This window comes from Microcoleus sp. PH2017_08_TRC_O_A (genome assembly GCF_020738665.1).
GTDB lineage: Bacteria > Cyanobacteriota > Cyanobacteriia > Cyanobacteriales > Microcoleaceae > Microcoleus.
The window spans coordinates 1-87,543 of record NZ_JAEQCE010000012.1; the positions used below are offsets into that span (position 1 = coordinate 1).

At 45.8% G+C, this 87,543-nt stretch carries 70 protein-coding genes and 1 tRNA gene; 33 read left to right on the forward strand and 38 right to left on the reverse strand.

Annotated elements, in window-relative coordinates; all coding sequences use genetic code 11:
- Positions 1 to 807: 807 nt before the first annotated feature.
- Complete coding sequence (locus JGK22_RS04840; RefSeq protein WP_293181462.1) at positions 808 to 1,119, reverse strand: hypothetical protein; 312 nt, start codon at positions 1,117 to 1,119, stop codon at positions 808 to 810.
- On the opposite strand from JGK22_RS04840, the gene JGK22_RS04845 reads away from it, so the two are divergent.
- A complete protein-coding gene (locus JGK22_RS04845) occupies positions 1,109 to 2,143 on the forward strand; it encodes a type IV pilus twitching motility protein PilT (RefSeq protein WP_293181465.1) in 1,035 nt (344 codons plus the stop codon). The two genes, JGK22_RS04840 and JGK22_RS04845, sit on opposite strands and share 11 nt — an antisense overlap.
- Before the next feature lie 701 nt (positions 2,144 to 2,844).
- The gene (locus JGK22_RS04850) at positions 2,845 to 3,648 is read left to right on the forward strand and encodes a circadian clock KaiB family protein (RefSeq protein WP_293181468.1); all 804 of its coding nucleotides are present in this window, start codon (positions 2,845 to 2,847) and stop codon (positions 3,646 to 3,648) included.
- Between the two features lie 10 nt (positions 3,649 to 3,658).
- Here JGK22_RS04850 and JGK22_RS04855 read toward each other — a convergent pair whose 3' ends face one another.
- The gene (locus tag JGK22_RS04855) at positions 3,659 to 4,198 is read right to left on the reverse strand and encodes a hypothetical protein (protein WP_293181471.1); all 540 of its coding nucleotides are present in this window, start codon (positions 4,196 to 4,198) and stop codon (positions 3,659 to 3,661) included.
- Positions 4,199 to 4,423: 225 nt separating this feature from the next.
- Between JGK22_RS04855 and JGK22_RS04860 the strand changes: the two genes are divergently transcribed.
- Positions 4,424 to 4,690 carry a hypothetical protein gene (locus JGK22_RS04860; RefSeq protein ID WP_293181474.1) on the forward strand — a complete coding sequence of 89 codons (267 nt, stop codon included), beginning with the start codon at positions 4,424 to 4,426 and terminating at the stop codon, positions 4,688 to 4,690.
- A 456-nt stretch (positions 4,691 to 5,146) separates the two neighbouring features.
- On the opposite strand, the gene JGK22_RS04865 is transcribed toward JGK22_RS04860, so the two are convergent.
- Entirely contained in the window at positions 5,147 to 6,358 is a 1,212-nt protein-coding gene (locus JGK22_RS04865) for a lipid-A-disaccharide synthase-related protein (protein WP_293312438.1), read from the reverse strand.
- Positions 6,359 to 6,470: 112 nt separating this feature from the next.
- Between JGK22_RS04865 and JGK22_RS04870 the strand changes: the two genes are divergently transcribed.
- The 11 genes from JGK22_RS04870 (at position 6,471) to JGK22_RS04920 (ending at position 20,794) form a co-directional block, all read left to right on the forward strand.
- Complete coding sequence (locus tag JGK22_RS04870) at positions 6,471 to 7,634, forward strand: GuaB3 family IMP dehydrogenase-related protein (protein WP_293181480.1); 1,164 nt, start codon at positions 6,471 to 6,473, stop codon at positions 7,632 to 7,634.
- A 575-nt stretch (positions 7,635 to 8,209) separates the two neighbouring features.
- Positions 8,210 to 8,533 (forward strand): thioredoxin, encoded by a 324-nt coding sequence (trxA, locus tag JGK22_RS04875; protein ID WP_006631199.1) that lies wholly within the window; start codon positions 8,210 to 8,212, stop codon positions 8,531 to 8,533.
- 188 nt (positions 8,534 to 8,721) lie between these two features.
- Positions 8,722 to 9,783: an LOG family protein gene (locus JGK22_RS04880; RefSeq protein WP_293181483.1), complete on the forward strand. Its 1,062-nt coding sequence runs from the start codon at positions 8,722 to 8,724 to the stop codon at positions 9,781 to 9,783.
- 259 nt (positions 9,784 to 10,042) lie between these two features.
- A complete protein-coding gene (locus tag JGK22_RS04885; protein ID WP_293181486.1) occupies positions 10,043 to 10,309 on the forward strand; it encodes a hypothetical protein in 267 nt (88 codons plus the stop codon).
- A 156-nt stretch (positions 10,310 to 10,465) separates the two neighbouring features.
- The gene (locus JGK22_RS04890) at positions 10,466 to 11,713 is read left to right on the forward strand and encodes a transposase (RefSeq protein WP_293312452.1); all 1,248 of its coding nucleotides are present in this window, start codon (positions 10,466 to 10,468) and stop codon (positions 11,711 to 11,713) included.
- A gap of 117 nt (positions 11,714 to 11,830) precedes the next feature.
- Entirely contained in the window at positions 11,831 to 12,109 is a 279-nt protein-coding gene (locus tag JGK22_RS04895) for a hypothetical protein (RefSeq protein WP_293198763.1), read from the forward strand.
- A 167-nt stretch (positions 12,110 to 12,276) separates the two neighbouring features.
- Complete coding sequence (locus JGK22_RS04900) at positions 12,277 to 13,482, forward strand: sulfite exporter TauE/SafE family protein (protein WP_293192816.1); 1,206 nt, start codon at positions 12,277 to 12,279, stop codon at positions 13,480 to 13,482.
- Positions 13,457 to 13,927 (forward strand): hypothetical protein, encoded by a 471-nt coding sequence (locus JGK22_RS04905; RefSeq protein ID WP_293205188.1) that lies wholly within the window; start codon positions 13,457 to 13,459, stop codon positions 13,925 to 13,927. The genes JGK22_RS04900 and JGK22_RS04905 overlap by 26 nt, the downstream gene beginning before the upstream one ends.
- Positions 13,928 to 14,455: 528 nt before the next feature.
- Entirely contained in the window at positions 14,456 to 15,898 is a 1,443-nt protein-coding gene (locus JGK22_RS04910) for a cytochrome ubiquinol oxidase subunit I (RefSeq protein ID WP_293181498.1), read from the forward strand.
- An 8-nt stretch (positions 15,899 to 15,906) separates the two neighbouring features.
- A complete protein-coding gene (gene cydB, locus JGK22_RS04915) occupies positions 15,907 to 16,920 on the forward strand; it encodes a cytochrome d ubiquinol oxidase subunit II (protein ID WP_293181501.1) in 1,014 nt (337 codons plus the stop codon).
- Between the two features lie 469 nt (positions 16,921 to 17,389).
- The gene (locus tag JGK22_RS04920; protein ID WP_293210844.1) at positions 17,390 to 20,794 is read left to right on the forward strand and encodes a PAS domain S-box protein; all 3,405 of its coding nucleotides are present in this window, start codon (positions 17,390 to 17,392) and stop codon (positions 20,792 to 20,794) included.
- Positions 20,795 to 20,811: 17 nt separating this feature from the next.
- Here the strand turns inward: JGK22_RS04920 and JGK22_RS04925 are convergent, their stop codons facing one another.
- Positions 20,812 to 23,034 (reverse strand): PAS domain S-box protein, encoded by a 2,223-nt coding sequence (locus tag JGK22_RS04925; protein WP_293312454.1) that lies wholly within the window; start codon positions 23,032 to 23,034, stop codon positions 20,812 to 20,814.
- 1,064 nt (positions 23,035 to 24,098) lie between these two features.
- A complete protein-coding gene (locus tag JGK22_RS04930) occupies positions 24,099 to 25,577 on the reverse strand; it encodes a leucyl aminopeptidase (protein WP_293181510.1) in 1,479 nt (492 codons plus the stop codon).
- Between the two features lie 421 nt (positions 25,578 to 25,998).
- On the opposite strand from JGK22_RS04930, the gene JGK22_RS04935 reads away from it, so the two are divergent.
- Positions 25,999 to 28,200 (forward strand): transglycosylase SLT domain-containing protein, encoded by a 2,202-nt coding sequence (locus JGK22_RS04935; RefSeq protein ID WP_293312456.1) that lies wholly within the window; start codon positions 25,999 to 26,001, stop codon positions 28,198 to 28,200.
- Positions 28,201 to 28,620: 420 nt separating this feature from the next.
- On the opposite strand, the gene JGK22_RS04940 is transcribed toward JGK22_RS04935, so the two are convergent.
- Positions 28,621 to 29,118, reverse strand: a complete 498-nt coding sequence (locus JGK22_RS04940) for a pentapeptide repeat-containing protein (protein WP_293181516.1) — start codon at positions 29,116 to 29,118, stop codon at positions 28,621 to 28,623.
- Between the two features lie 108 nt (positions 29,119 to 29,226).
- Here JGK22_RS04940 and JGK22_RS04945 point away from each other — a divergent pair, with 108 nt between their 5' ends.
- Positions 29,227 to 29,592, forward strand: coding sequence for a phage holin family protein (locus JGK22_RS04945; RefSeq protein WP_293205199.1), 366 nt, complete (start codon positions 29,227 to 29,229; stop codon positions 29,590 to 29,592).
- Between the two features lie 4 nt (positions 29,593 to 29,596).
- On the opposite strand, the gene JGK22_RS04950 is transcribed toward JGK22_RS04945, so the two are convergent.
- Complete coding sequence (locus JGK22_RS04950) at positions 29,597 to 30,430, reverse strand: cobalamin biosynthesis protein (RefSeq protein ID WP_293205202.1); 834 nt, start codon at positions 30,428 to 30,430, stop codon at positions 29,597 to 29,599.
- 235 nt (positions 30,431 to 30,665) lie between these two features.
- On the opposite strand from JGK22_RS04950, the gene JGK22_RS04955 reads away from it, so the two are divergent.
- Complete coding sequence (locus JGK22_RS04955) at positions 30,666 to 31,031, forward strand: hypothetical protein (protein WP_293181524.1); 366 nt, start codon at positions 30,666 to 30,668, stop codon at positions 31,029 to 31,031.
- 8 nt (positions 31,032 to 31,039) lie between these two features.
- Here the strand turns inward: JGK22_RS04955 and JGK22_RS04960 are convergent, their stop codons facing one another.
- Complete coding sequence (locus JGK22_RS04960; RefSeq protein WP_293181527.1) at positions 31,040 to 31,561, reverse strand: GNAT family N-acetyltransferase; 522 nt, start codon at positions 31,559 to 31,561, stop codon at positions 31,040 to 31,042.
- 282 nt (positions 31,562 to 31,843) lie between these two features.
- On the reverse strand, positions 31,844 to 32,458 hold the full coding sequence (locus tag JGK22_RS04965) for a TetR/AcrR family transcriptional regulator (protein WP_293181530.1): 615 nt from the start codon (positions 32,456 to 32,458) through the stop codon (positions 31,844 to 31,846).
- Positions 32,459 to 32,945: 487 nt separating this feature from the next.
- Between JGK22_RS04965 and JGK22_RS04970 the strand changes: the two genes are divergently transcribed.
- From JGK22_RS04970 to JGK22_RS04980, 3 genes are all read left to right on the forward strand, one after another.
- Complete coding sequence (locus tag JGK22_RS04970) at positions 32,946 to 34,541, forward strand: pitrilysin family protein (protein ID WP_293181533.1); 1,596 nt, start codon at positions 32,946 to 32,948, stop codon at positions 34,539 to 34,541.
- A gap of 219 nt (positions 34,542 to 34,760) precedes the next feature.
- Positions 34,761 to 36,242, forward strand: coding sequence for a pitrilysin family protein (locus JGK22_RS04975; RefSeq protein ID WP_293218973.1), 1,482 nt, complete (start codon positions 34,761 to 34,763; stop codon positions 36,240 to 36,242).
- 112 nt (positions 36,243 to 36,354) lie between these two features.
- Positions 36,355 to 37,605, forward strand: coding sequence for an SAM-dependent methyltransferase (locus JGK22_RS04980; RefSeq protein WP_293196751.1), 1,251 nt, complete (start codon positions 36,355 to 36,357; stop codon positions 37,603 to 37,605).
- A gap of 193 nt (positions 37,606 to 37,798) precedes the next feature.
- On the opposite strand, the gene JGK22_RS04985 is transcribed toward JGK22_RS04980, so the two are convergent.
- From JGK22_RS04985 to JGK22_RS04995, 3 genes are all read right to left on the reverse strand, one after another.
- Positions 37,799 to 38,584: a Uma2 family endonuclease gene (locus JGK22_RS04985; RefSeq protein ID WP_293210832.1), complete on the reverse strand. Its 786-nt coding sequence runs from the start codon at positions 38,582 to 38,584 to the stop codon at positions 37,799 to 37,801.
- Between the two features lie 190 nt (positions 38,585 to 38,774).
- Positions 38,775 to 40,166, reverse strand: coding sequence for an asparagine--tRNA ligase (asnS, locus tag JGK22_RS04990; protein WP_293218975.1), 1,392 nt, complete (start codon positions 40,164 to 40,166; stop codon positions 38,775 to 38,777).
- A 106-nt stretch (positions 40,167 to 40,272) separates the two neighbouring features.
- Entirely contained in the window at positions 40,273 to 40,638 is a 366-nt protein-coding gene (locus tag JGK22_RS04995; protein WP_293181554.1) for a DUF2203 domain-containing protein, read from the reverse strand.
- A 114-nt stretch (positions 40,639 to 40,752) separates the two neighbouring features.
- Between JGK22_RS04995 and JGK22_RS05000 the strand changes: the two genes are divergently transcribed.
- Positions 40,753 to 41,028: a DUF6439 family protein gene (locus JGK22_RS05000; RefSeq protein WP_293181557.1), complete on the forward strand. Its 276-nt coding sequence runs from the start codon at positions 40,753 to 40,755 to the stop codon at positions 41,026 to 41,028.
- Positions 41,029 to 41,637: 609 nt separating this feature from the next.
- Here JGK22_RS05000 and JGK22_RS05005 read toward each other — a convergent pair.
- A complete protein-coding gene (locus JGK22_RS05005) occupies positions 41,638 to 42,129 on the reverse strand; it encodes an anti-sigma regulatory factor (protein WP_293205209.1) in 492 nt (163 codons plus the stop codon).
- Positions 42,130 to 42,324: 195 nt separating this feature from the next.
- On the reverse strand, positions 42,325 to 42,555 hold the full coding sequence (locus JGK22_RS05010; RefSeq protein ID WP_293312458.1) for a hypothetical protein: 231 nt from the start codon (positions 42,553 to 42,555) through the stop codon (positions 42,325 to 42,327).
- 270 nt (positions 42,556 to 42,825) lie between these two features.
- Between JGK22_RS05010 and JGK22_RS05015 the strand changes: the two genes are divergently transcribed.
- Positions 42,826 to 43,716 carry an alpha/beta fold hydrolase gene (locus JGK22_RS05015; protein WP_293181566.1) on the forward strand — a complete coding sequence of 297 codons (891 nt, stop codon included), beginning with the start codon at positions 42,826 to 42,828 and terminating at the stop codon, positions 43,714 to 43,716.
- Positions 43,717 to 44,156: 440 nt separating this feature from the next.
- Here JGK22_RS05015 and JGK22_RS05020 read toward each other — a convergent pair whose 3' ends face one another.
- From JGK22_RS05020 to JGK22_RS05030, 3 genes are all read right to left on the reverse strand, one after another.
- Positions 44,157 to 44,294, reverse strand: a complete 138-nt coding sequence (locus JGK22_RS05020; RefSeq protein ID WP_293147539.1) for a hypothetical protein — start codon at positions 44,292 to 44,294, stop codon at positions 44,157 to 44,159.
- A gap of 436 nt (positions 44,295 to 44,730) precedes the next feature.
- Positions 44,731 to 46,416, reverse strand: a complete 1,686-nt coding sequence (locus JGK22_RS05025) for a transglutaminase domain-containing protein (RefSeq protein WP_293181568.1) — start codon at positions 46,414 to 46,416, stop codon at positions 44,731 to 44,733.
- A gap of 47 nt (positions 46,417 to 46,463) precedes the next feature.
- Complete coding sequence (locus tag JGK22_RS05030; protein ID WP_293181571.1) at positions 46,464 to 46,613, reverse strand: hypothetical protein; 150 nt, start codon at positions 46,611 to 46,613, stop codon at positions 46,464 to 46,466.
- Between the two features lie 230 nt (positions 46,614 to 46,843).
- Here JGK22_RS05030 and JGK22_RS05035 point away from each other — a divergent pair, with 230 nt between their 5' ends.
- Positions 46,844 to 47,707: a DUF928 domain-containing protein gene (locus tag JGK22_RS05035; protein WP_293181574.1), complete on the forward strand. Its 864-nt coding sequence runs from the start codon at positions 46,844 to 46,846 to the stop codon at positions 47,705 to 47,707.
- 471 nt (positions 47,708 to 48,178) lie between these two features.
- Positions 48,179 to 50,182, forward strand: a complete 2,004-nt coding sequence (locus tag JGK22_RS05040; protein WP_293190185.1) for a ShlB/FhaC/HecB family hemolysin secretion/activation protein — start codon at positions 48,179 to 48,181, stop codon at positions 50,180 to 50,182.
- A gap of 162 nt (positions 50,183 to 50,344) precedes the next feature.
- On the opposite strand, the gene JGK22_RS05045 is transcribed toward JGK22_RS05040, so the two are convergent.
- On the reverse strand, positions 50,345 to 50,743 hold the full coding sequence (locus JGK22_RS05045) for an alr0857 family protein (RefSeq protein WP_293181580.1): 399 nt from the start codon (positions 50,741 to 50,743) through the stop codon (positions 50,345 to 50,347).
- 22 nt (positions 50,744 to 50,765) lie between these two features.
- Between JGK22_RS05045 and JGK22_RS05050 the strand changes: the two genes are divergently transcribed.
- Positions 50,766 to 50,891, forward strand: a complete 126-nt coding sequence (locus JGK22_RS05050; RefSeq protein ID WP_293190187.1) for a hypothetical protein — start codon at positions 50,766 to 50,768, stop codon at positions 50,889 to 50,891.
- Positions 50,892 to 50,981: 90 nt separating this feature from the next.
- On the opposite strand, the gene JGK22_RS05055 is transcribed toward JGK22_RS05050, so the two are convergent.
- A complete protein-coding gene (locus JGK22_RS05055) occupies positions 50,982 to 51,497 on the reverse strand; it encodes an HNH endonuclease (protein ID WP_293190189.1) in 516 nt (171 codons plus the stop codon).
- A gap of 571 nt (positions 51,498 to 52,068) precedes the next feature.
- Here JGK22_RS05055 and JGK22_RS05060 point away from each other — a divergent pair.
- From JGK22_RS05060 to JGK22_RS05070, 3 genes are all read left to right on the forward strand, one after another.
- On the forward strand, positions 52,069 to 52,413 hold the full coding sequence (locus JGK22_RS05060) for a ribbon-helix-helix domain-containing protein (protein ID WP_293181586.1): 345 nt from the start codon (positions 52,069 to 52,071) through the stop codon (positions 52,411 to 52,413).
- Between the two features lie 205 nt (positions 52,414 to 52,618).
- On the forward strand, positions 52,619 to 53,959 hold the full coding sequence (locus JGK22_RS05065; RefSeq protein WP_293181588.1) for a D-alanyl-D-alanine carboxypeptidase: 1,341 nt from the start codon (positions 52,619 to 52,621) through the stop codon (positions 53,957 to 53,959).
- A gap of 134 nt (positions 53,960 to 54,093) precedes the next feature.
- A complete protein-coding gene (locus JGK22_RS05070) occupies positions 54,094 to 54,510 on the forward strand; it encodes a DUF2809 domain-containing protein (RefSeq protein ID WP_293181593.1) in 417 nt (138 codons plus the stop codon).
- A gap of 76 nt (positions 54,511 to 54,586) precedes the next feature.
- Here JGK22_RS05070 and JGK22_RS05075 read toward each other — a convergent pair whose 3' ends face one another.
- Together JGK22_RS05075 and JGK22_RS05080 are read right to left on the reverse strand one after the other, a co-directional pair.
- Positions 54,587 to 55,702: an N-acetylmuramoyl-L-alanine amidase-like domain-containing protein gene (locus JGK22_RS05075; RefSeq protein WP_293181596.1), complete on the reverse strand. Its 1,116-nt coding sequence runs from the start codon at positions 55,700 to 55,702 to the stop codon at positions 54,587 to 54,589.
- Positions 55,703 to 55,920: 218 nt separating this feature from the next.
- The gene (locus JGK22_RS05080) at positions 55,921 to 56,607 is read right to left on the reverse strand and encodes a hypothetical protein (RefSeq protein ID WP_293312460.1); all 687 of its coding nucleotides are present in this window, start codon (positions 56,605 to 56,607) and stop codon (positions 55,921 to 55,923) included.
- Between JGK22_RS05080 and JGK22_RS05085 the strand changes: the two genes are divergently transcribed.
- Positions 56,567 to 57,616 (forward strand): serine hydrolase, encoded by a 1,050-nt coding sequence (locus tag JGK22_RS05085; RefSeq protein ID WP_293205218.1) that lies wholly within the window; start codon positions 56,567 to 56,569, stop codon positions 57,614 to 57,616. The genes JGK22_RS05080 and JGK22_RS05085 overlap by 41 nt on opposite strands.
- A 171-nt stretch (positions 57,617 to 57,787) precedes the next feature.
- On the opposite strand, the gene JGK22_RS05090 is transcribed toward JGK22_RS05085, so the two are convergent.
- Positions 57,788 to 57,859, reverse strand: a tRNA-Gln gene (locus tag JGK22_RS05090).
- A gap of 101 nt (positions 57,860 to 57,960) precedes the next feature.
- Complete coding sequence (locus JGK22_RS05095; protein WP_293312462.1) at positions 57,961 to 60,744, reverse strand: GAF domain-containing protein; 2,784 nt, start codon at positions 60,742 to 60,744, stop codon at positions 57,961 to 57,963.
- Positions 60,745 to 60,810: 66 nt separating this feature from the next.
- Here JGK22_RS05095 and JGK22_RS05100 point away from each other — a divergent pair, with 66 nt between their 5' ends.
- Together JGK22_RS05100 and JGK22_RS05105 are read left to right on the forward strand one after the other, a co-directional pair.
- Positions 60,811 to 60,993, forward strand: coding sequence for a hypothetical protein (locus JGK22_RS05100; protein WP_293181608.1), 183 nt, complete (start codon positions 60,811 to 60,813; stop codon positions 60,991 to 60,993).
- Between the two features lie 622 nt (positions 60,994 to 61,615).
- On the forward strand, positions 61,616 to 62,005 hold the full coding sequence (locus JGK22_RS05105; protein ID WP_293157809.1) for a response regulator: 390 nt from the start codon (positions 61,616 to 61,618) through the stop codon (positions 62,003 to 62,005).
- A gap of 178 nt (positions 62,006 to 62,183) precedes the next feature.
- Here the strand turns inward: JGK22_RS05105 and cheB are convergent, their stop codons facing one another.
- The 13 genes from cheB to JGK22_RS05170 form a co-directional block, all read right to left on the reverse strand.
- A complete protein-coding gene (cheB, locus tag JGK22_RS05110) occupies positions 62,184 to 63,275 on the reverse strand; it encodes a chemotaxis-specific protein-glutamate methyltransferase CheB (protein WP_293181668.1) in 1,092 nt (363 codons plus the stop codon).
- A 173-nt stretch (positions 63,276 to 63,448) separates the two neighbouring features.
- Positions 63,449 to 65,941, reverse strand: coding sequence for a hybrid sensor histidine kinase/response regulator (locus tag JGK22_RS05115; protein WP_293181611.1), 2,493 nt, complete (start codon positions 65,939 to 65,941; stop codon positions 63,449 to 63,451).
- Positions 65,938 to 66,381, reverse strand: a complete 444-nt coding sequence (locus JGK22_RS05120) for a hypothetical protein (RefSeq protein WP_293312464.1) — start codon at positions 66,379 to 66,381, stop codon at positions 65,938 to 65,940. Before JGK22_RS05120 ends, JGK22_RS05115 begins: the two co-directional genes overlap by 4 nt.
- A gap of 73 nt (positions 66,382 to 66,454) precedes the next feature.
- Positions 66,455 to 68,338, reverse strand: coding sequence for a methyl-accepting chemotaxis protein (locus tag JGK22_RS05125; RefSeq protein WP_293181616.1), 1,884 nt, complete (start codon positions 68,336 to 68,338; stop codon positions 66,455 to 66,457).
- Positions 68,339 to 68,409: 71 nt separating this feature from the next.
- Positions 68,410 to 70,194 (reverse strand): methyl-accepting chemotaxis protein, encoded by a 1,785-nt coding sequence (locus JGK22_RS05130; protein ID WP_293205222.1) that lies wholly within the window; start codon positions 70,192 to 70,194, stop codon positions 68,410 to 68,412.
- A gap of 293 nt (positions 70,195 to 70,487) precedes the next feature.
- Positions 70,488 to 71,948 (reverse strand): methyl-accepting chemotaxis protein, encoded by a 1,461-nt coding sequence (locus tag JGK22_RS05135; RefSeq protein WP_293181620.1) that lies wholly within the window; start codon positions 71,946 to 71,948, stop codon positions 70,488 to 70,490.
- A 376-nt stretch (positions 71,949 to 72,324) separates the two neighbouring features.
- Positions 72,325 to 73,443 (reverse strand): chemotaxis protein CheW, encoded by a 1,119-nt coding sequence (locus JGK22_RS05140; RefSeq protein WP_293312466.1) that lies wholly within the window; start codon positions 73,441 to 73,443, stop codon positions 72,325 to 72,327.
- Between the two features lie 248 nt (positions 73,444 to 73,691).
- On the reverse strand, positions 73,692 to 75,368 hold the full coding sequence (locus JGK22_RS05145; protein ID WP_293181624.1) for a CheR family methyltransferase: 1,677 nt from the start codon (positions 75,366 to 75,368) through the stop codon (positions 73,692 to 73,694).
- Positions 75,369 to 76,069: 701 nt separating this feature from the next.
- Positions 76,070 to 77,851, reverse strand: coding sequence for a R3H domain-containing nucleic acid-binding protein (locus tag JGK22_RS05150; RefSeq protein ID WP_293312468.1), 1,782 nt, complete (start codon positions 77,849 to 77,851; stop codon positions 76,070 to 76,072).
- A 368-nt stretch (positions 77,852 to 78,219) separates the two neighbouring features.
- On the reverse strand, positions 78,220 to 79,386 hold the full coding sequence (ldpA, locus tag JGK22_RS05155; RefSeq protein WP_293312470.1) for a circadian clock protein LdpA: 1,167 nt from the start codon (positions 79,384 to 79,386) through the stop codon (positions 78,220 to 78,222).
- A gap of 639 nt (positions 79,387 to 80,025) precedes the next feature.
- A complete protein-coding gene (locus JGK22_RS05160; protein WP_293312472.1) occupies positions 80,026 to 81,357 on the reverse strand; it encodes a four-carbon acid sugar kinase family protein in 1,332 nt (443 codons plus the stop codon).
- Positions 81,358 to 81,784: 427 nt separating this feature from the next.
- Complete coding sequence (locus JGK22_RS05165) at positions 81,785 to 81,931, reverse strand: hypothetical protein (RefSeq protein WP_293181632.1); 147 nt, start codon at positions 81,929 to 81,931, stop codon at positions 81,785 to 81,787.
- A gap of 57 nt (positions 81,932 to 81,988) precedes the next feature.
- On the reverse strand, positions 81,989 to 82,648 hold the full coding sequence (locus tag JGK22_RS05170) for a hypothetical protein (protein WP_293226770.1): 660 nt from the start codon (positions 82,646 to 82,648) through the stop codon (positions 81,989 to 81,991).
- Positions 82,649 to 82,743: 95 nt separating this feature from the next.
- Here JGK22_RS05170 and JGK22_RS05175 point away from each other — a divergent pair, with 95 nt between their 5' ends.
- Positions 82,744 to 83,913, forward strand: coding sequence for an IscS subfamily cysteine desulfurase (locus tag JGK22_RS05175; protein WP_293205239.1), 1,170 nt, complete (start codon positions 82,744 to 82,746; stop codon positions 83,911 to 83,913).
- A gap of 209 nt (positions 83,914 to 84,122) precedes the next feature.
- Here the strand turns inward: JGK22_RS05175 and JGK22_RS05180 are convergent, their stop codons facing one another.
- Complete coding sequence (locus tag JGK22_RS05180) at positions 84,123 to 85,127, reverse strand: glycosyltransferase family 2 protein (protein ID WP_293181638.1); 1,005 nt, start codon at positions 85,125 to 85,127, stop codon at positions 84,123 to 84,125.
- A gap of 129 nt (positions 85,128 to 85,256) precedes the next feature.
- Positions 85,257 to 86,012 (reverse strand): C40 family peptidase, encoded by a 756-nt coding sequence (locus tag JGK22_RS05185; RefSeq protein ID WP_293312474.1) that lies wholly within the window; start codon positions 86,010 to 86,012, stop codon positions 85,257 to 85,259.
- A gap of 102 nt (positions 86,013 to 86,114) precedes the next feature.
- Here JGK22_RS05185 and JGK22_RS05190 point away from each other — a divergent pair, with 102 nt between their 5' ends.
- Entirely contained in the window at positions 86,115 to 87,053 is a 939-nt protein-coding gene (locus tag JGK22_RS05190) for a serine hydrolase (protein WP_293190207.1), read from the forward strand.
- Positions 87,054 to 87,543 lie beyond the last annotated feature (490 nt).

The following is an 87,543-nucleotide window of genomic DNA, read 5'->3' on the forward strand; positions in this document are numbered from 1 at the left end:
TGGATTTAAAGGCTAGTTCATCAATTTCAACAAAACGATTCTCGGTGGATTTAATGATGTGCCTCTCTGCTAGTTGCATTCAGACTCTCCATTTTTTGATGCTCGCAATAATTCTCTCAGTTGACCATTTTGACTATATGATACTACTATTGCTTACTACTGCTTACAAACTTAATAAAGTTTTATAATACTGTTTTTTAAGAAAAAGTCTTTCCCTTTAAAAAAATATTCAAAAATGTCGAAAATCCATATTCGATTGTAGGCCCAGAGCGATCGCCCGCGTGCAAACAGCAGAATATTTCCTTGCTGCGACCCCCTCTTGAGATAAACTGATCTGAACAGTTAAGCTTTTGTGCAAGAAACCCTCTTCGGGCGATCGGCATTGTCCAACTTCCACAAATCATCAGAAATTGTGGGTGCAACCCCCGTTCCTTCGGCAAGCTCAGGGCAAGCCTTACAGGACGGCTTTATATGTGGGAAGTGTGTTAAAATAGACACACACACGTTGACCTCTAAAGTAAGGTGAAACTCCTAGCAATTGGACGTTGTAGTTAAAAGACGTTTAACCGAAATGGTTAAACTGGTATCCAATGATACCCTACCTCTAGCCTTTGCAAGTAAAGACTCTGGGGCGAGTGAATCACTCACAACAAATCAAAGTAGCCTCAATGCTAGAAATAGCGGAGAGAATAGTGGGAATTGGCACCCCCTGTCGCGCTGCGGTAGAGTTCGACTAAGCGGCTCTACGAGTAGCGGTTCGAGCAATGTCCAACGGTGGATATCTCCTTCTAAAGAATCTCAGTGCGTTTACGCGCCTTGAGTGTCAACTGTTCGAGTCAGCCTTCTCACCAAATTCAAAGTAGCGCATATGACACAACAGCATCCGCCAGCTCCTCGTCCGCCCGTACCCGGAGCTCCCCCACCGCCCGGGCTGCCCCGCCCTCCAGCTCCAGGCATTCCCAGAGCAGCAGGAATGCCACCAGCACCGCCACCAGCACCAGCACCCCCACCACCCGCCGCCACACAGCCACCGGCACCCGCGCCCCAATCCTTCGCCACACCTAAAAATTCCAGCAACAGCAAAATTCCGACTTTGAAAGAGTTGGTAATGCGAGCCAAAGAAGAAGGAGTATCCGATCTTCACCTCGGAGTCAACGAATTCCCGCGCTTCCGAAACCGGGGCGAGATAGCCGACATCGGCTATCCACCGTCGGATTTAGATACGTTTTTTGGCTGGCTGCGCGAGTGCATGAGCGATGAAGAAATTGAAATTTTCCAAAAAACCCTAGACTTTGACGGCGCTTTCGATTTCGGCTTCGTCCGCATTCGGATCAGTTGCATGGACTCCTTGGCCGGCCCGGCGATGGTGCTGCGGCTAATTCCTGCCAAAATATTGACAATGGAGGAATTGAACCTGCCGCAAGTCTTTAAGAAAATATGTGGCTACCACAAAGGGCTGATTTTGGTGACGGGCCCCACAGGTTCTGGCAAATCGACCACCTTGGCCGCCATGATCGACTACATCAACAAAAATAAAGCCTACAACATCATCACGATCGAAGACCCGGTAGAATTCGTACACGAAAGCAAAAAATCCTTGATCAAGCACCGGGAAGTCGGCAGACACACCCTCAAGTTTATGAGCGCTCTCAAAGGCGCTCTGCGGCAAGACCCGGATATGCTGCTAGTAGGAGAAATTCGGGACAGAGAAACGGTGGAAATCGCCCTCAAAGCCTCTCAGACAGGTCACTTAGTTGCAGGAACCCTGCACACCAACAGTGCAGTTAAAACCCTGAACCGGATTCTGGATATGTTCGGGGCGGAAGAACAGGAGGCCATACGGGTTTCAATTTCCGAATCCCTAGTGGCGATTATTGCTCAACTGCTGTGCAAAACCACAGACGGCAAGCGGGCTGCTTTCCACGACGTTATGATCAATACCGACGTGGTTAAGGAATACATTCTGAAGGGGCAGAATGAGGAAATCAATCAAATCATGATCAAAGATACTTATGAAGGCATGACGACGATGAATAAGTCGCTCTACGGCCTTTATCAAGAAGGTAGAATTACTGAAGAACTGGCTGTAGAAAACTCACCGTTCCCGAACGAAATGGCCCAGATGCTCCGAGGTCGAGTCTAAAGGTCGAGTGTTAAGTGTTAACAGTTAACTGTTATTAATTAATAGTTAACTGTTATTACAAAAGATTGCAAAAATCGCTCTCAAGTCTTGAAATGATCTGCGTTGATCTGCGTTGCATCTGCGGTTTATAGCCTTTCGAGCGAAAGATGAGGTATGCCGAGGTATGCTGCAACCGTTACAGTGTCAAGCTTTTCCTGGCAAAATTGGTCCGCGAACCTTTTAGAGAAAGGCTATATCTATCAATCAAAGATTTATGCAATGCAAGTCTATTGGTACTTCATTGACACTCTCAGGGAGTCAACGCCACTGAGATTCTACTGACAGAATTAGACAAGCGTGTATTACCTAAATCTAATCTCGTTACGGCCGTCAAACGCCGTCTACCTAGTCACCAATCGTCAAGCGATAGTTACTAGCTAATGATTGTTATTTCCAATGCTTTCAGAATCCATCGCTAAGCCAAGACACGGTACGCTCAACATCCTGCCATCCCACCGCTCTTTTTGTGTTACCTCTCACTCTTGTGTACTAAGTTGCAGGGATTTCTCCGATACTAGGATGTTTCAACACGTAGATGTTTTTGTTCTTACTCACAATTCAAATTATACCACATTTTCAAGAACACGGGGACTGAAGTCCCTCGCGTCGCTTTCCTCTCAGGTCTAAAGACGCGCTCGTTTCCCGCATCCCGTATTATTTTTATGAAAGTCGATCGCCCGATTTTGCCAGAATTTTTCAAAGGCATTGCACTGTTTACACCAGGGGGAGACTTAATCTATTCTATAGACTCCCGCAAGCAAACTCAGTGGCACTTGCAGTTGTGCGTAGCCCTACAGCAGATACTCGGTTTGTCGGAACCGCCCCATTTTCTGATACCTTGCTACACGGCAACCGTTGACTGCTGGCGCGATCGCACCGATCGACAGTTGCGGGTGGCAGCCGAGGCATACCCCCCGGTGCTGCGACATCAAACGCTGCTAAATGCCATTTTTGGCACGGGCGACTTGGTTTGGGAAGCCCGCAGCGACGAAATCTGCGAACCAATGGCGATCGCCACTTATCACGAACAATTCCCCGAACTTTGGGAAAATCACGACTTAGTTGTACGATATCCGATCGACGTTGGGCGATCGGACTCTCACAATTCTGCGATCGCGCCTCCCTCCCACTTTCGACAATCTCCGCTGTTCCCGCGAACCAAACCAACAGGACTCACCCCACCGCCACCAACCCAAGGGTACGTTTTGCGGCTGTTTGTTTCCGGGAGCAACCCCAGCACCGAACGCACCCTCAAAACTTTATACCAATTCCTAGAGCAATGTCTCGATCGCCCCTACACTTTGAAAGTAATCGATGTGTTAAAACATCCCGAACAAGCAGAAGCAGATCAGATTTCAGCAACTCCCACTTTAATTAAAATCTGGCCGAAACCCGTGCGGCGAATAGTCGGCGAATTGAACGATGCCCAAAAAATAGTCAGATTGTTGAGCAATTCAGAATTTTAGATTTGTGCGATTATTGAATACTGGCGATCGCCGGTTGACTCACCATCGAATTAACAAGATCCAGCAACTGCTGTTGAGACACTGCACTCGCCGATACCGCTACGGCATATCTGAGTCCTTCCTGTTCCCAAGAAATAGTTCTGCCACCACCTTTTGCTAAATAGTAGCCACGAATTCCACCACTCAAATTAACTGGCGAAATATCCTTATCTTGCCCAGGCCAATTTTTAGAATTAGCGGGTGAAACCACAGCGAATACTCCGACAGTGCAAGACGAAGCATTAGCAGATTTAGCGCAGTCTGGCTTAATTCCGATATTAACTTTAAATACTTTACCATCGGACTCAATGAAAGGATAAAGCTGTATCGGAGTAGCGGGGATAGAGGCAGGCAGTCGCATTTTCAAGCCTTTCGGCAATTGGCGGCGAATGTCGTCAATCAGCGGCCAAAAAACAGAGGCTGGTTGGGCGATCGCAGATTCCACTGCCAACAAACCGCTTCCTAAAACTGTCAGACCAACTAAACCAGTGAACAGAGCTTTCAACTTCATCGATAGATTCCCTGAAAATAACCGTTTAATAATACAGCCACAAACTCTCGACTCCGCCTCACCCAATCGGATGAGTTATTATCCCCCAATGGTATGACTATCACTTTTCTCAGTAACATGAGGTACATTCGATCGTGGGTAATTGGTAATTAGTCATTAGCCATCGATCGCCTGTGCTTTACTTAAAAATATCTATAATAGTAAGAGCAAATAAATCAGAAAATCATGTCAAATTATATTCACAATTTAATCAACAATAATTTCCATCATCCAGATTTCGGGAAATTACTTTATCATCGCGACATTCACAACCCCAATATCTTGCATTACTCAGTACAACTCAACGATTGGGAATCTATCGCATGGGAACCAATTCATAGCAATCGCCAAAAAGATACGGCAAGATTAGCAATTTGGCAAATTGATTGGGATAGATTTCAAACTGCCAAATGGATATTATATCGCAATACGGTTGACTTAGGAAGAATCTGACTTGCAAAAAATGTTTGTATTGCCAGGAAAATCGTCAGATTAAATTCCTAAAAAGCGTTAAGTAAACGGTATTGTATTATATCGGAAAAAGGAACTCATCAACCAAGCATTGCATATTTCTGTAGCAGAGTTTCACGAACGCTGGCAATATGAACTCTATCGATTCAATTGGGAACATTGGGCAAGACTTTTCAGTTGACAGTTGAGGGCGACCTCTACCTGGAAGGAAGAGGATTGGAGTAATGAATCGTCTTTTTAAAATTTCTCCTGAGCGGGCTTGGGGCTTTCAACCAATTCTTTCTGATAACAACAGGGGATGCGAGAAGCCCATCCCTCTCCTAACTAAATTTAGCTTTTTAAGAATTACAGGCGTTGAGTATTAACTGTTTAAAACCTCGCTGTCAACTGCTTTCCTGCCAACTGCTAACTCTCAATTGTTTAAGCAGTATACTCCAATTAATCAGAAAGATATTTGGTTAAGCGATCGGCAATTTGGCTGCTACCGCCCGATCGCCCCATTCTTTCTAAGCCATTTTTTACGCAAGTCTCTAAATATTTTTTGTCTTGCAAAGTGCGATCGACTGAAGCGGCAGCTTCTTTGATAATCTCAGGATTTGCTGGTTCTTTGCCAATAACTTGCACTGAATCACCTAAAAGCCGATTTTGAGCCTCGGCAAACCGATAGGTAAATGACGGGCCGTTACCGGGGATGGTAATTACTGGTTTTCCTAAGCCTACGGCTTGTTCGATCGCAGTTCCGGTCATCCCGATTACTAAATTAGACTGCTGCAAAATGTCGGCGAAAGCATCAGAGTAGCAAATTACTTCAACTGTTGCTGCTTTTTCGCTACCATGCTGTTTGATTTCTTGACAAACTAACTTTCCTTCTCGGTGCAGCCATCCGGAGCGCGCTGCAATATTATCTAATTCCAGCATTAAACTTGGAACTAAGGCTGCTCGAAACTGCACTGGTAAGGTAGAGTTGGCGGCAATTTCTTTGACCAATTTTAGCAGCAAAACTAGGTTGTCGTTGGCTTCGGGGAGCCGCGAACCGGGCAGAAGGGCGATCGTCCGAACTCCGGGCTTTAACTGCAAATCTTTGCCTATAGCATTGAGGTTGTCCATGACAGGATTGCCGACAAATATGGCTTTCTCGAAACCCTGTTGGTTTAAGTCCGCAGCAGTCAAAGCATCCCTAGTGAAAATAGCCAGACATTGCTCGGAGGAAAGCAAATAATTCAAGAGGAAACCCAAATCGGCTAGCCCTTCATAATAAGTAGAATGAGCCGACAGAAAAATTATATACGGGCGGCCTGTGGCATGGGCGAACCCCGCCGCGACAATATCCCCAGTCGTTACTACCAAATCGCATTGCTGCGAATGCGCCGAAGCAGCTTTCACTTGCTGCAAAGTCAAACGAATTAGCCCCGCCCTCAAATCTTTGAGGAAAAATAGGGGATTCATGTAAAAAACTCCCCCAGATGGCATGGGACTGGTGGGCCCGATAATTGGTACTGTCGATCGACTGTAAGCAGCCCCGTCACCGACAATGGGCATCGCTGAAACCTGAATATCTGGCGCAGATGTTCTCAAAGCATTGACAATTTGACAGTTAATCGCATCTTCCCCGTGGCCGTTGCTGAGGAAAAGTATCTCCTTGGATTTCATAAAATCAGAATTTAGTGACGAGATTATTTTAAACACAGCCGCGCGATCGTTACCCACAGGTCGGCGAACTTTTTGTTAGTCTAATTTAAATACATTGTGGAAGTGAAACAGCGTGAATATTGAAATTGGGCGGGGCAAAAGCGCTCGCAGAGCTTACGGCATAGATGAAATCGCGCTCGTACCGGGACAGCGTACCCTCGATCCGAGTTTGGCAGATACTAAGTGGCAGATTGGCGGGATCGATCGAGAAATCCCGATCATCGCCAGCGCCATGGACGGAGTAGTCGATGTCCGCATGGCTATTTTGCTGTCGGAATTGGGAGCAATGGGCGTGCTCAACCTAGAAGGAATTCAAACCCGCTATGCCGACCCCCAACCCATTTTAGAGCGCATCGCTTCTGTTGGGAACCACGAATTTGTGTCCCTGATGCAGCAACTCTATGCCGAACCCATCAAGCCAGAATTAATCGATCTCAGAATTAAAGAAATTAAAGCTGGAGGAGGGATTGCCGCCGTCAGCGGTACACCGGCCGCTGCGAGCAAATACGGCTTAACAGTTGCCGCAGCGGGAGCCGATATATTTTTTGTGCAGGCTACTGTAGTCTCGACTGCTTTTCTTTCCCCAGAGTCGATCGCATCTTTGGACTTGACCCAATTCTGTCAAGAGATGCCAATACCCGTAATTTTGGGCAACTGCGTCACCTACGAAGTCGCCCTGAATTTAATGAAAACTGGTGCCGCAGGCATTCTCGTGGGCATAGGGCCGGGGGCTGCTTGCACATCTAGGGGGGTATTGGGTGTCGGCGTTCCCCAAGCGACAGCGGTAGCAGACTGCGCCGCCGCCCGGGACGACTACTATCGCGAAACTGGCAAATACGTGTCGGTGATTGCTGACGGCGGTTTAATTACCGGGGGCGATATCTGCAAGTGCATTGCCTGCGGCGCCGATGGAGTAATGATTGGTTCGCCCTTTGCTAGGGCCGCCGAAGCTCCGGGCCGGGGCTTTCACTGGGGGATGGCGACTCCCAGCCCGGTTTTGCCGCGAGGCACTCGGATTCGCGTGGGGACTACTGGGACTGTGGAGCAAATTTTGCGGGGCCCAGCCCTGCTCGATGACGGTACGCACAACTTGCTCGGAGCTCTGAAAACTAGCATGGGCACTCTGGGCGCTAAGGATATTAAGGAGATGCAGCAAGTGGAAGTGGTGATTGCTCCTTCTCTGCTGACTGAGGGTAAAGTTTATCAAAAAGCTCAGCAGTTGGGCATGGGCAAGTAGATTTACCGATCGAATACCAGGATACCTTGACAAAATTTGTGCGATCGTCTCGAAATTTACAGAATGTTGTGGAATTATCGAGAAGGAGGTGTCACAATATAAGAAGCGGAGACGCATGTTTCCGTTCACTCCTCACACCACACTCCGCCCGGACTACTGTTCGGGCGGTTCCTTTTTGACCCCAAGCGCTCCCCTTTACTGACTGGTACGGGGTTAAGGCTGTTCGATCCGGAGAGTGGGGGAGGGAGAGAGGGGGAGAGGGGGAGAGGGGGAGAGGGGGAGGGGGAGTTACAGAGAATTTTTTGCGGCCGAATGCCTTTTTATAACTTCCATTTCTCGAATTCCTTCTGAAGCCTTCTCTTAAAGTCGTCGCTCCCTACCCAAAAACGGATACCAGCCCCGGGCGCCAGGAGTGGAGAACTCAAAATATTCGATCGAAGTTCACGCTCCCAGATTCAATGCTGCAAGTAAATCTAAAATCTAAAATCTAAAATCGTAAAATCGACTGACGCAAGTGGTGACACTTTTTGCTAAACTTGTTATCCGAGAAATAGTATTTACAAGGATGGCTAGGGATGTCAGCAGCCGCGCAAGTAACCGACTCTACCTTTAAGCAGGAAGTGCTCGATAGCGAAGTTCCAGTTCTAGTGGATTTTTGGGCTCCCTGGTGCGGGCCCTGTCGGATGGTGGCGCCCGTCGTAGACGAAATTGCCCAGCAATATGAAGGGCAGGTGAAGGTAGTAAAAGTTAATACCGATGAGAATCCTAATGTGGCAAGCCAATACGGTATCCGCAGCATTCCGACGCTGATGATATTTAAGGGCGGTCAGCGGGTTGATATGGTGGTTGGGGCAGTTCCGAAAACTACTCTGGCCAACACTCTGGAAAAGTACATTTAACCAAACTGCCAGAGGTTTCGGGCTGTTTTTTTGGGCCGCGAAAGCTAACTATCTTCAAAACCGGGGTAAAGCTACTGGAAAAGTTATTAGTTGCTAGCAGCGCTATTTGCTGGTGGCTATTAGCTTCTAAATTTGGCTTGCCCCTTAATTTTTTCTACCAACAAATTGTTACCGTTTCGGAAAAATTCATGATTCCTTCTGGTCAAGGTTTTGAGTCCCTCCAAGCTGATGCGATCGACTTAATCGATCGCCTGCCAATGTTAAAGCACTCTGAGTGGATCGAACGATCGCTCTCGACGATCGTGCAAATGGCTGGAGAGGAACTCGATCGCCTCGATTGGAAGATTATGGCGGCGTCCCTGCGAGATATGGAGAGAGCTTTTTCCATGTTTTATCCTTACCGCCACGTTCGCAAAATTGTGATTTTTGGTTCGGCGAGGGTGTCGCCGACATCGGCGGAATATTTGCTAGCCAGAGAGTTTGCACGGGCGATCGCCCAGCAGGGATTTATGGTGATTACTGGTGGCGGTGGGGGGATTATGCAGGCAGGGAATGAGGGGGCGACTGCGGAACGTTCTTTTGGGCTGAACATTCAGTTACCTTTCGAGCAGAGTTCTAATCCTGTCATTGCGGGCGACTCCAAGTTGCTCAATTTTAAATATTTTTTCACCCGCAAGTTATTCTTTCTCCGGGAAAGCGATGCTTTGGCTTTGTTTCCCGGCGGTTTCGGCACTCTGGATGAGGCTTTTGAGTGTCTGACTTTGACTCAAACTGGCAAGTTTGGGCCGGCCCCTTTGGTTTTGCTCGATCGACCCGGAGGCGATTATTGGCACGATTGGAATTATTTTGTACAAAAACAATTGCGGGGTCGGGGTTTGATTTCAGCGGACGATCGCAGCCTGTACACGATTACAGACGATATAAATGTCGCTTGTGAGGCGATCGCGAGTTTTTATCTGGTTTATCATTCCTGCCGTTACGTGGACGGAAAACTGGTAATTCGCTTGAAGTCTCAACTTTCTGACGAGAATGTCGATCGGCTAAATACTAATTTTAGCGATATTTTGGTAGACGGTAAAATTGAAAAAAGTCAAGCTCTGCCCGCCGAAGCCACAGATGAAACCTTCGCTTTACCGCGCCTAGTTTTGCATTTCAACCAGCGGGATGCGGGGCGGCTTTATCAGCTAATTGCTGCTATTAATCAAATGGGAGCGACATCGCCGGCGGCGGCGCATCCAGAACAAAAGTAGTTATAACAGTTGACAATTGACAGTTGACAGTTATGGTATCCGAATCAAACCGTCGATCGATCGCGGGTGCATCTGATTTTTGCAAATATATTCGTAGGGGCGAAGCATTTCGGCAGTCAATCTCTGGTTCTCACTCATAAATTATGTGCCGAAATGCTTCGCCCTTGCCAAATTAAGATGCACCCTCGATCGCGGGGTAGCTTGCGTCAGTCAGATGGGGTAGAAGTCCTAAGAAAGTAAAAAATTAAGGGCAAAAGGTATGGCTTACAGCGATTTTAGTTTGGCAAGTGTCAAAAAATCTTTAAATTTAACGATTTCGCCCAGACAAGATTTGTTTTCGGCCGTACCTGATTTAAAATGCAGCAATTATTTAACAGAAACTTTAGCTTATAATGTTCCTTTTGCTCTGGCGAGCAATACGGAAAAATCGCGCTCAGAAATGATTATTGCGCCGATTTTGCTGGAACTTACCTCGAACAGCAAGAAGGCTCACACTGTACCTGTACGTTTGTCAGTGTCGAGATGAATTGCGCGTGAGTTGAGGAGTGTAGTCTGACCACATTTGAGCGCAGCGAAAACCGGGAAGACTACGACGACGAAACGAGCAAAATATTCTGTTTTTGGTGAAACAATCATCAAAAATGTGTTACTATGAATATGTAAACACGGTAAGGTCGATACCATGTATAGAGCAGTTAAGATGAGAATTTATCCTACAGGCAAGCAAGAATCATATCTAGCTCAATGTTTTGGCAATACTAGATGGTTGTGGAATCATATGCTTAATGCAACAACCACCGCGTACAAAGAAACAGGCAAGGGGCTTTCTAAAGCAGCTATGGATAAGTTGCTTCCGGGACTAAAAAAAGAATTTGAATGGTTGGGACTAGCTTATAGCCAAGTTTTACAACGAGTAACATTCAATCTTTCAAGTGCGTTTGTCAATTTCTTTGAGGGTCGTGCTAAATTCCCTAACTTTAAATCTAAACATGGTAAGCAATCAATTCAATATCCCCAAAATATCAAACTGATGCCAGAGGATTCTGTTATTAAGTTTCCCGGTAATCTGGGGTTAATGAAAACTGTGTTTCACAAACAACTACCTGATGCTAAATTCACGACTGTAACAATATCGAGAAATGCAGACGGCAGGTACTACGCATCTATTCTTTTTAACCAAAATGACAATCCGGTAGTTGCAATTAGGGAAGCTATCGGCGTTGACTTAGGATTGAAGCACTTTGCTATAACTTCCGAAGGCTCAAAATATGACCTACCTAAAAAGCAATTAGCCAAACTAGAAAATAATAAAAAATGCAAACAGAAAAAATTAGCTAAAAAGACAGATAAAACTTCTAATAAACGTCGTAAAGCTAGACGAATATTAGCCAAAGTTTCTAGCAAAATAGCTAGAATTCGTGAAGACTTTCTACACAAGCTATCTCGCAAAATAGCCTACGAAAACCAAGTTATTTGTGTAGAAGATTTGGCAGTTAAGAACATGGTAAAAAATCCCAACTTGGCAAAATCGATATCAGACCAAGGATGGGGGATGTTTCAAACCATGCTCAAGTACAAAGCTGAGAAATTTGGTCATACCTACCAAGAAATAGGACGTTTTTTCCCATCTTCTCAACTTTGTAGCGAGACTCTACTACCAATCCCGATGCTACAGAAAGGCTATGATTCATTGGGCGTAAGGTTTGTAGATTGTCCTCACTGCCAGAAACAGCATGATAGAGATATTAATGCTGCAATCAATATTAAAAATGAAGGTTTGCGACTTTTGGAGTTAGGAACTAGCTCTTCTGCCCTTGGAGGGGATGTAAGACCAAAGTTATCAGGACGTAAAAAAGCCATGAAGACCGAGGCAATCCCCAATGAATTGGGAAGCCTACACCCTATCTGTGCTCAGATGGGTGTTGGGTAGTTCACCAGACTGTTTCCCGATCGCATTAGTTTGTTTTCGGGTGTCGATTTTACGGTTGATAGCGACTTGGGATTAAACGGGAGTTGCGATTTTCTGATTAGCCGATCGGTAGAACTTTTGATTCTAAGCGCACCTGCGATTTTAATCGTTGAGGCAAAAAAGGAAAATATTAATGCTGGGTTGGGTCAGTACGTGGCCGAAATGTATGCAGCGCAACTGTTTAATGAGCGCGAGGGAAATCAGGTATCAAAGATTTATGGAGTGGTGACAACGGGAGAAATTTGGAAGTTTTTGATACTGGAAGGGCAATCAGTTAAAATAGATTTATTAGAGTATTTTTTGAATGAAGTTGATAAAATTTTGGGGATTTTGGCGATCGGCATTCAAAACAGTTGAGAGTTGACCACAATCAAAAGGGTTTGTAGTGAGGACTTTAGTCCTTAGGAATCAAGGACTAAAGTCCTCACTACAAACCAGATCGCGGGTAATTGACCAGACATGACATAAGCAGTAAAAACCAATCTAAAATGTAAAATCTAAAATCTAAAATCCCCTGACTCAAAATGCTAGACATCCTGCTCATTGCAACTTTAGGATTTCTCGGCAGTTTCGGACACTGCGCCGGAATGTGCGGCCCGCTGACAGTGGCTTTTTCCCTGTCAAGTACCGACAAAGATAAATTAGCTTCCTTCCGCTTTCACCTGCTATTAAATGTGGGGAGAATTGTGGCTTATGCTTTAGTTGGCGCTGCAATTGGCGGAGTGGGTTCGGTATTGATTGCAGGCGGGCAAATGGCAGGTATCGGTAGCGGGTGGCGGCGGGCGATCGCCATTATCACCGGTACAATGCTAATTTGGTTTGGATTGGTACAAATTAAACCAGATTTGCTGCCGCGTTTGCCATTGCTGCATCCAGTGAAGCACGATCGCATCAGCAGTGCAATGACCAAGATTTCAACTCAAAACAACTGGTGGATACCATTGGCTTTGGGTTTGCTTTGGGGTTTAATTCCCTGCGGTTTCCTGTATGCAGCGCAAATCAAAGCAGCGGAAACCGGAAACCCAATTTTGGGTGCGGCAACGATGTTTGCTTTTGGAGCGGGTACCTTGCCAACTATGCTGGGAGTGGGATTTTTTGCTGGCAGATTCAGCGCCCACAAACGCAGTAAACTGTTTCGCGCAGGTGGTTGGGTGACACTGGCGATCGGCATCATTACTCTGTTGCGAACCGATGAAATGGTCGATCTGACAGGCCACGCAGCCCTAATATGCTTGATGCTAGCACTGATTGCGCGTCCGCTCAGCAAGTTTTTGCCGCCACTGTTGCGCTACCGTCGGGCTTTGGGTGTCGGAGGGTTTGCGATCGCCCTTGCCCACACGTTTCATATGCTAGATCATACGCTGCAATGGAATTTTGACGCTGTATCTTTTATGCTGCCGCAGCATCAATTAGGGATGGCATTGGGAATGCTGGGACTGCTGTTGATGATACCCGCAGCGGTGACAAGTTGCGATCGGCTTCAAAATTATTTAGGGAAGCGGTGGCGGCAAATTCATTTGCTAACAGTACCCGCTTTTTTGCTGTGCGCCCTTCACGCAGCCCTCATCGGCTCCCACTATCTCGGCGGTTTTGAATGGAAGTTGTACGATCGACTGGTGACAGCCGTCTTAGCCGCGGTTGCGGTGTTAGTTTTGTTAGTGCGATCGCGCTTATTTTGGTCAATTTTATCACTGGATAATTTCTATGTTGCACCTGTCAAAGAAAAGTAAAAGTTTAGGATTGTTAGTCTTCTTGGGATTGCTAGTACAAGCCGGAATATTTCCCATACCGCAGCTAAACACAACTGCGATCGCCCACGAAGTCGAAATCTCGGGAGATGTCGCCGCTACCTTTCACCTCGAACCAAACCACAATCCCCGCGCCGGAGAAACTGCAAAAGTGTGGTTTGCACTGACTCGCAGGGGCGGTCAAATTATCCCCTTAGAGCAGTGCAACTGCCAGCTAGCGGTTTATCCAAAAAATCACAAACAGGGGGATAAACCGCTGATTGAACCGCCTTTAAAAGCCGTATCTGCCGAGCGCTACCAAGGCATTCCCGGAGCAGAAATTGTATTTCCCAAGGCAGGAATCTACGAGTTAAAACTCAGCGGAAAACCCAAAGCCGCAGCTAAATTTAAACCCTTTCAACTCAGTTATACAGTCACAGTTAGATAATATAATATTCCCCTCAACAAACATCAATATTGTAGGGGCGGGTTCACCGAAATAACCGCCAAAAACAAACAATCTCAAAAACCCGCCCACCCAACTCAGTCATACAGTCACCGTTCGCTAATATCCTATCCCCTAAAAAACATCAATATTGTAGGGGCGGGTTCACCGAAATAACCGCCCAAAACAAACAATCTCAAAAACCCGCCCCCACCCAACCATAAATTCAAATGTACTAAAATCGTATCCCCGCATCAACAAATATCAATCTTGTAAGGGCTGGTTCACCGAAATAATCGCCCAAAACCAATAATCTGGTAAACCCGCCCACCCAACCATAAATTCAAATGTACCTATTTTCCAATAAAAACAACCGATAAACGTATTAAAAAACACAAATCAAATCTGTATAAAACCTTAAAAATTGCCAACCATACAAAATGTCACGAATTTTTACATTACATTGTAGTTAATGTCAATTCTAAAAATTGTGCAAACTAATCTCTGTTGAACTGACCAAAGGACACAAACATGGATATCTTATCTAATACCGTGGCGCTATCGCGGATGCAATTTGCGCTAACCGCCATATTCCATATGCTGTGGCCAGTTTTGACAACTGGAATGGGAATTTATCTGGTAATTGTTGAGGGAATGTGGCTGAAAACTCGCAATCCTGACTATTACCACCACGCTCGTTTTTGGTCGAAACTATACGTTCTCAACTTCGGTATTGGTGTAGCTTCCGGCATTCCCATGGAGTTTCAATTTGGGACGAATTGGGCACCATTTTCCGAAGCCGTGGGTGACTTTTTTGGCAGCATTTTAGGGTTTGAAGCTTCAATGGCATTTATGCTAGAAGCTGGCTTTTTAGGAATTATGCTATTCGGTTGGGGGCGCGTTCACCCGATCGTCCATTATTTCGCTACCATCATGGTAGCCTTCGGCGCAAACCTATCCACTGTATGGATTTTAGTCGCTAACTCTTGGCTGCAAACTCCAGCAGGCGGAGAAATGGTCAATGGCAAGTTTGTTGTCACCGATTACTTTCAAGCAATTATGAACCCCTTCGCATTAAACAGCATTCTACATATGTTTTTTGCGACGTTAGAAACTTCCCTGTTTGTAATTGGTGGAATTAGCGCTTGGTACATTCTAAATAAGCGCAACGAAGCCTTCTTTTCCAAATCTTTAAAGATTGCCATAGCGACGGCGATCGCAGTTGCACCTTTGCAGATATTCATCGGACATTTGAGCGCCGAACAAGTTTATCACTATCAGCCGACAAAATTAGCAGCGATCGAAGCTAAATGGGAAACCTCAGCAGCCGGAGAATCAGCCGATTGGACTTTGCTAGCCTTGCCTAATGAAAAAGCCCAAAAAAATGACTGGGAAATTAAAATTCCCAATGGCTTAGGATACGTTCTAGAATTCAAACAAAAACTTTCCGAACCAGTCCTCGGTTTAAAAGAGTGGAAACCAGAAGATCGACCCCGGATGGTAGGTTTAATCTACTATTGTTTCCGCATCATGTCCGGGATTGGATTCTTCTTTGTAGGATTGATGCTGTTCAGTACAATTCAGTGGATGCGAGGCAAGCTTTCCGCTGAAAATATTAGCAGTCAACCTTGGTTGATGCGCGCTTGGATCTTAGCAGCACCCCTGGGATATATCGCTGTAGAATCGGGTTGGATTGTGCGCTGTGTAGGCAGACAGCCCTGGGTTTTATACGGGCAAATTCGCACGGCTGACGGCGTATCAAATATCCCCGCTAGCAATGTTTTAACTTCTCTGAGTTTCTTTGCGATTATTTACAGCTTTTTGTTTGTTTGCGCCTTGTATTTTGGCAGCCGCATTATCCGCAAAGGCCCTAATTTAAATCTGTCAGTACCTGGTTTAGGCAATCAACCTGCGATCGAAACTGAACTCGCAGAACACATTCCCGATCAACGCCCTGTAGAAGCACAACAATAGGAGATTTTATGCAAGCTTTGGAGCATTTTCTCCCGCAAGTCTGGTTCATCATTTTGGGTTTATTTCTTTTGCTCTATGTCATGCTAGATGGCTTTGACTTAGGGGTGGGAATATTATCTTTGACTGCTTCTGATGACGAGCGCCGAGGCATTTTAATGACCAGTCTGGGCAATGTTTGGGATGCTAACGAAACATGGCTGGTTTTAATGGGAGGCGCTTTATTTGGTGCATTTCCTTTGGCTTACGGCACAATTTTAACTGCCTTGTACATACCGATTTGCATGATGCTTTTCGGTTTAATATTTCGGGCTGTAGCCTTTGAATTTCGCGAGCATTCTAACCGCAAGTTGTTTTGGAATTATGCTTTCGGTGCGGGCAGTTTTTTGGCAGCTTTAGCTCAAGGATTTGCCCTCGGCGCGGTGCTTGAAGGCATTGCGGTGGATGAAGCGGGTCACTTTGTGGGGACTACTTGGGATTGGCTGGATTGGCGATCGATCTTGGTGGCTTTGACACTGGTTCAAGGCTACGTGTTGATCGGTTCCACCTATCTGATTATGAAAACCGATGGGGAATTGCAAACAAATCACTACCGCACCGCTAAAATTGCGGCGGTGACAACATTAATCGGAGCAATTTTGATTACCATCGCCACTCCGGTTTTTTATGAAAGTACCAGAGCAAGATTGTTCGATAAACCGCTAGTTTATGTTTTTGCGGCGATTCCCGTGCTGGGATTGCTGCTGGTTGGACTCTTGCTCAGAAGCCTGGAACAAAAACAAGAACGCACGCCGTTTGTCTGGACGATTATGATTTTCTTGCTCAGTTTCATCGGTTTGGGATTGATTGTTTTTCCCTACATTATTCCGACACAACTCACGATTTACCAAGCGGCGGCGGCACCCAGCGCCCTGGTATTTATGATTGTGTTCATCGGCTTTCTGATCCCGATCATGATTTTCTACAACATCTACAACTACGTAGTATTTCGGGGTAAGGTTGCTGGTGGCCATTACGGCGAATAAAGCAGCATAACACCGCAAATCCAAGTAAAGACACCCAAATCTCCCCAGATTTAAAATTAATCCGATCTGCGGATATTTGCGTGTCTTTGCTGTTGACAAATATCGATTTCTGAGCGTCAGGGTTCTGATTTATTAATCAAAAAAACATAAAACTTTTTGTTTTCGCCCGCGAATTTAAGTGAATCTACTTATAAGAATGCTGAAAATTTCTGTATAATTAGTATAGAAAATGATTTCTATGCTCTTTTTGTCTGGCAACAGTTACAAGTTTTGGCTGTGTTTGCCTAACTATTGTCTCAGGTGCGTCGAGGCGAGATTGTCACTTTTTTTCAGGATTTAAGGGTGTTCCGGTACGAGGAACCTTATTGTTCTGTGAGTTTTGAGAATTAGTAGAAATAGAGTAACTCGTAAGTTGGTTGGCGATATTACGCAAATACTATGTATTATTTTACACCTGATTCAATAATTTATGTCTGAATTTTTAGACGGCGATCGAGAAATCAATCCCCCATCAGCAGCAGACGATCGCACTTTGATTTGTTTCAGAGAGAGGAAATTGCGGACTATTTGGGAAACTGCTCTAGATGCGATCGCGATCGCCGATAACAAAGGGCGATACCTCAATGTCAACCCCGCCGCCTGCGAATTGCTTGGACTAAAAAGAGAACAACTCCTCGGGCGCTGGATCTGGGAGTTTGCAAAACCAAGCTGGAATTTTCAACAGGTGTGGGAAGAATGCCAGAAACCGGAAAAAGTGCAGGGTGAATTTGAGTTAGTGCGGGCTGATGCAGAGATTCGCACCGTCGAATATGCAATAACGCTCAACTTTTGGCCTCACCGCTACTTGTTAGTCATGCGAGATGTTACAGGGCGCAAACAAGCCGAAACACAAGTCGAAGAACTTACCCGCCAACTCGCCCAAACCCAAGCTCAACTTCGGGAAGCAGGTATCGCACCGGAGAGTCCCATCAGTCCCACAGATACTGGTATTTTAGAGCAAATTGCCCGCCACATCCCGGGCGTTATTTATCAGTTTCGCATGGATATTGATGGTGGTTTCCATTTTCCCTATGCCAGCGGCAGACTGGAAGAGATTTACGGCGTTACCCGAGAACAAGTGCAACAAGATGCGACTTGTATTTTCAATCACCTCCATCCTGAAGATTTCGATCGCGTTTATCAATCGATTCTCGATTCTGCCCAACATCAGACACCTTGGTGTTGCGAATACCGGCTGTGTTTTCCCGACGGGCGGTTGCGGTGGTTGCGCGGCGATTCTACACCGCAGCGACAACCCGATGGCAGCACTATTTGGCATGGCTATGTTCGGGACAATACCGAGAGCAAAGCCGCAGAAATTGCCATCAAAACCAGTGAAAACAGATTCCGCACGATCGTGGAAAATCTCAACGATATGGTTTATATCGTCAATCCCGATAGCACCTTCAGCTATGTCAGTCCCCAATTAAAAGAAATCATGGGATATGAAGCAGCAGAAATGTTACATGAGAGTTTTGCTAATTGGGTTTATCCAGAAGATTTACCAATTTGTAAAAATACTCTCGATCGCTCTTTGCAAGGTGAGAAACTGCGGGGATCTGAGTACCGAGTTTTGCATCGAGATGGCAACTATTACTGGCACTCTGCCAATGTATCCGCGATCGTAAATGACGCTGGAGAATTCGTTGCCTGTTTGGGAATAGCGCGTTACATCCACCCTCAAAAACAAGCACAAATCGCTTTAGAAGAAAGTAACAGCCGCTGGCAGTTGGCTATAGAAGGAGCGGGAGATGGCACTTGGGATTGGAACCTCAAAACCAATGAAGTCATCTTTTCCAGGCAGTGGAAAGCGATGCTGGGCTATGCAGAACACGAAATTGTGAATGATTTAGCAGAGTGGGACGGTCGGGTACATCCAGAGGATAAAGCTCAATGCTATATAGATTTTGCCAAACATTTTCGCGGCGAAACTTCTACCTGTCGCAACGAACACCGCCTGCGCTGCAAAGACGGTTCTTACAAGTGGATTTTAGACCGTGGTCAGGTGGTGGAATGGGACGAAGAATCTGAACCGATGCGGTTTATCGGCACTCATTGCGATATCAGCGATCGCAAAACCGCAGAATTAGAGTTAGCTGCCTCTCAAGCAGAATTAATCGCACTATTTAACGCCATGCAGGATGTGATTATGGTGCTGGATGCAGAGGGACGCTATCTCAAAATATCTCCCAGCTCGGCTCCCTTGTTGTACAAACCTACCGCTCAAATTTTAGGTAAAACTCTTCACGAAGTTTTACCCAAAGAATCAGCAGATTTTTTCCTAGAGTCGATTCAAGAAGCGATCGCCAATCAATGCGTGACGCAGTTGGAATACTCATTACCAATTGGCGATCGCTCAGTCTGGTTTGATGCCAGGATTTCTCCCATGTCTCAAGAGCAAGTGGTGTTTGTCGCCAGAGATATCACCGATCGCAAACGCCAACAGCAAGCTCTCCGCTTAGTAGTCGAAGGTACGGCGGCAAAAACCGGCGCAGCATTCTTCAAAAGCTGCGTTCAATATCTCGCCAAGGCACTAGAAGTTCGCTATGCTTTGATTGCTGAATTTGGTGACTCTGAAAAAACGATCGCCACAACTCTAGCATTTTGGGCGGGAGATGAATTTGGGGATAATTTTACTTACCATCTATCCGAGACACCCTGTCAAAATGTCGAGCGGTGTACCGAGATATGTCGGTATCCCAATCTCTTGCACTGCTGGTTCCCCAAAGATGATAATTTAGCAAGTCTCCAAGCCCAAAGTTATGCGGGTGTACCGATTGTAGATGCCGCTGGAAATTGTTGGGGATTGCTCGTAGTGATGGATACTGAGCCGATGGTGAAATATCTAGAAATGCAGTCAGCTATCTTGAGAATATTTGCCACCCGTGCGGCTGCGGAAATGGAACGGATGCAGGCGGAAGCAGCAGTGCGTCAATCAGAAATTCAACTGCGGCTGCAAACTGAAGAATTAGAAGCAACCCTGAAAAAGTTGCAGGATACCCAAACTCAGTTAATTCAAGCGGAAAAAATGTCTAGTTTGGGTCAATTAGTTGCCGGAATTGCCCATGAAATTAACAATCCAGTCAGTTTTATTTATGGCAATATTCAACCTGCTACCGATTGTGCGAGCGAGTTAATTCAACTAATTCATCTTTACCGAGAGCATTATCCGATTCCGCCCCAGGCGATTGCCGATTTTATCGAAGATATCGAGCTTGAGTATCTAGAAAATGATTTTTATAAGCTGTTGAAATCGATGAAAACTGGAGCCGCGCGCATCAGCGATATTGTTAAGTCGCTGCGGACTTTTTCGCGGTTGGACGAAGCGGATTTAAAAAGCACAGATATTCACGAGAATCTCGAAAGTACCTTAGTGATTTTACAAAATCGCTTGAACGGTAGGGCGGGAAAACCAGAAATTCATGTCGCCAAATATTATGGTGAAGTACCTCTGGTTGAATGTTATGGCGGTTTGTTAAATCAGGTATTTATGAATTTGCTGGTGAATGCGATCGATGCGATCGAACAAAGGCGAGAAAGCCTAGAACCCAGCGCCAAATTAAATTATATTGGTCGGATCGCGATCGCCACTTCGTTCGCTGCTGACAATCGCGTGTCGATCTCGATTCATGATAACGGTTGCGGGATAACTCCCGAAGTTCAAGAAAAAATATTTAATCCCTTTTTTACGACTAAACCGGTGGGTAAAGGTACGGGGATGGGGCTAGCAACTAGCTATCAAATTGTCACGGAAAATCATCGGGGGAAGTTGTGGTGTTTTTCGACACCCGGAGAGGGGACGGAGTTGGCGATCGAGTTGCCAACTTGCAAGTAAAATTATCTATAGCTAGTTTATAATGGAAGCTCGATCGCAAATTCCGTCCCTTCGCCCAAAACCGAATGGCAGATCAAGGTTCCGCCGTGTTTTTCCACCACAATTCGGTAACTGATGGCTAAGCCCAAACCGGTGCCTTTCCCCATCGGTTTTGTGGTGAAAAACGGATCAAATAATTGGTGGCGCACGTCTTCTGTCATGCCGATCGCATTATCGGCAATCCGGATGCAAATAATATTTTCGTTAAGGGCTTCTGTGTGAATGCTAATAGTTGGTTTCCAGTTGCCACTACCCGTTAGCGAAGCCCTAGGAGAGGAACGCTTTTTTTGCTTCCAAGCATCTTCCAAGGCGTCAATACTGTTGCTAAGCAGATTCATAAATACCTGATTTAGCTGACCTGGATAACATTCAATTAAGGGTACTTTCCCGTAATCTTTGATGACTTTAATTTCGGGATATTCGGATCTAGCTCGCAGTTTGTTGTGCAAAATTAGCAGTGTGTTGTCTATGCCTTCATGAAGATTGGCAGGCTGCTTTACCGAGTCGTCTAAACGCGAGAAGTTTCGCAAACTCAGAACTATTTCGCGAATGCGATCTGCTCCCATTTTCATCGAAGAGAATATTTTTAATAAGTCTTCTTTCAGGAATTCTAAATCTATGTTTTCAATATATTCTTGAACTTCTACTTGTGGTTGAGGATAGTGTGTTTGGTACAGTTCCACAAGCTGCAATAAGTCTCTCATATATTGGCTGGCGTAGGAAATATTGCCGTAGATAAAACTCACGGGATTGTTGATTTCGTGGGCGACTCCTGCTACCATTTGACCGAGACTTGACATTTTTTCGGTATGAATTAGGTGAGCTTGAGTTTCTCGGAGTTCTTTGAGAGCTATTTCTAGCTGCTGGGCTCTGTTGTTGGCGATCGCCTCGGAGAGTCGCAAAGCATCCTCCGCTGCTTTGCGCTCTGTCACGTCAAAAATGGCGCCGTTGAGGGATGAAATTTGACCGTCTGGGTTGAAAATAGCTTGACCTTTTTCTGCAACCCACCGCACGTTTCCGTTGCTGTGAATCAGGCGATATTCGATCGCGTAAGGTTGTCTTGTCTTAATCGCCCGATCGACAATTTTATCGATCTGCCCCACGTCATCGCCATGAACTATACTAGAAAAAGCTTGCACGGGTTTTTGCATAAAGTTATCTGCCGGATAGCCGGAAATAGCTTCTATGCCGCTGCTGATAAAAGTTAAGCTCGATCGCCCCGCAGCACTGCAACGGTAAACTGCACCGGGAATATTGGAAACTAACGATCTAAATTCTTGTTCCCTTTCCCGCAAAGCTGCCTCAATCCGCTTGCGATCGCTAATGTCGCGAGCAAAGGCGCACTGATATTCTTTACCGTTAAATTGCCAATGGTCGATCGTAATTTCTACTGGAAAAATGCGACCGTATTTAGTGCTGTGGTGAACTTCAATATTAACGGAACCGCACCTTTTTAAGACTTTCCAGTGCAAATTCCAAGCAGTTTCGGGAAAATCGGGATTGATGTCGTGCACAGTTAGATCGAGCAATTCTGTGGCAGAATATCCCAATGAACAGCAAGCGGCGTCGTTGACGTACAAAAATTTACCGTCCGCTCCCATCCAGAATACCGCATCTGCCGATCGGTCGATCGCAAATTGAGCCAATTGCAACTTTTCCTCAATCCGGTGGCGATCGGCAATTTCTTTTTGTAATAGTTCGCTTAACGAACTGAGAGTTAAAGTGCGATCGACAATATCGTCTGTCGGTGGTTTTGCCAATTCTGCTGTCTGTGTATCATCTTGCTGCTGATTTTCTGCTAGCTGTTTTAACGGCTGTTGTGGAATATCTTCTGTGAGATTTAAGTCAGATTCGGTAAATGCTTTCGGCATCAGGGCGATCGCAAATCCGGCTAAGAGCAAAGAAATCACACCACTTGCAGCTTTGAGATCTACCGACAGCCAATCAATGGAATGCCAAAGCGTCCAAACTTGCGTTAATTGAGCAGCGCCGCAGCCCAAAAAACCGACAGCAAATAGCCCTCCAATCTTGCTGTGAGAACTTTGGCGGGTAAAATAAACCAAAGATAGCGCCAGAGAGCAATAAGCGAGTGCCGTCAGCGAGTCAAAAACAGCGTACAGTCGCAACTGGGCCAGCCCGTCGCAGCCAAGTGCGGAAGATGCAGGCAGTGTTGCATAAAAAAATGTTAATAATTCTTGCATAAATTTCAAGAAAAAAGTTATTTGCAGCAATCCAAATCCATCAAATATAATTATTTGATTTCGGTGGCTGAAAAATGTTTACATAATTATATACTTTTTTCATTTTTTATGAAACAGCTATTTTTGCATGGAATGTCAAAACTGTATAGCTTCGGCTGACAGTTGACAGTTGACAGTTGCCCTGTGATAGTTGACAGTTGACGGTTTAAACAATACCGATGCAACCGGAAACGATATCAAAGGGTGGTAATGGGGAAAAAGGCAATTGGTAGTTCCTGTAAGCTGACTGAAGTTTCTGGGAGTAAAAATAATCGCGCGCAGTGTTTCCGATCCCTGGTGCTTCTAGAATAATTTTCGATATAGCGGTTTTCAGAAAGATAAGGTATGTTGTTGGGCTTTAGCCCTGTGAGTTTAGTAGTTATATGAGCTGTCAGTTATACCTCATCTTTTTGAGAAAGGCTATAAATTATGTACCGAAATGCTTCGCCCTTGCCTAAATGAGATGAACGCAAATACGTAGTTGCGAACTTAGCGCTTTTTGTTTAGATCATGAAGAGCGCTGAAGCGCAACTACGTACCTAGGATGATAATCAATAATAGCGCTTTTTGCTGGGATTGTTAAGAGCGCTGAAGCGCAACTACGTACCTAGGATGATGATAATCAATAATAGCGCTTTTTGCTGGGATTGTTAAGAGCGCTGAAGCGCAACTACGTACCTAGGATGATAATAAATAATAGCACTTTTTGCTGGGATTGTTAAGAGCGCTGAAGCGCAACTACGTACCTAGGATGATAATAAATAATAGCGCTTTTTGCTGGGATTGTTAAGAGCGCTGAAGCGCAACTACGTACCTAAGATGATAATAAATAATAGCGCTTTTTGCTGAGATTATGAAGAGCGCTGAAGCGCAACTACGTACCTAAGACGACAACCAAACGGCCCTGACTTCCTCCCCGAAATTGCGGGGAGGGAGTTACAAATTCACAAATGATTTAGGATTGCTATGACCCAGATTGCCAGCAGCAAAAATCTCTATTTTTGCGCTAGCCAATCCACAGTTAATTAAGCACCACCAAGCACCAAATGCACCAGAGTCCGAACTCCAAAACCAGTTGCTCCAGCTCCGTTATAACCGTTTTCCTTGTCGCTCCAAACTGGGCCAGCAATATCTAAATGTGCCCAAGGAGTGTCCTTAACAAACTGCTTCAAAAATAGCGCCGCCGTAATCGAACCGCCGTAACGAGGCCCTGTATTTTTCATGTCAGCGTGCAAAGCCTTCAAGCCATCAAAATACTTCTCTTCCATCGGCATTCGCCAAAACTTTTCGCCTGCCAATTCTGAGGCGGCGACTATTTCGGCGGCGACGCTATCTTGAGGACTCCACAAACCGGCGATATCTTCGCCCAAAGCAATGACGCAGGCGCCAGTTAGAGTGGCTAAATCGACAATTACGTCAACTCCCAACTTATCAGCAAATACCAAAGCATCAGCGAGGGTTAAACGACCTTCGGCGTCGGTATTGTTGACTTCAATTGTTTTGCCGTTGGAAGCTGTAAGGATGTCTCCAGGGCGCATGGCGTGGCCGCTGATCATGTTTTCGGTGACGGCACTGATAAAGTGAACTTCGACATCTGGTTTGATGTGTCCGATCGCCTTTGCGGCTCCCAAGGTAGCAGCGGCACCGCCCATATCTATTTTCATCATTTCAATACCGCTGCCGACACCTTTGATGTTCAAACCGCCGGAATCAAAGGTTAATCCTTTGCCGACGATCGCAATTTTGCGGCGGGGTGTGCCTGCGGGTTTGTAAGTCAGGTGGATGAATTTCGGCGGCAAGTCGGATGCTTTGGCAACGCCGAGAAAGGCTCCCATGCCTAGTTTTTCGCAATCTTCTTGCTCTAATATTTCTAATTCTAAACCGCATTCTGCTGCTAGACTTTGAGCGGTTTCGGCCATGGTAATCGGGGTGACATAATTGGCAGGTGCTGCGACTAATTCCCGTGCTAAAATAACTCCGGCAGTGATTTGGCGGGCGCGGGCGATCGCACTTTCGGTACCGGCGAAACCGAGTAAATGAATTTGTTCTACTTGCGGGCTTTTCTCGTCGGGTTCCGATTTGAAACGGTTGTCTTGATTCAGCGAGAGTTCCACACCTTCGGCGATCGCACTTGCTGTAACATCCGGCGCACTTTGCCACACCGGAAGGCTAATTCCGAGGGTTTTGCATTTCTCCTTTTTGGCTAACTTGGCGCACGCGCCCGCAGCTTGCCGCACGGTTTCTAATTTTAAGTCTGCGGCTTTCCCCAAACCGACGATCGCAATTTTGCGAATCGGACTATTGCCGCCGACACGGGCGATCGCACTCTGGCCCGCTTTGCCCTTAAAATCTACTTCCATTAGCAGCTCTTTCAACGTGCCTGCAAGCTTTTCATCTAATTGCGCCAAGTCGCCGGCGATCGAGAGAGCGTCCTCAAATAGACCAATTGCGAGGGCATCTCCCGTCCAAGCAGAGGGGAGTGTATCGGTGACTAGAAATTCCATGTTTTGATTTACAGTTTAGATTTTAGATTTTTGATTGTACTTTGTCCTTGCTGGTTTGTCGTTTTTCCTTCGTTCGACAAATAAATTTATCGCCTAAATTCTCCGCTACACATCTAATTGACACTCCTCGACTATCAAGGTACGAGGATTCTTGGGCTGAATCGTGCCTCTACCAACAATGTCAGTTTTGGTCTTACAGTTTCATGTCTAGTCCGATGACGGTTAAAGATTTTGAGATCCCGGAGTAGGACGTTCAACCTGTTTCCTCACGTTCTCACGGTCAGCAACCTACGAATACCATAGCAGAAAGCGGTCAAGCGAAGGACGGGGTTTTAAACCCAAATTTCTGATAAATTCTGGTACGATATCAGCCAAGTCCGCTGGCGATCGATTTTCTATTGTTATTTTCTTAAATTTTCCCATGCTAAAGCGACGCAAAACCCGAGTTTCTGTTTTAATGGGCATTTCAGTTTGCATAATGGCGATCGCCTCTGTGGTTGGTGCGGCGAAATGGATGGGTGTCGGCCCCTTCCAGAAGGCTCAGCGGCCTCGGGATGCAGCGAATTCCGCCTCTGAAGTCAAAATGTTGGTATCGCTGTCACCCAATGAGCGATCGGCAAAATTAGTCGAACTCGCGGGCGATCGATCTGAGAATTCAAACGACAAGCAGCAAATCTCCCCTCAAAGCCGCGCCCGCTACTTACTTGCCAGCGATTTAATCCAGCAAGGAAATGCCACCAAAGCATTAAAGTTACTGGAAAATTTAGAGCAAGAATATCCAGTTTTAGCTGCTCAAATTGCCCTCAAACGCGCGCAAGCTTACCAATTGAGCGGCGACAAAGGCAAAGCACAAAAAGCTTGGGAAGAATTGCTTAAAAACTATTCTAGCGATCCAGTATCTGCCGAAGCATTATATGTTCTAGGCAAGTCGAAACCCGAATATTGGAAGCAAGCAATTACTGAATTTCCCGCACATCCGCGCAGTGTAGAAATAGCCCGGAAGAAGTTAAAAGAAAATCCCAATCAGCCCGAGTTAATGCTGCTAGTAGCAAAGCACGGTCATTATGTCAAAGATTACGGTACATTATTAGAACAACTGGCGCAGCAAAACAGCGCCACTTTGAAACCCGAAGATTGGGAAGAAATTGCCTTTGGCTATTGGGAAAAACAGGATTACGGCAAAGGAGCGATTGCTTACGGAAAAGCTCCCCGCACCGCCAAAAATGTTTACCGCAAAGCTCGCGGTTTGTGGCTAGACGGTAAAATCCCGGAATCGAGAATTGCCTATCAAGAATTAGTGCGGGATTTCCCCAATGACGAAGATACTGGTATGGGTTTAATCCGGCTGTCACGGCTGAGCGAGCCCAAGGATGCGATCGTGTATCTCGATCGCGCGATCGCCAAATTCCCCGATCGTGCCCCCGAAGCTTTGCTAGATAAATCCAAACTTCTCGACAAAGCAGGCAGCGGTGAATCCGCCTCACAAACCCGCAAGTTGCTATTGACAAAATACAACAATTCTGATACAGCAGCCGAATTGCGTTGGGCGATCGCCCAACAGTATGCCAAAGGCGGAGATTTAAAATCAGCTTGGCAGTGGGCGAGGGAATTAACCACCCATAATCCCGACAGCGAACAAGCACCAGAAGCAGCATTTTGGGTCGGCAAATGGGCAAAGCAACTCGGCCGCGAACAGGATGCCAAGACATCCTTTGAGTACACCATTGTACGCTATCCAGAATCATATTTCGCATGGCGATCGGCAGTATTTCTCGGCTGGCCAGTAGGCGACTTTACCACAGTCCGAGACTTATCTCCCAAGGTAGTGCAACAGCCTCAGCGCCCCGAACCAACCGCCGGATCTCCTGCATTAAAAGAACTGTATCAATTAGGTCAAGATAGAGATGCTTGGACGTTGTGGCAAATAGAATTTACCAACCGCGTCGAACCAACTATAGCCGAACAGTTTACCGACGGTTTAATGCGAATTGGAGTCGGAGACAATTTAGACGGTTTGTGGATGGTGGGGAGTTTGCGCCAGCGGGAAAAACCCGATGATAGAGCCCAATACCAAGCACTCAGACAGCAGCCAGCTTATTGGCAAGCACTTTATCCTTTTCCGTACTTAGAAAACATTACGAAATGGTCGCAAGAACGGAAAATAAATCCTGTTTTAGTGACAGCATTAATCCGGCAAGAATCGCGGTTTATGCCCGGAATTAAATCAGCAGTTGGCGCCACTGGTTTAATGCAGGTAATGCCTGAAACGGCTACTTGGGTAGCAGCAAAAATTAACCTCAAAAAGTATTCACTGGAGGATGTGGACGACAATATTAAACTCGGAACTTGGTATTTGGATCATACTCACGACGAGTACAAGAATAATTCGATGTTAGCTGTGGCGAGTTACAATGCAGGGCCGAATGCGGTAGCAGATTGGTTGAAGAGGTTTAGTTTTAGCGATCCGGATGCTTTTGCGGAAAAGATTCCGTTTCCTGAAACGAAAGGATATGTGAAATCGGTGTTTGAGAATTACTGGAATTATCTGCGGATTTACAATCCAGAAGTTAATCAGTTGATGAGCGAGCATTATGAGGCTGCTCAGAAAAAAGCCAAGCCTTAATAAATCTGTTTTGAGCTGTCAGGAACAGGCTTTCCTGCCTGTTCCACAATCACATTAATTTTGTCTGTTTATTACTTGTGGGGAGGGCTTCTAGCCCGCCCGGAACAAGCTTTCCCCAGAGTGGTTTTATTATCATAAAAATAGGTACGTAGTTGGGCTTCAGCCCTCTTTAGGCGTATATATTAAACAGGGCTAAAGCCCAACAACGTACCTTCTGTATAAAAATAGGTACGTAGTTGGGCTTCAGCCCTCTTTAGGCGTATATATTAAACAGGGCTAAAGCCCAACTACGTACCTTCTGTATAAAAATAGGTACGTAGTTGGGCTTCAGCCCTCTTTAGGCGTATATATTAAACAGGGCTAAAGCCCAACTACGTACCTTCTGTTCCACAAATTGAAATAATGGGATTATAAAATAAATCAACGACATCCCAAGGAATCGCGAGTAGAAATCCCAGTTTGAGAATTAATTCCGCTGGCTTTACTGCACAATTCTTTAACTTGTGCGCCATCCATAATTGCATCAGTAAAATCAGCACCAGTAATATCAGCTTCATCAAAAGTAGAACGCAGCAAAATTGTTTCCACTAAAATTGCATCGCTTAAATCAGCCTTAGTAAATTTAATTTGATCGATCATGGCATTAGTTAAATTTGCGCCGTGTAAATTCGCCTGAGTCATCACCGAAGCGCTCATGATTGCTCCCCGCAAATCGGCATTAGAAAAATTAGTTAAGTCCATATTAGCGTTAGAAAACTCAGCGGCGCGCAGCGTTTGGCCAGAAAAATCGCGTCTTGTCAGTTCGGCATTGCTAAAGGACAGCGGCGGTGGGTAATATTTAGATTGAGCTTGGGCTGCGCGCGGCAGGATGAAGATGGTTAGCGCCAAGAGGAATGCTGCTAGTTGCCGGAGTTTCATAAATCTGATGTGGTCGCAAGGTGGGTATTTGGTAGTGTATCCCGAACTTTGGTCGATCGCCTAAACAGCTACAATCTTAATTAATAGTGATGGAGATGAAAAAAAGATATGCTAAGTTTTTTCTTAACTTGGATAGTAGCGGCCGTTTCGCTGGTGATTACCGCTAACATTGTACCAGGTATTGCGGTGACGAGCTTTCCGGCGGCGATGCTGGCTGCTGTAGTTATCGGATTTGTAAACGCGGTTGTCAGGCCGATTATTACATTGCTGACGCTGCCTTTCAGCATTCTGACTTTAGGTTTGTTTTTGTTTGTGGTGAATGCGATTTCGCTTTCCTTGGCTTCGTGGTTGGCTGGTGCTTTCAGTATCGGTTTTGCGATTAACGGTTTTTGGCCTGCTTTGTTCGGTTCAATTGTGTTGTCGTTGGTTTCTGGGCTGATTGGCCGATTTGTGAATACCGGTGTCGAGCAGTAAGATATTATCCTGGATAGTCGATCGGGCAAACTGCAACGGCTACAGTTACCGCAGAACCCCCCCTAACCCCCCCTTGTAAAGGGAGGGGATTTTTAGTGGAAAATATTTTTTTTGGCACTAAAAGCCTGTTATGGGCGGGCAGGATGCCCACCCCACAAGCAGAATATTCACTCTTTGTGGAACAGGCATCTTGCCTGTTGCTAATAATTGTGGAACAGGCATCTTGCCTGTTGCTGATAATTGTGTAATCTGTTGGTTCGATCGCGCAAAGTGCACTGGCTTCTGCTACGCTGGGCGTTCCGACTTCTTTCGCTGCAACATCTGAAGGATTGGGGACTTCAACGGAACTTAAAACATCAGCCGCAAAGGTTTTTAACCGCCAGTTGCGCGATCGACAAAGTTCCAGCAAGCCGATTTCGCCTGCTTTAGTGTCTATTGTAGCAATACCTGCGATCGCACTTTCCGCTAAATGATAACTGCGACAGACACTTTGAATCGCAGTTTCGATTAATTCTCGCGAAGTTCGGGCCTTGCAACCTATCCCTACCCACAACACTCTCGGATGCCACTGAACCTTCGGCAAAACAGATTCCGGCGCAAATCTTCTCTGAGTAAAACTAATCCAAATTCGCCCTTTGATAGGTGATATATTTTCCCCATCCCAATACAAACAATGTTTTTCCGGCAGACTGTTTCGCCACAAAGTCGAACCAACTTCTTGAATTACTTCTACAGTTTCCCCTCTCTGCATCGCAGCCGCCACTCCCGTCCAGTCGCCTGTCCCGCGATTCCAACTCCTGGGAATATCTAGCCTATCTAACCTAAATTCATCGCTCATTATGCAATTATATATATTCCAATACGGTTCACTTAAGATGGTCATTGCGAGGAACGAAGCAATCGCAATGTATATTTTTCATGAGTTTTCCCTGTTGTCATCTTTTAAGTTAACCGTATTGATATATATTCCGTAGTTTCACTGACACTGCAATCTTAAAATTTTTTTAACACTCTTTGTTGATTTTTTTTGTATAATCACCTTAGCACAAACTGCAAACAATTAAACATTTAATATGGTAGAACTGAACCAATTACTGTTAGAGTTTGAAAGCAACCTCGCATGGGAAGCAGTGACGCAAGAATGGAAAGAACGTCGCGACAGTTGGGTGAGCGACGTGCAAGCAGCAGTCGATCCGTCACAGTTAGCAAAATTTCTAGTTGAATTGGAATCAGACATCGAGTGGGAAGCGGTGCAAAATCAATGGAAACGGCGCCGGGAAAGTTGGGTAGAAGAATGTCAAGCAGCATCGACTCTTGAAGAAGTATCAAGTTTATTGCTGGAACTAGAAAGCAATACAACTTGGGAAGCATTTATTGATGAATGGCAGGAAAATCGGGATAATTGGGCCAGGCAAATGTACGAGTTTAACGATGAGTAATAATTTACTCAATCAAAATCTATTTTCATAGTCAATGATGTCCCGGCTGTGCGGTTAATTATCTCGCTTCCCTCAATTACTTTAAATCCCGATCGCTCGTACAAATTCAGGGCCCGATTTGAGCTTCTGACACTCAGGGATACCGCTGGATAAGATGCTTTGGCTGCTGGCAACAAATGAGCCAGCAATTGAGTTCCTACACCCTGATTTGTGTATTCTGGAAGAACCGCGATCGCCAATTCCGGGATAGTATCGTCAATCCAGCCAAATCCCTTGTCATCCCCTGGAAATAAACGCAGCCACGCCGCTCCTACTGGCTGGCTGCTGTTCAATTCAATTGCTAGGAAGCCCATATCGCCTGCACGTCCCCAATGCTTGACATATTTCGCAATTAAAGGATGATTCACAACAGCTTCCACCGTTGATTCACCTTCTTCTGCCATGTGCGCCGCTTCGTACAGCATTTGCCACAAAAAAGGCTCGTCTTCCTGCGTTAGCGGCCTAATAGAATAGTCTAAGATTTTTTCCATAAGGTAGAAGAAAGTTAGGCAAAGGATTCGCTCGACGGATTTAACAAATGCGTGGAAGAATAAAGAAGGAAAAAAACCGAACTACTAATGACCAATGATTAATGACGTTCGCGAGCGGGGACGATCGCGCTAATAACGTTCGCGAGCGGGGACGATCGCGCTAATGACGTTCGCGAGCGGGGACGATCGCGCTAATGACAACTGACAACTGACAACTGACAACTGACAACTAACCACTAACCACTAACCACTAACCACTAACAACTAACCACTGCCAACTGACTAATCCTTAACTAAAACCCCATTCAGAAAAATCTCTGCCAATCCTTCCGCCATTTCCTGCATTTCCTGCGGGGAAGCATTCGGCTCCATAATTGTATTCTGACTGAAACCGGCGACGGCAAACATTCCCAAAAATACTTGAGCGACAATTTTTGGATTCATCTTCCGATAAACTCCTTTTTCCATCGCCGTTTCAAAAAAAGCCTCAGCCACAATACTCATTTTTCCGATGACTTCCAACTGAATTTTGTCGCGCAAATCGGGATGAAACTGCGCCTCCAAAAAACATACCCGCATCATATCGCTATTCTCGCGGATATTTAGCATCCGCCTCCGCATCACTTGAGCCACTGCTTTGTAACTACCCATCTCGCTCAATTCCGTCAGCAAATCTGTCAGCAACTCCACCCATCCTTCCGTCGCCACCTCAACCAAAATCGCTTTTTTATTATCAAAATGCCGAAATAGCGTACCCTCCGCCACCCCCGCCGCCGCTGCTAAATCCCGAGTTGTCGTACCGTCGTATCCGCTGCGGGCAAATAACCGCTGAGCTGCTTGTAAAATTCGTTTCTTGGTTTCTGTTTCTGAAGGAGGAGACTGATTAAAAATTCGCATGGCTTTGGAATGGGTAATTGGCGATTTAAGTAGAAGGAAGAAGGAAGAAGAAAGAAGGAAGAAGGAGGAAGACATACACAGCAAGCTTTTAAGCGAGCCGTATTTTACGTTTGATTAGGTTCATGCACTTGGAACTGCGGGTTTGGGGCGGGCGGGCGAAATAATGTTAAGTTTTAAGTAGTGCGCGACTTTAATCTTAAACTGGAAGTGGCGCAACAGATCGCTTATGCCCCCAAAAATCTTTATGCTTAAAAAGCATCTCTTGTTATTCGGCATAAACTTCTTGCCGTTTGACAATCCAAAATCCAAAATCTAAAATCTAAAATCGAATGACCCTTTTTGAGATTTGCTGTATCAGCCTAACATCTGTGGCGCAACAGATCGCTTATGCCTCAAAAAATCTTTATCCTTAAACAAGAATCTCTTGTATTCGGCACAAACCTCAGGTTTGACAATCCAAAATCTAAAATCTAAAATCTAAAATCGAATGATCCCGCAGTTCCAAAAACCACGCGCGGCGAAGCGATCCCTTAGGGAATCGCCCAAACCCAAAACTCGATTCATTGCCTCCCTACTCGCCGCTGTGCTGCTGTGGTGGGGAATTTCCCCCGAAATCGCCCTCGCTCGCGAGAACCCCGCTAGCGGCTCGCAATTAGTGTCTGTGCAACCGTCGCTCGATCGCGTAATCAAGCAAGTCACCGAATTTAAGCTCGACAATGGCATGACATTCGTGGTGCTCGAAAGGCCCAGATCCCCGGTAGCATCGTTTCTGATTCACGCCGACGTGGGAGGCGCCAACGAACCAGAGGGTCAAACTGGAGTCGCCCACTACCTGGAACATTTAGCTTTTAAAGGTACGCCCAAAATCGGCACAACCGACTACAAAGCCGAAAAGCCGCTGCTAGAAAAACAAGATAAACTCTTCGAGCAAATGCAAGCAGCGAAGGCGATCGGCAAAACTGAAGAAATCGCCAAATTCAAAGCAGAATTTGACAAGGTTGAATCCGAAGCTTTGCAATTTGTCAAGCGCAATGAATTCGGTAAAATTGTCGAACAAGCAGGCGGAGTTGGACTAAATGCCGCTACTTCTATCGACTCGACAATGTATTTTTACAGTCTGCCAGCTAACAAGTTAGAACTGTGGATGTCGCTAGAATCCGAGCGTTTTTTAGAGCCTGTTTTTCGGGAATTTTACAAGGAAAAACAGGTAATTTTAGAAGAACGGAGGCTGCGAACTGAGAATTCGGCGATCGGGCAAATGGTCGAAGTTTTTGCTGACAAAGCTTTCTCTGTTCATCCTTACCGTCGCCCGGTGATTGGCTACACTGAAGATATTAAGAACCTCACCCGCAGCCAGGTGCAGAATTTTTTCGATAGTCACTATATCCCCAGCAAGCTGACTGTGGCGGTGGTAGGAGACGTGAAAGCTGCGGAGGTGAAGCGTCTTGCTCAAATTTATTTCGGCCGCTACAAGGCGAAACCAGCGCCTCCTGAATTGCAAATTGTGGAGCCTCCGCAAACACAAACGAAGGAAGTGACGCTGAAGTTAAAAACTCAACCTTGGTATTTGGAAGGATACCACAGGCCGGCGATGAATCATCCCGATAATGCGGTTTATGAAATCATTGGTTCTTTACTCAGCAGCGGCCGCACTTCTCGGCTTTATAAGTCTTTGGTTGAACAACAGCAATTGGCGCTAGCTGCTCAAGGTTTTAGCGGTTATCCGGGGGAAAAGTACCCGAATTTGATGCTGTTTTACGCTCAAACTGCTCCGGGTAAGACGGTTGATGAGGTGGCGGTGGCTTTGAGTAAGGAAATCGATCGCCTAAAAACTGATCCGGTGTCTGCTTTGGAGTTGGAACGGGTGAAGACTCAGGCGAGGGCTGGTTTATTGCGATCGCTCAATTCTAATATGGGCATGGCATTTTCGCTGCTGGACTATCAAGTGAAAACTGGTTCGTGGAAAAATCTGTTTAAGCAATTGGATGCGATCGCTGCTGTTGCTCCCGCTGACATTCAGCGAGTAGCCAAGGCAACTTTCCGCCCGGAAAATCGCACGATTGGCAAGCTTTTGTCGCTGTAAGAAGAAGCCTCGATTTGGACTCGGCGGTTGAAACCGCGACTATACAAACTAAGTCTGCCTCCGCAGACTAGGAAATAGACTCGCACTCAGACTCGGCGGTTGAAACCGCGACTATACAAACTAAGTCTGCCTCCGCAGACTAGGAAATAGACTCGCATCTAGGGCAGGTACAGAGCACCGCCCCTACGCTATTTCACGATATCAAACTTAGGAGAAAGCATGAAAAGGAGTAAATTGAGACTGAAAAAAGTAAAGTTATTTCTGCTGTCGCTTTGCTTTTTTACTGTTTCACTTGCCACGTTTAATTTGTTGCCTTCCTTAGCGGCTGGGCCGAAGCACTACGATGAATTAAAATTCCCGCCGGTGCCAGAAATTAAACTGCCTAAATACACTCGCTTCGAGCTAAAAAATGGCATCCGAGTCTATCTGATGGAAGATAGAGAACTCCCGTTAGTTGGGGGAACGGCGCTATTTCGCACGGGCGATCGTTTTGAACCTGCTGATAAAATTGGATTGGGAGGTTTGACGGGAGAAGTGATGCGAACTGGTGGGACGAGTCGGCATACGGCTGATGAATTAAATCAGTTGCTAGAACAGCGAGCAGCTTCAGTAGAAACGGGGATTGATGTTGCTTCTGGTAGTGCTAATTTTAGTGCTTTAGCTGAGGATGTGGAACCTGTATTTGACTTGTTTTCTGAAGTGATTCGGGAGCCAATTTTTGCTAAGGAAAAGTTGGATTTAGCTAAGAATCAAGAGCAAGGTGGCATCGCCCGTCGCAACGACGATCCTAACGATATTACGGGCCGCGAGTTTCAAAAGTTGATTTATGGCGATCGCAGTCCCTACGCGCGCACAGCAGAATACAAGACTATTGCCAATATTTCCCGCGACGATTTGGTGGGTTTCTACCAGAAGTATTTCCACCCGAAGAATATGATTTTGGGTATTTCTGGCGATTTTGATACGGCTAAAATGCGATCGCTCGTGGAGCAAAAATTCGGCAACTGGGTACCGACTAAAAGTGCAGAAATGCCTGCGCTACCAGCGGTAACGCCGGCGAATCAAGGCGGCATATTTTTGGTAAATCAACCGCAATTGAGTCAAAGTTACGTGCAGATGGGGCATTTGGGCGGGATGTTGAACAGCCCAGATTACGGTGCTTTGGACGTGATGAATGGGGTTATGAACGGTTTTGGCGGGCGTTTGTTCAATAATGTGCGATCGCGCCAAGGCTTAGCCTACAGTGTTTACGCGGCTTGGAGTCCGAGATTTGACTATCCAGGGACGTTTGTGGCTGGAGGCCAAACGCGATCGGACGCGACAGTACCGTTTATCAAAGCAATCCGCGCTGAGATCGATCGAATTCGCACCGAACCAATTACCGCCGAAGAATTAGCTTTTGCTAAAGATTCCACCCTCAATTCTTTCATCTTCAAATTTGAAAATCCCAGTCAAACATTGTCGCGACTAATGCGCTACGAATACTACGGTTATCCCGAAGATTTCATTTTTCGGTACCGCCGCAGCGTCGAAGCAGCCACAATTGCCGACGTGCAGCGTGTAGCTAAGACTTACTTGAAACCGGAGAATTTGGTAACATTAGTAGTGGGAAATACTGCGGGAATTCAACCGCCGTTATCGAGCTTAGGAACTTCGGTAAAAGTGCAATCTGTTGATATCACAATTCCATCGGCGACTTAATCAATAATTCGTGTGACGCACCAGACTATTGTGTGGTGCGTTGCTGTGATATTTTGACTTTAATTTGTAAATTTTCTTTCTGCGACGCACGCTACCGCTACTGAATAATATAATGAATATCAACACGCAAGAGCAATTCGAGTTAATTCTAGGTTCTAGTATAGAAAATCAAGAATTTATCAGATTAACTTTAGGAAAATATCGAGGAAAAGAAGACGGCTTAACTAAAATCATTGTGAGAAGCGTACAATTTAAATCAAGCATAAAACTTTCTTTTACCTATAGCTACAAAACTAAGGAAATAGTAAAAAATTACCTAATTGCAGAGGGAATAAATTTAATCAAAACCCTGACGGGAAGTGAATTTATGAGTATTAGATTATTCTCGCTGACGCAGGATGTCCAACTTGAATATGGCAAAGATAAAAAACCAAAACTTAAATTTATTAAGCCTACTTTTACCAATCCTGTTGATACGGTTCCGCAGGAACACGATCGCAATAAAAAACGGTATATTCAATCAGAAAACAATTTATATCTCACAGCATTAGGTATTACCAACAGTCAAGGTAATATCGTAAAAACAATGGAAGATAAGTTTAGACAGATAAATAAGTTTGTAGAAATTATAAATAGCTTAATTGAATCATCAGGATTGGCAGCGAAAAGTCATATCTCTGTAGTTGACATGGGTTCAGGCAAAGGATACTTAACATTCGCAATCTATGATTTTCTGAACAATATTTTAGACAAAGAAGCATCAGTTATTGGTATAGAAAGCAGAATACATTTAGTAGATTTTTGTAACTCAGTCGCCCAATCAGTTGAGTTTAAAAATTTACATTTCAAACAAGGCAATATCAGTAACTATAGCGCTGAAAAATCAGACATAACCATCGCACTTCATGCGTGTGATACTGCAACAGATGATGCAATTTATAAAGGGATACAATCTGATTCTTCTTTGATTATCCTAGCACCATGCTGTCACAAGCAAGTTAGGAAACAAATTCATCCGAATATGGTTTTGAAGGATCTGCTGAAATCTGGCATTTTGCTAGAGAGGCAATCGGAAATAGTGACTGATGGATTAAGAGCGCTTTTACTTGAATTGTCTGGCTACAAGACTAAGGTTTTTGAGTTTATAGCTGCTGAACATACGAGTAAGAATATAATGATTGTGGGAATCAAAAGCAATCAGAGTATCAACAAGGAGCAGATTCTTGGACAAATCCAAGAAATTAAAAAACTTTATGGAATAAAGTTTCACTATTTAGAAACTTTACTATTTCCCGATCTCTTTCTTTCCCCCGATCTAGCTACTATAATTAATACTGAGTCGGTAGGCGATCGGGCTATATAGCAATCCTAAATCATTTGTGAATTTCTTACTCCCTCCCCGCGGGTTCGAGGAGGGTTGGGGAGGGGTAAAAATTTTACGACTCCTGCAAGGATTGCTATAATACCAATTTGAACCCGATCGCATTCAAGCAGTAAGGCTGGGTTTGAAGCGCCGTAGGGTCAATTTGGATTGAGTAGCGGCCCGATCGCCCGATTCATGTCAGCCGATCGGGATCGACACCCAACTCCCGCAACTTTGCCGCCAATACCTCCGCCCGCTGGCGTTCCTGTTGGGCCCGCTGGCATTCTTGTTCCGCCCGCTGGCGTTCCTGTTGGGCCCGCTGGCGTTCCTGTTGGGCTTGTTCCGAACTCCACAGCAGCAAATTTCCCTGCGAATCCCACCAGCGCAGCCAATTCATAGTTTGCCCCAAACGTTCCCCCCGCCAAATCCCCAGCCATAAATCTAACTCTGGAATCCGAACCCGTCCCTGTGCATCAGCAGTCTGGGTTACATAGCTCCCATTTTGCAGATACCGCACTTCCAGCTTGGGCTCGTAGGGGTCGTAGGTAACATAGGTAGGCACTTGCAGAATCTGCTCGTAGAAGTAGAGCTTGCCGTAGGGAGGAGTCGATCGCACAGACAATTCGCCGTAATCTTCATTAGACAAAAACTCCATCACCACCGATATCGGCGCACCCTCCAGATTCGGCGTGTAGCTGCGGCGAATCGTCCCCTCAGCAACTGGATGCACTTGTGGCACGTAAAACCAATCGGGTGCTTTAACTACAGTTTTCTGATTGATAGTCGCTACCAGTCCAAAATTGGAACCAATTAGGGCGAGTCCAATAAGTCCGGCGGCTCCCAGAGCATCGGTGAGAGAGGCAGCAAGGGGCGGTTGTTGAATATTTTCCACAGGATCGTCCGGTAAAATAAAGTCGGCTGGTAGGGCTTCCCAGGTGACAGTTGGTGCTTTGGAACTCGACGGAATTTGAAGAACCATGAGCCTATACCATGTTAGATTTTAGATTTGAGATGGGAAAAGAAGACGCTCGCGGTTGAAACCGCGTCTATACAGACCAAACCCGAGCTCAGAGGGGTTAAATAACGCGCTGTGAAGATTATGTTATTGTCTTCAGTCGGCGTCCGGCGGACTTTGTTTTTGTAGGCGCGGTTTCAACCGCCGTCTGCATCTAAAAATCAATAGTCAAAGGCGCTCTCGGAAACGGAATCACATCGCGAATATTCCCCATTCCCGTCATAAACTGCACCAACCTTTCAAACCCCAAACCAAAACCAGCGTGAGGGACAGTACCGTAGCGGCGCAAATCCAAATACCACCACAATTCCTCCTTATTCATGCCTTGAGCTTCCATGCGCCGCTCCAACACATCGAGACGTTCTTCCCGCTGCGAACCGCCGATAATTTCCCCAATATTCGGAGCCAAAACATCCATCGCTCGCACCGTTTTCTCGTCCTCGTTTAAACGCATATAAAATGCTTTAATCCCGACGGGATAATCGCTGACAATGGTCGGCTTTTTAAACAAGTCCTCAGCCAAATAGCGCTCGTGTTCCGATTGCAAATCTAAGCCCCAGCTTACCGGAAAATCAAACTTTTTGTCAGCTTTTTCCAAAAGTGCGATCGCCTCCGTGTAAGTAATTCGCTCAAACTGATTGTTAATAATATTTTCAGCAGTCGCCAAAACAGTCTTATCAATCCGCTCGTTGAAAAACTCCATATCCTCCGGACAATGCTCCAAAACAAAGTTAAAAATGTACTTTAAAAACGCCTCAGCCAAATCCATATTACCCTGCAAATCGCAGAAAGCCATCTCCGGTTCAATCATCCAAAACTCAGCTAAATGCCGCGAAGTATTGGAATTCTCCGCTCGGAAAGTCGGGCCAAAAGTGTAAACATTACCGAAAGCCATTGCCATAACTTCCGCTTCCAACTGGCCGCTAACTGTTAAATAGGCGCGCTTCCCAAAAAAGTCTTTCGCATAATCAACTTCTTGCGAATCAGTGCGCGGCACATTTTTTAAATCGAAGTTAGTAACCGCGAACATTTCCCCCGCACCTTCGCAGTCGCTAGCAGCCAAAATCGGAGTGTGAACCCACAAAAAACCGCGCTCTTGAAAAAATTGGTGTACCGCCGCCGAACAAGCATTGCGGACTCGAAAAACAGCGCCGTGGGTGTTTGTGCGCGGCCGCAAATGGGCGATTGTCCGCAAAAATTCCAAGGAATGGCGCTTTTTCTGGAGCGGATAAGTTTGCGGGTCTGCTTCGCCGTAAACTTGTACTTGTGAAGCTTTCAACTCAATTCGCTGTCCCTTCGCGGGAGATGCCACCAGCACTCCCGAAACTTCTAGAGATGCACCTGTATTGATTTGTTTGAGTATATTTTCAAAGTCTGGTAAATCGGCATTAATGACTACTTGCAAGTTAGCCATCGCCGAACCGTCGTTGACTTCCACAAAGGCAAATTCTTTTAACTCGCGTTTAGTACGAACCCAGCCTTGAATGGTTACAGTTTCGTCTGGTTCGCCGGCGCGCAAAATTGCTGCAATTCGTTGATTTGTCATATCCAATCCTGTTTATTTAATATTTTGCACCATAATTCTCTCTTTTCTCTTCCTCTGCGCCCTCTGCGCCCTCTGCGGTAAAAAAAATCATAACTCCTAACATAATTCAACCGACATAGGATTTCAAAATCCAACCGAGCAAAATACCGAGTCCCCCAAAGCGAACCGCTTGCCAAAAAGGTTGTTTTATGCTTCCCCAAGAAAACAGGCTGCTTTCTAAATTTAACTCGATCGTTTCCAGTTCTTGTTCAATTTCCCGCAATTCTTTCTTGAGTTGCGGTAATGGGTTTTGGCGCAGAGACTGGCGGACATCTTCTCGCCGGTTGCCGAGTTCGGCTTGGCGCTGGCGATCGCACTGAATCTGAGTGTAACGCTCTTTGACTGCTGCGAGCGATCGCTCCACTGCTGCGATCGCCTGCACAAACTCATTTTCTGAATCTTCCCGATTTAACTCTGACGGCTGTTGAGGCATTTCGATCTGCAAACCCGACAATACTTAAAAAAACAATTCCCAATTAACTTGTTATTATATGCAGTATATTTTTTCAATTCAGAAACCGCAGCCAAATAGCTATAATTGCCATCTATGCTTGAAACTACACAAACAACCCAAACTGTCAACCTCAACGAGCTGAGCACAGTAGAACTGGCTCAAGCCCTCGCAGCCCGCCTCGCCATTTCCGAAAGAGATTGGCACCGCCTCAAAGCCAACCGTTCCGCCCGGGCCGGAGAGCAAGCCGCGGCCGCTTTGGTCTTTTTGCTGAAAAATCAGCCCGAAGAAGCTCTGCCGCGCTTAAACCAAGCAGCAGGATGGTTAGATCGATCGATCTGTGCACCTCCGTGCCCGACTCACGGCAAATAATTTTGAGTCTTGAGTTAAATATTTGATTAGATCCCAAAACTCAAACAATCGCGCTACTCGATCGAGCAGCGCGATTGCGAGCTAAAAAAGATTTATACTTTTCTCACTCAAAACTCACATTTTGCATTATCATCAAAATCAATCGGTAAGTGGGAAACGAGCGTGGCTTTAGCCCTGAGAGGGGAAACGACGCGGGCGGTTTCAACCGCCTTAAATCCCCTCTGGCGAGGGTTGGAGGGGTATGGTTGCCCCTCCGGTGAGGTATGGTTGCCTCGATCTCCCTTGCGGGGTAATGTTTGCTTCGACCTGGTTATAAAGGCTTGTTAGACCTGCAACACTGTTTCAGTGACTTTAAAACTGTTTAATTGCAGATGACAGAGCGGAAAACTAGCGTCGCATTCGCCGGTGTCGTGACCTAAATAACGTCTCCTCCGTATAGGGGTCTGGTCAGAACAGCTTGTAATGTCTTACAAGCTCAGTGGCTTAAGCCCTGAGTTCCTGACCTACTATCAATAGCTTGATACTCAAAATTTTCCATCCTCGGTTCAGCGAGGAAACGAAAAAAATTGCAGGTCGAGCTGATCTGAAAAACGTCGCCAAATATCAGTTCTAGCGCAAGCGAGGCAGCCGGTAGCGACTGGGAAGTTCTTTGCACAGCCGTAACTCTGTGCCTTGAGAATTCCACTCAACCCGATCGAATATTTGGTAAAGGATAAACAGCCCCCTACCACATTCTTGTTCAACATGGGGGAATGCAGAATTATCTGCAACATCCTCTGCTATGAGACTGTCGCAAGTATCGGTATAAAGGTCGCAACCGCAAGGTGCTTTAAAGCCACAACCTTCGTCTGATATCACCCACCAATATTCGTTTTGGACGATCGAAAAACGGACTCCAACAGTTTTACTGGGGTCTAACTTGTTTCCATGCTTAGCTGCATTTACCAAAGCTTCTTGAAGCCCCAACCGTAATTCCGCTTGCCAGTGATGCGGAATCTCTGCTAGGAGCAGATCCAAAATAGGACAAAGGTATAGGGTAGAAGCGAAGCTAATCGTAATCCAATTGCGTCCGACGACCGGACGGGGTGAGATAGCAATCACTCAGAAAACTCCCTAACTTTCAGGTGGATAAAGTTCACACCCTGCATAGTTGGCTCCCTAGTATTCAAAATACTCATTAATTGAGCGGCGCAGCTCTATTTCTATCTTAGAGTATCAAAGCCGTTAAGAAAAGCAAAGAACATCACAAAATATTCTGCGATTCTCAGAAACTTTTGCCAAGAACTCCCAGTAATTTTACTTATAACTTCTACCCGCATCCTGATTTTTGAGGTCGGCTTTTGCTAGGGCACTGAAGCTGAACCCGCTGCATCCCAAGCCGTCAACAGCTCGCTTACCAAACGATCCCCACCTTGAAAAGATCGGAAATCCGTCCAAAAAAGTCGATCCCTTGACTCCTAGCCAATGGGGATCGACTCCCACCACCACAGCTTGGGCCCGATCGCCTAGATCTCCTACTTGTACCAAAGATCGCAAGGATCTTACCTAGGTGTGTTGCAGTCGAAACCAGATATATTTCCAAAATGCCGATCGAATACTGAAAATCCGACTGCTGCGACCTTTACCAAATCAATATTTGTTACAAAACTTATTGATTATGAGTGCGATCGCCCGAACTAGCCCAACTCGACCAACTTGACGTATCCCTTACTGGCAAAACCCCAGCGCGTTGGCAAAACTTTATAAATCTGAACCTCACGATACAATAGTTAAAGTAAATACTTATTTCTTTACATTATGCAAACAACCCCAGCCATCACTGCAACCCCCATTCCAGGCACATACTGGCAATGGCGGGGCCATTCAGTATACTATGTGCGGTCGAGCGATCGACATCTCGAACGCCCTCCCCTGCTGTTAATTCACGGTTTTGGAGCATCCACAGACCACTGGCGCAAAAATATCAGCGGGCTGAGCAAAGAATTTGAAGTGTGGGCGATCGACCTGATCGGATTCGGGCGATCGGCAAAACCCGAAATCCAGTACAGCGGCGAGCTCTGGCGCGACCAACTCCACGACTTCATCACCAACGTCATCGGCCGGCCCGCCGTACTAGCCGGCAACTCCCTCGGAGGCTACGCCGCCTTGTGCGTAGCAGCCCAGCGTCCCGAATCAGCCACCGGACTCATCTTAATCAACAGCGCCGGCCCCTTCAGCGAACCTCAGCCCGCACCCGAAGCCCCGCCCTTGCAAAAAGCCATATCTACCGTAGCTAAAACCTTATTCCAGCAAGATTGGGCAAGTTTTCTGCTGTTCCAATACGTGCGAGGGCGATCGACAATTCGGAAAACCCTACAAAAAGTTTATCTCGACCAAAGCGCCGTCACAGACCAATTAGTAGAAGAAATTTACCAACCCTCGTGCGATCGGGGTGCACCCAAAGTATTCGCCTCCGTCTTCCGAACACCCCAAGGTGAAAAAATCGACGTATTGTTGAGTCAATTAAATTGCCCGCTGCTAATGCTGTGGGGAGAGGGCGATCCGTGGATGAATTCTACCAACAGAAGCGCCAAATTCCGCGAACATTATCCGCAGTTGACAGAACACTTTATCAAAGCCGGTCACTGTCCCCACGATGAAGTACCAGAAGAGGTAAACGAACTGATTCGCGCGTGGATAATTGACTAGGGCATAGGGCATGGGGCATAGGGCATAGGGCATAGGGCATGAGTTACTGGTTATTGGTTATTAGAACGAACAACTAACAAGAAACATAGGACAAATCAGCTCCGAGGCATTTAAATTGCACGTCCGAATAAAGTTAAACTTTTGTGGGGCGGGCATCTTGCCCGCCCTAAAGATACAATTTAAATGCACAACCAATAACCAATAACCAATAACCAACAACCAACAACCAACAACCAATAACCAATGACTTCAAGTGTGTTGATTGTGGCGCGGGTGTCCCGCCCGTGAATCCTACTAAATCAAATAGGTTTGTAGTGAGGACTTCAGTCCGCATCAATTTCTGCGGACTAAAGTCCTCACTACAAACCTCTAAAGGCGACCTATTTGGGTTGCCTTGTTTACTATCATGAAAAATGCAATTTGTCAACAGCAAATAGCGACTATTTTTTACGCTTGGCGTTATCTAAGCGCCTGCGATCGCGCCATTCAACTGCTGTCAAATAAGCGACCCCGCCAGTCACTGTCAGCAACAGCACAAAGGCTACCAAAACCAGCAAATTAGCAATCGAAAATTCCACAACCCCTCCTGCTTGCCTTATACTTGAGATTTAGACTTGAGATTATGTGCGATCGCACAACCCCAATAAAATTAGTTTGTAGCAAGGAATGGAAATCTTCATCAAACTCTGCGGACTAAAGTCCTCACTACAAACCTGATAACGGTTATTGTACCGGACGTGTTTTGAATTGGGTGAGAGGGAGACTTGGAGAGTCCGAGAGGGGGAGATGAGAAAAGTCTTCCCGGAAGCATCTCAGTTTTGATTTTATAGTGCGACCACTTCAAGAACTCGCGATCTACGATCTATCTAACACTCGCGAGCGGGGACGCTCGCACTGTAAAGAAATTGCTTTTTTACAAAAGTGAGATACTCCGAGTCTTCCCTCTGTCAACTATCAACTGCCAACTGCCAACAGTCAACAGTCAACAGTCAACAGTCAACAGTCAACTCTTCCTTAAAACAACTCTTCCAAAATTGTAAACCGGACATGATTAATGGCCAGACTTCCCACGGAAACATCCTCCTTCTTCAAAGGCAGACCCCCGCTGGTGAGACTTTGGAAGCGAATTCCCTTGCCAATTTCCACGTGATACCAAGCTAAACCCATAAAAAACCGCAAAGGATAAGGGCCTCTGTCTTGAATGTCATCAGGATTAGATTCCATCGGCACCCAGCCAAAACCTGGAATGTAAAACTCCAGCCAAACGTGATTGAAATCGGGTTCCAGCGGCAAACCTTTTCTGTCAGCAAAAGCCGGACACTTATAACGCCCAATTGTGCGACAAGCAATTCCGTTCAACCTTGCCAAAGCCAACAACAACCCCACATACTCGCCGCAAGAACCGACGCCGCGACGCAGTACAATATCGGGAGTGTCAATGTGAGGTCTAATCCCGTAAGAAAGTTGGTCGTAAACAAAATTGCGAATGCTCAGTAACTTCCTCAGAATATTAGTTTCTGTGCCAATGGAGGCCACCGCAGCCGATCGCACAATCTCCGTATCCATCGCCAAATTATCATTGTCCACCAAATACTTCGCTGCAAACTCCGGCGATAGTTGCGGTATCTTTTCTACATTCCGAGGTGACAACTGATACTTAATCGATCGCACTTCTAACAACGCCTTCCAGCCAAAAACTCGCCGTTCCCCCTTCTGGAGGCGATCGAACTTAAACACCGCCACCCGTTCCCCTTCCTGAATTTCCTCAGTAAAAGGCATCCCAATCGGCGTAATTTTCCTGACCTTTTGTCGGTGAGTGTCCGAAGGTAAAGCAATCCGCCACTCCAAATTATCGATTTCTACCTCATCCAGGGGAGAAAGTTCCTCCACATAGGACATTTCCATCAAAAAACCATTTGACAGAGCGAAGCGTTCGGCTTCATTGTAGTGAAAAGATAAAGGGTGAACAAAAGTGCGATCGCGCTTCGTCAACTGAAAAGGATCTTCCGAATTCGGATCGTCCCGAATATAAAGTTCATCCCCGGCATAAGCCACATACAGAACCTCTTCGCCCGTCTGGGAATCTTTGTGAAAAGCCAAACCCGAAGGCCATTCAAAGGGAGTCAAAACGCTAAATTTAATCTCCCCAGTTGCCCGTTCCAAACAGTAAACAGTTTGCTCAGTCTTGTCGCAAACCCAGAGTTCCTCATCCCGGACAGTGATATTTTCTATGCCAATACCGGGAGCATAAAACCGAGTAATTTCCCGACCAGTTTTTACATCAAAAACCAGAATATAGCCCAATCTCTGGCAAGTCACATACAGCGTAGATTTCCAAACTGCAATCCCGTCAGCGGGATAAGAAAGGGAAACAAAATGTTCGGGTTTGAGTTCAGCGATTGCCCCATCCCGAATTGCGCCCGGACAGCAACAAATATCCTCATCTCGCGAAAACCAGAGAGTATCTTCCCAAATCGCCAGCCCGGTTGCGCCTGCAAACTTAGCCGTTTGATGAGGATTCAAAACAGTAGTGTTGTCAGTTTCTCGATCGATCTCCAATAGTAGCCCTTCGGTGCGATCGACCGCGAATAACCTATTTCCTAAAAAAGTAATGCCGTGCAGCGCGTAGACCCCGATCGGTCTTACCATCCGCAGCCCCGAAGGCTGTTTGTCCGAGAGAACAGGTGAATCGAGATTCATGCTAAATTTTTTTGCCGCTATTGTATTGTACAGAAAACTTAATTTGCTCACTTGTAGCCGATCGCTTTAGGCTCATCAGCAAAATTGCCGAGGTTCCTGATATCCTGAACTGACGCATCAACCGGTTTTTTTACGAAAAGACGCTTTTTAGCCTGCGATCGCAGTAAAAAAACCGGAATATTAGTCTTTCTGAACATTGGCTTTGACAAGCTCAACCCAACCTGCTGTCGTGCAGGCAAGTAAGTATAACTACCAAGCTACCACTGAAAAACGCGACACAGAATTCCATCTTGCTCAGAAGGGCCAAACTAATCGTATCTGTTGGAAGATATAAATTAAGTACAACAGATTACTAGATCCGTCAAAACCTTGGGTAGAATAAAATCGTGTGTTTAAGTTCCTAGGTTCATTAGAAGGCAGGTTCGTCATGGCTTGGAAGTCTGCTCTAAACATCGGTGCTCTTTCCTTAATTCTGTCTCTAGAGGGAGTTGCCGTTGGTAGTTTAATACCAGCTCTTGCTCTCAACAGCCCCGGTAACAATGTCCGCCGCCCCTCACAACCGCAGCTACCACTCAACTGGCAAACAGTTCAACCCCCGGAACTAACTGGAAGCAGACCGAACAACCAGCAATTGGGAGGCACGTGGAATAACTTTCAACCGCCGGAGCAGGGAGTACCCGGAAGACGGGAAGGGGGAGGAACCCGCGGCTTAGAATGCACTGCCACAAATGCCTTAACTGCCTTGATTCCCCAATCAACTATGGGGCAAACAATATCAGCAAAGCCGACATTTTTCTACTACCTTCCCGTAGCCATCGACAAAACAGTTCAGTTTGAGTTAGCAGACGAAAGCGACAAAACGGTATACAAAAAAAGTTTTCGGATGGTAACGAGCCGTCCTGGTATCGTTAGCATCAACCTCGGCTCCGACGGCAACTCGCCAGCCCTGGAAGTTGGCAAAAACTATCAATGGTACTTTACTATCAAATGCAACCCAAAAAACTATAGAGATGAGGTTCTCGTTTCGGGGTGGATAAACCGCATCGCAGTGGCCCCAACCTTGAAAACAGAGTTGGATCGATCGCCCGAGGGTCGCGCCAAGCTGAGCATCTTCGGCAAACAAGGTCTCTGGTACGAGTACCTGGCAGCTCTAGCTCAATTGCGCGTGGAGTCTCCCAGCGATGCCAGTTTAGCGTTCGAGTGGTCAGAAGTGTTGAGTGCAGTCGAACTCGGCAAAATTGCCCGAGAACCATTAATCCCCAGTCAGTTAACACCCATCGCCAAAAAATAATTCGACTTGTGCAGCAAGTACCAAAAACCCGTGGCGATCGCGCGCGGTATTTGGCAGCGCCACAGATGATTTTTGCCTGTCTCGGGTTTTTTGGTCGATCGTCCTCAATAAATTAAAATTTTTGCGCTGACCAGCATAAGGATTCGCTAGGAGGATCTGGGAGGTTGCAACTGGGCATTTTTATTGAAGCGACTGCACTTCAGATGCTACTAGAGTCCCGATCCTCGCGACTAAATCCCCCAATCCCCCAAATCTAAAATCTAAAATCTAAAATCTAAAAGATCGATCGACTTCGATAGCAAAATTGAGATGCTCCCAGTCCCCTTGTCTCTGGAAAGCCGGACTATTGAAAATTTTATGTTCAAATTGCGCCCAATACTAAATGGTAAACTTGCATAGTCAAGCAGCAAGCAAAATTATTTTACAAAAATATTAATTATGCGCCCGAGAGCAAATATTGCAATATTTCGGTTGGGGATTTCACTTCTAACTGCGCTCCCCATTGCTTGCTTTGATGCCCATCAAGCTATATCCCAAACGGACGATATTTCTCAGTTGCCCGCCGCCGCTGACAACTTAGCAGATCCGGCCAACGGAGTATTAGCACTGCAAAAACTCGAAATCAAGCAGGATGAAACTGCAACTAACTTCAATCAACTGCCGGATTTTGCCGAAAACAACCCTCTTGACAACCAGGCCGATCGCTGTTCCACAATTAATGAAACTGGTTGTGATGCCCACCCGGAACCCGAAGCACAAAATCTAGTTAACAGCGAACCGATATTCCCTAACCAGCTACATAGCAATGTTTTAGCCCAAAACCCACAAAATACCCCTCCAAACCTGCCCCCGCCACCGACTCAGCCAGATCCAAATCGCGATCGATTTTTGCAACCGGCCCCGCAGCCTTCCCCAGAACCTCCTCAAATACCGCAACCAGTTGCACCGGAGCGCCCGTCCCCAGTTCCCCTGCCGCTACCGAATCAGGTAATTCAGGTGCAGAAAATTCAGGTAGTTGGCAGCACAATTTTAAGCCAAGACGAAATTAATGCCTTAGTCAAGCCGTTAGAGGGCCGTTCTACCACGCTAGAACAGCTCAAACAAATCGCCGACAAAATTACCGAAATTTACCTCAATCGTGGCTACATCACTTCGAGAGCCGTCTTGCCGCCCCAAACTATCACCGCAGGGGTAGTCAAAATTCAAGTTATCGAAGGCAAGCTGACTCGAATTGAGGTAGAAGGAGCTAAAAGATTGCATCCAAGTTACATCCGCAGCCGGATTCGACTCGGTGCCCGAATGCCTTTAAGTACAGCTTCATTAGAAAACCAACTCCGGCTGCTGCGAGTCGATCCTTTATTTGACAATGTAGAAGCCAGCCTGCGGGCTGGGGATAATGAAGGAGAGAGCATTCTGATCGTCAGAGTTACGGAAGCTAATCCATTTCAATCTAGTTTCAGCATTGACAATTATTCGCCTCCCAGCGTCGGTTCTGAAAGATTGGGTGTTAGTTTGCGGCACCGCAATCTCACAGGAAATGGCGATGAACTTGCGGGTGCTTATTATCGATCGCTCGGCGATTCAGATGTCTTCGATTTCAGCTATCGCTTGCCGCTAAATGCGATGAACGGCACGTTGCAATTGAGGGCAGCGCCGAACCGCAACAGTATAGTACAAGAACCTTTTGATGCTTTTGACATTTCGGGAAAATCGCATTTATTTGAAGTTAGTTACCGCCAGCCGCTGCGGAGAACGCCGATCGAAGAATTTGCCTTATCTGCCGGTCTTACTTATCAGAAAGGCAGAACTTTTGTCGCCGGTGTACCGACTCCATTTGGCTCGGGCCCTGACTCCAATGGTGTCACGACTACCACTGCGATCAAGCTGGGACAGGACTACATTCGGCGGGATCCCCAGGGTGCTTGGGCTTTGCGATCGCAATTTACGATCGGCACAAGCTTGTTTGATGCTACTCAAAATGAAGGTTCTGTCCCTGACGGACAATTTTTGAGTTGGCTGGGTCAAGTGCAGCGAGTACAGCGATTAAATGATAAACATTTATTAATTTTGCAGTCAGACTTACAACTTTCTGCTAATAGTTTGTTACCTTCGCAGCAATTTGTAATTGGCGGCGGGCAATCTCTGCGCGGCTACCGCCAAAATGTGCGTTCTGGCGATAACGGCTTCCGACTGTCGATCGAGGATCGGATTACTTTGCAGCGGGATGCTTCGGGAAATCCCAAACTTCAATTAGCTCCTTTTTTGGATGCGGGTACGGTGTGGAACGCTCCCAATAATCCTAATAAATTAACCAATCAGACATTTTTAGCAGGTATGGGTTTGGGGGTAATCTGGGAACCGATACGGCGGGTGAACTTGCGTGTAGATTATGCTTTTCCTTTGGTGAGAATTACCGATAAAGGCAACAACCTGCAAGATAATGGCATTTACTTCAACATCATTTACACGCCTTAACGAGAGTGGGGGATGGAGAAAGCATCTGATTGCAAAAAGCATTTTTTTTACAGCAGTGCGAGCGTCCCCGCTCGCGTATTTTATCACTCGCGAGCGGGGACGCTCGCACTGCTATCAAAGCTGGCGCCGAGATGCTCCCTGCCGAACTTTCTCGATCGGATCTTAATCGCCGACTTCCCCGACAACCTCGGCAGCAGCCTGAGTTTCGAGCCAGAGTCCGAGCAACAACCGCTCCGCCCGATCGCTCAAAACCGTCGCAAACACCCCATCAGCGCCTTCAGATGCCCCTCCAATCCACGTACCGCGCAGGGTCACTTCGACAAAATCAGCATCAGCAACACAAAGAGCGATCGAATCGGTATCATCTCGGCGGGCCTCAGATTCCAACAGAGAAAGCGCCGGCAAATTCGCGGGCAGCAAAAATGCCGCAGTGCTCGGTTCGACGCTGATGCTTTGACCAACTCGCATAGCCAGCACAACTCGCAGCGCCACTAACTGTTCGGGAGATTGAGCCAAACGCTCTAGGTTAAAGCCCGTTTCAGTGTAAGTCAACTTCAGCATATTGACAGCCTTAAATTTGGAATTGAAAATTGAAAATTGGGAATTGGGAATTGGGCATTGGGAATCGGGAATTGGGAATCGGGAATTGGGAATTGGGAATTGGGAATTGGGAATTGGGAATTGGTCAAATAGGGAATTGGTCAAATAGGGAATTGGTTATTAGAAAAACCACTAACTATTACCCATGCCCCATGCCCCATGCCCTATTCCCCATGCCCCATTCCCCATGCCCCATTCCCTATTCCCCAATTTGGTATTCGTGCCAAAACATTTCGGCAAAAGCAACAGTGGGGTGAATGGGAGCCTTCGGCTTGGTTCGCAGAGACATTCCAGCTTCTATGGGAGTTCGATCGCCCTTACGAGAGTTGCACCGTTCGCAAGCCGTCACTACGTTGTCCCAAGTATGCGACCCGCCCTTCGATCGAGGCATCACGTGATCCAGCGTCAAATGCCTGTTGTTGCCACAGTATTGGCAAGCATGGGCATCTCGGCGCAACACTTCCCGGCGATTGACCGGTGGTACTTTCCAAACACGCTCCCTGTTGCCAAAAGTTAAGCGGATTTGTTCGGGTACGTGGATGCTGGTGCTGGGCGATCGCACTAGATAGCCATTGCCGATGCTAAAATCCAGAGGTTCAGCCTTGCCTGTTACCAAAAGTACGATCGCCCGTTTGATGTTGACACGGCTCATCGGTAGGTAATTTTGAGAAAATACCACAACAGATTGCCTCAATACATCAGTTACTACGGTCACGGCTTGCTCCTCCTCATTTGGATTTTAGATTTGAGATTTTAGATTTGAGATTTTAGATTTGGAATGCTTCCCAGCATTGGCTACATCTAGTTTTTGCGAGTTCCCCAAGCCTTGCCAAATTGCTCCAATCTCCAATCAAATGCCCCCGCTTCTCTTACGAGTGAAGCGGGGGCTAGAAAAACTGCTTTCATGCAAATTTTCATCTTATGTTGGTACAGTCGTTAGCTGTACCTCCCGCTTCGCCTATCTTTATGGTGTGGCCGTGCCACTCCCAGACCGTCCCGGTCTACCTCGTTGTAATTAATTTCTGAAATTAGTCCTAATCCACTATAACCGGGTTTAATTGGGCTTGTCCCAGCCCACGAGGTCGCTGTAGGGGTTAGCAAACCTGTCATAAAGACTTGCCGTGAGGACTCAGCGCGACCCCTGGGGCGATCGCACTTGAGTTGATAAGTAGAGTAGGTGGGGAAAAATTTCACAGTAGGCAGAAAGTGATCTGAGACCTTTAAATCTAGCTTTAAACATACTACACTGATATTACAGATATGTCCACCCGTCACGGAGAAAAATTATGCATACCCTACCTAGAACCTCAACCACCGAAATGGAAGTCACCAGCATTCGATTGGAAAGAGAGCTCAAGGAGAGACTCAAAGAGCTCGCTGGCAATCAAGGCTATCAAGCTTTGATTCGAGATTTGCTCTGGAATTACGTCCAGCAGAAGTCTGGAGAGTATCGTCAGATGTTTTGTCGATCGGATATTCGAGCCAGCATTAACGCCACAGCACAGCAGGAGGAACGCTGCGCCCTTACAGGAGAGTTGATTCGAGTTAATGAGCCGATGTTATTAGGCCTGACGATGCACGGCGAAATGGTGCCCCTGAGTATGGGGAGTATGGGCAGTATGGCTGGATAAACCAGTTTACCGAGAATTTGCGATTGCGATCGGCCTGGGGTGAGAACCCCAGGCGCTGAAGATCAAATCCCGAAGCATTTCCAAGATATCTATATTTAAAGAAAGCAAGAAGACGCTAAGTTCGCGAAGAAAGATCCCAGAAGGAAGACGCGCGGACTAATGCTAAACTTTCCATCGGGTATGCCGAAAGATGATGGTAAATTTGATGGAAAAGATTAAGGTAATGCTGAAAAACCGCTACTTGAGTGCTGTAAGCTCGATCGCCCTTCTCACAATGATCGCCGGATGCGCCGCTACCGAATCACCCCAACTTGCAACTCCCTCTCCTGTAGCCGAATCTTCCCCGCCGCCAGTTAAACCCAATCAGCCGTTAACAGTTTCTCTCAACAATCCCGAAACCGCCACAAATACCAAAATCCAGCAATATCTCAACGCATTGACGGCCCAAGGTTCTGCCAAAGAAGACCAAGGCATCTGGATGCAATCGGGCAATACATTACTCGCCAATCATCAAGGTACAGTTCCTCTGTCAGCCGCTTCCATTACCAAAGTAGCAACATCTCTGGTAGCGCTGCAACAATTCGGGCCGGAACATCAATTTATCACCGAAATTAGTACCAACGGCACCATCAAAGACGGTGTATTAAAAGGCGATTTAGTGATTGAGGGCAGCGAAGATCCGTTGTTTGTGTGGGAAGAGGCGATCGCCCTCGGTAACATCTTAAATAAAAAAGGCATCAAGCGAGTCACTGGCACTTTAATCATTGTCGGTAAATTTTACATGAACTTTGAATTAAATCCCCTCAAATCAGGAGAATTGCTCAAACAAGCATTGAACAGCGAAATCTGGCCGGGCGAAGCCGCAGCCCAGTATCAAACACTTCCTCCCAATACACCGAAACCCCAAATAGTAATTGATGGTACTGTCAAAGTTTTGCCAGCACGTCCCAGCGCCGTACCCTTAGCCAAACATTATTCTTTACCCCTCGCCGAACTTATCAAAAAAATGAATCAGTACAGCAACAATCTCATGGCAGATATGCTAGCTGATACTGTTGGTGGCGCCAAAACAGTCGCGCAAAAAGCAGCAGCAGCAACTGGAGTTCCTCCCGCAGAAATTCAACTCGTCAACGGTTCCGGATTGAGCGACGACAATCGCATTTCTCCTAGGGCTGCGTGCGGGTTATTTATAGCTTTAGAACGCTACCTGCAACCTTACAGCATGACAGTTGCTGATGTCTTAACTGTAGTTGGCAAAGATAAAGGAATCTTGTCAGAACGGGCGCTGCCAAAGTTAGCAGTAGTCAAATCTGGCACATTGGATAATGTTAGCGCTTTGGGCGGAGCGCTACCCACTCAAAAACAAGAAACCGTGTGGTTTGTGATTATGAATCGAGGGGCAAATGTCGAGGCATTTCGCACTCAGCAAGAGGTTTTGTTGAAAAGCTTTTTGACTGAATGGGGAAGCGTTCAAGTTTCGCCACCGGAATTAACGCCAAATCCTGCTAGAAGTAGTAAGGTATCTCGCAGCGAACTTGTTCAATAACACCAGATTTGATGAATAATATTATGTTTGATTCTTGGCGAATAGCCAATAGTTGCCACGGTGCGTCAGCACAGAGATTTTCAATGGGTATCTAAAATCGTGCCAACTGACGCACCCTACTACTAATACCTAAAATGGCACCACCTTTTAATCGCGCGCATCCCTTTTTTAACTATCGAGTTGCTCTTTTATTGACTATCATCCCTATTTTGATTGTCGGTTTAAGCAGCGAATTCTATTCGGGGCCGGGGCGAGAGTTTTTTAATGATTATTTTGGTGATTTTCTCTACCAAATTTTCTTGATTCTGCTAATTGTTTTCATGTTTCCCCAAGTTTCTCCGACTAAAATTGCCTGGGGAGTTTTCATTTTTAACTGTCTCATTGAATTTAGCCAACTGTGGAAACCTCCTTTTTTGCAAGCTATTCGCGCTACATTATTTGGGCGTTTGTTTCTGGGTAGTGGCTTTTCGTGGGAGGATTTTATTGGCTATATTTTGGGATGTACTTTGGGGTGGGTTTTGGTGGTAGGGCTGAAGCGGAAATTTAGATGATTTGCTTTTTTGTCAAACTTCGATATGGTTTGTAGTGAGGACTTCAGTCCTTCATGAATGCGGACTGAAGTCCTCACTACGAACGAATTGGATTAGGTGTTTTTGCTCTAGCAACTACAATGCCGATCGCACTTTCGACTCTGCTAATATATCTCTGCAAGTCGTAAGCAACTGTCACAGCCCCAGCCGGCGAAGCGTGAATTAAGCCGAGATTCCCGTCTGCATTCCTGTACACAAAACCTGTGTGGGTGACATCCAATCCTTTAACATCCGTGGCTACCGCCACAATATCCCCAGGCTTTAACTGGGAATAAACACTTTTGATCCGATTTGTCGGGATGTAATTAACCGTAGTTTTGGCTAATTCTGCTTCTTGGCTGACTATGCACTGATAAGTTGCTTCATCTTTTACCATTTGCGGGTAACTGCTGCGGTGCTGGCTCATGAAATTTAGTGTTTTATTCATCGGCACTCCGCCCAATTGAGCGGTAATGTTTTCTACGGTTTGCCGTTTTTGATTGTCTTTAATCCATTCTGAAAAATAGTGCAGCCGGCTGCAATAGCCGTTCATTTTACCGTTTAAATACCGTTGTTCTTCTATGCGATTTACAAAATTTTGATATTCGTAATCTTTTACTGCTACGCCTCGGGAAATAGCCAAAACCGTCTCTACAAACAAAACGCAATCAAATTTATTCAACGTTACGATCAACTTTTCTTCGCCGGATTTGTCCAGCAAACCCTCGACGTAGGGCAATCCTTGGAAGTTATCGCCGATCGCCTGGATGATTTGTCCGATCGGGCGATCGGGCAAATTTTCCTGTTTGGCATACTGTACAATCTTTTCAAAACGTGCTATGTCTTCGGGTAGTATAGCGGTTTCTGTCGCAGTATTCTCTGAGTCTGGTCGTCTCGCCAGCACTTCTAGCCATTGGGAATACGGAATTTCAGGTAAGTTGTTCAAGTCCCGAAACAGACTGAGCAAACTAGAAACACTTTGCTTATTTTTGGGTTCCCGATTTTCGCTGTCTGCGATCGACTCAGCCACTACATCCGGGCCGCGTGCTTCTGTTTGTCGATCGACAACAGCGACAGCAGGTTGAGACTGCAATGCCCAAACATCAGGTATCAAATAATTATTCACCCAGGCGATCGCAAATCCCAAAACAGCCAGACTCCAAAAATTTCTCATGTTTTCCCAAGGATTTTGCTTCAACTCAGTGCTATCCTGAAATCTTTACGATTACTCGAACTCTTAATCAGCCTAGCAGGTAGATTAAATTGACGAAAGTGTAGACCCGTTTCAAAAAATAATGCAACTGTTGGCAAGTTCCAAACCCTTATACAATCAGTTATTCCACATCTAAAATTTAAAATCTAAAATCTAAAATTCTATTAGACACCGCCCTATTATAAACTGATCCTGCGAGTTTGATACCACAACACTGTAATGCAAGTAGACCGCCGACGCCGCCCAATCGAACCCCAACGTCCGATCCAACCCAGACGCCACAGCAGCGAGCGTCCAGTCCAATCCCGACGCGCAAGCAGCGATCGCCCAGTCAAACCCCAACGTCCTATCCAATCCCGACGCCCGATCGGCGATCGTCCAATCTGGCTCCAACGCCTCATCTCGCTCCAACGACTCATCTGGCTCCAAATCTCAATCTGGCTCCAACGCCTCATCTTGCTCCAACGCCCAATCTGGCTCCAAATCTCAATCTGGCTCCAACGCCTCATCACCGATCGTACAGTCGCGCCCCGACGCGTCATCACAGATCGTCCAGTCGCGCCCCGACGCCAAATTAGCGATCGTCCAGTCGCGCCACGACGGCAAATCAGCGATCGTCCAGTTGAGCCACGACGGCAAATTAGCGATCGTCCAGTCCAACCTCGACGGCAAATCAGCGGCGATCGTCCAGTTGAACCCCGACGCCTCATCACCGATCGTCCAGCGCCATCTCGCCGGCGACTGAGGGCAAAATTGTCTCGGCTCAAATACCGCAACATTTTGTGTTTAATTGCGGGGGCGATCGCGTTTTTTTGGCTCCTAACAATGCCCTTCAGAACTCGCCGCGCCCCAGAGCCACCCGTCATATTGTCTCAAGAAGCTATCTCGCCACCGACAATTCCAACATCCCAAAATGTAGTCGATAGTAAAAGCGATCCTACCTTCACCTACAACATCAAAACACCTCCCAATCCAGTTTATTCTCAAGAATTGCAAGGGATTGTTGATGAAGCTGTGAACATTGCCACCAGCCAAGGATTACCAGCAGATAAGCTATCAATTAGCTTGTTTGATGTCAGCAATCCCAAAAATCACACCTTCGCCGGATATCAAAATCAAACTCTCAGATTTCCTGCTAGCGTTGCCAAGTTATTTTGGATGGCAGCCTTTTACTCAGCTATAGAAAAAGGCATGATTACGGAAAGAGAATCTGCATTTAAAAACGACTTAGAACAAATGATTCGCATCTCCAACAACGATGCTGCTAGCAGGATTTTAGATAAAATCACCGATACAAAATCCGGCGGACGGCTCGGAGGAGAAGAGTTGCAAACATGGCTGCAAAAGCGCACGCAAATTAACACGTTTTTCCAGTCAGCAGGCTACAATGATATTCGTATAAGCACCAAAAATTATCCCATATACTATTTAAGGCAAGAAGGCCCAGTCGGTCGCGATTTGCAATTGCGGGGCGATGATTCTGTGCCGATTCGCAATCAAGCAACTACTGACCAAGCCGGCAGATTAATATATGAAATCTATACTAGGCAAGCTGTTTCTAGTCTCGCCAGCCGCAAAATGGCTTACTTGCTGACGAGAGATTTAGACCCTAAAGCCTGGAAAAATGACCCTAGCAACTCAATAAAAGGATTTCTCGGCGAGTCTTTACCAACTAATATTTATTTTGGTTCCAAAGTTGGCTATACTTCCAAATCCCGCAGCGAAGCGGCTTTTGTCAGAACTTTAGACGATCGCGCGATTTACATCTTGGTCGTTTTCGCAGACGATGTGGCTTATACCAAGGACGAAACAGCATTTCCGGCAATTTCTCGATACGTATTCGATCGATTAAATGCTCGCGGGCCCAGCAATTAGCAGAGCGCATGTACGGTTGAAACCGCGTCTATACAAACTATGTCCGCCTCTGTGGACTAAGAGAGGATAAGGTAATTTTAACGACCCACTCTTCAACCCGCGGAGGCGGGTTTTGCCTGTGTAGATGCGGTTTCAACCGCCCTTTCATCGAAAACATTAAAAACTATTTAACTGGGGCGAAAGGATTCGAACCTCTGAATGGCTGGACCAAAACCAGCTGCCTTACCACTTGGCGACGCCCCAACGTCTTAACCTTTATCATATTAACACTCAAACACCAGAATCTGTCAAGCACTTTCACAATAAAGTTTAAAAAATGTTTGCCAAACCGATCGCCCGCCAGTTTATTCTTTGACAGCAGCGGGGCGAGACAGCGGGATCTCAATCCAGAACTCCGCTCCCTGTCCGGGTTCTGAGATACACTTCAAACTGCCGCCGTGTTTTTCCACCACAATCTGGTAGCTAATGGACAAGCCGAGTCCCGTGCCTTTGCCCACTGGTTTAGTGGTAAAGAAAGGGTCAAACAAGCACAATTTAGCTTTTTGGGTCAATCCCGGCCCGCTGTCGCGAATCCGAATCACCACAAGTTTACCGATCGACTTTCGTGACTCACCTCGATCCGAGTCTTGGGACACCACCGCCGTCGAGATTTCGATCGTCTTGGGTGCGGGCTGATTTTCCAAGGAGTCGATCGCATTTCCCAAAATATTCATAAATACTTGGTTGAGCTGTCCGGGATAGCATTCTACCTTCGGCAAGTCGCCGTAGTCTTTAATTACCTTAATTCCCGGTATTGGCCCGTTTGACTTCAAGCGGCTGTGCAAAATCAGCAGCGTGCTGTCAATCCCTTCGTGAATGTCCACCGGCTTCTTCTCGGCTTCGTCGTGCCGCGCGAAGTTCCGCAGGGACAGGACAATTTGCCGGATGCGTTCGGCTCCCATCTCCATCGAAGAAAGAATTTTCAGCAAATCTGGCACTACGAAATCCACATCGATTTCTTCGCTTTTGTCGAGAATTTCCTCGCAAGGTTCGGGGTAGTGCTTTTGATACAAGCGCAGCAAATCCAGCAGATCTTTCATGTACTGCTCGCAATAAGTCAAGTTGCCGTAAATAAAATTAACCGGATTGTTAATTTCGTGGGCGACGCCGGCAACCATTTGACCGAGAGAGGACATTTTTTCGTTTTGAATGAGCTGAGCTTCTTTTTGCTGCAAACTCTGCAAAGTTTCAGTCAGTTGTCGGGCTTGAGTTTGAGCTGCTAAGGCTGCCGCCCGAGTTTGGGCGTAAAGTTCGGCTTGGTCGATCGCGATCGCCAGTTGATCCACCACCGCTTGCAGCAATTCTACCTCGCTTGCCGCCCAGGAACGGCTGCTGTAATGATTGCAAACTATCGCCCCCATTTGACCGGAGTGAGTCTTGAGCGGTAGCAGCAGCTTAGAAACAATCCCGACACTCCTTAAAAAAGCTCGCGTGGCGGAATCTATGCAGGCTGCTGTGGCAGCGTCGCCGATGCGGAGCGTTTGGCGATCGCGAATTTTCTCGGCTAGTAGCGTTACTTGTGCGATCGGATATTCTGCGAGCAGATCTGTGAGTTCAGGATTTGCCGCCTCGTGGGTAATCGCAAAACTCGGCTGCCCCTGCCGCGATACTGAATACCACAAAAAGTAGCACTGGTCAACCTGCAACAAGCTGTGAATTTCATTAACAGCCGTATCTAAAATTTTGTCGAGGTCTAGAGAATTCCGCATCTGACTGGCGAGGCCAAACAGCAGACTTTCCCGGCGGCTCAACAATTCTTCTCGGGCCTTGACACGATCGATCGCCACGCCAATGGCATTAGCCATCCACCCCAGAACTTCTAGCGCCCCCTCCGTGGCAGCAGCGCTGCTGCATACAGCCATCACTCCCACCAGTCGTTCCTCCACAATCAGGGGATAGGCAATGGCGCAGAGGGACGGGTTCGACAGCAAGCACAGAGGAGCCGTTTCGAGTTTTCCCGTTTCTTCTCGCAGCCAATCTTCTATTAGCCGTTCCCAATCTTGGCTGCTGACTCCTGAATCGGCCTGCAATTCTAACCGCTCTATCTGCGGGTTGAACGTCCAGATGCTGGCTGCTGTGGCGTCGAGATGGTCTACCATTGCGTCGGTGCAGCGGTTGAGGGTGGCCGGTATTGTCCCGCCTTGTCCGAGAGCTGCACCAACTTTAGCTTGCAGCATTGCCAAGCGCGATCGCTCCTGTAGCAAGTCTGCCATTGATTGCCCCTCTGTCACTATTTCGGGAATTTGTTTGGGATCGCGATCGCGCCTCATGCCCGCTGAAGTTTCCCGCAAATCCTGAGATTTGCCTGTTTCGAGCACCGGCAGCTTTTTTGTTGGGAATATTCTTGTGTCCTTCTCTGAAGTCTGTACTGCCCAGAAAAACTCCTGGTTCGATCGAGCTAACTCCGAGATTTGCTGGCCCTGTGAAGCGATATCTTCTACCTCTGCCACCTCTTTCTTGGCTTTGACTAATTGCCACCGCAGCTCCACCAAACTCGCAACTTGCCGAGTTAAAATCTCAATACCATCAATCGTATTTTTTGTCAAGCCTTTAGGTACGGAATCCATGACACAGATCGCGCCCAGCATCTGCCCATCTGAGGTGACGACTGGGATGCTAGCGTAAAATTTGATGAAGGGGTAAGAAACAATTAGCGGATGCTGGGCAAATCGCACGTCTGTGGAAGCGTCTCGGACAATGATGGCAGGCGGTTTATTGCAGGAATTTGCAAAGGGTGCGATCGCATCTGCCGCCGCAACCGCAGGTTTTTGTAGGGGAATGTCCCGGTCAAATTCCGAGTTAGAGTTGGAACTCGCGCCCAACTGTGCGGGAGTTTGGTCGATATAGCAGCGATCGCAAAAATTCAGGTAACGGTGTGCCAAAGTTCGATCGATACCTAGCTGCGACTTCAACCAGTGGCCGGAGGCATCAATCAAACTCAAAAAAGCAATAGGAGTTCCGCTCATCCTGGCGGCCAAGCCTACCAAATCGTCAAAGCAAGCCTCTGGATCGGAACCCAGAAGTTGATACAAGTCGGTGCGATCGAGATCGAACACTGTTTTACCAAGAGGCAAGGGTGCTTTCATCATGTATAAGTGCCCATCTAGTTGCTGGCAACCGCCCTAATCAATACTGGCCGAGGAGAAAAACGAGCCATGAATTTTGTCCCGGGAGACTGCGATCGCAAGTCGAACACAGGCTGCTGGCACCAAACTCAGACCAACCTCTTGACTGACATGGAAACTTTTGATTTATGGGAGTTAGAGCACCGCAGATCTAATACTCTAGAAATTATACTTCGAGTTGACTATGCTTTTGATGTGCCAGAGGCTGGGTGAATCTAAGAGCCTCCGTGGGGACGAAGCACCCTTCAAAAATCTATGGCGGATAGCTTACAGAGAATTTCTTAATAAGTTTAATAGTATTTTAACAGACAGATCTAATCGTGGGTAGCAGGCTTGCTGGTAGATTAAAATAATTGGTTTGTGCCACAATACCAGTACGGTTTACCGGGCTGTTGCACAGGCAACTCAACAAAAGTTAGGAGAGCGACTACACAAACACCGAAAATGTTAAACTTTGTAACAATAGTTGTTCAAACTCCACCATCAAGGGTTTGACGGTTGAGATGCAGATTTTGCAACTGTTGTCATCGCCGATCGACCCCTCGGGCAATCTGTTTTTTCGAGTTTGAGGTCAAAAAAACAGGGGTGAAGTTTCTGCTAATGCTCCAACGGAGTTGGGCACTATTTATCCGAAGGCACTCTTGAAAAATGACCCACCCAAAAACCGATACTTGCTTGCCGACAATTTTGAGGGTCGAGATCGCAATTTTAGACTCAAGTTCAAGCTCCCAGATTCATCTGGAACAGTCAATCTAAAATCTACAATCTACAATCGACTGACGGCGGGAATTATGTTTTCTATTTTCAAGAACTATAAATAAACCGGGAGAAGAATATGTCTGCAACTAGCAGTCAAGTACCAACTATTTTGGCAGTTGATGATAGCGTCGTCATGCAAGGACTGGTCAAACAAGCCTTAAGCAAAGAGTTTCGAGTTCTCGTGACAGACAATGCAGTTGATGCTTTGTCAACAATTTATCACGAACAAATTTCGGTTTTGTTGCTCGATGTTTCGATGCCTGGGATTGACGGATTGGAGCTCTGCCGCACGGTGCGAAGCTTGCCTCAGTTTCAGAATTTGCCGATCGTGATGCTGACAGCCAGAGATGGAGCATTTGATAAAGTACAGGGGCGTTTGGCAGGAGCAACCGAGTATTTAACTAAGCCCTTTGATGCTGACAAGTTGCGCGAAGTAATTGGTAAGTTTATCAATATCAAATCATAAAAGAAGACGGGCGCGGTTGAAACCGCGTCTATACCAGCAAAACCCGCCTCCGCGGGTTGAAGCTCAGACCGTTTAAATTACGTTTTATGTTATTCTATTCAGTCGGCGTCCGGCGGACATCGTTTATATAGAAGCGGTTTCAACCTTACGTCCGATCTGCTATATTCTCCCGCTTGTCCTAAACTTTTAATTTCGCCAACAGTAAAGGAGCGATCGCACTGACGGGTAAAACGTGCTGGGCCGCACCGAGGGCGATCGCCTCTTTCGGCATTCCAAACACAACACAACTAGCCTCATTTTGAGCAATAGTCAAACCGCCGGCTTGGGCGATCGCCAACATACCCTCAGCACCATCTCGCCCCATTCCTGTTAGCAACACTCCCGCAGCCCCGCGACCATAAAAACTAGCAACTGACTTAAATGTTACCGTTACAGAGGGGCAATGTCCCGCTTCACGAGCAGCTTCAGAATAAATAAAACGCCCTTGAGCATCCAATTCTAAATGACGTTTTTCTGGCGGGAAATAAACAATCCCAGCTTGTGGAAATTCCCCAAAACCCGCTATTTTCACCGGCAGTTTAGATTCAAAACCCAACCAGTCAACCAATCCTTGCAAAAATCCTTCACTGATATGCTGGATGCAAATCACCGGTACTGGCAAATTAGCCGGAAACTTAGAAATAATCGAGTGTAGCGCTTGTGGCCCCCCTGTAGACGCGCCAACAGCCAATAACTTAATAGTTTGAGAATTGAGATTTTTGCTAGATAATTGGTAATTATGAATTGGTAATTGATAATTTTTTTTGCTTGGGCGACCCTCGGCTGTTTCGATTCCTCCAAGCCTTTGATGTCGCGTAAATACTTTAACTCCCGACAACACTTTAACTTTAGCGATTAATTCATTCCCCAGGCGATCGTAATCAGACGCCAACCCGCCAATGGGTTTCGGAAAAACATCTAATGCACCTGCTTTCATTAATTCAAATACATTTTGAGTATCCTTTGCTTGTACAGAAGCACTAATTATTAAAATTGGTCGCGGGTATTTTTTCATCACTTCCCGCGTGAACTCTAACCCGTTCATTTGTGCCATATTCAAATCCGTACAGATGACTTCCGGTTGAAGTTTCGGGATTAATTCTAGGGCTTCTAACCCGTTAGAAGCCGTTCCGACAACCTGGATTTCTGGCGAAGCATCCAAAATGCGCTTGAGAACGATCGTAGCTACTGGGGAATCTTCTACTAACAATACTTTAATGGGCGACAACATCATACCATTTTAGATTTTAGATTTTAGATTTTTTTAGGTAATGGGTAATGGGTAATGGGTAATGGGTAATGGGTAATGGGTAATGGGTAATGGGTAATGGGTAATGGGTAATTCTCCCCCTCTTCCCCTGTCCCCCTCTCCCCCTGTCCCCCTCTTCCCTTCCCCTCTGACAATCAAACTAACCTTTTCAAAGTCTCGATTAATACATCTTGATTGAAAGTACCTTTAGGAATATAAGCATTAGCGCCAGCATCAGCTCCTCTTTTTCTATCTTCATCAGACGCCAAAGATGTGACCAAAATAATCGGTAACTCACTGTATTCTTTTAGCTGACGAATTTTAATAGTCAGTCCCAAGCCGTCCAAATTAGGCATTTGTACGTCAGAAATCAGAGCATCAAAATAGCGAGTTTTTAATTTATTGAAAGCATCCAACCCGTCCACTGCTGTCACCACTTCATAACCTGCACCTTCCAGAATGCGCTTTTCTTGAGTGCGGGTAGCGATCGAATCTTCTGCTAAAAGTATAACTTGTTTTCGGCTGACTGTCTCAATTGGCGATCGGGCACCCCCAACCCCACCCAACAAAACTTGCTTGCGTACAGATTTTATCAAATCGTGGGGATTGAGCACCATACAAACTTCCCCCGTCCCCAGAATCGTTGCACCAGAAACGTTTCGCACCCGTTTCAGCAATTGACTTTGAGGTTTAATCACCACATCCTGTTCGTCAATCAAAGCATCTATAAATAATCCCAATCTTTCCTCCCCAACTTTCAAAACAATACAAGGCATTTTCCGAGAATTATGATTCACCGATTCTACCTCTGTATTTCTCTTGAATTCTCTCCAACTTTCCTGTCTCCACTCCCGATTATTGTGCAACCAATCTGTATCATTTAATTCTAGTAAATCTGCCAAATAAGCAACTGACAAAGGCTGAGAGTCTAAAATCACCGTCGCCTTGCTTTCGAGAGAAAAAACATCCGAAGAGCGGACTAATATTGCAGTTTCAATAAACTCGACTGGCAGCGCATAAGCAATACCATCAACCGCTAATATTAATACATTAGCAGTAGCTAAAGACGTACTTAGTTGCAGGCGAAAAGTGCATCCTTTTCCGAGATCTGATTCAACTTGAATGCGACCTTTTAATGCTTCAACATTAGTCCTAACTACATCCAAACCTACCCCTCTTCCAGAGATTTCAGTAACAAATGTTCTGGTTGAAAAACCCGCAGCAAAAATCAGCGATTGAATTTGGCTTTCTGTCATCACCGCCAGTTCTTCCGGCGTGCAGATGTTGCGTTTGACAGCAGTTTGTTTAATGCGATCGAGATTCAGCCCCCGACCATCATCAGCAACTTCAATAATAATATTGCTAGCAGTATGGTAGCCTTTAATTCGGAGAGTAGCTGCGGGATGCTTGCCGAGCTTTTCGCGATCGGCTGGCGTCTCAATTCCGTGATCTATCGCATTCCGAATCAGGTGCATTAAAGGGTCTTTCATTTCTTCTAGAATGCGTTTGTCAGCTCGAGTTTCCCCACCTTCAATGACTAATTTAACCTCTTTCCCTTCCCGCTTAGCCAAGTCTCTAACTGCTCGTGGAAATAGATTAAAAATAGTAGACAAAGGCAGCAGTCTGAGAGTGCGAATTCCTGATTCCAACTCTTCCGCAATTAATTCGAGTCTTGCAGTATCTTCATCAACTCGATTTTTCAATCTATTTACTAGAGTTCCCAGACGTTCTAAACGTTCTTCTGTACGCTGGTAATAATTCTGTAACTGTATGATGAGGGCATTTTGTTGAAAAGCATTTTTGTCCGATTCTATCTGATGAAAAGCCAAGCGATTTATAAAAGCTTCTCTGCTCCAACTTTCCCACAAATTTGTCAGTTTTTCGATATCAGCAAGTCGGTGTACTAACCTAGTTTTTGTAACAGTAAGTTCACCAGCTTGAGTCATTAAATCGTCTAAATTTTTGGTAGCAACGCGAATTGTTTCGATGCGGTAAGACGAACTTGAAGAACTGCTAACAGCGGGTTGGGAAGCCGATGCAGTAGCGGGGGCAGAAGCCCCACGCAAGTTGTGAGATTGGAGCAACAATTCTTGCTCGGATTGTAGAGTCGAAAAAGAATAATTTTTATCTAAATTAGTGGCGGAATAAGTTTCACTATTTGTTTCGGGTTCCGCAGTAGACGAATCAATAAGTTGCGTTTGTATAAATTCTTCTTCTGGTACCTTTGAAGATTCTGGATCTGCTATGGGGACGGCGGGCAGGGGCTTGTTAGAAGCACCCATCATGCTAGCGAGCACGTAAAAAGTATTGACACCGGAATCTTGACCAGTCACGGCTTCGTCAACGAGTTTGCGGATGGCGTCTAAACCTTGCGAAAGTCGATCGCTAATTTCTGAAGTTAGTTGAGTCTCTCCCCGCTTGACACCTCCCAAAATATGCTCTATTTGATGAGCTAAAGATGCTACATTTTTTACCGCCAACATCCCAGCATCGCCTTTAAGAGAATGAGTTTCCCGCAGCAATTCTTCTAACTTAGCTGAGTCCCCGGGGTGTTGTTCCAAGTACAGCAATCCATCGTCTAGTTTCTGCAAGTGTTCTTCACTAGCAATTTTAAATACATCTCGAAGTTCTTCATCTTCAATTATCATAGGTGTTTGTGGTAATGGGTAATGGGTAATTGGTAATTGGTAATGGGTAATTGGTAATTGGTAATGGGTAATTGGTAATTGGGAATTGGTAATTGGTAATTGGTAATTGGGAATTGGTAATTGGGAATTGGTAATTGGGAATTGGTAATTGGGAATTGGTAATTGGGAATTGGTAATTGGGAATTGGTAATTGGTAATTGGTAATTGGTAATTGGGAATTGGTAATTGGGAATTGGTAATTGGGAATTGGTAATTGGTAATTGGTAATTGGGAATTGGTAATTGGGAATTGGTAATTGGGAATTGGTAATTGGGAATTGGGAATTGGTAATTGGTAATTGGTAATTGGTAATTGGTAATTGGTAATTGGTAATTGGGAATTGGTAATTGGTAATTGGGAATTGGGAATTGGTAATTGGTAATTGGGAATTGGTCATCCATCGGTAATTAGTCATCGGTAATCGGTAATTTTATCCTTGACATCCGTTACACAATCCGTTGCCTAACTTCCTTCTTACACTATAGACTTAAGAGTTAAAGCAGCTTCATTAAGTTTTTGAGTGCCTACTTTGACTTGAGTAATGCCGCTGATAGTTTGAGATGCAGTGCGGTTGAGAGAGTTCATTTCATCACCTACTTGCCCGATCGCGATCGCCTGCTGTTTAATATTCAAAGAAATTTGTTGATTGCTAGCAAACACCAGATTGCAAGCTTCCCGAACCCCCGTAAAAGCTTCTGCTGTATCCTGCGCTGTTTTCACCCCTGCCGCGACTGTTTTGCGGCTTTCTTCCGTTGCTTTCACCGTCGAGTCGATCGCGCCCTTAATTTCTGGAATAATACCATTAATCTTTTGCGCGGCTTGTTGGCTTTCATCTGCTAATTTACGGATCTCGCTGGCTACCACCGCAAAACCTTTGCCATACTCACCAGCCCTGACAGCTTCCACAGCCGCGTTAAGAGCCAGCATATTTGTCTGAGTGGCTAAATCGCTAACTAAATTTGCCAAAGTCGAGATATTGCCAATCTGACTTGTGCTATCCCCCAGGCGCTGATTTTGCTGAGAAATTGCTGCCACAGCTTGTCTAAGACTCAGCATTTGATTGAGAGTTTCTTCAACTTTTTGAGTTCCTTCTTGCGCGAGGGTTAAAGCTTGGCGAGCGGCGACGGCAACAGCCTCAGCTTGCTCGGCTGTCTCCCGAGAAGATATGCCCAATTGTTCTAAGGTTGCAGTTGTTTCATTGACTGAGAGAAATTGCTGGCCGACGACTTGCTCTTGCTCATTCATATTAGATAATATTTGCATAGAGAATGACGATATTTGATAGATCAATCCTCGAATCAGCTTAATTAGTTGTCGCAGCACCAAAAATCCTAATCCCAGAACAGTACCCAGGGACAATACAGCAATAATAGTAGCTATTTTTTTAAGAACAAAAATAGAAGCAAACAGCGAATATTTAGGTGCTTGATTCACAATCACAATGAATTTGTTGTTGTTTTCTTTACTCAGAAAAACTGTATCATAGCTAATCACTCGATCGCCGAGGTCAATATTGCCTTTGCCACCAGAAAGTATTTGTGTCACTACCTCTGCCACATAATCTTTTTGGACATTTTCATTCGTTTTTGTTTCATAACCCCATTCTTTTTTAGAAGTGGGATGGTAGATGTAGCTACCATCTTGATTTAACATAAAACCTTTCTCTGAATTATCATGATTCATGTTTTTAACTATATCAATCAGATTCTTTCCCAAAGAATTGGCAATCAAAATGCCTTTTCTTTCTCCTTTGGTATTAAAAACAGGAGTGGCGTGACGAATGGTTGGCTTGTAAGGAATTTCTATTTTACCGCGCTCCTGATTGAGATTGAATTGAGACACATAAATTTCGCCCGGTTTTAGCTTCATAGTTAAGTAAAAGTAATCCCTATGAGCCTGATTTTGTAGTTCTGAAGTTGGAACTATTTTGAGCGTTTGGCCGTCAGAATTTACGCGCACGAGTTCGTTGCCATTCTCATCTATATAACGCAATTGCATATAAGATTGCTTAATTGCCATCATTGATGCAAATGTGATTTGCATTCGATCGACCCAATTTTGATAAGTTGAATTAGTTTCTTTGTCTGCTCCATTTCCATCTCTAGCTTTAATTATTCCTTGAAGAGCAGGAGATTTGCTGAAGAATAAAACATCGTAACTGATATTTTCTAGTTTGTTGACTATTTGCTCTCCGCTGGATGTGACACTTTCAGTAAGATTAGTTAAGGCTAAGGTTTGGAGTGCTGCTTCGGAAGAGGAAATTCCATACCAGCCAACAAGAGATACTGGAATCAAGGTACTTAAAATTAAAAGCAGTAGCAGTCGGTTTTGAATTTTTCTGAAAAATTTATTAATCATGGGGAGTGGCTAATTGCTAATTGGTAATCGATAATCGCTAATCAGTAATAAATAAATCTTACTTCCTTCAACTACACTGCTGATTTGAGATTTTGGGCTGCTTGGTTTAGTTGAACAATGCCGAGTTTGACTTGAGAAATACTGGCGGCAGTTTCTTGAGTGGCGAGGTGAAGAGAGTTGACGGATTCAACTACATCCTGAATGGCGATTGCCTGGTTTTTCGATGTGACGGAAATTTGTTTGCTGTTTGCAGCAATGCGATCGATCGCCCTGGCAACCCCAGCAAATGCGTCTGCGGTTTTTCGGGCAATTTTTACTCCATTTTCTACAGTTTTTGTGCCGTCATCCGTCACTGTTGCTGTCAAAGTAATAGCTTTCTGGATTTCTGCAACTAAAGCATTGATGTTGCTAGCAGATTCCTTGCTGCGATCGGCTAATTTGCGAATCTCGCTAGCAACAACAGCAAATCCTTTACCGCTTTCACCGGCTCTAACTGCTTCGACAGCAGCGTTAAGGGCGAGCATATTTGTTTGGTTGGCTAAATCGCTGACTAAACTGGATATATTGCCAATGCGATCGGTTTGCTCGCTTAAATGCAAAATTTGTTTTTGAATTGCTCCGACATTTTCTGTCAAAGTTGCCATTTCTTTCAAGGTATTATCTACTGCTTGACTGCCTCCTGCTGCAAGTTTAAGAGCTTGGACTGCCCCAAAAGCGGCAGCTTCGGCTTCGGAGGCACAAGCTTTGCTTGATTCGCTCAATTCGTTCATTGTAGTCGCAGTGCGATCGACAGCATATAGCTGTTGGCTGGCGATGCGCTTCTGCTGTTCGATGGTGACAGCAATTTGCGACGAAGAAGAGGCGATCGCCCGTACAATGTGATTAACCGAGCGAGTAGTTCGACTAGCTAAAAAAATTGCGATCGCGCTAACAAGAGCAGCAGTGAACCCAACTCCTGACATCAAAGTATACAGTAACTCTTGTTGGGGAGCAAATACATTTTTTGTATCGTTAGCAATAATCACGCTCCAGCCCAATTCTGGCATATTTTCTAAGGCTTTAATAGGAGCATAAGTAAGCAATTGCTTAGCTCCATCAATGCGATCGATATCTATGGCACTGTCAATTTTTTTGTTAGCTTGCATTTTGGCAAAAACACTAAAATCTGAGGCTGCATCTCTGCTGATCTGCTCAGCTTCTGTTGCCGAAAAAAACTTGCCATTGCCATCAATTAAATGGAATTCCTCTTTTTTTAATCCTTCAGAACTACTGGTTAGCTTGTTTTGTGTTTCCTTAAAAGCCTGCTCTAAATAAGTTATGGGCGTGCGAGTCCTGATGACGGCGATAGTTTCGTTAGTATTGACATCCACAACCGGAGCCGCGGTAAAAATGGCATATTTGCCGTCGAGCGATGACTTTATAGGCTGCATAATTACAGCCTGATTAGTTTTTGTTACTTCCTGAAAATAGTCCCGCTTTCCCAAATCTACAATTTTTTCTCCACTAGATTGTAAAATAGTATTTCCCTTGAGATCGGCGACTGCAATGCTGTCGTAGCCCTCCTCTTCTTCTATATATTTATCTAATATAGCTTCCTTTTGAATGGTTGAAGTCGTTTGGCTGACTCTGGGGTCGTTAAGTATGCTTAAGCTTGCTAGTTTCTTGATATCTTGGTAGCGTTCTAACATAAAATTGCTGACTTCATTGGCAGTAGCGAGCGCCCGCGTTTCTTGATAATTAATTACATAGCTAGTGATACTTTGATTGGCCAAGAAAAAAGTTATTGCCCCAGTTAAAATTACGGGAATTGTTCCGAGGGCGATCGCAAAAACAATCGCTTTAATTCTTAAAGACATTTTTTTCATTGGTTTTTCATAATTATTAATGACTCATACCATTTGAGACTTGAGATTTTAGATGGGTGCATCTGGTTTTTGAAGAGGGCGAAGCATGACCGCATATAAGTTATTAGTTGTAATCCCATATTTTCTGCGGTCATGCTTCGCCCCTACGGATATATTCGCCTTGCGTGAGATGCACCGTTTTAGATTTTAGATTGAATAATTGGGATTGACTAATGAGTATCGGGGCTGAGAATACAGACTTACTGTTTAATTTTGTTTTCAAACTATCAGAACTTATAACTATGCTAAACAACTGCTTTTAAATCTAAAGCAGCTTCATTCAATTTTTGAGTGCCAATTTTAGTTTGAGTGATACCGCAAGCTGTTTGTGCTGCTGCTTGGTTGAGAGAGTTCATCGCTTCCACCACTTGTTCGATCGCGATTGCTTGCTGTTTGGCATTCAGCGAAATTTGCTGAGAACTCAAAACTACGTTGTTAATTGCATCAGCTACTCCAGCAAATGCTGCGGCAGTTTCCTCCGCAATATTTACGCCAGATTCTACCGTTTTAGTTCCTTCGTCTGTCACCATGACTGTTGAGTTGATCGCGCGCTGAATATCGGCGACTAAGAGATTTATTTGTGCGGCAGATTTTTTACTGCGATCGGCAAGTTTGCGAATTTCTGACGCGACAACTCCGAACCCTTTGCCGTGTTCGCCGGCTCGCACTGCTTCGACAGCCGCATTTAGTGCTAACATATTAGTCTGATTTGCTAAGTCGCTAACTACGGTTGAGATATTGCCAATGCGATCGGTTTGCTCGCTCAACTGCATAATTTGTCCTTGCATATCCTGCACTTTTGTTTTCAGTATTGCCATTGCTTCTAAGGTTTGTTCCACAGCTTTTGTACCGCCACCAGCTAAAGTTAAAGCTTGCATTGCTTGACTTGCGGCAGTTTCTATCTGCTGTGAAGTCGCCCTAGAAGATGCACCCAATTCGTCCATTGTGGTAGTAGTTTCATTGACTGAAACTGCTTGCTGGCTTGCCATTCGTTCCTGTTCTTCAACTGTGGCGGCAATCTGGGCGGAGGAACTGGCGATCGAACTAATTGTGCGATCGATAGTTCGAGCAATTCCTGACGAAATCAGCCAAGCAACAGTGGCGCCAAGCAGCAGTAGCAGTATCGAACCAAACACCAGCGTCGATACCAAAAAGCTTAAAGATGCCTTCGTGATTTTAGTTTCTTGCTTAATAATCTTTAATTCTGTTTCCCGAAATTCCCGGTTCAATTCCACGAATTCATTCACAAATTTGGTATACTTGCCTGTATTAAATATAGCGAGGGCTTCGGCTGTCTGATTTTGCTGAAATAAGCGAACTATTTCGTTAGAACCATCATAATATTCTTTGACCAGATCCAACATTCTCCGCAAACGGGCTTTTTGTTCGGAATTTTCAACAATCGGCCCTAGATTGATCCCTGACTGGCGAGCCAAGTCTGCACCTGTTTTAAAATCGTTTAAGAACTGCTGATTTTTATTAATTAAATAGCCGCGCATTCCCCGTACCATTTGCTCCGTACCTACGGACATATTACTTGTTTCTCCGATCACATTTTCTACTCTTTCCACTTTTTTGAAAGTCTCAAAAACCTGACTCGTAGTAACGAGAACTAAGACTGGCAACCCTAAATAAATAGCTGCTGGCGCTAGATATCCGACGAGCATCTTGTTTCTAATATTTAGTTTTTTAATGGATAAAAACATATTTTTGCGTTAATTTAAGATAGCATTTGCGTTACTAAGGTTGCGATCCTGCGATAGTGGTTGGGAGTCCGGCGTTGGCAACGGAAATGGGCCAGCCACTTCTGGGACTGATGCCGTCCAGTGACAGTAGAAAATAGTATCATAGCAAATTCTGTTCTCTTACTCTCTTTTCTTTAGTTTCGGGTGGCGCTGACATCGTTTTTGCAGGTGCGATTCCGATTTGGCCTTCAACAGTTGACAGTTGACAGTTGACAGTTGACAGTTTGAGAGCGACCTCTACCTAGAAGGAAGAGGATTGGAGTAATGAATAGTCGGATTTTAGTTTCTCCCGATCGGGGAGAGGCTTTCAAACAATTCTTTATGGTAAAATCTTTCTTCAAACCTCCTCATCAACAGCAACTCCTCCTTTTGTTAATAGTTTCTGCAAGTTCAGAACAGCGATAAGTTTTTCCTCGTAAAAAGCGGTGCCTCGAAGATATTCGCGGTTGGCTGAATTTAGTGCAGCAGGAATAGTCGCAATTTCTGCCACATTTAAATGTATAATATCTAAGATTTCGTCAACGACTATACCGGCGACCAAATCTTCAATTTCAACAACGATCGCCTTTGAGAGAGATTTTGTGTCGCCTGACATATTTAAAACATTCCGAATGTCCACTAGCGTCAGAATCTCGCCCCGCAAATTCATGTTGCCAATAATGCGATCGGGAGTGCAAGGAATTGGAGTTACTTGGCGAATGTCAGTGAATTCGCGCACTACAGCTAGGTTAATACCAAAGTATTCGTTGTTTAAAACAACTACGGCGAGGGACATATCAATTGCTGCGGAATTTTCGCGATCGCCCTGCTGCCTCAAATTCTGGGCCCTATCTCGAAAAATCGCCTTTTCTTGGGCTGTAGCATTCGGACAAAAAACATGAATTTTGGCCAAAACTTTAGTATCTTCCACTAACAATTTTGGCTCTATTTCTAACTGCAAATTGGCGGTTTCTAGGTTGCCGGATGCCGCTGACAGTCCTGCATCGCTTGCAGACACTGGGATTTGGGCTTCTGTTTTGTCGGGAGAATATCGAATTAGCCGATCGAGATCCAGCAGCATAATCATATCGGCCCCGCAGCGGGCAAATCCAGCTAAAAAATGATGGGGGGCTTCTGGGTTGTCTCGCCCGTAAGATAGCTGGGGAGTTATGGCATCTGCGGGGATCTGCTTAACTTCGTTAACTCGATCGACAATGATGACAAGTCGAATTTCTTGCCATTCTATGACGATCGCACTATCTGTGACAGAATAGTCCTGCCAAACGTACCCAAAACGGAGATTTAGATCCATCACGGGCAGAATATCGCCCCTGAGATCGATCGCCCCAACAATATCTTGAGGCGCTTCGGCGATCGGTGTCAACTCCGGGAGAAAGAAAATTTCTCTAACGCAGCCGACTTCTACGCCGCACAGCAAACCGTTATGTTCAAATATAAGATACGGCTTAGTTTCCATATTAATTCTGACAATTTATCTAGTAAGACTTGCAAAAAACACATGGTTTATGCGATCGGATTCGGTTGGGTGCATCTGGGTTTGTCAAATATGTTTGTAGGGGCGAAGCATGACCGTAGTCAATATAGGATTATAACTAATAACTTATATGCGGTCATGCTTCTTCAGGCTTCAAAATTGAGATGCACCCATTCGGTTTGGCAGCGACACACCCACAAAAAACCAGGTTTTTAGATTTTCCCAGTGCGTCAGTTTTTTTGGCTGTACAATTTTACCAATTTTTTTTGAACATCAATCAATACTTGACTCGCTGTCATTTTTCCCTGTTGCTCGATCGGAGTATTGGGCGGCAGTTGTTTGAGAATATCGCAAGATGACTTGTACATTTTAATAGCTATATTTAGCTTACCTTCTTTATGGTATATATTCCCGAATTCGAGATAAGCTGAAACAAAAGATGGGCAAAGATAAATAACTTTTCTTAAATATATTTTAGCGGTTTCCAAGTCGTCCTGTTCTTCAGCAATCTGAGCTTGCAAATAATAAGGAAATACTGACATAGTATCTAGCTTACTAGCTCGCTTGCAGTATTCTACCGCCTGAGAATACTGGCCTAAATTTGCATAAATTTGAGCGAGCAAATAATCAGCTTCAAAATTTTGAGATTGCAGGTGGAGCGCCTGTTTTGCTTTATCAATTGCCTCAAAATAAGCTTTATTTTTTAAACAAGCTTTTGCCTCTAATATAAGCATCTGAGGCGTTTTGCTATCAGCTTTTTCGGCTGCAATTTTTGGGGATAAACTAGATATCTTCTTGTTCGCCAGATCGCCCTCTAAATAGCGACTTCGCAGCATCTTTCCCAGCCCGGTACCTGCTGTTAACAGCGACAGCGACCCGACATCCCCAAAATTGCCGTTAGCAAAACTAGCTGGCACCGTTTCCCCTTTCCTCGGTAGCAACTGACCGCTATGGTCGCCCAATTCCAATTTATTTCCCGATTCCCCAAACGCCGATTTTGTTTTAGATTCTGGTACAATCAAAGACTTTTTTTTACCTGGTTCCTCCTCTAGGACATTCTTGGCTTGATAAACAACCGACTCCGGGAAACTCTTTGGTTGAAAATCGTTCATCACGTGACTGTGAATTTCAGCGTGACCAGTCATTAAATATCCTCCAGGTCTTAGCGTTTTGGCAAACTTTTTCAATACCTGTGAAATATACTGAGCTTCAAAATAAACAAAAACATTTCGGCATAATATCAAATCCATGTTATGAAGATCTGTGTAAATATTAGGAAAATTATCTGTCACTAAATTTACAGATCTAAAGCTGACAAATTGGCGCAAGTTCTGGTCTATTTCCCAATCGGTTTTCCGCTGAGAGAAATATCGATTTTGCAGTTCCCGGTCAACTAAGCGAAAAGACCAAGGGCTATAAATTCCTCGCTGGGCTTTTTCTATTGCTGCTTGATTGATATCAGTACCTAAAATTAAAATTTTCCATTTGTCCCAATCAGGAATTAGTTGTTTTAAAATAATAAGTAAAGAATAAGGTTCTTCACCAGTCGAGCAGCCAGCACTCCAGATTCGCAGTCTTGGCTTAATTCCCAATGTCTCGTGCAATTTTATTTTGCGTGCGATTAATTCCGGCAAAATCACTTTTTCTAGGAGCGAAAACTGTCCTTTGTCCCGCATGAAATAACTTTCGTTGGTTGTCAGCAGCAAGGTTAGTTCCTGCCATTCATTTTGACTTTCCGGACTCGAAGCGGCTAAGATTTGATAATATTTGTCGGGAAATGCTATTTTTAAAGCTTTCATTCGAGTCAAAATTTTTCGAGACAAACCCGATCGATCTTGCGGGCGAATTTGTAAACCCGTGTGAGCGGCAATTAATTCAATAAATAGCTGAATTTCTGCATCATTCATGTCAACTCTGGTAAATATAGCCTTTCTCAGAAAGATGAGGTACTATCGGGCATCGGGCATCGGGCATCGGGCATAGGGCATCGGGCATAGGGCATCGGGCATAGGGCATCGGGCATAGGGCATAGGGCATAGGGCATCGGGCATCGGGCATAGGGCATCGGGCATCGGGCATAGGGCATCGGGCATAGGGCATAGGGCATCGGGCATCGGGCATAGGGCATAGGGCATCGGGCATCGGGCATACCTCATTTTTTTGATAACCGCTTTATGTTTATTTATAATCTGTTATTATAGGGGGTTGGGAATTAGTCAGTAGTCATTAGTCATCAGTCATTAGTCATCATTGGGAATTGGAAATTGGGGGTTGGAAATTGGGAATTAGTCAGTAGTCATTAGTCATCATTGAGGGTTGGGAATTGGGGGTTGGAAATTGGGAATTAGCCCGATCGCACTCACACACAAAAATCACAGCAACGGAAATAATATCACGTGCGGTCGATATACCAGAAGATTCTGGTCTACGCAGTGTACCACGCTACCAGAATCATGGTTAATTGAGCCCGCTTGAGATCGAAGGCAGCAGGTAGAAAACAGACAGCAGCATGAAAAAAATTCGGCCGTTTGCCTTCTACTTGCTGCCTTCAAGGGGTAAGGTGCGCCCCGCGCACCCTACATGATGCCGATTCTAGATATAGGGCTGTTCACGCTGGAAAAATCCGCAGGCGGCGGTTGGGTTCTTCCCCAAAACTGTGGGATTTCAGGTGATAGTGTTCCACAAGTTCGTGCTGCATTTTGCGGACATTGGGAGAACGGGGTAGAAGTTCCACCGGCTGTCCCTTGGGAATGACAATTTGCTCGACTGCCAAGCGGGTTTCTTCGAGAGCTTCGAGCTCGTCAGAAGTACCGCTGCGGGCGAATAAGGCGAGGTCTGCCACTTCCGGGGTGCCCGGGTCGTCCATGTCCAACAGGCGCCGCAAAGCTCTCGCTACGTGGGGAATAGTCCCAGCTTTGATTGTGTGCAAGGGAACTTGGCGAGTTTTGGCCAAGTGCCTCAATTTTGACTGGTTCCGCACGTTCGATCGCAAAGCCAACACCACGTCAGCACTTTCAATATCCTTCGTCAACTGCACCGGCAGGTTCAGGGTGGAAATCACCTGTTCGAGCTGGTGGCGAGCTATGCCGTAAGGATAAACGTGGAGGGGCAAATCTTCGCCGTTAGGGCCGACATTCTGGGAATAACGACCCCGCTGCTGCGGTACAGGTTCCACGGACAGGGATTCTTCGAGGAGTTGCTCGAAATACCGAGTCTCAGGAACTACCGGCGCGCTGTTAGCAGCAGCAGCGAATTTCTCGCCTTGAGGGGGCATCGGCACCATTTTGCCGGCACTCCGCCACCCAGAAATCGGCGTGACTGGCCGCATTGCTGATACCGCACCGGGGCCTTGACCGGAAGCTGGCATCCCAGGAAACCGGACGGGGGGAGATGCTGACTCGCGCTCGATAATTACTTCCCCGCTGTCGCTGACGCTTCTGATTTGCTGGTTCGGTTCGCGTCCCCGCAGCAGGCTGTCGATCGAATCTGAGACTCGTTCGTGGATTACCCAGCGCTGGCGTTCGAGCATTTCGATCGCAATTTCAAAAGTTGGCGGTGATTTGCGTTCCAAAACTGTCTTTTGAGAACCGCGGCGCCGGGCCTCGTCATCTCCCAGCGTCACCGCTTGGATGCCCCCGATTAAGTCGGCCAGAGTCGGATTTTTCATCAAGTTTTCGATCCGGTTCCCGTGGGCGGTACCGACCAATTGCACGCCCCTTTCCGCGATCGTCCGAGCGGCCAAAGCTTCTAATTCCGTGCCGATTTCGTCAATCACGATCACTTCCGGCATATGGTTTTCCACTGCTTCGATCATGACTTGGTGCTGGAGTTCGGGACGCGAAACTTGCATTCTGCGAGCTCTGCCGATCGCCGGATGCGGGATATCTCCATCTCCAGCAATTTCGTTGGAGGTGTCGATGATTACCACCCGTTTTTCCAAGTCATCGGCGAGGACGCGGGCGATTTCCCGCAAAGCCGTAGTTTTGCCAACTCCGGGGCGGCCGAGCATCAAAATTGATTGACCGGTTTCCACTAAATCGCGGATAATGCCGATCGTCCCGAACACAGCGCGGCCCACCCTCAAAGTCAAGCCGATAATCTCGCCGCTGCGGTTGCGAAGGGCGCTAATTCGGTGCAGGGTTTGCTCGATACCGGCTCGATTGTCGCCGCCGAAGCTGCCGACTCGATCGATACAATAGCTGAGGTCTGCTTTGGAAACTGGTGTTTGGGAAAGAGGTTCGGCCAAGGATGGAAAACGAGCTTCTGGTAGACGGCCCAAATCCATCACAACCTCAATGAGATTGTTGCGCTGCGGGTGCTGCTCTAAGGGCTGCCGGATCTCATCTGGCACGATGTCTAATAGTCTGCTGAGGTCGTCTGTAATCTGCATTCGCCTCGGTGTGTTCGGTTCAGTGGACAGTGGACAGTGGACAGTTGTCAGTTGACTGTGGACAGTTGACAGTGGACAGTTGACAGTTGACAGTTGACAGTTGACAGTTCGTGGATTACGCGTGGGGTTATAAACCCGGTTTCTACGAGTTTTGCGAACAGGAACGAGAAATATAGTAAGAAACCGGGTTTCTGAGGTCGCAAGTGCGATCGCGAAATCGCAAACTACAGTTGTTAGCTATCAGTTTTCAGTTTTTTTGATTAACAACTAACAACTGACAACTAACAACTAACAACTAAAAACTAACAACTGACAACTGTCAACTAACAACTAACAACTAACAACTAACAACTGACAACTGTCAACTGTCAACTGTCAACTGTCAACTGACTTTTGATCTGGGAAACTAGAGAACGAGCTAAACTCACCGCCTCCGAGAGAAGTTCTGGGACGGCTTCGAGCTGAGTCAACCGAGGTGTTTGAACTTCGCCTGCACTGCAAGCGGGTGCTACCCCAACGGCATAAGCTCGATCGGTTTGCATTGTTTCTAATTGTTCTAAAATTGGCGATAGCAAAACCCTGGCATAGCTGCCGTAAGCTACACCTGCAATGTATTGGACAGGGGGAACCGACAAATTTTTCCCGCCATCCTTCATCAGTCCAGAAGCTCTGAGTTTGCTGACAGTGCGATCGTTAGTGCCGCCTGCAAGTTGCACGTATCCCGGCAACTGGGCAGCCAAAACTTTTTGACCGAGTTTGACCGCTGCTCTAGTAGTTCCTATTCCAATATCTCCACTCATCGGCCTACCATCGGTTTGCCAAATTAGGGGACAAGGCAGGGGGGAAATTATTTGATAGAGTGTCCGCAAATAATCAATCAAACCGTCTCCATCGGGGCAACTAATTGCTATTACTTTAAGTTGATCTACCCAGGGATCTATGCTCGACCAAAGTCTCGCAAAATCTGCCTCTCTGCCTACTTGCGTGTGGATTTCTAGGGCATCCGCACCGGATTGCAAGATTAAAGGTGCGATCGCGGCGGGAGCAGACACGTAAGAACGAGTGTAAATTAATTGGCTCGGGCAAACAGGCAGACAGCGACCGCAGCCATAGCACTGCTGGTCTATCACCCCGGAAAAACCACTACCAGCACTCTGAAAAACTATTGCGGAGGCTGGACATATTTTTTCGCAGGGCCGCCAGCAGTCCGCCGGACAATCGGCTGGGTTGAATTCGGCCTTGCGAAAATGCGGGTCTTCTCCATCGTTTAAACTCACCATCAGCCAGGGCAACCCTTTGCCGCCAAACCTGCGGTTTTGAGTTCTTAGCTGTAATTCGCTGGCAACTTGTAGGGCTTCTTTCGCTGCTGCGACGGCGGCGGGATCTGCCGCGACATCGATGCAGTCAGCACCTGCCAAGGTGTAAGCCAATGTGAGATTCCGAACCGCCGGCAGGTGTTGAAAGCTCGCCCCACAGATCAGCTTGAACCAATGGCCGCCTTTTAATGAGTTTAGTGGATGATAATGTTCTGTCACCCTTATATGCTAATCCTTTCAGCTAAAAATTACTATGCGAACATTTTTATAAAATTTTTACATTTAGGTCGATACAAGCTGGAAACGCTACTGATAGCAGTAGCTATGGCGCTGTTGGCTCTATATGTAGAGGGCTACCTGATTTTTTTTTCTAAATTTGATTTTTTCCAGAGGCGTTGCCGAGGGGGAATTTGTCGAGCTGGCGATCGCTTTTATTTAATAGTAGACCTTTTACCATAGCACATTAGAGCGGTTTTAGCAACGATACAATCAGCCAGAGATTTTTTAGAGATTATTTAACTGGTTCCCAGGCACAGCGAAAGGAACCTATCTCATATTATGTCCCGTCGATTACCATAACAAAAACGGTTCGTAGTGCGGACTTCAGTCCGCGGCATAAGAGCGGACTGAAGTCCGCACTACGAACCTTACTTATTGCAGTCAATCGACCGGACATGATATCACTCTTGCTCTGCCTCGGCACAGGATTAAGGAGGCTCTTCCTCCGGATCTGTGTTACCAGGCACAGCCTAGTAACGAGCAGACAACGAAATATTTCAACTGTTTTAGGCTTAGGTTGATATCAATGTGTGTTCCCTGAATAGAACTCAATTCATCTTCGTTAAGCCAGCGATTCAACTAGCTAGAATGCTTGCTGAGTCGCTTGTAAGCCGTAGCCAAAGCATTACTGTCACCGACATTTCCAGGAAACAAAACGACTGGTAAATCGGGAAATAGAGGATGATTTGGCTCGGTTTTTACAACAGAACAACCTGGAATAATTTGACCGATTTGCCTGATACTTTTCAGCGACAAACCTGTACTCAACACATCATTAGAAGTAATCCCGCCCTTGCTAATTAAAAAACCGATGTCAGCAGGCAGTCCCCGCACGACATCCATCAACAAAGCAGAAACAGCAGCACCAAATTTTAACCGGACTTCAGCATTTTCAAATTCTAGTTCCTGGCGGCTGGTATAAATTACAGGCGTTTTGCTATCTGCATGAGCAGTGCGAACTTTTTCGAGGATTTCATTGAGGATTTGAGCGCGAGACTCTGGCGAATCTTCTACTAAGTGAGATACATCTATTTCAATGCTAACTGTATTGGGTTCTTCTAACAAGCGTTCCAATTGATCTGTCGTTTTCTTAACGTGGGAACCAACTATTACTGCACCCGGTTTGCCGTCTTTCACGTATTCTGCCATTTCGTCGGCTGCTACGGGCTGGTTGCCGAGGTCAGCTAAGGATGTTAAAATACTCGCCGCGCTGCGGAATAAAAACTTTTTGCCTTGACTGGCTGCATCAAGAATGTGTTTGGCAAATGTGTTTAAATCGCCTTGGCTTTCGCCGTCAACAACTGCACATTGGTTGTCTGTCATCTCCATCAATCTATCTAAACTTCCGTAGCGGATGTCTGCGAGTAAAATGCGATCGACTGTATCAGCGTGGATGCGACCTTGGGTTTTTTCTTCTACGTAGTCGGGCAGGTAACTGTGATGGTAGCCGAAGACTGAATCTTTAGCAAATTCGGTTTCGTGCACGGGGGTTTCGACGCTGTTAACCATGAGGTAGTGCACGCTGTTGCGGGTAATTCTGCCTCCTTCAAAAAAAGCGGGAATTAGAAAATGAGCGTCGAAGGGGCCGAGTTCTTCGGCGATTACATCGGTTTCGATCGGATAGTGACCGCGCAGGGTAGAATCGGAACGGCTAACGATTAGGAAGTCTTCGATTTCTTCGATCGCGATCGCCCTTTTGAGATTTTGGCACACTTCGCGGGTGACTGAGGCTGCTGTTTCGGGAGTTAGCGATCGAGTATTTGTCAGTATAAAAAAAATCGGGGACTTGTCCCGCAGTCCCAAACGCAGGGTTTCTTCGTCCCAACGTGTCAGCAGCAAGCAACTGTGCACGGTTTGAGAACCTGTGGGATCGTCATCGAGAACTATAATCTTTGGTTTGGTAGAAGACATACTGACCTGGTTGTTAACGTCACCTTTCCAAGATATCCTTACCTGTTACCTAACAGGTAAAAATTTACAATTATGATTTTTCTTAACAATTCTCATAAATCATAAATTTAAAAATGTGTTTGAGTTCGCTCGCTTCAGTGAGGTGCGCGTTGCTACCAAATAATACTATGCACCATGGGTGTCAACTTAAGTCTAAAACCAATTTAATGTGAAGTTGCACATATTTCGATCCCCCTAAATCCCCCTTAAGAAGGGGGACTTTGATCGGAATCTTGTCCCACCCCCTACTCCCCTTATCAAGGGGGGTGCCAGGGTGATCGGAATTCGGGAGCAGCCTCATAAAAAATTGGTATAAAACCTTTGTCTCTCTCGTTTATAGCAGAGTCCATATACCCCTCGCATCCCCATTCTTAAGGGGAACTTTAAGTTAAAAATACTCTTTTCCCGCCTTATTAAGGGAGGCGCCCGGGGTGTCGAGAGCCTTACTAATTGGCGGTGGCAGCGTTTTTTTACCAGAAATAATTGGTTGAAAGCCGGAACCCTTTGGCCTAGAAATTAAAATCAGACGATTCATTACTCCAATCCTCTTCCTTCTAGGTAGAGGTCGCTGTCAACTGTCAATTGTCAACTGTCAACTGTCAACTGAATTGGCAGCATTTCGATCTTGTAGCTTTTTCATTTCTGCTTGAACTCCCACAGCTAGCTGCAAAGCTTCGTTGAGCAATCGCCCCGGCTGGCTCGATCGATCGCTAATTTGCAGGGCATTCAAAGTTTTTAAATTATTGGCAAACAGTTCTGAGTTAGTATCGACAAATTTTTTGTTTTCCCTGAGAATCCTCTCGGTTTTCAAAGCTCGAACTAAATCCTCTCTGATGAGCTGCAAGGCTTTAATAACTTTTGCGCGATCGCCTATTTTGACGTTCGGATTGCCAGCATCTTCGAGTCGGTCATTAATTTCGATCGCTTTGATTATACCATTATAGCGATCGACATCATCAAAAAGATGGATTAAATCTTGGTTCCGGCTGCACCAAATTTTCCAGGCATCTTCCAAGATCAAACCGGCGATCGCACCCAAGTGCAGGGCCAACCACAACAAATAAGCCCTAGGAAATATCAATACCAGCAGCCAACAGCTAATTAGAACCAAAACAATTAAACTGACTGTTTTTAAAGCTTCGCGGGCAAATTTAGTAGCAGTCGCAGGCCGGTATACGCGATCGGGCCCCGCGCCGCTGAGGTGCTTGAGCTCACCGACAGTAATTTCTAATCCCTGAATGTCAGGTCGCATAAATCTTCACAAATATTTGTTAAATATAAAGTTTTGTGGTAGAACAAAGGGCTCGTCTACAATAAACCTAACACCTTTTTAACCAAAACCAAACTATGTCCGCACGTCCTATCTACCTCGACAACCACGCCACAACCCCTGTAGACAAACGAGTAGTTGATGCGATGCTGCCGTATTTTACCGAACAATTCGGCAACGCAGCCAGCATCAACCACGTCTACGGCTGGGAAGCAGAAGCAGCGGTAAAACAGTCACGACAAATCATAGCAGAAGCGATCAATGCCTCTCCCGAAGAAATTGTTTTTACCAGCGGTGCAACGGAAGCAAATAATTTAGCGATTAAAGGCGTCGCTGAAGCCTATTTCAGTAAAGGAAAGCACATTATCACAGTACAAACTGAACATAATGCCATTCTTGATCCCTGTAAATATTTGGAAAAATTGGGGTTTAGCATTACGGTTTTACCTGTGAAAAGCGACGGACTAATTGATATTGGAGATTTGATTAAAGCGATTAAGGCCGAGACAATTTTAGTTTCCGTGATGACGGCTAATAACGAAATTGGTGTGATTCAGCCGATCGCCGAAATAGCAGCAATTTGTCGCGGAAATGACATTTTGTTTCACACGGATGCGGCGCAGGCGATCGGCAAAATCCCCCTCGACGTAGAGGAAATGAACATCGATCTGATGTCTTTGACGGCGCACAAAATCTACGGGCCAAAAGGCATCGGCGCCCTCTACGTGCGACGCAACAAGCCGAGAGTCCAACTAGCCCTACAAATGCACGGAGGAGGCCACGAAAGGGGAATGCGATCGGGTACTCTCTACCCACCGCAAATAGTCGGATTTGCTAAAGCAGTAGAGTTAGCAATTTCGGAAATGGAGGTGGAAACAGCACGAGTTGTAAATTTGCGGCAGCATTTGTGGGACAATTTGAGTGGATTGGGTGATGTTGTGATGAACGGTCACGCGACGAAGAGATTGCCGGGGAATCTTAATATTAGTGTAGGCGGTGTTGACGGTCAAGCACTGCTGTTGGGTTTGCAACCGGCGGCGGCGGTGTCTTCTGGTTCTGCTTGTACTTCGGCGAAAATATCTCCTTCTCATGTTTTAGCAGCGATCGGGCGATCGGACAAATTAGCCTACGCCTCAATTCGGTTCGGGATTGGTCGGTTCAATACTGCTGCTGAAATAGATGCAGTGTCTCAACACGCGATCGCAACTATTCAATCTCTCCGACAAGCTCAAAAAGTCATGAGTTAAATATAATACCTTGTCCGGGCGATCGACTACAATAAAATTGGTTTGTAGTGAGGACTTCAGTCCTTTGATTTTTGCGGACTAAAGTCCTCACTACAAACCTGTTGATTGCGGTTTGTAGTGAGGACTTCAGTCCTTTGATTTTTGCGTACTAAAGTCCTCACTACAAACCTGTTTACAGGACTAAATTTTATTCAATACAAATCAATGTCTTATTTAGAACCAAACACCTCACGGACTCTATAAATCGGTTTTCCCTGAGACTCGTGATAAGTCCGCATCATGACTTCCGCCAACAAACCAAAACAAAATAACTGCACGCCAGTCAACAACAACACCACAGCCAAAATCAGCAAAGGACGATTGCCAATAATTTGACCGAAACCCAATTTGAGGACTGTCAAATAAATCCCTAAAACTGTTCCCAATGCCATCGAACTCATTCCCAAAAGTCCAAAAACGTGCATCGGTCGAGTCAGGAACTTCTTCATAAAAGAAATAGTCAACAAATCCATCAATACTCGAAAAGTCCGCCAAATCCCGTACTTGCTTTGACCGAAACGGCGCGCGTGATGTCGCACCGGAATCTCTGCAATTCTCGCGCCTTCAATAAACGCCAAAGCCGGCAAAAATCTGTGCAACTCCCCGTAGAGATTTAAGTCTGCAACTAACTCAGATTTATAAGCTTTCAAAGAACAACCGTAGTCGTGCAAAGTTACGCCCGTAACGCGACCAATTAACCAGTTAGCAATTTTAGAAGGAATCAGGCGGCTGATAGTATTGTCTTGCCTATTTTTGCGCCAACCGCTAACTAAATCGTAGCCTTCATTTAACTTGTCCAGCAACATCGGAATATCAGCAGGGTCATTTTGCAAATCGCCGTCTAGGGTAACAATAGCACGGCCTGTCGCGCGATCGAAGCCAGCGGACATGGCAGCAGTTTGCCCGTAATTGCGGCGCAAAAGCACAGCACAAAGGTCATCGCGACTACCGGCTAGCTGCTTGAGAAGGTCAGCAGAATTGTCCGACGAACCGTCATCTACACAGATAATTTGATAGCTAAGTCCAGATGGTTGAATCGCAGAGGCGATCGCCTCAATCAGATGAGGCAAACTTTCCACCTCATTATACACTGGCACCACGACCGAAACGTCGATCGCCACCTCAGTTGCAGCCTGCTGTTCAGCCAATTTTTCCAAAAATAATGCAGCGTCCATTGTTTTGTTAGATAACATCAGTTGTCATTAGTCATTAGTCAGCAGTCAGCAGTCATTAGTCATTAGTCAGCAGTCAACTGTCATTAGTCAGCAGTCAACTGTCAACTGTCAACTGTCAACTGTCAACTACTAACTAGGTTGATAACTTGCCACAACTTTACCATATCCGCGCAATTGCTGGTAATAAGCCCGACTGACTGCATCCCCATCATCCGACAAAACATCGATACCAATACCATCGCGACCTTGAGTTTTTCCAGAACTGTGAATGTAGCGATTTTCTCCGATATACAATCCTACATGAGTGGCTTTTTCCGGCGTACCAAAAAATACTAAATCTCCCGGATCTACATCGCTAACACTAATAATAGATGTAGTAAAAGCTTCTTGCTGGTAAGCATCCCTCGGCAACCAGATTCCCGCAGCCACAAAAGCAGCTTGCATCAATCCCGAACAATCATAATTTGGCCCGACTGTACCGCCCCAAAGGTAATAATTGGATTGGTGCATCGCCTCGCGAGTAAAAGTAATTGCGATCGACAATTTATCCCTAATTTGGGTCTCAGAAAGCACCAGAGGATGATACACTGTTTCTGTGACTTCGAGCAACTCAATATCTCGAAGATCCAGCCATCCCGGATAATCGTCTTCGCACAGCCGCACCATCACAGCCGTTGTATCCCCCTGCACAAGGGAATCTATGCCATCTCTCCCCCCCTTGTAGCGGTGCCCCCGTGCCCGCCCTGGCTGGGGGGGGTCAAAAAAAAGCAAATGTCGCCCCTGCGCCGCTTGAGTGGCCAATCGATCGCACTTTGGGGAATCGTAAATATTTATGTGCGATCGCGCCCGATACTCCACACCATCAGATAATTGATAATTGACCATTGCTAATTGCTAATTATTTGCTATTAATTGTTCGCACTTAACGATTTATTGCCATTAGCCAACCGCCAACCGCCGTTAATCGTCAGCAGTCAACCATTAACCATGACATTTTTCCACAAAGACGAACAATTAGAAACCCTCGGCAGTAGCATTATAGATGCAGTCCAGGCAGAATTTACTGGATTGAAGGGCGATCGTACAGCAGTAACCTGGATAGTCTACGATCCGCCAGTGCGAGTCAACACAGGTGGCGCCCTAAGTCCACAAGAATTTTGGAAATATCAACCGCGAGGTTTTAGCGCCAGGGCTTCCGAACGAATTTATCCCGCCAGCATCGTCAAACTATTCTACCTTGTTGCCATCTGGGAATGGACACAAAAAGGCATGATTCAAACATCGCCAGAATTAGAACGCGCCGTCCGAGATATGATAGTTGACTCCAGCAACGACGCCACCAGCTTAGTAGTAGACGCCCTCACCGGCACCACCAGCGGCCCCGAATTATCACCAGGCCCCTTTGAAACTTGGAAACAGCAGCGAAACCTCATCAACCGTTACTTTCAATCATTAGATTGGCCGGAATTACAAAACATTAACGCCAATCAAAAAACCTGGTGCGACGGCCCCTACGGTCGCGAGCGAGCATTTCTGGGAGAATTAATGGAAAATAGGAATATGCTGACTACAAATGCAGCGGCGCGTTTGCTGCATACTATCATCGGTGGCGTAGCTGTTTCTGCACAAGCATCGCAAGACATGATGGGTTTGATGAAACGCAGTTTAGAACCAGCAGCATTAGAAGCAGATCCCGAAAATCAAGTTACAGGTTTTTTAGGTGGCGGATTGCCAGAAAATACAAAATTGTGGTCAAAAGCGGGGTTGACAAGTCAAGTTCGTCATGATGCTGCTTATATTGAAATACCTGGTTTGCGGCCGTATTTGTTAGTTGTCTTTACCGAGGGGAAAGAGAATAGCAAGAATGAAGAGATTTTGCCTTTTATCTCGCGGCAATTTGTCCAAGCAATGAAGGCACTTGATTAAATTTAGTAGCTGATGGTTGCTGCTAAATAGATTCAAATACAGTATGGATTCGGGCAGAGAAATGGTAATTTTGTTTTCGTTAGTTTAAGGTAATTTCCCCCTTGGGCTAAGGTACGTAGTTGCGCTTCAGCGCTCTTTCCTAATCTTATAAATAGCGCTGAGCATTACTTAATCAGGGTTAGGAAAATGGATAACTTGAAAATTCAGCTATAGCGGATCTAGCTCTCATATGAGGTATGTTGTTGGGCTTCAGCCCTCTTAGTCTAAGCGGTTATCGAGCTGTCAGTTATACCTCATCTTTTTGAAAAAGGCTATATATTCACTGACTGGTTTGTTTTATTTTTTCACATTGAGTCGTTCCTATCGTTGCAGCAGCAATGCCGGAGCGCTTAAGCGCAACTACGTACCTTTTTTGTCTGTCCTTTATGCTTTAGATTAGCAATTCCGGAGCGCTCAAGCGCAACTACGTACCTTTTTTGTCTGTCCTTTA

What these genes read in the sequence shown, in the direction of transcription:
- JGK22_RS05070 (WP_293181593.1), top strand. Translation starts at nt 54,094, where the DNA reads ATGGCACCACCTTTTAATCGCGCGCATCCCTTTTTTAACTATCGAGTT.
- JGK22_RS05170 (WP_293226770.1), bottom strand. Translation starts at nt 82,648, where the DNA reads ATGCGACCTGACATTCAGGGATTAGAAATTACTGTCGGTGAGCTCAAG.
- JGK22_RS04865 (WP_293312438.1), bottom strand. Translation starts at nt 6,358, where the DNA reads ATGAAATCCAAGGAGATACTTTTCCTCAGCAACGGCCACGGGGAAGAT.
- JGK22_RS05125 (WP_293181616.1), bottom strand. Translation starts at nt 68,338, where the DNA reads ATGATTAATAAATTTTTCAGAAAAATTCAAAACCGACTGCTACTGCTT.
- cheB (WP_293181668.1), bottom strand. Translation starts at nt 63,275, where the DNA reads ATGTTGTCGCCCATTAAAGTATTGTTAGTAGAAGATTCCCCAGTAGCT.
- cydB (WP_293181501.1), top strand. Translation starts at nt 15,907, where the DNA reads ATGCAAGCTTTGGAGCATTTTCTCCCGCAAGTCTGGTTCATCATTTTG.
- JGK22_RS04925 (WP_293312454.1), bottom strand. Translation starts at nt 23,034, where the DNA reads ATGCAAGAATTATTAACATTTTTTTATGCAACACTGCCTGCATCTTCC.
- asnS (WP_293218975.1), bottom strand. Translation starts at nt 40,166, where the DNA reads ATGACAAATCAACGAATTGCAGCAATTTTGCGCGCCGGCGAACCAGAC.
- JGK22_RS04860 (WP_293181474.1), top strand. Translation starts at nt 4,424, where the DNA reads ATGTCAAATTATATTCACAATTTAATCAACAATAATTTCCATCATCCA.
- JGK22_RS05175 (WP_293205239.1), top strand. Translation starts at nt 82,744, where the DNA reads ATGTCCGCACGTCCTATCTACCTCGACAACCACGCCACAACCCCTGTA.
- JGK22_RS04850 (WP_293181468.1), top strand. Translation starts at nt 2,845, where the DNA reads ATGAAAGTCGATCGCCCGATTTTGCCAGAATTTTTCAAAGGCATTGCA.
- JGK22_RS05085 (WP_293205218.1), top strand. Translation starts at nt 56,567, where the DNA reads ATGCCCTTCAGAACTCGCCGCGCCCCAGAGCCACCCGTCATATTGTCT.
- JGK22_RS05030 (WP_293181571.1), bottom strand. Translation starts at nt 46,613, where the DNA reads ATGTTCAGAAAGACTAATATTCCGGTTTTTTTACTGCGATCGCAGGCT.
- JGK22_RS05060 (WP_293181586.1), top strand. Translation starts at nt 52,069, where the DNA reads ATGCATACCCTACCTAGAACCTCAACCACCGAAATGGAAGTCACCAGC.
- trxA (WP_006631199.1), top strand. Translation starts at nt 8,210, where the DNA reads ATGTCAGCAGCCGCGCAAGTAACCGACTCTACCTTTAAGCAGGAAGTG.
- JGK22_RS04855 (WP_293181471.1), bottom strand. Translation starts at nt 4,198, where the DNA reads ATGAAGTTGAAAGCTCTGTTCACTGGTTTAGTTGGTCTGACAGTTTTA.
- JGK22_RS05080 (WP_293312460.1), bottom strand. Translation starts at nt 56,607, where the DNA reads ATGACGGGTGGCTCTGGGGCGCGGCGAGTTCTGAAGGGCATTGTTAGG.
- JGK22_RS05115 (WP_293181611.1), bottom strand. Translation starts at nt 65,941, where the DNA reads ATGATAATTGAAGATGAAGAACTTCGAGATGTATTTAAAATTGCTAGT.
- JGK22_RS05140 (WP_293312466.1), bottom strand. Translation starts at nt 73,443, where the DNA reads ATGGAAACTAAGCCGTATCTTATATTTGAACATAACGGTTTGCTGTGC.
- JGK22_RS05100 (WP_293181608.1), top strand. Translation starts at nt 60,811, where the DNA reads ATGAATTTTGTCCCGGGAGACTGCGATCGCAAGTCGAACACAGGCTGC.
- JGK22_RS05150 (WP_293312468.1), bottom strand. Translation starts at nt 77,851, where the DNA reads ATGCAGATTACAGACGACCTCAGCAGACTATTAGACATCGTGCCAGAT.
- JGK22_RS05015 (WP_293181566.1), top strand. Translation starts at nt 42,826, where the DNA reads ATGCAAACAACCCCAGCCATCACTGCAACCCCCATTCCAGGCACATAC.
- JGK22_RS05190 (WP_293190207.1), top strand. Translation starts at nt 86,115, where the DNA reads ATGACATTTTTCCACAAAGACGAACAATTAGAAACCCTCGGCAGTAGC.
- JGK22_RS04975 (WP_293218973.1), top strand. Translation starts at nt 34,761, where the DNA reads ATGAAAAGGAGTAAATTGAGACTGAAAAAAGTAAAGTTATTTCTGCTG.
- JGK22_RS04920 (WP_293210844.1), top strand. Translation starts at nt 17,390, where the DNA reads ATGTCTGAATTTTTAGACGGCGATCGAGAAATCAATCCCCCATCAGCA.
- JGK22_RS05045 (WP_293181580.1), bottom strand. Translation starts at nt 50,743, where the DNA reads ATGCTGAAGTTGACTTACACTGAAACGGGCTTTAACCTAGAGCGTTTG.
- JGK22_RS05160 (WP_293312472.1), bottom strand. Translation starts at nt 81,357, where the DNA reads ATGTCTTCTACCAAACCAAAGATTATAGTTCTCGATGACGATCCCACA.
- JGK22_RS04970 (WP_293181533.1), top strand. Translation starts at nt 32,946, where the DNA reads ATGATCCCGCAGTTCCAAAAACCACGCGCGGCGAAGCGATCCCTTAGG.
- JGK22_RS04940 (WP_293181516.1), bottom strand. Translation starts at nt 29,118, where the DNA reads ATGAAACTCCGGCAACTAGCAGCATTCCTCTTGGCGCTAACCATCTTC.
- JGK22_RS05035 (WP_293181574.1), top strand. Translation starts at nt 46,844, where the DNA reads ATGGCTTGGAAGTCTGCTCTAAACATCGGTGCTCTTTCCTTAATTCTG.
- JGK22_RS04945 (WP_293205199.1), top strand. Translation starts at nt 29,227, where the DNA reads ATGCTAAGTTTTTTCTTAACTTGGATAGTAGCGGCCGTTTCGCTGGTG.
- JGK22_RS05025 (WP_293181568.1), bottom strand. Translation starts at nt 46,416, where the DNA reads ATGAATCTCGATTCACCTGTTCTCTCGGACAAACAGCCTTCGGGGCTG.
- JGK22_RS05075 (WP_293181596.1), bottom strand. Translation starts at nt 55,702, where the DNA reads ATGAGAAATTTTTGGAGTCTGGCTGTTTTGGGATTTGCGATCGCCTGG.
- JGK22_RS05120 (WP_293312464.1), bottom strand. Translation starts at nt 66,381, where the DNA reads ATGGATGACCAATTCCCAATTACCAATTACCAATTCCCAATTCCCAAT.
- JGK22_RS04955 (WP_293181524.1), top strand. Translation starts at nt 30,666, where the DNA reads ATGGTAGAACTGAACCAATTACTGTTAGAGTTTGAAAGCAACCTCGCA.
- JGK22_RS04965 (WP_293181530.1), bottom strand. Translation starts at nt 32,458, where the DNA reads ATGCGAATTTTTAATCAGTCTCCTCCTTCAGAAACAGAAACCAAGAAA.
- JGK22_RS04950 (WP_293205202.1), bottom strand. Translation starts at nt 30,430, where the DNA reads ATGAGCGATGAATTTAGGTTAGATAGGCTAGATATTCCCAGGAGTTGG.
- JGK22_RS05095 (WP_293312462.1), bottom strand. Translation starts at nt 60,744, where the DNA reads ATGATGAAAGCACCCTTGCCTCTTGGTAAAACAGTGTTCGATCTCGAT.
- JGK22_RS04885 (WP_293181486.1), top strand. Translation starts at nt 10,043, where the DNA reads ATGGCTTACAGCGATTTTAGTTTGGCAAGTGTCAAAAAATCTTTAAAT.
- JGK22_RS04890 (WP_293312452.1), top strand. Translation starts at nt 10,466, where the DNA reads ATGTATAGAGCAGTTAAGATGAGAATTTATCCTACAGGCAAGCAAGAA.
- JGK22_RS04985 (WP_293210832.1), bottom strand. Translation starts at nt 38,584, where the DNA reads ATGGTTCTTCAAATTCCGTCGAGTTCCAAAGCACCAACTGTCACCTGG.
- JGK22_RS05000 (WP_293181557.1), top strand. Translation starts at nt 40,753, where the DNA reads ATGCTTGAAACTACACAAACAACCCAAACTGTCAACCTCAACGAGCTG.
- JGK22_RS04930 (WP_293181510.1), bottom strand. Translation starts at nt 25,577, where the DNA reads ATGGAATTTCTAGTCACCGATACACTCCCCTCTGCTTGGACGGGAGAT.
- JGK22_RS05185 (WP_293312474.1), bottom strand. Translation starts at nt 86,012, where the DNA reads ATGGTCAATTATCAATTATCTGATGGTGTGGAGTATCGGGCGCGATCG.
- JGK22_RS04935 (WP_293312456.1), top strand. Translation starts at nt 25,999, where the DNA reads ATGCTAAAGCGACGCAAAACCCGAGTTTCTGTTTTAATGGGCATTTCA.
- JGK22_RS05165 (WP_293181632.1), bottom strand. Translation starts at nt 81,931, where the DNA reads ATGAATCGTCTGATTTTAATTTCTAGGCCAAAGGGTTCCGGCTTTCAA.
- JGK22_RS05135 (WP_293181620.1), bottom strand. Translation starts at nt 71,948, where the DNA reads ATGTTTTTATCCATTAAAAAACTAAATATTAGAAACAAGATGCTCGTC.
- JGK22_RS05180 (WP_293181638.1), bottom strand. Translation starts at nt 85,127, where the DNA reads ATGGACGCTGCATTATTTTTGGAAAAATTGGCTGAACAGCAGGCTGCA.
- JGK22_RS04880 (WP_293181483.1), top strand. Translation starts at nt 8,722, where the DNA reads ATGATTCCTTCTGGTCAAGGTTTTGAGTCCCTCCAAGCTGATGCGATC.
- JGK22_RS04905 (WP_293205188.1), top strand. Translation starts at nt 13,457, where the DNA reads ATGTTGCACCTGTCAAAGAAAAGTAAAAGTTTAGGATTGTTAGTCTTC.
- JGK22_RS04960 (WP_293181527.1), bottom strand. Translation starts at nt 31,561, where the DNA reads ATGGAAAAAATCTTAGACTATTCTATTAGGCCGCTAACGCAGGAAGAC.
- JGK22_RS04980 (WP_293196751.1), top strand. Translation starts at nt 36,355, where the DNA reads ATGAATATCAACACGCAAGAGCAATTCGAGTTAATTCTAGGTTCTAGT.
- JGK22_RS04900 (WP_293192816.1), top strand. Translation starts at nt 12,277, where the DNA reads ATGCTAGACATCCTGCTCATTGCAACTTTAGGATTTCTCGGCAGTTTC.
- JGK22_RS04995 (WP_293181554.1), bottom strand. Translation starts at nt 40,638, where the DNA reads ATGCCTCAACAGCCGTCAGAGTTAAATCGGGAAGATTCAGAAAATGAG.
- JGK22_RS05105 (WP_293157809.1), top strand. Translation starts at nt 61,616, where the DNA reads ATGTCTGCAACTAGCAGTCAAGTACCAACTATTTTGGCAGTTGATGAT.
- JGK22_RS04845 (WP_293181465.1), top strand. Translation starts at nt 1,109, where the DNA reads ATGCGAGCCAAAGAAGAAGGAGTATCCGATCTTCACCTCGGAGTCAAC.
- JGK22_RS05145 (WP_293181624.1), bottom strand. Translation starts at nt 75,368, where the DNA reads ATGAATGATGCAGAAATTCAGCTATTTATTGAATTAATTGCCGCTCAC.
- JGK22_RS05130 (WP_293205222.1), bottom strand. Translation starts at nt 70,194, where the DNA reads ATGTCTTTAAGAATTAAAGCGATTGTTTTTGCGATCGCCCTCGGAACA.
- JGK22_RS05065 (WP_293181588.1), top strand. Translation starts at nt 52,619, where the DNA reads ATGGAAAAGATTAAGGTAATGCTGAAAAACCGCTACTTGAGTGCTGTA.
- JGK22_RS04910 (WP_293181498.1), top strand. Translation starts at nt 14,456, where the DNA reads ATGGATATCTTATCTAATACCGTGGCGCTATCGCGGATGCAATTTGCG.